A 115,343-nucleotide genomic window follows, 5' to 3' on the forward strand; every position below is an offset into this window, starting at 1 on the left:
GAACCCGGAAGCTAAGCCTGCCAGCGCCGATGATACTGCCCACCCGGGCGGAAAAGTAGGACACCGCCGAACACACATCGGAAATTGCCCCCCACGCACGTGGGGGGCAATTTTCGTGTTCGGTCCTTTTCACCGCGGTCGAATGCTCAGCCCGACAATGCCGAGACGATCGGTCGGATGACAATTCCGATGGTCAGCATCGCCTGCACGGCGACGAGAAGACAAAGCGGCCAGCGCCGTGTCACGGTGCCGGCCGACAGTGCGTCGCACACGGCGAAGACGGCGAGAGCGGCGATGGGGAGTTCGAAGTATTTCTGGTAGAGCTGGCCGCCGGCGCTCAGCACCACCGCAAGGGCACACAGGCCAGTCGTCGCGACGACCGCGCAGGGCGGCGACAGCTGGGCGGCGAGCCGGCACGTCACATAAGCACCCGTCCCGGCGAGCGCGACCAGTACGAGCGAGCGGCCGCCCACCGCCGGGCCGTGCGCCACCAGACCCCAGATCAGGCCGCCACGTCGGGTGTCGTCCGGCGAGACCGTTGCCGTGCTGGAGAAGATCAGCGCGGGAAGCACCGCCAGGCCCACGGCGGCGACGGCGACGACGCGCGGCACGGACCTGCGCTGCTCGACGCACAGCAGCACCGGCGTCAAGAACATCGCGGCCACGGCGAAGCAGTAGGACAGCGAGACCCAGCTGCGGGTCGCGGCGTTGATCTCGTGGAAGAACGGCGGCACGAAGCCGTGCCACAGCACCACCAGCGCGGTGAGCACCAGAAGTGGCGGTACCGCGACGCGACAGCCGATGGCTGCCAGCTGTGCCTGCGGCCGGTGCCGGTTCGCGAGGAGCACCGCGGCCATGGCCGGCACCACCGCCCATACGTAGGTCTGCCGGGTCGCCACGGCCGCGGCGAGCAGCATTCCGACGACCAGCTGGGCGGTGCGCCCATCGGGTCGGCGCAGCACAACGGCGAGCGCCCCGAATCCGAACAGCAGCGCCGCCGCGTCGTTGAGCATCCACAGCGCCGACTCCCAGAAGTACGGCGACAGCAGCAGCGGCAACACCGCCAGCGCCCGGCACCAGCCGCGCGCCACCGTGCCGGCGAACCACACGACGACGGCGGCGAGCACCGCGGCGAACGTGCCGCCGGTCACTTCGGTGCCGGCCTGGCCGAGCCCCAGTGATTCGGACAACGCCGCGGTCACCAGGTGGTAGAGCGGTGCGGTGGCCGTCTGTACGTGGACCACGTCGATCGCCGGAAAGGCTTCGCGCATCGCACGAACAGTGACCCAGTGAAAATCCCGCTGATCATTCCCGCCGGCTGTCGCGATAATCGCATTGGCAGCGACGATGCCGACGGAAACCAAGACGGCACCTCCGCTCAGCAGTGGTGCTCCGATGCTCCCAGCAAAGGTTCGTTGTGTTGCTGCGTCGACCATTCGCCGTGTCTACCACATCGCCCGTCGGCGGCCTTCGCAATTCGTTGCCGACGGGACCGGTGGGATACATTGGGCGGGGCCGCACCTCGGCGGAGCCCGGCTCCCCACATCCGCTACGGAGAATCATCGAGTGAGTCAGGACAATCGGCGCGGTGGTGTCCGTCATTCGTCCGGACCCGGCCGCGCCCGTCCCGCCCAGCCCCGGGGCGCCGCGCCGCGCAGCGACGCACGCCCCGACGAGCCGCCGCTGCCGGCCGACGTCGACGCGCGCCAGCTGTCGCCGGACGTGCGCCGTGAGCTCACCACCCTGGACAAGGTGAACGCCGACATCGTTGCGCGGCATCTCGTGGCGGCCGGCGCGCTGATCGACGAGGACCCCGAAGCTGCCCTGGCGCACGCCCGCGCGGCCCGCGGCCGTTCCGGTCGGATTGCGGCGGTCCGCGAGGCGGTTGGCATCGCCGCCTACCGCTGCGGCGACTGGCAGCAGGCGCTCGCGGAGTTGCGCGCTGCCCGCCGGATGGGCAGCAAATCGGTGCTGCTTCCGCTGATCGCCGACTGCGAGCGCGGCATCGGCCGCCCCGAGCGGGCGCTGGAGCTCACCCGCGGCCCGGACGCCGCCGAGCTGACCGGCGACGACGCCGATGAGCTGCGGATCGTGGCGGCAGGCGCCCGCATGGACCTCGGTCAGCTCGAACAGGCGCTCGCCGTGCTGTCACCTCCGCCGGATCCGCAGCGCACGGGTTCGACCGCCGCGCGCCTCACCTACGCCTACGCCGACACCCTGCTCGCCCTCGGCCGGCGCGACGAAGCGCTGCAATGGTTCCTCAAGGCGGCGGCCGCCGACGTCGACGGCGTCACCGACGCCGAGGACCGGGTCGCCGAGCTCGCCTGATGCCGACCCTCGCCCAGCAGCACGACTGTCTGCTCCTCGACCTCGACGGCACCGTCTACCGGGGCGCCGAGCCCACCGCCGGGGCCCGCGAGACGTTGGACGCGCTCGCCGGACCCCGCGTCCTGTTCGTCACCAACAACGCTTCCCGCACCGCTCTGCAGGTGGCCGCCCATCTGCGCGAGCTCGGGTTCACCGCGTCCGGCGACGACGTGGTGACCAGCGCGCAGGCCGCCGCGGCGCTGTTGGCCGAACAGTTGCCCGCTGGTGCCCGGGTGCTCGTCGTCGGCACCGACGCGCTCGCCGGCGAGATCGAGGGCGTCGGCCTGCTGCCGGTACGCCGGCACGACGAGCAACCGGTCGCGGTGGTGCAGGGACATTCCCCGGACACCGCGTGGTGGAACCTCGCCGAGGCGGCGCTGGCCATCGGCGACGGCGCGCTGTGGATGGCCGCCAACGTCGACGTCACCCTGCCGACCGAGCGAGGTCTGCTACCGGGCAACGGCGCGATGGTCGCGGCCCTGCGCGCGGCGACCGGCCGGGCTCCGCAGATCGCCGGCAAACCCGCGCCGGCGCTGTTGACCAACGCCGCCGCCCGGGTCGGCGCCACGTCACCGCTGGTGGTCGGCGATCGGCTCGACACCGACCTCGCCGGTGCCTGCGCCGCCGGCCTGCCGAGCCTGATGGTGCTCACCGGTGTGAGCACTGCTGCCGAGACCGTGTGGGCAGCGCCCGACGAACGCCCGACCTATCTCGCGGCGGACCTGCGCGGACTCAACGAGGAGGCGGCTGCGGTGCGCGTCGGCCCGAACGACCAGTACTCGGTCACCGTCGACGGGGACACCGTGACGCTCACGACGATCGCCGGGGAGGATCCGATGGCGGCGCTGCGGGCGCTGGCCCACGCGGTCTGGTCGTCCGGACTCGAGCGCGGACGTATCGTCGCCGCCGACGACCGCGCCCAGCAGGCCCTCGTCGCCGTCGGGCTGGCGTGACCGCCATCGGTTAGCGTGGCAGACATCATGACCGGGGATCCCGAACGCATCCGTGCCGACATCGCCGCCCAGCTCGCCGAGCTGCCCGACGTGTCCGCCGCCGACGGCGCCGCGGTGGACCTCGACGACCTGGCCACCCGCCTCGAGCGGGCGCACGACACGCTGGTCGCGGCCCTGGAATCGGTGGCGAAGGGCTGATGCGCGGTGGCTCGTCGCGCACGGGTTGACGCCGAGCTCGTGAGGCGGGGCCTGGCCCGCTCGCGGCAGCAGGCGGCCGAGCTGATCGGCGCCGGTCTGGTCACCATCGACGGTATCCGGGCGGTCAAGCCCGCGACGGCGGTGTCGACGACCGCGTCACTCACCGTCGCCGATGCCGGGGAGCACCGCTGGGTGTCCCGCGGCGCGCACAAGCTGCTCGGCGCGCTCGACGCCTTCGGCGACGTCGCGGTGAGCGGTCGCCGCTGGCTGGACGCCGGCGCCTCGACCGGCGGCTTCACCGAGGTGCTGCTGTCGCGCGGCGCCCGCCAGGTGGTGGCCGTCGACGTCGGCTACGGGCAACTGGCCTGGCGGCTCCGCTCCGACGCCCGGGTCGCGGTGATGGAGCGAACGAACGTCCGGGAGCTGACGGCGGACCGCATCGGCGGGCCCGTCGACGGCGTGGTCGCCGACCTGTCCTTCATCTCCCTGGCGACGGTGCTGCCGGCGCTGGTGACCTGCGTGTCACCCGACGCCGATATCGTTCCCATGGTGAAGCCGCAATTCGAGGTGGGCCGCGAGCTGGTCGGCGCCGGAGGTGTGGTGTCGGATCCGCGGTCGCGGGCCGACGCCGTCCGCGCCGTCTCGCGGCGGGCGGCCGACCTCGGCTGGCACACCGTGGCGGTCACGGCGAGCCCGCTGCCCGGCCCGTCGGGCAACGTCGAGTACTTCCTGCGGCTGCGGGCCGACACCGATCGGCCGCTGCGGGACGCCGACCTCGACGAGGCCATCGACCGCGCCGTGGCCCAGGGGCCGCAGTGACCGTCGACCGCAAGATCCTGCTGGTCGTGCACACCGGTCGCGACGAGGCCGCAGAGACCGCGCGCCGCGTGCACAAGACGCTGACCGATCACGGCATCGCGCTGCGGCTGCTCAGCGCCGAGTCCGTGGATCGCAAGGCCGCCCCGCCGGCGACGCATCCGCTGTGGGGCATGGAGAGCGTCGAGGTCGTCGACCCCACCGGCGAGGCGGCCGTCGGCTGCGAACTGGTGCTGGTGCTCGGCGGTGACGGCACTTTCCTGCGGGCCGCCGAACTGGCGCGCAACGCCGACATCCCGGTGCTCGGTGTGAACCTCGGCCGCATCGGCTTCCTGGCCGAAGCGGAGGCCGACGCCATCGACGACGTGCTCGAGCGGATCGTGGCGCGCGATTACCGCGTCGAGGACAGGATGACGCTCGACATCTCCGTGCACGTCGACGGGCGGGTGGTGAGCCACGGCTGGGCGCTGAACGAGGCGTCGCTCGAGAAGGGGCCGCGGCTCGGTGTGCTCGGGGTGGTCATCGAGATCGACGGCAGGCCGGTGTCGGCGTTCGGCTGCGACGGTGTGCTCGTGTCGTCCCCGACCGGTTCCACGGCCTACGCGTTCTCGGCCGGGGGACCGGTGCTGTGGCCCGACCTGGAAGCCATCCTGGTGGTGCCCAACAACGCGCACGCGCTGTTCGCCCGTCCGATGGTCACCAGCCCGGACGCCTGCATCGCGATCGAGGTGGAGGCGGGCGGGCACGACGCGCTGGTGTTCTGCGACGGCCGCCGCGAGATGGTGGTGCCGTCCGGCGGCCGACTGCAGGTGGTGCGATGCGACGTGCCGGTGCGCTGGGTCCGCCTCGACAGCGCACCCTTCACCGACCGCGTCGTCCGCAAATTCCGGCTGCCGGTGACGGGATGGCGGGGCCCCAAGCGGGCGGGCGACTGACGTGCTCTCCGAGATCCGCATCGAATCACTCGGCGCGATCACCGCGGCGACGGCCGAGTTCGGTCGCGGTTTCACGGTGCTGACCGGCGAGACCGGCACCGGCAAGACCATGGTGGTGACGGGCCTGCACCTGCTGGGCGGCGCCCGCGCCGACGCCACCAGGGTGCGCTCGGGCGCCGACCGAGCGGTCGTGGAGGGTCGGTTCACCACGGCCGAGCTGGGCGCGGCCGCCGAAGCCGCCGTGTCGGAGCTCCTCGAGTCGTGCGGCGCGGTGCGGGACGACGACGGCAGCGTGATCGCCGCGCGGTCGGTCAGCCGCGACGGCCCGTCGCGGGCCTACCTCGGCGGTCGCAGCGTGCCGGCGCGCTCGCTGTCGGCGTTCACCGCCGAATTGTTGACCTTGCACGGACAGAACGACCAGCTGCGCCTCATGCGACCCGACGAGCAGCGGGCCGCGCTGGACCGGTACGCCGGCGCCGCCTCGAAGCTCGAGCGCTACCGCACGGCCCGCCAGGCGTGGCTGCAGGCCCGGCGCGACCTCGCCGAACGCACCGTCCGCGCCCGTGAACTGGCGCAGGAGGCCGACAACCTGAAGTTCGCGTTGGACGAGATCAGTGCCGTCGACCCGCTGCCGGGCGAGGACGAGGCGCTGGTGGCCGAGATCCGCCGACTGTCGGAGCTCGACGCGCTGCGCGAGGCCGCTCAGCATGCGCGGGCGGCCCTGGTCGGCGTCGACGACGGCGACGAGGGTGCTGCCACCATGCGGCTCGGGGCGGCGCTGCAGCTGCTGCAGAGCAGCGACGACGCCGCCCTGTCCGCGCTGGCGACCCAGCTCGACGAGGCACTGACATCGGTGTCCGACGTGGCCACCGAGCTCACCGGGTTCCTGGCGGAGCTGCCCGGTGACGCGAGCGCGCTGGAGACCAAGCTTGCTCGGCAAGGCCAGCTGCGGGCGCTGACCCGCAAGTACGCCGCCGACGTCGACGGGGTGCTGCGGTGGGCTTCGCAGGCCCGCGACCGGCTGCTGACGCTCGACGTCTCGGAGGAGGCGCTGGCCGGGCTCGATCGGCAGGTCGCCGAACTCGGCCGCGAGGTCGCCGCGGCCGCGACGGAACTGACGAAGGTTCGCACCCGCGCCGCCAAGGGGCTCGCGAAGGCGGTCACCGCGGAGTTGGCCGGCCTCGCGATGACGGACGCCGCATTCACCGTTTCGGTGGCGCCGCAGCCGGCCCGCCCCGACGACGCCGCCGCGCTGCCCTTGGCGTCCGAACAATTGGTGCACGCCGGTCCGGATGGCGCCGACGTCGTGGAGTTCGGCTTCGCCGCACACCGCGGCACCGATGTGTTGCCGCTGCACAAGAGCGCGTCCGGCGGTGAGCTCAGCCGGGTGATGTTGGCGCTCGAGGTGGTGCTGGCCGCGTCGGACGAGGGCACGACGATGGTGTTCGACGAGGTCGACGCGGGCGTCGGTGGGCGCGCAGCGGTGCAGATCGGTCGCCGGTTGGCGCGTCTGGCGCGCACCCACCAGGTCATCGTCGTCACCCACCTGCCGCAGGTCGCGGCGTTCGCCGACGTGCACCTGGTGGTGGAGAGTTCCGGCCGGACGAGCGTGGTCCGCCGACTCGACGACGACGACCGTGTGGCGGAACTCGCGCGGATGCTGGCGGGTCTCGGCGACACCGACAGCGGCCGGGCCCACGCCCGCGAATTGCTCGCGGCCGCCGCGGCGGACCGCTCCGAGAGCTGACGAGCCGGCTGTTGCAGCTGTGACTGTTGTGGCACGTGTTACGGCGCGCCTCCCGCGCGTCGTCGCGATTCGACGCAAAAATCCCCTTCCATGAAGATGTCAGCGCTGCTGTCCCGCAATACCAGCTCGCGACCCGGCCTCACCGGCACCGCCCGCGTCGACCGCGACATCGAACGGCTGCTCCGGCGGGTCGGCCCCGGTGACATCGCGGTGCTGGACATCCTCGACCTCGACCGGGTGACGGCCGACGTGCTGGTCGACTCCGGGGTCGCCGCCGTGGTCAACGCGTCACCGTCGATCTCGGGCCGGTACCCGAACCTCGGCCCGGAGGTGCTGGTCGCCAACGGGATCGCGCTGATCGACGACACCGGAGCCGAGACCTTCAAGAAGGTCAAGGACGGCGCGCGGATCCGCCTGCACAACGGCGGCGTGTACTCCGGTGACCGGCGACTGGTCCACGGCGTCGAACGCAGCGACGCCGACATCGCCGAGCTGATGCACGAGGCGAAGAGTGGGCTGGTGGCGCACCTCGAGGCGTTTGCCGGCAACACCATCGAGTTCATCCGCAGCGAGAGCCCGCTTTTGGTCGACGGCATCGGCATCCCGGACGTCGACGTCGACCTCAACCGGCGCCACGTCCTCGTGGTCGCCGACGAGCCCCGCGCCGAGGACGACCTGCGCAGCCTCAAGCCGTTCATCAAGGAATACCAGCCGGTGCTCATCGGAGCAGGCACCGGCGCGGACATCCTGCGCAAACACGGCTATCGCCCGCAGCTCATCGTCGGCGACCCCGAGCAGCTGAGCACCGAGGTGCTCAAATCCGGCGCGCAGGTGGTGCTGCCCGCCGACGCCGACGGCCACGCGCCGGGGCTGGAGCGCATCCAGGACCTCGGGGTGGGAGCGATGACGTTCCCGGCCGCCGGCTCCGCCGCCGACCTGGCGCTGCTGCTCGCCGACCACCACGGCGCGGCGCTCATCGTCACCGCCGGCCAGACCGCCACCCTCGAAGAGTTCTTCGACCGCGGCCGGCAGGCGAGCCTGCCGTCGACCTTCCTCACGCGCCTCAAGGTGGGCGAGAAGCTCGTCGACGCCAAGGCGGTGGCCACGCTGTACCACAGCCGGATCTCCGGCGGCGCGATCGCGCTGCTGGTGCTCGCCATGCTGATCGCCGTCATCGCAGCGCTGTGGGTGTCGGAGACCGACCACGCCGTCCTCGCCTGGCTGAGCACCTATTGGACCCGCATCTCGGTGTGGGTGCAGGGTCTGGTCACCTGACCGGCGGAGGGACGACAACCCGTGATCACCCTTCGGCACCATGCGATCTCACTGGCCGCGGTCTTCCTGGCACTGGCGATCGGCGTTGTCCTGGGCTCGGGCCTGCTATCGGACACCCTGCTGGCCGGGCTGCGGAACGACAAGCGCGACCTACAGCACCAGATCGGCGAGCTCACCGACCGCAACAACGCGCTGAACGAACGGCTCGCCGCGGCAAGCGATTTCGACACCGTGATGGCCGGCCGCATGGTGCGCGGCGCGCTGGCCGACAAGACGGTGCTGCTGTTCACCACGCCGGATGCGTCGACGGACGTCGTCGACAGGATGACGACGTTGGTAGGCGATGCGGGCGGACGCGTCACCGGCACCGTGGCGCTCACCGAGCAGTTCGTCGACGCCAACACCGCCGAGAAGCTGCGGTCGGTGGTGGCGTCGTCAGTGCTGCCGGCGGGGACGTCGCGCAACGCGACGCTCGTCGACCAGGGCTCCCAGGCCGGCGACCTGCTGGGGATCGCACTGCAGCGCCCGCGCCGGCCCGCGCCGCCGGTGGACCCCGCGCAGCGTGACACCGTGCTCGCCGCGCTGCGCGAGACCGGGTTCGTCTCCTATCCGGACGGCGGCGTCGAGCCGGCGGACCTGGCGCTGGTGGTCACCGGCGGCGGGCTCGGCGCCGAGGCCGGCAACCAGGGGTCGACGGTCGCGAGGTTCGCCGCGGCGCTCGCGCCGCACGGCAGCGGCACGCTGGTGCTCGGCACGCAAGGCTGTGCGACGGGGACCGCGGCGGTCGCGGTGACCAGGTCTGACCCGTCGCTGGCAGGCTCGGTCAGCACCGTCGACAACGGCGACGTCGAGTCCGGCCGGATCACCGCGGTGCTGGCGCTGCGGCAGCTGCTCGACGGCACCCCACCCGCGCAGTACGGCACCGGCCAGGGCGCCGCCGCGGTCACCGTCCCGGAGTGACACGGCTGCACCGCGTGTCCGCCGCGGCTTGTCGGTGTCGCTGTTAGGGTGAGATTCCGTGGGTCGGCAGGCCCCCAACCGGGTACGAACTCGGTTCGCCGTCGTCACGGAGGTGGCTGTTGCCCGTTCTACGCAAGCATCCACAGACCGCCACGAAGCACATCTTCGTCAGCGGCGGCGTGGCGTCCTCGCTCGGCAAGGGGCTGACGGCCTCGAGCCTCGGACAGTTGCTCACCGCCCGGGGCCTGCAGGTGACGATGCAGAAGCTCGACCCGTACCTCAACGTCGATCCGGGCACCATGAACCCGTTCCAGCACGGTGAGGTGTTCGTGACCGAGGACGGCGCGGAGACCGATCTCGACGTCGGCCACTACGAACGGTTTCTCGACCGCGATCTGTCCGGCTTCGCGAACGTGACCACCGGCCAGGTGTACTCGACCGTCATCGCCAAGGAGCGGCGCGGCGAATACCTCGGCGACACCGTGCAGGTCATCCCGCACATCACCGACGAGATCAAGCGGCGCGTCCTGGCGATGGCCGAGCCCGACGCCGACGGCAACCGGCCCGACGTCGTCATCACCGAGATCGGCGGCACGGTCGGCGACATCGAATCCCTGCCGTTCCTCGAGGCGGCCCGCCAGGTCCGCCACGAGGTGGGCCGCGAGAACTGCTTCTTCCTGCACGTGTCGCTGGTGCCCTATCTCGCGCCGTCGGGCGAGCTGAAGACGAAACCCACCCAACACTCGGTGGCCGCGCTGCGCAGCATCGGCATCACGCCCGACGCGCTGATCCTGCGCTGCGACCGCGACGTGCCGGAGCCGCTCAAGGACAAGATCGCGCTGATGTGCGACGTCGACGTCGACGGCGTCATCTCGACGCCCGACGCGCCGTCGATCTACGACATCCCGAAGGTGCTGCACCGTGAGGAGCTCGACGCCTACGTGGTCCGGCGACTCAGCCTGCCGTTTCGCGACGTCGACTGGACGGTGTGGGACGACCTGTTGCGCCGCGTGCACGAGCCGCACGAGACCGTGCGTATTGCGTTGGTGGGCAAGTACATCGACCTGTCCGACGCCTACCTCTCGGTGAGTGAGGCGCTGCGCGCCGGGGGCTTCGCACACCGCGCGCGGGTCGAGATGCGGTGGGTGGCCTCCGACGACTGCGAGCTGGACAGCGGCGCCGCGGCCGCCCTGGCCGACGTCGACGGCATCCTCATCCCCGGCGGTTTCGGCATCCGCGGCATCGAGGGCAAGATCGGCGCGATCCGGTATGCGCGCGCCCGCAACCTGCCCGTCCTGGGTCTGTGCCTCGGGCTGCAGTGCATCGTCATCGAGGCCGCCCGGTCGGTGGGCCTGAGCGCGGCGAGCTCCGCCGAGTTCGACCCGGACACCCCGGATCCGGTGATCTCGACGATGGCGGACCAGCAGGACGTCGTCGCCGGCGCAGCCGATCTCGGGGGCAGCATGCGGCTGGGCGCCTATCCCGCCGTGCTGGCACCCGATTCGCTGGTGGCGCAGGCCTACCAGAGCACGGAGGTGTCGGAGCGGCACCGGCACCGCTACGAGGTGAACAACGCCTATCGGGACCGGATCGCCGCGAGCGGGCTGCGCTTCTCCGGCACCTCGCCGGACGGGCATCTCGTCGAGTTCGTCGAGTACCCGCCCGACCAGCACCCCTTCATCGTCGGCACGCAGGCGCACCCCGAGCTGAAGAGCCGACCGACCCGGCCGCATCCGCTGTTCGTCGCGTTCGTCGCCGCGGCGCTCGACTACAAGGCGGCCGAACGCCTGCCGGTGGAGATCCCGGAGCACCACGAGCACCGGGCCAACGGAACCGAGCACCAGGCGGTCGAACACCGGATGTCCGAACCGGCCGCCCGTGGCTGACCACGACTTCGCGGTCGTCGACTCCGAAACCCTTTACACCGGAAAGATCTTCGCGCTGCGCGCCGACGAGGTCCGCATGCCCGGCGGCCGCACCGCCCGTCGCGAAGTGGTCGAGCACTACGGCGCCGTCGCCGTGGTCGCCGCCGACGAGGACGGCCGCGTCGCGCTGGTCTACCAGTACCGGCATCCGTTCCGGCGGCGGCTGTGGGAGCTGCCCGCCGGCCTGCTCGACGCGCCGGGCGAAGAGCCGCACGTCAGCGCCGCCCGCGAACTGGTCGAGGAGGCCGGCCTCGCCGCCGAGCACTGGCAGGTGCTCGTCGACCTCGACTCGGCGCCCGGTTTCAGCGACGAGAGTGTCCGCGTTTACCTGGCCACCGGGCTGCGCCGCGTCGACCGGCCGCAGGCCCACGACGAGGAAGCCGACCTGCGGCTGGAGTGGTTCGCCCTCGACGATGCGGTCGCCATGGCGTTGCGCGGTGAGATCTGCAACTCCATCGCCGTCGCCGGCCTGCTCGCCTACCGCGTGCTGCGCGACGGGAGCTACGAGGCGCGCCCGGTCGACGCAGTCTGGACCGACCGGCCGACGGCGTTCGCGGCCCGGCGGAACCGGCCGTGACCACCGTCGCGCCGCTGCTCGACGACCAGCTCACGGGCTACCTCGATCATCTGACCATCGAGCGCGGAGTGGCCCTCAACACCCTGCGCTCCTACCGGCGCGACCTGCGCCGCTACCACGACTTCCTGCTCGCTCGCGGCGTCGACGACCTGTCGGCGGTGACCGAGGCCGACGTCACCGACTTCCTGCTGGCGCTGCGCCGCGGCGACCCCGAGACGGACACCCCACCGCTGTCGGCGGGGTCGGCGGCGCGGGCCGTCATCGCCGTGCGCGGGCTGCACCGCTTCGCCGCGGCGGAGGGCTTGACGACGGCCGACGTCGCGGCGGCGGTGAAACCCCCGATGCCGAGCAGGCGGCTGCCCAAGAGCCTGACCGTCGACCAGGTCCTCGCGCTGCTCGACGGCGCCGGCGGCGACTCTCCCGGCGACGGACCGCTGGCGCTGCGCAACCGCGCGCTGCTGGAGTTGCTGTACTCCACGGGCGCCCGGATCTCCGAGGCCGTCGGCGCCGACGTCGACGACGTGGACACCGAGGCGCGGTCGATGCTGCTGCGCGGCAAGGGCGGCAAGCAGCGGCTCGTCCCGGTCGGACGGCCCGCCGTCGACGCGCTCGACGCCTACCTGGTGCGGGGCCGACCGGAGCTGGCGCGGCGGGGTCGCGGCCTGCCGGCCATCTTCCTCAACGCCCGCGGCGGGCGGCTGTCACGCCAGAGTGCCTGGCAGGTGTTGCAGGACGCCGCGCAACGCGCCGGGCTGACCGCGACCGTCTCCCCGCACACGCTGCGGCACTCGTTCGCGACCCACCTGCTCGACGGCGGCGCCGACGTCCGCGTGGTGCAGGAATTGCTGGGCCATGCGTCGGTCACCACCACGCAGATCTACACCCTGGTGACCGTCTCGGCGTTGCGGGAAGTGTGGGCCGGAGCGCATCCGCGCGCCCGTTGACAGCTGGTCCACAGTCACCGGCCGGTTTGCCGCCGGGCTGCGAGGGCACCCAAGGGGAGCGCATTGATGGACGGACCCCAGCACAGGAGGATTCATGCACGCTGACCGTTTCCGCCACCTGCTCGACACGGACGGCCCCTTCGCGTCGGTCTACTTCGACGACTCGCACGACACCGAGGACGCCGCCGCACAGCGGGAGCTGAAGTGGCGCGGTCTGCGCGAGCAACTGGAGGAGCAGGGCGCCGCACCCGAGATCGTCTCCGACCTCGAGCGCGCGATCCTGGACGCCCGCCCGGCCGTGGGCCGAAGCGGGCGCGGCCTGGTGGCCGGTCCGCGCGGCGTGCTGCTCAACGAGCACCTGATCCGTCCGGCGCCGGCAACCGTGGTGCGCGTCTCGGACCTGCCGTATCTGGTGCCGATCGTCGAGCACGGTGTGCAGCACATCGACTACCTCACGGTGGCCGTCGACCATGCCGGCGCCGACCTCACGATCCATCGCGGCGGCCGCACGGACAAGGAGACCGTCGACGGCGGCGGCCACCCGGTACACCACGCGTCCTCGGCGGAGACACCCGGTTACGGCGACCCGCAGCGGCGCAGCGACGAAGCGAGCCGCAAGAACATCCGCGTGGTGGTCGACCGGATCGCCGCGCTCGTCGACGAGTCGAACATCGAGGTGGTGTTCGTCATCGGCGAGGTCAGCTCGCGGTCGGACCTGCTGGCGGAGCTGCCCGAGCGGGTGTCGAAGCTCGCCGTGTCGCTGCAGGCCGGCGCCCGCAACAGCGGCAACCACGACGAGGAGGCCGCCGCCGCCATCCACGAGGAATTCCTGAAGCGACGGCTGGCCGTGATGGACGACGCCGCCCAACGGTTCACCGCGGAGCTCGGGCGGGAGTCCGGGCTGGCGACCGAGGGCCTGCACGGCGTCTGCGCGGCGCTGCGCCAGGGCGCCGTCGAGACGCTGATCATCGGCGAACTCGGGGACGCGACCGTGGTCGCCGGCGACGACCTGACGACGATCGCACCGAACGAGAACGTGCTGTCGGAGCAGGGCGTCGCGCCGACCCGGACGCTGCGGGCCGACGAGGCGCTCCCCATGGCGGCCGTCGCGACCGATGCGTCCCTGGTGCGCACCGACGAGCGGATCAGCCCGCGCGACGGAATCGGCGCCGTGCTGCGCTACGCGCCGCCCCACCTCTGAGCGCGCCGTGAGCCGCCGCGCGGGTCTTGACCGATCTGGCCGGTCAGGCCGCTAAAATCGCCGGGATGCCCGCGACCACGCCTTTCGCCGCCGCCGACGCAGCGGGCGCGTCGTGAGCGACGAACCCGACGACGGCGCCGGCGGTGTGGGCCTGACCGGGCGGGCACCGCGGACCATTCCGGAGCCTGCGCCGAAGACCAGCCACGGGCCCGCCACCGTTCTCGCAATGTGCAACCAGAAGGGCGGCGTCGGCAAGACGACGTCGACGATCAACCTGGGTGCCGCCATCGCCGAGTACGGCCGGCGGGTGCTCCTGGTGGACCTCGATCCGCAGGGTGCGCTGTCGGCGGGCCTGGGGGTGCCGCACTACGAGCTGGAGCACACGGTCCACAACCTGCTGGTCGAGCCGCGGGTGTCCATCGACGAGGTGCTGATCCACACCCGGGTGAAGAACCTGGACCTGGTGCCCAGCAACATCGACCTGTCGGCGGCCGAGATCCAGCTGGTCAACGAGGTCGGCCGCGAGCAGACGCTGGCCCGCGCGCTGCACCCGGTGCTCGACCGCTACGACTACGTGCTCATCGACTGCCAGCCGTCGCTCGGACTGCTCACCGTCAACGGGCTGGCCTGTTCCGACGGGGTCATCATCCCGACGGAGTGCGAGTACTTCTCGCTGCGCGGGTTGGCGTTGCTCACCGACACCGTGGACAAGGTGCACGACCGGCTCAATCCGCGGCTGTCGATCAGCGGGATCCTCATCACCCGCTTCGACGCCCGCACGGTCAACGCCCGCGAGGTCATGGCCCGTGTGCTCGAGCGGTTCGGCGACCTCGTGTTCGACACCGTCATCACCCGCACGGTCCGGTTCCCCGAGACGAGCGTCGCCGGCGAGCCCATCACCACCTGGGCGCCGCGGTCGAGCGGCGCCCAGGCCTACCGCTCCCTGGCCCGCGAGGTCATCGACCGCTTCGAATCGTGACCGCGCCAGGCGGCTTCCGGGTCCGGCTGACCAACTTCGAGGGACCGTTCGACCTGCTGTTGCAGCTCATCTTCGCCCACCGCCTCGACGTCACCGAGGTCGCGCTGCACCAGGTGACCGACGACTTCATCGCCTACACGAAGGCCGTCGGCGCCCAGCTCGAGCTCGACGAGACCACGGCGTTCCTCGTCGTCGCCGCCACGCTGCTCGACCTCAAGGCGGCGCGGCTGCTGCCCGCGGGGCACACCGAGGACGACGAGGACCTGGCGTTGCTGGAGGTGCGGGACCTGCTGTTCGCGCGGCTGCTGCAATACCGGGCGTTCAAGCACGTCGCGGAGATGTTCGCCGAACTCGAAGCCGCGGCGCTGCGCAGCTATCCGCGGGCGGTGTCGCTGGAGGAGCGGTACTCGTCGCTGCTTCCCGAGGTCATGCTCGGCGTCGACCCTGCGCGGTTCGCCGAGATCGCGGCGGCGGCGTTGCGACCCCGCCCGGTGCCCACCGTGGACGTCGACCACCTCCACGACGCGATGGTGTCGGTGCCCGAGCAGGCCGCGGTACTGCTGGCGCTGCTCGAAGGACGGGGACAGGGTCGCTGGGCGTCGTTCGGCGAGCTCGTCGCCGACTGTGCCCACCCGATCGAGATCGTCGGGCGCTTCCTGGCGCTGTTGGAGCTCTACCGGACCCGGGCGGTAGCATTCGAGCAGTCAGAACCACTTGGTGTGCTCCAGGTTTCGTGGACCGGAGAACGTCCGACCAGCGAGAACTCGGTGCCGCAGTCATGAATCCCGAAGTGTCCGACGTCCGCGATCGGCCAGAGCAAGGTCTCGATCTCGCGCCCGAGCTCGAGGACGCGCCTGACATCGATGACGACGAGCTCGGCGCGGTGCTCGAGGCCCTGCTCCTCGTCGTCGACACCCCGGTCACCGTCGACGCGCTCGCCGGGGTGACCGAACAGCCCGCCTACCGGGTCGCGGCCAAACTCCGGCTCATGGCCGACGAGCTGCGCGCCCGCGAGTCGGGCATCGACCTGCGCGAGGCGGGCGGCGGGTGGCGGATGTACACCCGTGCCCGCTACGCGCCGTACGTCGAGCGGCTGTTGCTCGACGGCGCCCGGTCGAAGCTGACCCGCGCGGCGCTGGAGACGCTCGCCGTGGTGGCCTACCGGCAGCCGGTGACCCGCGCGCGGGTGAGCGCGGTGCGCGGCGTCAACTGCGACGCCGTGATCCGGACGCTTCTGGCGCGCGGGCTCATCACGGAGGCCGGCAACGACAGCGACACCGGCGCAACGACTTTCGCGACCACCGAGCTGTTCCTGGAGCGGCTGGGCCTGTCGTCGCTCGCCGATCTGCCCGACATCGCGCCCCTGCTGCCCGACGTCGACGTCATCGACGACCTGGCCGACTCCCTGGACAGCGAACCGCGCTTCGCGCGCACGCGGCCGGCGGCGGTCCCCGAGCCGGCCTTGACCTACGACGTGGACCGGGAGGACGCGTGACCGGCGCCGGGAACGACACCGACGGGGTGCGACTGCAGAAGGTGCTGTCGCAGGCCGGAGTGGCGTCGCGGCGGGTCGCCGAACGGATGATCACCGACGGCCGGGTCGAGGTGGACGGGCACGTGGTCACCGAGCTGGGCACGCGGGTCGACCCGCAGCAGTCGGTGATCCGCGTCGACGGCGCCCGCATCCTGGTCGACGACACGTTGGTGCACCTGGCGCTCAACAAACCGAAGGGCATGCAGTCGACGATGTCGGACGACCGCGGCCGCCCCTGTATCGGCGACCTGATCGAGCACCGCGTGCGCGGCAACAAGAACCTGTTCCACGTCGGGCGCCTCGATGCCGACACCGAAGGACTGATCCTGCTCACCAACGACGGCGAGCTGGCACACCGCCTGATGCACCCGTCCTTCCAGATGCCGAAGACGTACCTCGCCGAGGTGAACGGCATGGTGGCGCGCGGCCTGGGCAAGAAGCTGAAGGGCGGCATCGAGCTGGAGGACGGCCGCATCGCCGTGGACGATTTCGCCGTCGTCGACGCCGTCCCCGGCCGCTCGCTGGTGCGGGTGACGCTGCACGAGGGCCGCAACCGCATCGTCCGCCGGCTGCTCGACGCGGTCGGCTATCCGGTGCTCTCCCTGGTGCGCACCGACATCGGCGCGGTGTCGCTGGGGGAGCAGCGCCCCGGCAGCCTGCGCGCCCTCAACCGGGTGGAGATCGGCGAACTGTACAAGGCGGTGGGGCTATGAGCGGCGACGCCGTGGTGGTGGCGATCGACGGACCCGCGGGCACCGGCAAGTCGTCGGTGTCGCGCGGGCTGGCCCGGGCCCTGGGCGCGCGCTACCTCGACACCGGCGCGATGTACCGGCTCGTCACCCTGGCCGTACTGCGCGCGGGAGTCGACCCGTCCGACACCGCCGCCGTCGAGGCGGCCACCGCCGACGTTCCGCTGTCGGTGGGGTACGACCCCGACGACGTGCGCGCCTACCTCGCCGGCGACGACGTGTCGGCCGAGATCCGGGGCGACGAGGTGACCCGCGCGGTGTCGGCGGTGTCGGCGATCCCCGCGGTGCGCACCAGGCTGGTCGGGATCCAACGCGAGCTGGCCGGCGGTGAGACCGGTGTCGTCGTGGAGGGCCGCGACATCGGCACCGTCGTGTTGCCGGACGCCGACCTGAAGATCTTCCTGACCGCCTCGGCCGAGACGCGCGCGCAGCGCCGCAACGCCCAGAACGTGGCGGCGGGGCTGCCCGACGACTATGACACGGTGCTGGCCGACGTCCGGCGCCGTGATCACCTGGACTCCTCGCGCGCAGTGTCCCCGCTGCGTGCCGCCGACGACGCCGTCGTCATCGACACCAGCGACATGACCGAGCAGCAAGTGGTCGAGCACCTGCTGACCCTGGTGCAGCGCCACGCCGAGGTGGCCCGATGACCGAATCCGACGGCACCTGGGCCGACGAAAGCGACTGGGAGATCCGCGACGACGGCGACGGCGGCATCGCCGAGGCGGACACCGGGTCACCGCCCGTCGTGGCGATCGTCGGCCGTCCCAATGTCGGCAAGTCGACGCTGGTGAACCGCATTCTGGGTCGGCGGGAAGCGGTTGTGCAGGACGTCCCCGGCGTCACCCGCGACCGGATCTCCTACGACGCGCTGTGGACGGGCCGCCGCTTCGTCGTGCAGGACACCGGCGGCTGGGAGCCCGACGCCCAGGGCCTGCAGCAGCTGGTCGCCGAGCAGGCATCGATCGCGATGCGCACCGCGGACGCCATCATCCTGGTGGTCGACTCGGTCACCGGGGCGACGGCACCCGACGAGGCGGCCGCGCGGCTGCTGCGCCGCTCCGGGAAGCCGGTGTTCCTCGCGGCGAACAAGGTCGACGGCGAGAAGGGCGAGGCCGACGCCGCCGCGCTGTGGTCGCTGGGCGTCGGGCAGCCCTATCCGGTCAGCGCGATCCACGGCCGCGGCGTCGCCGATCTGCTCGACGACGTCGTCGCCGCGCTGCCGGCGGTGTCGGAGGCACGGTCCACCGGCGGCGGTCCGCGGCGTGTGGCGCTGGTGGGTAAGCCGAATGTCGGCAAGAGCTCGCTGCTCAACCGGCTTGCCGGAGAACAACGTTCGGTGGTGCACGACGTCGCCGGCACCACCGTGGACCCGGTCGACGAGCTGATCGAGCTCGACGGCAAGCCGTGGCGGTTCGTCGACACCGCGGGCCTGCGCCGCAAGGTCGGCCAGGCCAGCGGCCACGAGTTCTACGCCTCCGTGCGCACCCGGAGTGCGATCGACCTCGCCGAAGTGGTGCTCGTGCTCATCGACGCCTCGCAGCCGCTCACCGAGCAGGACCAGCGGGTGCTGTCGATGGTGATCGAGGCGGGGCGGGCGCTCGTGCTGGCGTTCAACAAGTGGGACCTGGTCGACGAGGACCGGCGTCACCAGTTGGAGCGGGAGATCGACCGCGAGCTGGTGCAGGTGCAGTGGGCGCAGCGCGTCAACATCTCCGCGATGACCGGTCGCGCGGTGCAGAAGCTGGTGCCCGCGCTGGAATCCGCGCTCCGGTCGTGGGACACCCGGGTGTCCACCGGGCGCCTCAACGCCTTTGTGAAAGAGGTGGTGGCGGCGACGCCGCCGCCGGTGCGCGGCGGTAAGCAGCCCCGCATCCTGTTCGTGACGCAGGCGACCGCGCGTCCGCCGACGTTCGTGTTCTTCACCACCGGCTTCCTCGAGGCCGGCTATCGCCGTTTCCTCGAGCGCAAGCTGCGGGAGACGTTCGGGTTCGAGGGCAGCCCCATCCGGATCAACGTGCGGGTGCGCGAGAAGCGCAAGCGGTGAGCGTCGACGCCTTCCACATGGCGCTGATCGTGTTGGCCGGCGTCGGCGCCGGCGCGATCAACGCGCTCGTCGGGTCCGGGACGCTCATCACCTTCCCGACGCTGGTCGCGATCGGCTTCCCACCCGTCACCGCCACCATGTCCAACGCCGTCGGACTGGTCGCCGGGGGCGTGTCGGGCACCTGGGGCTACCGCCGCGAGCTGCGCGGGCAGGGAAGTCGGCTGCGGTGGCAGGTTCCGGCGTCGCTGCTCGGTGCGGTGGCCGGCGCATGGCTGCTGCTGCACCTGCCGGAAAAGGTGTTCACCCAGGTGGTGCCGGTGCTGTTGATCGCCGCGCTGATCCTGGTGGTGATCGGCCCCCGCATCCAGAAGTGGGCACGGGAGCGCGCCGAACGGCAGGGCCGGTCCGCCGACCACGTCAGCCGGGCCCGGTTGACCGCGCTGGCGTTCGGCACGTTCGCGGTCGGCGTGTACGGCGGTTACTTCACGGCGGCGCAGGGTATTTTGCTGGTCGGCGTGATGGGCGCGCTGCTGCCCGAGTCGATGCAGCGGATGAACGCCGCCAAGAACCTGCTGTCCCTGCTGGTCAACGTGGTGGCCGCCGTCGCCTACACCGCGGTGGCGTTCGACCGGATCAGCTGGCTCGCCGCGGGGTTGATCGCGGCGGGCTCCCTGGTGGGCGGCTGGCTGGGTGCCGCCTACGGACGGCGGTTGTCGCCCAACGCCTTACGCGTGGTGATCGTCGTCGTCGGATTGATCGGGCTGTACCGGCTGCTCACGGTGTAGCGGGCTTGCCACGGCCGAAGTAGGTCTCCTGGCTCGCGGTGCTGACCAGCTCGCCGCTGCGGTTGTACATGGTCGCCGACGCCAGCCCGCGGCCGTCGATCCCGCTGGGCGACACCTGGTCTGAGAGCACCCAGTCGGAGAGGTCGACCGGCCGGTGGAACCACAGGGCGTGGTCGATGAGCGCCGAGAACGAATGCCGCGAGGTGGTGCGGCGCATCGCGGTTGCCGTCTCCAGCATCGTGGTGCCGGAGACGTAGGTGAGTAGGCAGCTGCCCAACACGGGGTCGGCCGGCACGGGGGCGACGGGCCGCCACCACATCCGGATGTGCGGCGACGGGGTGTGCTGGTCCAGGGAGAGCCGGGGCGGCGGGTCGACGTAGCGGCGGTCCAGCGGGTGCGGGCTGACCCACCAGCCGCCGAACTCCTCGGCGTAGGGGCGCAGCAGTTCCTGCACCGGCGGCAGGCTTTCCGGATCCGGCAGCTCCGGCAGCGGCTGGTGGTATTCGATGCCGTCGACGGTGCCGCTGAGCGACGCGAGCGCCTCCAGCAGCACCTGGCCGTCCTGCACGGCGGTCACCCGGCGCGTGGACAGGGTGCCGCCGTCGCGGAGCCGGGTGACGTGCAAGTCGACCGGGTAGCGGGCGTCGCCGGCGCGCAGGAAGTAGACGTGCACGCTGTGCGGACGACGGTCGGGGACCGTGCGGCTGGCCGCCATGAGCGCCTGTGCCGCGATGTGGCCGCCGACGATGTGGTGTGCCGGGTTGTCCAGTTGCCTGGCGCGAAAGCTGTTGTCGTCGAGCGCCGCCAGGTCGAGGGAGGCCAGCACGTCGTCGAGGTAGTCGGCGGTCACGGACGGCATCATGCCTGCCGGTCAGAACTGCCGGCGCCTCGCCTCCTGTTCGAGGACCGCGTCGAGGTCCTTGAGACGTTGCATGTTCTGCACGATGCGCCGGGTGCGGTGGTTGTTCTCCAGCAGCTCGCGGTGCCGGTGCACGAACGTCCAGTAGCCGGCCGTGAACGGACACGCGTCGTCGCCGAGCCGTTGCTTCGGGTCATAGGCGCAGTGGCCGCAGTGGTCGCTCATCCGGTTGATGTAGGCGCCGCCCGCCGCGTAGGGCTTGGTGGCGAGCCGGCCGCCGTCGGCGTGTTGGCTCATGCCGACGACGTTGGTCGGCATCACCCAGCGGAAGCCGTCGACGTAGGCGGTGGAGAACCAGTCGCTGAGCTCGGCCGGTTCAAAGCCGCGCTGCAGGGCGAAATTGCCGAGGATCATCAGCCGCTGGATGTGGTGCGTCCAGCCGCGGTCGCGCAGCCCGTTGAGCGCGTGGCGCAGGCATTCGGCGGTGACCGCGTCGGCGTCGAGGTCCTTCCACCAGTCCGGCAGCGGCGTACGGGCGTTCAGCTTGTTGTTGCCGCGGGTGTAGCCGCGACCGAAGTGCCAATAGAGGTGCCACATGTATTCGCGCCAGCCAAGGATCTGCCGAATGAAGCCCTCGACCGCGGCGAGCGGCGCCTTGCCGTCGTGATAGGCCTGCTCGGCGGCGTTGACGGCGTCGAGCGGATGCAGCACCGCGAGGTTCAGCGGCACCGACAGCAGCGAGTGCGACATCGCCCAGTCGCCGCCCATGATCGCGTCCTCGTAGCGGCCGAACGTCGCCAGCCGGTGTTCGATGAACCGCTTCAGCGCGCGCTGCGCCTCGGCCGGCGTGACGGCGAACAGGCGCGGGCCGTCGTCGCCGACGGTGTCGAGGTTCATCGCGTCGAGGTCGGCGCGGACCTGCGCGTCGATGTCGTCTTCGCGCGGCTGGTATGGCGGCGGGACGCCGAGGGTCTCCTGCTGCTTCGGCGGTGACTCGCGGTTCTCCTCGTCGTAGTTCCAGCGGTTGCCCACCGGATCCTCGCCGGCCATCAGCACGTCGAACCGGCGGCGCTGGTCGCGGTAGAAGTCCTCCATGCGAAAGCGGGTGCGATTGCCCGCCCACGCTTCGAAGTCCTTGCGCGGCAGCGCGAACATCGGCGTCGGCAGCACATCGGCCACCAGCCCGCGCTCCTTGAGGCGGTGCACGAAGTCCTCGGCCGCGAACGAGGTGGGCTGCTGCACCAGCACCGGACGGTCGAAGCGTTCGAGGGCGTCGGTGTAGGTGTCGGCCTTGAGGTAGGTGGCGCGGTCTTTCAGGTCCTGTTTGGCATGCCGCAGCGCCGACAGCACGATGTGCAGCTTCTGGCGGTGGTAGCGGCGCTTGCGCAGCGCGTGCTCGGCCTCGATCAGCACCACTTCGCGGTGCGCGTGCTCGCCGCCGTGCATGCGGGGTCCCAGCTGGTCGGCGAACAGCCACAGCGGGGTGTCGTCGCGCACCTTTGCGGTCATGGTTCGCAGATGCCCGCCGCGCCCGCGAACGTAACGCCACGGCGGTTTTCCGAGCCAGATGTCGCCATGACGTCACACTCGGCGCGGGTTTCGATCGGCGCGCCGGCCTGCGGTAAGCTTCCGTGGCGTCGCCGGCTCTGCTTGGCGGCAGCGGGCTGTGGCGCAGCTTGGTAGCGCACTTGACTGGGGGTCAAGTGGTCGCAGGTTCAAATCCTGTCAGCCCGACTAGCATTACCGCAGGTCAGCGGCACTTTCCGGAGATGCGGAAGGTGCCCTTTGGCTGTTTGACCCAACCGAGTTGACCCAAACCGGCACGCCGACGCCACGTTCGGCCCGCGGCAGGCGGCCGGCCACCCGCCCGAATCCGATCAGCCAGCGTTCGATCGGGACACGCCCCGCGCAAATTCGCCGATGGCGTCGCCAAGGCCAATGACGGAGTAGCTGCCGAGGGGAGGATCCGCCTACCGCGCGGGATCAAGACGGCGGCGCTTCCACGCCGGTCTGAGCCAGCACGGCCGGCGGCAGGCGGTCACCGTGGACGGTGATTCCGGCGAGTTCGGCGTTGAGCTGCCGTACTTCGTCATCGGTGAAGGTGACGTCTTCCGCGCCGATGTTCTCGGCGAGGTGAGCGGTGCGGGTGGTGCTGGGAATTGGCACGATCCAGGGATGCTGGGCCATCAGCCACGCCAGCGAGATCTGGGCGGGAGTGGCGCCTTTACGTACCGCCCAGCGCGAGATCAATTGCACCAGTGGCATGTTCGCAGCCAAGTTCGCGGGGCTGTTGCGCGGCACCGACGCTCGGAAGTCGCCCCCGGCAAATTGCGTGGCGGGGTTGATGGTGCCGGTGGTGAAACCCATGCCCAACGGGGCCCAGGGCACGAACCCGATCCCGAGTTCCTGACATAGCGGCAGCACCTGGGCTTCGGGGCCGCGCCACAGCATGGAGTACTCGTTCTGGATGGCAGTCAGAGGTTGGACGGCGTGCGCGCGCCGGACGGTCGCGATGCCCGGTTCGGACAGGCCGAAGTGCTTCACCTTGCCCTCGGTTATCAGGTCCTTGACGGTGCCGGCGACGTCCTCGATGGGCACGGAGGGATCGACGCGGTGTTGATAGAGCAGGTCGATCCGGTCGGTGCGCAGGCGCCGCAACATCCCGTCGACGGCAGCGCGAATGTGGTCGGGTTGGCTGTTCGGACCACCGCGGCGTTCACCGGTCTGCGGGTCGACATCGAATCCGAACTTCGAGGCGATGACGACCTCGTCGCGCACCGGTTCCAGCGCTTCGCCGACGATGCGTTCCGATTCGAGTGGCCCGTACGCTTCGGCGGTGTCGAAGAAGGTGACGCCCTGTTCGTGCGCGGTGCGGATCAAGGTGATCATGTCGTCGCGGCTGCTGACCGGCCCATAGAGCGTGCCGGTCATCGTTTGACACCCCAGTCCGATGCCCGAGACCTCGAGCGGGCCCAGGGAGCGTCTACTGGTCACGGTGGTCGCGACGGTGAGCGGATTCGCCCTCGACTCGGCTCTTTCCGCAGGGGTGCAGCCGGCCGCTACCGCGGCGACGAGCGGCGCGGCGGCCACTCCCGTGGCTCCGATCAGGAACTTCCGGCGTCCAGTTGTGGGGTTTCCCGTCGGCATCAGACCTCGAGGTGACGCTGGGCGAACTGGGCCGCGATGGCCGGATCGCGGTGGTCGAAGAACAGGCTGGTGCCGGTGTCCATGCCGGCGATACGGTCCAGCTGCGCTGCGGTGAGTTCGAAGTCGAAGACGTCGAGGTTCTCCCGCATTCGTTCCGGGCGGACCGATTTCGGGATGACGACGATGCCGCGCTGGATGAGCCACCGCAGGACCACCTGCCCGACGGACTTGCCGTGGGTTTCAGCGATCGCCGTCAGGGTCGGATCGCTGAACATGTTGTTGCGGCCTTCGGCGAACGGCCCCCACGACTCGTGACGCACGCCGTACTGAGTCATCACCTGGTGATCATCGGCACGCTGGTAGTACACGTGCGTCTCGATCTGATTGACAGCTGGGGTGATCTCGTTGTGCACGATCAGGTCCACCAAGCGGTCGGGAAAGAAATTGGACACCCCGATGGCGCGGACGCGGCCCTGGGCAAGAAGGCCTTCCATGGCCCGCCATGCGCCGTAGTAGTCGTTGAACGGTTGATGGATGAGGTACAGGTCGACGTAGTCGAGGCCGAGGCGGTCCAGCGATCGCTGAAACGCCGCCGGGGTGGCGTCGTCGCCCGCGTGTTCCATCCACAACTTGGTGGTGACGAACAGCTCGTCGCGCGCGATTCCGCTGCGGGCGATTGCGCGGCCGACGGCCTGCTCGTTCTGGTAGGACGCGGCGGTGTCGAGGTGCCGGTAGCCGATGTCCAGCGCCTCGCTGACGACGCGTTCGGTCTCGTCGGCGGGCACCTGGTAAACGCCGAAACCGAGTATCGGCATCTGGACGCCGTTGTTGAGGGTGACACTCTGCATGAGGGGTCTTTCGTTCAGGTCCGGGCGCGCTCAGCGCTCGTACATCGCCATCTGTTCTTCGTTGTGGTGTTCGCCGGCTGCCGGCGGAAGGTTGTTCAGCGCCTCGAGATGGGCCGCGCTCAGCTCGATGCCGTCGGCGGCGGTGTTCTCCTCGACCCGCTCGACCCGCTTGGTGCCCGGTATGGGGGCGATGTCATCGCCTTGGGCGAGCAGCCACGCCAGCGCGACCTGAGCCGGCGTCGCGTTGATCGCGGCAGCGACCGCGGCCACCTCGTCGGCGATGCGCAGATTGCGTTGGAAGTTCTCACCGGTGAAGCGGGGATTGTTCTTGCGGAAGTCGGCGTCGTCGTCGAACTGCTCGGGTGAACGGATCGTGCCGGTCAGGAAGCCGTGACCGAGCGGGGAGAACGGAACGAGTCCGATGCCCAATTCGCGCAACACCGGGATGATCTCGGGTTCCAGGTCGCGGGTCCACAGCGAGTACTCCGACTGCAGCGCGCTGATCGGATGCACGGCATGCGCGCGGCGAATGGTATTCGCTCCCGCCGCCGAAAGGCCGATGTAGCGGACCTTGCCTTCGTCGACCAGACGGGCGAGCGCGCCGACGGTGTCCTCGATCGGAGTATTCGGGTCGACCCGATGCTGGTAGTACAGGTCGATGTGGTCGGTACCGAGCCGCCGCAGCGATCCTTCGAGGGCGGTTCGGATGTTGGCCGGGCTGCTGTCCAGATTCCACGGACCGGCGCCCGCGTGAGAGACGAGGCCGAATTTGGTGGCCAGCACCACGCCGTCGCGACGGCCCCTGAGCGCGCGACCCACCAACTCCTCGTTGACGTAGGGCCCGTAGATCTCGGCGGTGTCGATGAAGTTGACGCCCAGCTCCAACGCCCGGTGGATCGTCCGGATGGACTGCTCGTCATCGCTGCCGGCGCCGGTGTAGCCGTGCGACATTCCCATCGCGCCCAGGCCGATGCGCGACACCTCCAAGTCCCCGAGCTTTGCGTGTTTCATGGTTGTCCTCCTTGATTGGCGTCCGCAGCCCACCGTGGCGGTGGACGTGTCGGATGACGCCGATACCGCCAGCCAACCGCGCCCGACGCCTACGAGGGAGTGCCTGCCGTAACAGGTACTGCCAGGTCCCCCCGGGCTCGGCCCGCAAAACTGAACGAGCCCTCAGCTCTCGCGCGCCCGGTAGATCTGCTGCTTGATCTCCCGGTAGGCCTGCACCCGCGACATCACCGCGTCGATGGCCGAGCTGCGCTGCAGGGTGTCCGGCGTGGCCTCGATGCCGTAGAGCATGGCGCTCAGCTTCGCGTGCAGCTCCGCACGCTGCTCGGCGGTCTCGGCGTTCCTCCGTTCCGTGCGCAGCGATTCGTCGATCAGCGCCGCTTCCCGCGCACACCGCCCGATCAGCTCGACGCGTTCGAAAGCCGCGCCCTCCAGGTGGGCGGCGGTGGTGTTCGCCTCGGCGAGCAGCCGACGGTCGTCGCTGTTAGGCGTGTCGAGGGCGGACAGCTCGGCGGCGACGTTGCGCAGGGCATGCGCGCGCCGAAGATTGTCGACCACCGCGTGGATGTCTTCGGTGAAGTCGACGTCACCGAGCCAGCCGGCGCGAGCCGCTTCCGATGCGGCCACCTGCCGCACCGCGGCCTCCGCCTGCTCGACGAGGGCGGCGTTGTCCGCGCCGAGCGTCCGGATGCGGTCCTGCTTGAGCGCGAGGGCCTGCGCCGCCTGCTCGACGCGCGCCCGCTCGGCCGCCGCGATCCGGCGCTCATGGTGGGCGTTGACCGCCCACACGGCGAGACTGACGACACCGACGATCGCCGCGATGACGCCGAGGGCGATCCACACCGGTTTCGGGATCATCGTGAGCAGGCCGATGACGACGACCACCAGGAACGCCAGGCCCTTGCCCGCCCCACCGTCTGAACCTCTGCTCATGCTTCCCCCGGCGTCGAGATGGCCGCCTCGCTGCGGCTGGCCGGATAGTAGCGACGCGTACCGACAAGTTCCGGCAGTTATTTACCTGTTCGTCAGCCGACCGTCGCCGCGACCTTTAACGTTCCCGGCAGTATCGCCAGCGCAGTTCGGAGGCTCATGACGGCAGAGAACGCACCCGGCCCTGCCGTCGAGGCGGTCTATCAGGACAGCGGATACGCACCCGAACTGACCCGGACACTCGGCGGCTTCCAGGTCTTCGCCATCTCGTTCGCGTTCATCTCCGTCGCCGTCGGCGTGTTCGGCACCTATGACGATGTGCTGAAAACGGCCGGGCCGGTGGGCATCTGGCTGTGGGTGATCGCGGCGATCGGGCAGACACTGGTCGCGCTGGTGGTCGCGCAATTCGCCGCACGCATCGCGCTCAGCGGCTCGTCGTACCAGTGGGCGTCGCGCCTGGCGAATCCGAAGGTTGGATGGATGTTCGGCTGGCTGACCTTCTGGTATCTGGCGATCGCCGTCGTCGCCATCGACAACGCGTTGGCCGGTCAGGCGCTGATGCCGCTGCTCGGCATGTCCGAAAGTGAGGCCACCGCAAGGATTCTCACCGTCGTCATCCTGCTGCTGCAAGCTCTTGTGGTGATCGCCTCGACCAGGTTGCTCGGCATCATCACCTCGAGCGCCGTGGCGTTGGAAATCGGCATCGTGCTCGTGCTCGTCCTGGCGCTGGTGGTGGTGATGCTCGTCAGCAGCGACGCCCAGTTCGGAAACCTCACCTCTCGCGGCGTGGCCGCCGGCAGCAGCGACTACTACGCCATCGGCGGTGGGCTCATGGCCGGCATGATAATGGGCCTGACGACGCTCGTCGGATTCGATTCGGCCGCCAACCTCGCCGAGGAGGCCAAGGATCCGTTTCGGAGTGTGCCCCGCGCGATCGTCGCCTCGGTGGTCGCCGCCGGCGTCGCAGGGCTGCTGTTCCTGGTCGCGCTGACGCTGGCGATCAAGGACATCGACGCCGTGACCAACAGCGGGTCTCCCGTCGCCGCCATCATCCGCAGCCAGCTCGGACCGGTCATCGAACGAATCTTCCTGGTGGGCATCGTCTTTGCGATGTTCGGTGCGGGCACCGTCGTGATGGCCGCATGCGCTCGGCAGGTCTTCGCCATGGCGCGCGACGCCCGCTTCCCCGCACACGGCCTGATGCGGCGCGTCAGTCCTCGCACCAAGACGCCGGTCCCGGCGACCCTGCTGATCCTCGGGGTGGGCGTGGTGCTGATGGTGGCCCTACCCGGCCAAGCCCTGATCGAGCTGATCGTCGCGTCGACCATCCTGCCCGCGCTCATCTACGGCGCCGTCGTGGTCTTGTACCTGGCCGTGCGAAGACGCCTGGAGCGCAGGGACGGCGGGTTCAGCCTCGGCCGTTTCGAACTGCCGGTCGCCGTCACCGCGCTCATCTGGGTGGCCCTGGCGCTGTTCATCCTGACGACCCCGGATGACGCGGTGGTTCCGAACCTCGTCGTGCTGGGGCTGATCGTGGCCGGTGGCGGCTACTTCGCGACGATGCTGCTCGTCAACCGGCAGGTGCTGGACGCCGAACCGGGCGTCGAGGAGTTCAGCGCTCGCTGAGCGCCGCTAAGTATCCAGCTCCGAGAGCGGCCGGCGCTCGACACCCCGGCCGGTGACGACCTTCGCGGTGATGGCGGCGAGCCGTCCCATCCCGCGGTAGGTCGACGGGTTGAACAGCGTCGGCCAGGTGGTGCGTAGCCGGTGCTCGTCGAGGGGCCGGCCGGCGAACCGGTCGCGAAGCCACCGCAACGCCATCGGTGCGGACAGCGGATGCAGCGCGAGATGTTCGCAGAACCGGTCGCGGTGATAGGTGACATGGGTGCCGCCGGCCCGGTAGATGCGCACGAGCTCGTCGATGTCGTCGACGGAGATGATGCGGTCGAACGCGGCTTGGATGACGAGCAACGGTATGGCGGGCGCGCTGGTGCCGAGCCGGATGTGGTCGAAGACGTGCTGCACCTCGGGCAGCTCGAGGATCTCCTCGAGCGGGCGGTCGAGCATCGACGCCATGTCTTTCCGGGCGAGCCGCATCACGGCCTGGGCGGTGGTCATCTTGCTCATCCGTTCGAGCATCGCGCGGCCGTCGTCGTTGGCGTGCGCCTCGAACAGCGCCCGCAGGTCCGGGTAGCGGTGCATCAGCGCGACCACGACCATCGCCGGCAGACCGGAGAAGAACTTGCCGTTGAGGCGGTGGTAGGTGTTGCCGAGGTCGCCGACGGGGGAGCCGAGCACCGCGCCGACGACGTTGAGTTCCGGCGCATAGCTGTCGTACACCTCGGCCGCCCACGCGCTCGCCAGGCCGCCACCCGAGTAGCCCCACAACCCGATCGGCGCGCTGCTCGACAGTCCCAGCGGCTCATGGTTGATCGCGGCACGCAGGCCGTCCAGCACGCAGAAGCCGGGCTCGAACGGCGCCCCGAACACACCGTGCGGCCCGCCGTGATCCGGTACGGACACCGCCCAGCCCTCGGCGAGGGCAGCGGCGACGAACAGCAGCTCGAACTGCGCGAACGAGCCGGCGGCGCGCGCACGTCGACGCAACGCGTAGGACGGGAAGCAGCGACCGGACACCGCGTCGATCGCACACTGATAGGACAGGATCGGATGCGGCTCGCCGGCTGCGCGGTGCTGCGGCACCAGGACGGTCGTGACCGTCGTCATGGGCCCGTTGTCCATGTCGTGAGTGCGGTACAGCAGCTGCGTCGCGGTGAACTGCTGGGGGATCGTGCCGAGGAACGCCAGCGGCACGGTGCGCGACCGCAGCACGGTTCCCGGTGCGGCGTCGTCGGAGCCCGCCGGCGGCTGGTAGAACGGGTCGACGTGCGGCAGCTGCGGGCGTTCGCCGCGGCGGCGGCTGAACCGCCCCGGCCGCGGCGCGTCCGCCTGACCTGCGACCCCGCTCTTCGCGTCCACGATGTCGACGTACCCACTTCCCGACGATCCGTCGCGCCGGCGTAGCGCAGACCACAGCAGGCGCGGTCTGCGGCACCGGTGAGCCACGTCCTGCGATAGCGTCAGAGGCGAGTACGTCACAGATCGGACACCGAACGAGAAGTCCCGGGAGAGCACACATGAGCGCCGAGCAGCCGACCATCATCTACACGCTGACCGACGAGGCGCCGATGCTCGCGACGTTCGGGTTCCTGCCGATCCTGCGGACCTTCGCCGACCCGGCCGGCATCACCATCGAGACCAGCGATATCTCGCTGGCGGCGCGCATCCTCGCCGAGTTCCCGGAGCGGCTCACCGACGAGCAGCGAGTACCGGACAACCTCGGCCGGCTGGGCGAGCTGACGCAAGACCCGAGCACCAACATCGTCAAGCTCCCCAACATCAGCGCGTCGGTGCCGCAGCTGCTCGCTGCGATCAAGGAGTTGCGGCAGAAGGGCTACGACCTGCCCGACTTCCCGGGCGACCCGAAGACCGACGACGAGCAGGACATTCGCCAGCGCTATGCGAAGTGCCTGGGCAGCGCGGTGAACCCCGTTCTGCGCGAAGGCAACTCGGACCGCCGGGCCCCCAAGGCGGTCAAGGAGTACGCGCGCAAGCACCCGCACAGCATGGGTCCCTGGTCGCAGGCGTCACGGACCCACGTGGCGACCATGCGGGGCGGCGACTTCTACCACGGCGAGAAGTCGATGACCATCGACCGGGACCGCAAGGTCAAGATGGTGCTCACGACCAACAGCGGCGAGGAACTGGTGCTCAAGCCCGAGGTGCAGCTGGGCGAGGGCGACATCATCGACAGCATGTTCATGAGCCGCAAGGCGCTCTGCGACTTCTACGAGGCCGAGATGCAGGACGCCTACGAGACCGGCGTGATGTTCTCGCTGCACGTCAAGGCCACCATGATGAAGGTCAGCCACCCGATCGTCTTCGGTCACGCCGTCAAGGTCTTCTACAAGGAGGCGTTCGCCAAGCACCAGCAGCTGTTCGACGAGCTCGGCGTGAACGTCAACAACGGCATGTCGGATCTCTACGACAAGATCGAGCAGCTCCCCGCCTCACAGCGCGACGAGATCATCAACGACATCCACGCCTGCCACGAGTACCGGCCCGAGCTGGCCATGGTGGATTCGGCGCGCGGCATCACGAACTTCCATTCGCCCAGCGACGTGATCGTCGACGCGTCGATGCCGGCGATGATCCGGCTCGGCGGCAAGATGTACGGCGCCGACGGCCGCACCAAGGACACCAAGGCCGTCAACCCGGAGTCGACCTTCTCCCGCATCTACCAGGAGATGATCAACTTCTGTAAGACGCACGGGCAGTTCGACCCGCGGACCATGGGCACCGTCCCCAACGTCGGCCTGATGGCGCAGAAGGCCGAGGAGTACGGCAGCCACGACAAGACGTTCGAGATCCCCGAGGACGGGGTCGCCGACATCGTCGACATCGACACCGGCGAGGTGCTGCTCACGCAGAACGTGGAGACCGGCGACATCTGGCGCATGCCGATCGTCAAGGACGCGCCGATCCGCGATTGGGTCAAGCTGGCGGTGACCCGGGCACGGGCGTCGGGGATGACCGCGTTGTTCTGGCTCGACACCGAGCGGCCGCACGAGGTGGAGCTGCGCAAGAAGGTCAAGGAGTACCTCAAGGAGCACGACACCGAGGGCCTGCACATCCAGATCATGCCGCAGGTGTGGGCGATGCGGTACACGCTCGAACGGCTCATCCGCGGCCGCGACACGATTGCCGTGACCGGCAACATCTTGCGCGACTACCTCACCGACCTGTTCCCGATCCTCGAGCTGGGCACCAGCGCGAAGATGCTCTCGATCGTGCCGCTGATGGCCGGCGGCGGGCTGTACGAAACCGGCGCCGGCGGGTCGGCGCCCAAGCACGTGCATCAGCTGGTGGAGGAGAACCACCTGCGCTGGGATTCACTCGGCGAGTTCCTGGCCCTCGGTGCGTGTTTCGAGGACATGGGCCGCAAGACCGACAATCAGCGGGCGAAGCTGCTCGGCAAGACGATGGACGCGGCGATCGGCAAGTTGCTCGAGAACGACAAGAGCCCGTCACGCAAAACCGGCGAGCTCGACAACCGGGGCAGCCAGTTCTATCTCGCGTTGTACTGGGCGGAGGAACTCGCGTCGCAGACCGACGACCAGGAGTTGGCCGACCACTTCGCGGGCCTCGCGAAGTCCCTGCGGGAGAACGAGGAAACGATTGTTTCGGAGCTCAACGAGGTGCAGGGCAAATCGGTGGACATCGGCGGCTACTACTACCCGGATTACGACAAGACCGCGGCGATCATGCGGCCGAGCAAGACGCTGAACGAGACGCTCGAGGGCGCCCGCAGCTGACGGGCGCGACGTCGTCGGGCATTGCGGAGCCTATTCCGCCGGGCGCCGGCAGTCCGTCCGGTCCAACCCACCGGCCGGGTGCCGACCGATCGCGATGGCACGGTGATGTACCCGGACCGTCGGTCCGGGATACAGTTGTGCACTGAACGGCCGAATCGACCGGACGTGCCCGAAAGGACGAGTGACCATGTCGTTTTCGCTGGAGCTGACCGACGACGTCATCGAGGTGCGGGACTGGGTGCACCAGTTCGCCGCCGACGTCGTGCGTCCCGCCGCCGCCGAGTGGGACGAGCGCGAGGAGACCCCGTGGCCGATCATCCAGGAGGCCGCCAAGGTCGGGCTCTACTCCATGGAGCTGTTCGCCACCCAGGCAGCCGAGCCGACGGGCCTGGGCATGCTGACGGTGTTCGAGGAACTGTTCTGGGGCGATGCGGGGATCGCGCTGTCGATCCTGGGAACCGGGCTGGCCGCGGCGTCGCTGGCCGCCAACGGCACACCCGAGCAGATGGGGGAATGGCTGCCGCAGATGTTCGGCACCCCCGAGGAACCGCTGCTGGCGTCGTTCTGCTCCTCGGAGCCCGGGGCGGGATCCGACGTCGGCGCCATCCTGACGCGGGCCCGCTACGACGAGGCGAGCGACGAATGGGTGCTCAACGGCGTCAAGACCTGGGCGACGAACGGCGGCATCGCGAACGTCCACATCGTCGTCGCGTCCGTCCATTCCGACCTCGGCTCCCGCGGACAGGCGACCTTCATCATCCCGCCCGACACCCCCGGCTTCAAGCAGGGCCAGAAGTTCAAGAAACACGGCATCCGCGCCTCGCACACCGCCGAGGTGATCCTCGAAGACGTGCGCATCCCGGGCTCGCTGATCATCGGCGGCAAGGAGAAGTTCGACGAACGGATCGCTCGCGCCCGCGAGGGCAAGCGGACCTCCGGCCAGGCGGCGCTGAAGACGTTCGAGCGCACCCGGCCCACCGTCGGCGCCATGGCGTTGGGCGTGGCGCGCGCCGCCTACGAGTACGCGCTCGAGTACGCGCAGCAGCGTGAGCAGTTCGGCCGGCCGATCGGCGACTTCCAAGCCATCGCCTTCAAGCTCGCCGACATGAAGACCCGCATCGACGCGGCCCGCATGCTGGTGTGGCGGGCCGGCTGGATGGCGCGCAACAACAAGCCGTTCGACAACGCGGAAGGCTCCATGGCCAAGCTCGTCGCCAGCGAGACCGCGGTCTACGTCACCGACGAGGCGATCCAGATCCTGGGTGGCAACGGCTACACCCGGGACTACCCGGTGGAGCGCATGCACCGCGACGCCAAGATCTTCACGATCTTCGAGGGCACCAGCGAGATTCAGCGCCTCGTGATGGGGCGGGCCATCACCGGGCTGCCGGTGAGGTAGCCCGCGAGCAGCACCTCGGCGAGCTGGATCGGGTAGACCGCCCCCCGCTCCCACACCGCGTCGGGCACCAGCAGCGGGACGCCCGCGGTCATCGCGGCGACCATCATCGCCAGCGACAGCAGACCAACCCCGCCGACCGCCACGAGCGCCCGGCCGAACCCCGTCGCGCGCCCGGCGAGCGCGCCACCCGCCGCCACCGCCGCGGCGTTCCCGCCGAGGATGGCCGCCGCCGCGCCCACGACGTGCGCCGACCCGGCGTCCGATGGCACCAGCGCGATCAGCACCATCCCGGCGACGTGCACCGCGGCGGCGCACCGCAGCGCCCGATCCCGGCGCCGGGTGCCGACCACCGTCGCCACCGCGACGAGGACGCCGCTCGACAGGAACGACGTGTTCATCAGCGCGGCGCGCGGCGACCGCGCGGTGCCGAGGTCGCTGATCACGTCCTCGGTATAGCGGTATCCCGGAAACCCGCGGGCCGCAACGGCTTCCGCCACGACGAAGCAGGCCGCCGCGGCGACCAGTGCGGCGGCGGTCGCCCGCCTACTGCGCGGTGGCAAGGAGCGTCCGCACCTGCGGGGGGATCGGGATCGGCCGTCGGTTCTCCCGGTCGACGTAGACGTGCACCCAGTGGCCGACTGCGGCGACCGGCGCGGGCGCGTCCGCGGCCGCGCCGAACAACGCGAGCCGGTAGGTGACGCTGCTGGTGCCCAGCCGGGTCACCGTCAGCCCGACCGTCAGCGGATCCGGGAACTTCAGCTCGGCGAAGTAGCGGCAACCCGACTCGGCCACCACCCCCAGCCACGGCACGGCGAGCGGGTCGACGCCGAGCGTGGTGTCGATCCAGGCGTTGATCGCGGTGTCGAACAGCGAGTAGTAGACGGCGTTGTTGAGGTGGCCGAACATGTCGTTGTCGGTCCAGCGGGTCAGCACCGGCCAGTGAACGGCGAAGTCGGCGCTGGTCAGCTCCCGCTCGGCACCGGTCATGCTGTGCAGTCTCGCAGAAGTGGAAGGCTGGTCCTCATGCGCATCACGGGTGCCGTCCTGGAGGAGATCGGGCGGCCGCGGCCGTTCGGCACGTCGCGGCCGCTGACCGTCGCAGAACTCGACCTCGACCCGCCGGGCGACACCGAGTTGCTGGTGCGCATCGAGGCCGCCGGCTTGTGCCACTCCGACCTATCCGTCGTCGACGGCAACCGCGTGCGGCCCGTCCCGATGCTGCTCGGCCACGAGGCCGCCGGGATCGTCGAGCAGGTGGGTGCGGCGGTGGACGATGTCGCCGCGGGGCAGCGCGTCGTGATGACCTTCCTGCCGCGCTGCGGGCAGTGTGCGGCGTGCCGGACCCACGGCATCACGCCGTGCGAACCCGGCAGCGCGGCGAACGGTGCAGGCACGCTGCTGTCCGGCGAGCGCCGGTTGCGGCGCGACGGCGCCCCGGTGCACCACCACCTCGGGGTGTCGGGGTTCGCGACGCACGCCGTCGTCGACCGCGCCTCCGTGGTGCCCGTCGACGCCGACGTGCCGCCGGTCGTCGCCGCGCTGCTGGGGTGCGCCGTGCTCACCGGCGGCGGAGCCGTGCTGAACGTCGGGCGGCCCGAACCCGGGCAGACGGTGGCCGTCGTGGGCATCGGCGGCGTGGGCATGGCGGCCATCCTCACCGCGCTCGCGCTCGACGAGGTGCGTGTCGTCGCGGTCGACACCGTTGCCGACAAACTCGCCAAGGCCACCGCGGTCGGCGCCCACGAGGCGATGACGCCGCAGCAGGCCACCGACGCCGGTCTCAAGGCGACGGTGGTGATCGAAGCGGCCGGCCACCCGGCGGCCCTCGAGGGCGCGGTGGGTCTCACGGCGCCCGGCGGTCGCACCGTCACCGTCGGACTCCCGCCGCCGAGCGCGCGGATCACGCTGTCGCCGCTGGGCTTCGTAGCCGAGGGCCGCTCGCTGATCGGCAGCTACCTGGGTTCGGCGGTGCCGTCGCGCGACATCCCCACCTTCGTCGACCTGTGGCGTGCCGGCCGCCTGCCCGTCGAGAACCTGGTCTCGTCGAGGATCTCGCTCGCCGACATCAACGACGGCATGGAGCAGCTGGCCGCCGGTCAGGCCGTCCGACAGGTCATCACCTTCGACGGCTGACCGTCACGCCGGCAGCTCGCTCGGCGGCGGGGGCAAGTCGACCGGCGGCGGGGGCAGCAGCTCGACCGGCGTCGGGGGCAACTCGGCCGCCGGCGGCGGCTCGAACGGCAGCGGGGGCGGCACGTCGCCGGCCGGCGGCAGCGGGGGTTCGGGCTCGGTTTCGACCGGCAGGTACATGTGCCGGGTGAACTGCGGCTGGTAGGCGCCGCCGCCGCCGATCTTGACGCCGCCGCCCTCGCCGCTGGAGACCGGGGTGCCGTCGGGCAGGGTCACCGCCGTGTGGCCGCCGTTCCAACCGATCACCACCGCATTCGGGGCGGTGCCCGGCCTGAAGCCGCGAGCCCGCAGCGCGGCTTCCTGGTTACCGGTGTTGAACCGGTCGCCGAACGCCGGCCGCCCGGACGCCACGTTGGCCACCCAGGACGCCAGACCGGAGCAGTCCGTGCCCTTGGGCGAGTCGCCGCCGGAGACGTACGGCGTACCCGAGACCTGCGTGACGAGAGCCATCAAAGTGCCTAGAACAACCACGTCGGCGGACGCTAACAACACCACCGACGCCGAACCAACATTTGTCGGTGGCATCACGTTCGGCCGACTCCGGTGACGGAGGCAACAACCGCTGTTCCTTACAGCAAACGTGGGACCGCGTACTTGCGCGCCTTACAGCGGTCCCAGCAAAGCTCGGGTGTCGACGTCAGCGCCGGTCCAGCACCGCGAAACTCAGCGTCGCCCGCGCCGCCTGCCGGTGGCGCGAGACATCCGTCACGTCGACGGCGACGACGATGCTCCGCCGGCCGGCCCGCACGATCGTCGCCTCGGCCCGAGCCGGCCCGGCGAGCACGGGCGCGAGGAAGTGGATGGTCATATCCGCCGTCGTCACGTCCTGGTGGTCGCCCACGTGGCGGTCGGCCAACCGGCCGCCGGCGATGTCGATCAGCGTCGCCAGCAGGCCGCCCTGCAACGCGCCGCGGCGATTGGCGAGGTCGGGTCGGTTCTCGATGTCGATGACGACGGCCTCGTCGGTGTCCTGCACGTCGCGGAAGTTCAGCCGGTCCAACAGGTGTTGACCGTCGCCGGGCGCCATGGCGGGCAACAGTACGCGCGCGAATCACCCCTATGCATTCACGGCCTCGGTTATGGTCGAGACCCTGTGCACGGCGGGCAGCCGGCCGCCGTCCCGGCGCACCGGAGGCTCAAGCGACTGTGATGGGGTTCCTCGACTTCGTCCGCGACCGCTGGTCGGTGCTGTCTTTCCTGTCCTATCAGCACCTGAGCCTCGTCGTGCAGACGCTGCTGCTGTCCACCGTGATCGCGCTGGCCGTCGGGATGCTGATCTACCGGTCGCGTTGGGGTACCGCGCTGGGCAATTCGGTCACCTCGGTCGGCCTCACGCTGCCGTCCTACGCCTTGCTCGGCGTGCTCGTCGGGGTCATCGGCCTCGGCGTATGGCCGTCGGTGGTGATGCTGGTGTTCTTCGGCTTCTTCCCGATCCTGCGCAACGTGCTCGTCGGGCTGGGCGGTGTCGATCAGACGCTGGTCGAGTCGGCGCGCGGCATGGGGATGAGCCGCGCCGCCACCTTGATGCGCCTCGAGCTGCCGCTGGCGTGGCCGGTGATCATGGCCGGGGTGCGGGTGTCGGCCCAGATGCTGATGGGTATCGCCGCGATCGCGGCGTTCGCGCTCGGGCCGGGGCTGGGCGGCTACATCTTCTCCGGCATCTCGCGGACCGGCGGCGCCAACGCGACGAACTCGATCGTCGCCGGCACCGTCGGCATCCTCATCCTGGCGGTACTGCTCGACACCGTGCTCAACGTCATCACCAAGATCACGACCCCGAAGGGAATCCGTGTCTGAGACCACCGCCCACACCGCCTCGTCGGCCGCGACCGAACGCAGCGGCGGCGCACGCATCCTGCTCGACGGGGTCACCAAGCGCTACGGGGCCAACAGCGCACCGGCCGTCGACAACGTCACGCTGGAGATCCCGGCAGGGGAGATCGTGATGCTCGTCGGGCCGTCGGGCTGCGGCAAGACCACCACGATGAAGATGATCAACCGGCTCATCGAACCGACCAGCGGGCGGATCTTCATCGGCGACGACGACGTCACCAAGCGCAACCCCGACGAGCTGCGGCGCCACATCGGCTACGTCATCCAGGGTGCCGGGCTGTTTCCGCACCTCACGGTCAGCGACAACATCGCGATCGTGCCGCGGCTGCTGAAGTGGGACAAGAAGCGGATCTCGACGCGCATCGACGAACTGCTCGACCTGGTCAGCCTCACTCCCGCGCAGTACCGCGACCGCTATCCCCGGGAGCTCTCCGGCGGCCAGCAGCAGCGGGTCGGGGTGGCGCGCGCGCTGGCGGCCGACCCGTCGGTGCTGCTGATGGACGAGCCGTTCGGCGCCGTCGATCCGATCACCCGGTCGCGGTTGCAGGACGAGTTGCTGCGGCTGCAGGACGAGCTGCGCAAGACCATCGTGTTCGTCACCCACGACTTCGACGAGGCGGTGAAGCTCGGAGACCGCATCGCGATCCTGGAGCAGGGCTCGCGGATCGTCCAGTACGACGCCCCCGAGGAGATCCTCGCCCACCCGGCCAACGACTTCGTGCGCGGCTTCGTCGGCGCCGGCGCGGCGCTCAAGCAGCTGACGCTCACCCGGGTCCGCGACGTCGAACTGCACGAGGCCGTGGTGGTGCACCGGGGCGACGACCCGGCCGAGGCGGTGCGTGCAGCACAGCGCGCCAACCGCGAGCACGTCATAGTCCTCGACGACCAGGACCGACCGCTGTGCTGGCTCTCCCTCGACGAGCTGGCGCAGCCCGATGCGCTGCGCAACGCCACCCGCGACGAGGACCTGGCGTGCGTCAGCCCGGCCTCGACGCTCAACGACGCGCTCGACGACATGCTGACGTCGTCGCACGGCGTCGTGGTGGTCACCGGGCGCCGCAATGCCTATCGCGGCGTCATCCGGGTCGAGACCATCATGGACGCCATGTCCGGCCTGCGGCGGCCCGCGTCGTGACGGCGCCGGCCGGTGTTGCCGCTGACGCCCCGACCGCGGCGATCGCGGCCGACCGCGGCCGCCCGGGCATCAGCCGGTGGATCCTGCAGCCGCTCGCCTGCCTGGCGGCGGTGTCGGCGGCCCTGCTGTACGTCCGCTTCGCCGACGTCTCGGTGTCGGAGCGGCGCTCGCTGAGCGTCGGCAACCTGCTGACCCTGCTCGGCCAACACCTGCAGATCAGCCTGGCCGCCACGCTGCTCACCTGCCTGGTGGCCGTGCCCGCGGGCATCGCGCTGACCCGCGGACCGCTGCGTCGCTACGCCAGCCCGATCATCACGGTGGCGGGGTTCGGCCAGGCGGCGCCCGCGATCGGGCTGATCGCGCTCGGGGCGGTGTTGTTCGGCATCGGCGCGACCGGTGCCATCGTCGCGCTCACGGTGTACGGCGCGCTGCCGATCGTCGCAAACACCGTCATCGGTCTCGACGGCGTGGACCCGCGGCTGGTGGAGGCCGCGCGGGGCATGGGCATGTCGGCGACGGCGACGCTGCGGCGGGTGGAGCTGCCGCTCGCGCTGCCCGTCATCATCGCCGGCGTGCGCACCGCACTGGTGCTGATCGTCGGCACCGCCGCACTCGCATCGTTCACCGGCGGCGGGGGACTGGGCCAGCTGATCACCACCGGGATCAAGCTGCAGCAGACGGTGACGCTGGTGGTGGGGGCGGTGCTGGTGGCCGCGCTGGCGTTGTTCATCGACTGGCTGGCCCGCGTCGTCGAGATCGTCGCGGCTCCGAAGGGCGTGTGACGCATGCGCTTCCGCTCCTGTGCCGCGTGGCTGTCGGTGGCCGTGGTCGCCGCCGGGCTCACCGGATGTGGCCTGCAGTCCGCCAGCGGCACCGTGTTGTCGGCCAAGCCGGGCCTGATCCAACACTACGACTCGCTCGAGGGCGTCGAGATCACGGTTGCCGGAAAGGATTTCACCGAGCAGCTGATCCTGGGCAACATGCTGTCGATCATCTTGAAGGTCGCCGGCGCGGACGTGACGAACCTGAGCAACATCCCCGGCAGCTTCGGGGTGCGCGAAGCCATGCTCTCCGGACGAGCCAATGTCTCACCGGAGTACACCGGCACCGGCTGGATCAACTACCTGGGCAACGAACAGCCCGTCAAGGGGGCAGCCGAGCAGTGGCGCGCCGTCGACGAGGCCGACCGGCCCAACGGGCTCACCTGGTTGCCCCCCGCTCCGATGAACAACACCTACTCGTTCGCGATCCGGGAGTCCGAGGGCGCGCGGCTGGGCGTCACCAAGCTCTCGGACCTGCAGCGGCTGAGCCGGCAGGACCGCACGTTCTGCATCGAGAGCGAGTTCGCGAACCGCAACGACGGGCTGATACCCATGCTCGCCACCTACGGGTTGCGCCGCGAAGACCTGGGCCGCGTCACCAACCTCGACACCGGCGTCATCTACACCGCGACCGCGAACGGCGACTGCAACTTCGGCGAGATCTTCACCACCGACGGGCGCATCCCGGCGCTGCATCTGCGCGTGCTCGACGACGACCGGTCCTTCTTCCCGCTGTACAACCTCACCGAGGTCGTCAACACGAAGCTGCTCGAGGCGCACCCCGAGCTCGCCGAGATCTTCGGTCAGCTCAACCCCCGGATCACCAACGAGGTGATGCTGGGCCTCAACGCCAAGGTCGACAACGACGGCGACGACCCGGCGCTGGTCGCCCGCGACTGGCTGCTGCGGGAGGGGTTCGTCACCTGATGCGCTGACTCCGGCACGCCGACACCACGGCAGCCGGGGAGTGGACATCGTCACACCACGTCGACAGCGGCTCCGCCGCGGGTTTAGGTTAGTTTCACTAACTTTGTTTCTCATTGCCCGTAAAGGACCGCCCATGACCGCTGCCCAGCCCGACGAAGAGCTCACGAACCGGATCGCCGAGCTGTCGGCCACCGACCCGCAATTCGCCGCCGCCCTGCCCGATCCGCAGGTGAGCGCCGCCGCGTCGCAGGACGGCCTCGGCCTGGCCGAGGTGGTCCGAACGGTGCTGGCGGGCTATCGCCACCGCCCGGCCCTCGGGCAGCGGGCGGTGAAGTACGTGACCGACACCGCCGGACGCACCACCACCGAATTCTTGCCCAGCTTCGACACCATTACCTACGGAGAACTGGCAGAGCTGATCGATGCGATCAGCCGCGGCTGGTACGGCGATCCCGTCGGTCATGGCGACCGGGTGGCCATCCTCGGCTTCCCGAGCATCGAATACACCGCCGTCGACACGGCGCTGACGCAGCTCGACGCGGTCAGCGTGCCGTTGCAGACCAGCGCCCCGGTGGCGCAGCTCGCGCCGATCGTCGCCGAAACCGAACCCGCGGTGCTCGCGACGAGCGTCGACCACCTCGCCGACGCCGTCGCGCTGACCCTGGACGCCCACGTGCCGCAGCGGTTGGTGGTGTTCGACGTCCGGCCCGAGGTCGACGACCACCGCGACGCACTGGCCCAGGCCACCGCCCGACTCGCCGCGGCCGGCGCCCCGACCGTCGTCGAGACACTGACCGACGTCATCGAGCGCGGCCGCACCCGCAGCGGCACCGTGCCGTCGGCCGCGCCCGATGCGCTGTCGCTGCTCATCTACACCTCCGGCAGCACCGGCGCGCCGAAGGGTGCCATCTATCCCGCACACAAGGTGGCAAGCATGTGGCGGGCGGCCGCCATGGCCCACTGGGACGCCAACCACGGCTCCATCCCGGCGATCGCGCTGAGCTTCCTGCCGATGAGCCACGTCATGGGGCGAGGCATTCTCTACGGCGCGCTCAGCGTCGGTGGCACCGTGTACTTCGCGGCCCGCAGCGACCTTTCCACGCTGCTGGAGGATCTGGCGCTGGTGCGGCCCACGCAGCTCAACTTCGTTCCGCGCATCTGGGACATGCTGCATCAGGAATTCGCCAGCGAAGTCGACCGCCGGCTCGCCGCCGGCGGTGACCGCGACGAGGTCGAAGCGGCGGTGATGGCCGAGCAGCGCCGCGACGTCCTCGGCGGCCGCTTCGTCACCGCGATCACCGGATCGGCGCCGATCTCGCCGGAGCTCAAGCAGTGGGTGGAGAAGCTGCTCGGCATGCACCTCATCGAGGGATACGGGTCGACCGAGGCCGGCGCGGTGTTCGTCGACGGTCAGGTGCAGCGGCCCCCGGTGATCGACTACAAGCTCGTCGACGTGCCCGAACTCGGCTACTTCACCAGCGACCGGCCGCATCCGCGCGGCGAACTGCTGGTGCTCTCGGAGCAGGTGTTCCCCGGGTACTACAAGCGCCCCGACATCACCGCCGAGATGTTCGACGAGAACGGCTACTACCGCACCGGTGACATCGTCGCCGAACTCGGGCCCGACCGGTTGGAGTACGTGGACCGCCGCAACAACGTCCTCAAGCTCGCCCAGGGCGAGTTCGTCACCGTGGCCAAGCTCGAGGCGGCGTTCACCGGCAGCCCGCTGGTGCGGCAGATCTACGTGTACGGCAACAGCGCCCGGCCGTACCTGCTGGCGGTCGTCGTCCCCACCGCCGAGGCGCTGGAGCAGCACGACCTCGCGTCGCTGAAGCCACTGATCGCCGACTCCCTGCAGCGCACCGCCCGCAGCGCCGGTCTGCAGTCCTACGAGATCCCGCGCGACTTCCTCATCGAGACAACGCCGTTCACCGTCGAGAACGGCCTGCTGACCGGTGTCCGGAAGCTGGCGTGGCCGAAGCTCAAGGAGCGCTACGGCGAGCAGCTGGAGCAGCTCTACCGCGAGCTGGCCGAGGGCCAGGCCGAGGAATTGCGGACGCTGCGCCGCGACGGCGCCCACCGGCCGGTGGTCGAGACCGTCACCCGCGCCGCGGTTGCGCTGCTCGGCTCCTCGGCCGGGGACGTGGCGCCCGACGCGCACTTCACCGACCTCGGTGGCGACTCGCTGTCGGCGCTCACCTTCGGCAACCTGCTGCACGAGATCTTCGGCGTCGAGGTGCCGGTCGGCGTGATCGTCAGCCCGGCCGGCGACTTGCAGTCGATCGCCGAATACGTGGAGGCGCAACGGTCCTCGGACGGCAAGCGGCCCACCTTCGCCGCGGTGCACGGCCGCGACGCGACGGTCGCGCATGCCGCGGACCTGACGCTGGACAAGTTCCTCGACGAGGACACGCTGGCCGCCGCCGTGCCCGGCCCGGCGCGCGAGGTGCGCACGGTGCTGCTGACCGGAGCCACCGGCTTCCTGGGCCGCTACCTCGCGCTGGAGTGGCTGCAGCGGATGTCGCTGGTCGGCGGCACCGTGATCTGCCTGGTGCGCGGCAAGTCCGACGAGGACGCCCGCCGCCGCCTTGACGCCGTGTTCGACAGCGGCGATCCCGACCTGCTGCGGCACTACCGCTCGCTGGCCGCCGACCACCTGCAGGTGCTCGCCGGCGACAAGGGAGAAGCCGATCTCGGGCTGTCGCAGCAGGATTGGCAGCGGCTGGCCGACACCGTGGACCTGATCGTCGACCCTGCCGCGCTGGTGAACCACGTGCTGCCCTACGACCAGCTGTTCGGTCCGAACACGCTGGGCACCGCGGAGCTCATCCGCATCGCGGTGACGGGCCGGCTCAAGCCCTACGTCTACGTGTCGACGATGGCGGTCTGCGCGGGAATCCGGCCCGAGGACAACACCGAGGACGCCGACGTGCGGGTCGTCAGCCCGTCGCGGCCCGTCGACGACAGCTACGCCAACGGGTACGCGAACAGCAAGTGGGCGGGCGAGGTGCTGCTGCGCGAGGCGCACGACACCTTCGGCCTGCCGGTGTCGGTGTTCCGCTGCGACATGATCCTCGCCGACACCAGCTACGCCGGCCAGCTCAACGTGCCGGACATGTTCACCCGACTGCTGCTCAGCGTGCTCGCGACTGGGATCGCGCCGGAGTCGTTCTACCGGTTGGACGCCGACGGGCGCCGCCAGCGGGCCCACTACGACGGGCTGCCGGTCGAGTTCATCGCCGACGCGATCTCGACGCTGGGCGTCGGAGTCACCGACGGGTTCGAGACCTACCACGTGATGAACCCGCACGACGACGGGATCGGGCTCGACGAGTTCGTCGACTGGCTGATCGACGCCGGCTACGACGTGCAGCGGATCCCGGATTACGCCGCCTGGCTGCAGCGGTTCGAGACCGCGCTGCGGGCGCTCCCGGAGCGGCAGCGCCAAGCGTCACTGCTGCCGTTGCTGCACAACTACGCCGAGCCGGAGCACCCGCTGCGAGGCTCGTTCGCGCCGACGGAGCGCTTCCGCACCGCGGTGCAGGACGCGAAGATCGGCCCGGACAAGGACATCCCGCACGTCACGCCCGCGGTGATCGTCAAGTACGCGACCGACCTCGAGCTGCTCGGCCTGCTCTGAGCACCGTCAATCGGCGGCGGCCAGCCGGTCAGCGGCCAGCCGCACCGCGTTGACGATGCCCTGGTAGCCGGTGCAACGACAGAAGTTGCCCGACAGTCCTTCGCGGATCTCGTCGTCGCTGGGACGGGGGTTGTCGCGCAGCAGCGCCGTGATGGAGGTGACGAAACCCGGTGTGCAGAAACCGCATTGGAGGCCGTGACACTCGCGCAGCGCGGCCTGGACGGGGGAGAGCTCGCCGTCCGGCGAGGCGATGCCCTCGACGGTCGTGACCTGCTGACCGTCGACCTGCACGGCGAACACCAGACACGCCCGCACCGCCTGGCCGTCGAGCAGGACGGTGCAGGCGCCGCACGCGCCGTGCTCGCAGCCCAGGTGGGTTCCGGTGAGCCCGCACTGCTCGCGCAGGAAGTCGGCGAGCGTGACCCGCGGTTCGACGCGGCCGCGGCGGGGGATGCCGTTGACGGTCAGCTCGACCGGCTGCTCATGCATGGCTCAGCACCTCCGTGCGGATGGTCCGTCGCGCCGCCGTCCATGCCCGCGACACCATCTCGGCGCCCACCCGCGCGCGGTAGCCGGGAGATCCTTGCAGGTCGGCGGGAATGTCGCACAGCGCGGCGACGGTCAGCCGGCCGAGTTCCTCGCCGGTGATCTCGTCGACCGGACGGCCGACGACGGCGTCTTCGCCGGCCGTGCCGCGCAGCGGGGTCGAGCCCAGCCCGAGCAGCCCGATGCCGCAGCGGACCACCCGATCGTCGTCGTCGAGTTGCAGGGCGATCGCAGCGCCGGCGATTGCGAAATCGCCGTGGCGGCGCGCGAACTCCTCAACGGCGAAGCCGCAGCGGCCGCGCCACACCGGGAACCGGACGGCGGTCAGGATCTCGTCGGAGGCCAGCGACGTCTCCCACAGCCCGGTGAAGAAATCGCCCGCCGCGATGCTGCGGCTGCCGCGGGCCGACACCGCCTCGATGCGGGCGTCGAGCGCCAGCGCGACGGCGGCGTACTCGGCGGCCGGATCGGCGTGCGCGATGGCACCGCCGAGGGTGCCGCGGGTGCGGATCTGGAAGTGCCCGATGTGCGGCGTCGCCATCGTCAGCAGCGGCACCGATTCGGCGACCTCGTCGTCCATGCCGACGAACGCGTGCGGGGTGGCCGCGCCGATCACGACCTCGTCGCCGACGAGCTCGATGTTGCGCAGTTCGTCGACGCGGGAGATGTCGACGAGGTGCGCGAAGTGCGTCAACCGCATGGCGAGCATCGGCACCAGGCTCTGGCCGCCGGCCAGCAGCTTGCCGTCGTCGCCGAACTCGGCCAAGAGCGCGACCGCGTCGCCGACGGTGGCGGCCCGGTGGTAGGCGAACGGCGCGGCCTTCACGGCCGGAACCGATCGGCCGACGTCAACGCCCGGATCAGGGCGGACTGCAGGTCGTCGGCGAGTTCGGCGGCCGGATGCGCCCGGCGCCGGCGGCCCACCACGAAGCCGGCCGCCGCGCCCGCGGCGACCGCGGCGATCACCGGCGCGAACCGCTTGGCCATCGGTACCGCGACGACCTTGAGGAGGTCGACGGAATCGGCGCCGCTCGGTGCGGCAGCCGCCACCGCCGCTTCGGCGGTCGGCGCTTGCGTCACGCCAGGGGCGTCCCCGGCCCGCAGCTGCGCCTCCAAGGTGCGCGCGAACTGGCCGATGAGGTTGGTCGCGACATCGGCGAGCACGCCGCGACCGAACTGCGCGGCCTTGCCGGAGATGGTGAGGTCGGTGGTGATCACGACGCTCGTCGCGTCGCCCTCGTCCTTGAGCTGGGCGGTGACCACCGCGGCGGCGTTGCCGTTACCGCGGGTCTCTTTGCCGTTGGCGCGCAACACCATTCGCTGCGCGCCGGCGTCCTTTTCCTGGAACGCCGCTTCGCCCTGGTAGGACACCGTGATGGGCCCGACCTTCACCTTGACCGCGCCGGTGAACCGGTCACCGTCCACCGACAGCAGCGTCGCGCCCGGCAGGCACGGTGCCACCTTCTCGACGTCGGTGAGGAACTCCCACGTCTTGGCCGCGGGAACCGCGACCCGGAATTCGTTGTTGAGCTCCACGTCAGGAGTCCTTTCGTGCGTTCTCGATCAGTTCGACGATGGTGGCAGGGGAGGCGGGCAGCTGGGTGACGGTGACGCCGAGCGGCGCGAGCGCGTCGTTGATCGCGTTGATCACCGCTGGGGTGGAACCGATGGCGCCGCCTTCGCCCACGCCCTTGTAGCCGCCGATTCCGGGCCCGGGGATCTCGACGTGGCCGTATTCGATGACCGGCACCTCCGTGGCGGTCGGCAGCAGATAGTCGACGAACGTGGAGGACAGCGGGTTGCCGTCGTCGTCGTAGGCCAGCGTCTCCAGCAGCGCGCCGCCGATGCCCTGCACCGTGCCGCCGGCGATCTGCCCCTCGACGACGTTCGGGTTGATCATCGCGCCGACGTCCTCGCTGACGATGTAGCGGGTGAGCGTCACCTGCCCGGTGACCGGGTCCACCTCGCAGGTGCAGGCGTGCGTGGCGTTGGCCCAGTGGATCATCGCCTGCGAGGTGAAGCGGGTGGTGGCTTCCAGGCTCGCCGACATGCCCGGCGGCAGTTGCTGCGGCTCGTAGTAGGCGCGGTAGGCCAGCTCGGCGAACGTCACGGCCTTGTCCGGATCGTCGCGCACGCTCGCGCGCGACCCGCCGAGCTCGATCTCGCCCGGTTCGACCCCGAGCTGGTGCGCGGCCATCGCGACGATCCGCTCGCGCAGCATGGTGCCCGCCTCGTTGACGGCGCCGGCGGTCATGGGTCCGCTGCGGCTGCCCTGGGTGCCGGCGCCGTACGGCGTCACCGCGGTGTCGCCCTGGATGGTGGCGACGTCGGCGATGTCGGCGCCGAGCGCGTCGGCGGTGAGCTGGACGACCGTGGTCTCCAGGCTGTTGCCGGTGGAGCCGCCGTTGACGTAGACGTTGATCTTGCCGGTCGACTCCATCCGGATGGTGCAGCCCTCGGTGGCGAGGTGGCCGGTGGCCGCGGCGGTGGGCTCGATGTAGGCGGAGAATCCGAGGCCGAGGTATCGACCCTGCGCAAGCGCCTCGGCCTGCTCCTTGCGGAAGCCTTCGTGGTCGAGGATCTTGACGGCCTGCTCGAAGGTGTCCGCCGGGGCGACGTGGTCGTACGGCATGCCGTTGGGGTTGAAGTACGGCATCTCGTCGCCGCGCAGGATGTTGCGGCGCCGCAGTTCAACGGGGTCCATGTCCATGGTGCGGGCGGCGACGTCGAGCAGGATCTCGCGTGCCAGCGTCTCGTACTGCCACGGCCCGCGGTAGGCGTGCAGTCCGCTGGTGTTGGAGAACACCGTCTTGTAGTTGAAGCTGGCCTTCGGCACGCGGTACGGGCCGGGGAAGAACATGCCGATCGCCGCCGTGGTGAGCACCGGATACGGCGTGGGGTAGGAGCCGACGTCCTGCGCGAAGTCGATGTCGACCGCCAGCAGTTTCCCGTCGGCGTCGAACGCCATCCGGCCCCGGCCGTCGACGTGGCGAGCCTGACCCGCCGCCATGAGGTTCTCCCGGCGGTCCTCGATCCACTTCAGCGCGCCGGCCGTCTTCCGGGCGGCGAGCAGGATGCACATGTCCTCGCGCATCGGCACCACCTTCTGGCCGAACCCGCCGCCGGTGTCGCGCATGATGACGCGGACGTGCTGGGCCGGGATGCCGAGCAGGCGGGCGGCGAAGGCGCGCAGCTCGTGCGGGGTCTGGGTCGACGCCCAGACCGTCAGTTCGCCGGTGGTGGGCGACCACTCGGCGACCATCCCCCGGGTCTCGATCGGCACGGGGGCGTAGATCTGCTGGTAGATGCGTTCGTCGATCACGTAGGCGGCGGTGGCGAACAGCTCCTCGTCCGGCGGCGCACCGGCCATGCCGCCCGCGACGTTGTCGGGATAGGCCTCGTGCACCACGGGCACACCGGCCTCGGCGCCGCCCACCGCCTTGCGGAAGTCGGCGATCGCCGGCAATGGCTCGTAGTCCACGTCGACCAGGTCGACGGCGTCCTCGGCGATGTATCGGCTCTCCGCGATCACCAGCGCCACCGGGTCGCCCACGAACTTCGCCTCGCCCTCGGCGAGCGGCGGGCGCGGGGTGTCCGGGACGTCCTTGCCCGCCACGGCGTGCCAGGCCTCGCGGACCTCCGGGTTGAGGTCGGCGGCGGTGTAGACCGCGCGGACGCCGGGGAGCGCCAGCGCCGCCGACGCGTCGATGCGGGTGATGGTGGCCCGCGCGAACGGGCTGCGGACGAAGCAGGCGTGCAGCATTCCCGGCCGGCTCACATCGTCGACGAAGGTGCCCCGGCCGGTGAGCAACCGGGTGTCCTCCACCCGCGGCACCCGCGCTCCCGCGTACCTGGTGGCGACGGTGTCCTGCGGTGGTGCGGCCACGTCGATCACTCCCTTTCGGCCGACGGCACTGATGCGCGTAAGCGGTCGGCGCCGCGGCGCGGCATGCAACGGATAGAGCGTCGTTATCCTACGCGGTAATCGCTGTGCTCCACGGCGAGAGTGCCGTTTCCGGCGGGTTTGGCTGGTCAGCCGTCGTGGTGGATGCGGCCGTCGGTCTCGGTGAGCGGGCGGCCGCCCCCGCCCCAGCGGTGCGCGATGATCTCGGCGGCGATCGACACCGCCGTCTCCTCCGGTGTCCGGGCACCCAGGTCGAGGCCGATCGGGCTGCACAACCGCGTGAGCTCGGCGTCGGTCACCCCCGCCGCGCGCAGCCGCGCCAGCCGCTCGTCGTGCGTGCGCCGCGACCCCATGGCACCGACGTAGCCGACCGCCGGCAGGCGCAGCGCCACTTCGAGCAGCGGCACGTCGAACTTCGGGTCGTGGGTCAGCACACAGACCACGGTGCGACCGTCGATCGCCTGGCTCCCGGCCTGTTCCGCGAGGTACTCGTGCGGCCACCGCACCACCACCTCGTCGGCGCCGGGGAATCGCGCGGCGGTGGCGAACACCGGCCGGGCGTCGCAGACCGTCACGCGGTAGCCGAGGAAGGCCCCCTGCCGTGCCAGTGCTGCGGCGAAGTCGATCGCCCCGAAGACCAGCATGCGAGCGGGGGGCGCGTAGGAGGCGACGAACACCTCCATGCCGTGGCCCTGACGTTCGCCGTCGGGGCCGTAGGTGAGCACGCCCGTGCGACCGGCCACCAGCAGCCCGCGGGCGTCGTCGGTGACGGCGGCGTCGGCGCGCTCGCTGCCCAGCGAGCCGTCGGCGGCTGCCGGCGTGACGACCAGCCGGCGGCCGATCCGGGCCGCGTCGGGATGGCCGATGACGGTGGCGACGGCGACCGGGCGGTGCGCGGCGACCTCCTCGGCGACCCGGGCGAGCTGCGGGAACGACCGCCGCGACACCGGCTCGGCGAACACGTCCAGGACGCCGCCGCAGGTCAGTCCGACCGCGAAGGCGTCGTCATCGGAGTAGCCGAAGCGCTGCAGCGCCGGCCGGCCCGCCGCCACGACCTCGGACGCCAGCTCGTAGACGGCGCCCTCGACGCAGCCGCCCGACACCGAGCCGGTCACGGCGCCATCGGGATGCACGACCATCGCGGCGCCGGGCGGGCGGGGCGCCGACCCGCTGATACGCACCACGGTGGCGACGCCGGCCGTGCCGCCGGCGCGCCAGGTGGCTGTCAGCTCCGCCAGAACCTCCCGCATCGATGCGAGTCTAGGCAGTCGCTCAGCATCGACCGGGGCGGACGGATTATTGTTCCCTCGACCGCGGCGCCGCCGCGGACCACATCGACCCGTGGCGCCGCCGCGGGCGCCGGCAGCACAGGAGCGACATGCCCAAGGGATACGTCATCTTGACCGAGGCCATCAAAGATCCGGAGGGCATGCGGGCCTACGCCCAGGCCGCCGGGAAGGCGATGGCAGGGGCGACGGTGCTGGTGTACGACCAGCAGGCGCAGGTGCTCGAGGGCGAGTGGCACGGCGACCAGACGGTGGTGCTGGAGTTCGAATCCGTTGCGGCGGCGCGTGACTGGTACGAATCGGACGCCTACCAGGAGGCTGCGAAGCTGCGGCAGGCGGCCGCCGACTGCAACGCGGTGATCGTCTCCGGTCTCTGACCGGCCGGCCCGGGGCGGGTCAGGGACGGTCGAGTGGCTTCGCCTGCCGGGCGCCGTCCGGTGACCTGCCCATCGGGCCCTCGATGACGTGCTCGTGCATCCACTCGACGTCGCGCTCGAACCACTTGCCGGTGGTGGCGCGTCTCCACACCGCCGGGGTGCCCGCGTACAGGCCGGGCTTGAGTTCGTTCCCCTTGGGCGGAAGCATCGTCGAGCCGGCCGCAAGGAGCGACGTCTCGGGCAGGTGCGCGCCCTTGATCATCATCGCGTTGCTGGCCACCTGTGAGTGATGCCCGACGGTGATACGTCCCACCGTCTGGCGACTGTTCACGAAATCGGGCTGATGGGTCTGCAGCAAACAGCGGACCCCGCCGATGTGGGAAAACGGCCCGACGTCGATGGTGCCGGAACAGTCGAGGTAGTTGCGGCTGCCGATCTTCGACCACGTGCGCATCACCAGGGTGCCGGCCTGCGGGTCCAGGGTCTGGTACACCGGGTGCGCGGACGTCCAGTTCCAGGAACCGGCCGCGGCGCCGTGTTCGAAGACGACCAGGCTGAGCCCGCGGAAGACGTTCAACAGCCCGATGTGCACCTCGTCGGCGATCTCGAAGCGGCCGACTTTCCACACCACGGTGGGGAAGATGACCGCCGACGGCGCCACCTGGTGGCCGAACAACCGCAGCAGCCGGTTCTTCGCTCCGGACGGCGGCAGCAACCAGCAAACCGCCTGAAACAATGCGGACAGAGTCATCGCGGCGCATCCACCCCCTCCAGCAGCGGTGGCGACGACCCCTTCGCCACCGACAGCGAGGCTACCCGAGCCGTTTGCCGCGCACCCCGGCGACGGCAGCTCGATCGGGCCGCGCGGCAGCCGCCCGAACCGCTAGCCGGCTTTGAGGCCGACGGCGTGGCGCAACTGGGCGAGGAACTGATCGTCGTCGTCGCTGCGAACGACGTAGTGCGACACCGCCACCCGGATCGCGGTCGCCGCCTTGAGCGCCGCGTTGGGCCCGGTCAGCAGCCGCTGCAGCCGGGCTCGCATCGCCGGGAGCACCTGGGCGAGTTGCGCGACGGTGACCTCCGGCTCGATGTCGACGATGCGCACCCCGGAGTACGACTGCTGGTACTCGACGATGAATCGCAATGCGGCATCCAGCTTTTCGGTGCCACGCAGGCCGGCGGTCGCCTTACCGATGCCATCGTCGAACGCCCGGCGTTCGTACTCGCCGAACGCCTCGAGCAGCTGCTCCTTGGAGGCGAACCACCGGTAGAGCGTCGGGCGTGACACCCCGGCCTGCAGCGCCACCTCCGAGAGGCTGAGCTTGGTCAGCCCGCTGCGGCCGAGCACTTCGGCCGTCGCGACGAGGATCCGGTGGCGGGTCGACGAGTCGTCGGTCGCCGCCGCCGACGATGGTCCAGTCACCCGACCAGCCTTACAGATCGCCGACGCAGTGTCATCAGCGCGGTCGCCGGTGCTTCGCGTTGCCTGGCTAACGGGATGTCGAACAACGCGCGAGGTTTACACTCTGAACCGTCGATGTCACGCCCTGCGACGAAGGGATGCGGTGCCGTGGACTTCTCTCGCGTCGCACTGACCGACGACGACCAGCGCTTCCGGCAGGAGCTGCGCGACTTCCTCGCCCGCCACGTCACCGACGACGTGCGGCGCCGCGACCGTCTCACCGGCGACAACTTCGACGAGGGTCTCCATGTCGCGATGGGTGACGCCGGCTACCTGCGCGGCGACTGGACACCGGCCGGCGCGGGCGGCTTCAGCGCGGTGCGCCGACGCATCCTCGACCTCGAGCTCGGCCGGGCGCATGCGCCGTGGTTTCACTGGCCGACGACGGCGATGGTCGCCACGAGCGTCGCCCGGTTCGGTTCTCCGGACCTGCGCGAGGACGTGCTGCCCGGCGTGCTGCGCGGCGAGACCCGGATGTGCCTCGGCTTCACCGAACCCGACGGCGGATCCGACGTCGCCACCTGCAAGACCCGCGCGGTCCGCGACGGCGACGACTGGCTCATCAACGGCGCGAAGATGTTCACCTCGAACGCCCACCACAGCCGGTACGTCTTCCTGCTGACCAACACCGACCCCGCCGCGCCCAAGCATCGCAACCTGACGATGTTCCTGGTGCCGCTCGACAGCCCGGGCATCGAGATCCAGGGCCTCCGGACCGTCGACGGCGACCGGACCAACATCGTGTACTACACCGACGTCCGGGTTCCCGACCGCTACCGGCTCGGCGAGGTCAACGGCGGCTGGACGGTGCTGCGCGGCGCCCTCAACGCCGAACACGGCGTCGTCGAGCGGGATGCGCAGGGCCTGCAGCGGCTCGCGACCATGACCGAGCAGGTGCAGCTGTTGGCGGAGGCGCTGGACACCGCCGCGGGCATCCTCGGCACCCCGGCGGGCGACGGTCACCGCCGCGTCGACGACGGCTCGGTGGCCTATCGGCTGGGCCGCGCCGTCGCACGGACCGAGGCGGCGCTGTCCACCGCGGGCATGTTCGGTCGGGTGGCGATCGCGACGACCATGCGGGAGGTGGCGCCTGAGCTCATGAACCTGTTGGGCGCCGCGGCGGCCCTGCCGACCGACACCGCGGGTGCGGTCGACGACGGCGCCGCCGAGTACGTGTTCCGGCTGGCGGTGCCGACCGGCATCTACGGCGGCACCCTGGAGGTGTTCCGCAACATGATCGCCGAGCACGTCCTCGGGCTGGGTCGCCCCGCGTACGCCGCCCCGACCACCCGTCAGGCGTCGCAGCCGCAGGCCGCCGGATCCGCCGACGGCAGCTCGGCGAGCACGTCGACCCGGGTGGCGTCGAAGCTGAGCAGGCCCTTGATCGGCAGTGATTCCGGCAGCGGATCGTCGTAGCTCCACGCCGCGTCCTCGACGGTCACGCCGCCGACCGCCACGGCGTAGTAGGTGGCCCAGCCCTTGTAGTTGCAGTAGGTGCTGGTGGCGGTGGGTTGCAGCAGGTCGGCACGCACCTGCGCCGGGTCGACGTAGAGCCGTGGCGCCAGGCTGGTCTCGAACAGGATGACCGTGTCGGTGGTGTCGACCAGCAGCGTGCCCGCCGCGCTCACCCGCAAGCCGCGCCGCGTCGGCCGGCAATCCACCCGGTGATAGGGGTTCGGCGGATAGTGCACCAGTTCGCGGCCCTCCTCGAGCCAGCTGTCGACGGCGTCCCAGGGCACCGCGGCGTAACCCGGCGCCTCGGCGACCGGCGTGCTCGGCAGGTCGGCCACCACGTCGGACGGGAACGCGTAGGTGAGCGGACTGCCGCGGCGGTGCACGAGCAGCGCGGCCTCCGTGTCGATGACCGGTCGGCCGTCGCGCAGCGCCTGCACGCGGCGCGGGTGCGGCTCGACGAACACCGCATCACGCGCCAGGGGCGGGCTGAACCAGCCCAGGGGGTCGGCGCTCAGGGGGCCGCGACCGGCGGTCAGCGTCATCGCACACTCCTCGCATCGGCGACCAGACCGAGTTTACGAAAGACGTGCGCGGTGTCACGTCGAGCGGCGGTGACCGCCGCACCTGACCGGGCTACCGCGCCGCGGGCGTCTACGGTTGACGCCGGAACCACCGACGGACGGACGGACGGAAGGACCTCGCGACGTGCTGACCCACGCCCTGGTGGTGGCCGCCGCCTTGCTCGCCGCGGTGTTCGCGGCCGTCGGGATCGTGGTGCGGCAGCGAGCGACCCTGGATGTGCCCGCCGACAAGGGCGTGAGCGCCACGATGTTCCGCTCCCTGCTGCGCAGCAAGCTCTGGTGGGCGGGCACCGGCTCCGCGGTGGCGGGCTACGCCTTCCAGGCGTTGGCGCTGGCGTACGGCTCGCTGATCCTGGTGCAGCCGCTCCTGGTGTCGGCGCTGCTGTTCGCCCTCCCGCTCAGCGCGCGCCTGAGCAACCGCGCGGTGACGCGGGTGGACTGGGCGTGGGCGGGGCTGCTGACCATCTCGTTGGCGGTGTTCGTGCTCGTCGCGCGCACCGAACCCGGCGACTACGAGGTGTCGCTGCGAGCGTTGTTCACCGCCGTGGTGCTCTGCTCGGCGTTCGTGGTCGGCTGTGTGGCGCTGGCGCTGCGGGCCGACGGCTGGATCCGCGCCGAGCTGCTCGCGATCGCCGTCGGCGTGCTGTTCGGGGCGATCGCGGTGCTCACCAAGATCGTCATGCACGCCGTCACGTCCGGCAGCGGGCTGGGCTGGCTGATCACGCCGGCCCTACCGGTGCTGCTGTGTGCCTCGGTGATCGGCACGCTGCTGCAGCAGTCGGCGTTCCATGCCGGGAAGCTGCAGGCGTCGGTCCCGACGATGCTGGTGCTCGAGCCGGTGGTCGCCGTCGGGCTGGGTGCGCTGATGCTCGGCGAACACCTGATCTTCGAAGGGCTGCAGCCGATCGTGCTGGGAGCCACGATCGCCGCGATGACCGCCGCCACCATCGCCCTCGGCTGGGGTGAGGGCGCGCACGAGGAGCGGCTGGAGGCGATAGTGGAGAAGCGCAGCTAGCCGGCGGCGCGGACGGCCACGTCCTTGGCCCAGCGGTAATCGGCCTTACCCGCCGGTGAGCGGGTCACCTTGTCGGTGCGGATGAACGCCTTGGGGATCTTGTAACGGGCGATGCGGCTGCGGCACACCTCGACGAGCTCGTCGTCGGACGCCGTGGCGCCGTCGGCGAACTGCACGATGGCGACGACCTCGCTGCCCCAGCGTTCGCTGGGCCGGCCGACCACCACCACGTCGTACACCGCGGGATGGGCGGCGATGGCGCGTTCGACCTCCTCGACGAAGATCTTCTCGCCGCCGGAGTTGACGGTCACCGAGTCGCGGCCGAGCAGCGTGATGCGGCCGTCGTCGAGGATGACCGCGCGGTCACCGGGTACCGACCACCGTTCGCCGTCGATCACCGGAAACGTCCGGGCGGTCTTCGCGGCGTCGCCGAGGTAGCCGAGCGGGATGAGGTGGCGCCGGGCGAGCCAGCCCTCACCCTCGCCGGGCCGCAGTACCCGGCTGAAATCCTCGGCGACGACCGCGGTGTCGGAGCCAGGGGTGAAGGTGGCGGTGGCCGGCGGTGCGCCGCTGGCCGCGACGGTGTTCATCTGCATGCCGGACTCCGATGCGCCCACCGCGTCGATCAACATGATGTGGGGGAGCGCGGCGAGTATCCGCTCGCGCACCGTCGGCGACAGCGGGGCTCCGCCGTTGCTGATGGTGATGAGCCCGGACAGGTCGTAGTCGCCGCGCTCGATCTCGTCGACCAGCGGCCGGGCGATGGCGTCGCCGACGACCGGGATGCTCATCACCCGCTCCCGCTCGGCGAGCCGCAGCACCTCGGCCGGCCGCAGCCGCTCGACGTCGTCGGGGATGACGAGCCGGCCGCCCATGGTGATCGCGTGGAAGGCCGCCCACTGCGCGGCGCCGTGCATGAACGGCGGGATCATCAGCAGCGACATGGCCCCGCCGCCCTGCCGGGCTTGCTCGGCGATGGCGTCGTAACTCTCGTGCGCCTGTTCGCTGCCGAACGGCCGGCCGCCCATGGAGGACACGAAGATGTCGTGCTGGCGCCAGAGCACCCCTTTGGGCATGCCGGTGGTGCCGCCGGTGTAGAGGATGAACAGGTCGTCGGGGCGGGCGTCGGGAAGTCCGCCGGCCGGCGGCGGCGTCGTCACGATCGACTCGTAGTCGACGGCCCCCGGCAGCAGCGCGTTGCCGGAGCCGTCGGCGACCTGGATCAACACCTCCAGCTGCGGAAGCTGGTCGCGGACGGCCGCCACCCGGGGCGCGAACTCCGCGTTGTACACCAGCGCGCGGGCGCGCGAGTCGGTCAGCAGGTAGCGCAGTTCCTCTTCGACGTAGCGGTAGCTGACGTTGAAGGGCGCGACCCGGGCGCGATACCCGGCGATCATCGCCTCGAGGTACTCGTTGCCGTTGCGCAGGTAGAGCCCGACGTGGTCCTGGCCGGACTCGTGGCCCGCGAGCTGGTCGCGCTCGGTGTGGCAGCCCAGCCCGCGCGACGCCAGGTAGCGCGCCACGCCGTCGACCCGCGCGTCGACCTCGGCGTAACTGAGCCGGCGGTCGCGCCACACGATGAACGGCTGGTCTGCGACGGCGCGCGCGACCGCGGCGAACACCCCGGACAGCGTGAAACCGGTGCTCATGCGCCTCCTGACGTCCTGCTGGCCGATCACATTAGTTGACACGCTGTGAGCTATGGCGGCGGCGGGTCCGTTTGGCGATGACGGCCGTGGGCAATACGACGCACGATCGGTCGCAACCAACAGGAAGGCAGCGGGCAATGGCGGACAACAGCGCACCCCAGGAAGCAGTCCGGGGCGTCGTCGAAGGCGTGAAGGGCGCGGCGAAGGAGGCGATCGGCAAGGTCACCGGCCGCGAGGACCTGCAGCGTGAGGGCCAGGCGCAGCAGGACAAGGCCGACGCCCAGCGCTCCGCCGCCGCACGCGAGGTGGAGGCCGAGTCGGCCCGCGCCGCCGCCAAGGCCGCCGAGGAGCGGGAAAAGGCGGAGCAGCAGTAGGCGACACCGCGGGGATGCGCCCGCGGCGGTTCAGGCCGGCGCGGGTGTCTCGGTGCGCGGCAGTGGGCGTCTTGCCGTCTCCCGCATGGTGAGCACCGTCAGCAGCGTGACGACCGCCGCGACGACGAGGTAGTACGACGGCGCGACGTCGCTGCCGGTCTGATCGACCAGCCAGGTCGCGATGTACGGAGTGGTGCCGCCGAAGAGCGCGATCGAGGTGTTGTAGCCGATCGAGTAGCCGCTGTAGCGCAGGCGGGTGGAGAAGAGTTCGGCGCCGGCGGCCAGCGAGGCGGAGACGAACACCGACTCGATGGCCGCCAGCCCGACGTGGCCGGCGACCGCCGCGGCCAGCGACCCGGAGGTGAGCAGCAAGAAAATCGGATAGCTGAAGACCGCGAACATCGCCGAGCCGGCAAGCAGCAGCGGGCGGCGGCCGATCCGGTCCGACAACGCCCCCAGCGGGAGGATGAGGATCAGCGCGACCACGCTGGCCAGCGACACCGAGAAGAAGGCGTCGGTCTTGCTGTACCCGAGCGTCTCGGTGAAGTAGGTCGGCAGGAACGTGAAGACGACGTAGTAGCCGACGTTGTGGACGACGACCAGGCCGCCGATCTGCAGGATGGGCCGCCACGCCGTGGTGACGGCCTCCTTGAGCGGCGACGGCGCGACGTCGCCCGATTCGCGCAGCGCCTCGAACTCCGGGGTGTCGCGCAGCTTGAGCCGGATGTAGAGCCCGACACCGCCGAGCAGCCCCGCCATGAGGAACGGGATCCGCCAGCCGTAGGAGTTCATCGCGTCGTCGGACAGCCGCGCCTCCAGCAGCGTCACGGTGATCGCGCCGAGCAGGAACCCCACCACGACCGACCACACCAGGAACGCGACGATGAACCCTCGCCGCTGGTCGGGCGCGAACTCCGCGAGGTAGCAGGCGCCGCCGCCGTACTCGCCGCCGGCCGAGAAGCCCTGCAGGCAGCGCAGCAGCACCAGCAGGACCGGGGCGGCGACGCCGACGGCGGCGTAGGTGGGCAGCAGCCCGATCGCCAGCGTCGATCCCGACATCAGCAGGATGACCAGCGCCAGCACCCGTTGCCGCCCGATACGGTCGCCCAGCGGGCCGAACACATAACCGCCGAGCGGCCGCATGAAGAACGCCGCGGCGAACACGGCGAACGTGCTCAGCAGCGACGCCGTCTCGTGCTGCGAGGGAAAGAACTTGGCGGCGACGTAGGTGGCCAGGAACCCGTAGATCGCGAAGTCGAACCATTCGACGGCGTTGCCGATCGCGGCGCCCGTCACCGCGCGGCGCATCGTGGCGGCGTCGGGCTCCTCGCGGCCGACGCCCTGCGTGTCCGTCCGATCAGTCATGGGCGGGGGATACCCATCCCGGCGGCGCCGCCACGTTTGAGCTGGGTGAAGACGGGTTACGCCCGCAGACATGGCCAGCCTCGGTGGGATCGCGGAAGGCGTGCTCCAGTCGGCCCGGGAGCGGTTGACGTCCCGGGTGCCCCGCGCCGACCTCGATCAACGTGATCCTGATTACATCCGCGACCAGTTGACCGGGCTCTGGTTGCTGGCGTCGCTGTATTTCCGGGCCGACGTCCGCGGCATGGAGCGCATCCCCAAGGAGGGCCCGGTGCTGCTGGTCGGCAACCACAGCGGTGGGAACCTGCCGCCGGACACCTTCGTCTTCACCCTGGCATTCAGCTCGTACTTCGGCGTCGAGCGGCCGTTCTACCAGCTCGCGCACAACCTTGTGGTGTCGATGCCGGGGCTCGGGTCGCTGCGCAAGTTCGGCACCGTCGCGGCCAATCACGACAACGCGCGACTGGCGCTGCAGTCGGGGGCCGCGCTGCTGGTGTACCCCGGCGGCGACTACGAGGTGTTCCGCCCGTCGTGGGAGCGCCACAAGGTCGACTTCGGCGGCCGCAAGGGGTACGTCAAGCTCGCTCGGGAAGCCGGCGTGCCGATCGTTCCGGTCGCCGCCGTCGGCGGTCAGGAAGCGGCGCTGTTCTTGGACCGCGGCCAGTGGCTGGCGAAGCTGCTGAGGGTGGACAAGCTGGCGCGGCTCAAGAGCGTGCCGATCCTGTTGGCGCCGCCGTGGGGGCTGGCGATCAGCGACATGGTGCCGCGGCTTCCGCTGCCCACGAAGATCGTCATCGAGGTGCAGGACCCGATCGACGCCGACGACATCGCCAACAGCGACGACGACGTCATCAACGATAAGGTGCTCGCCAGTTTGCAGGCCGCGGTGGACCGGCTGGCGGCGGAGCGACGTTTCCCGGTGATCGGCTGATCGTGAGACCTTGCGCGAAGGAGAGGGATTCCTGATGCTCGTCGAACGCCGGCTCGTCATGAAGGCCAGCCCCGAAGCGATCTGGAAGACCGTCTCCAATCCCGACTCCTATCCGGACTTCATGGCGAACTTGGAGCGCTGGGAGACGATGAGCGAGGGACCCGCCGGCATCGGCTCCCGCTACACCGTGCACTGGAAGGTGGGCTCGGCGCCCGTCGGCGGTGTCGTCGAAGTGGTCGAGTTCGACGAGCCGCGCGATCTGGCCTGGACCAGCATCACCGGTGTGACGCAGCGGGGCCGCTTCCGGCTGCGCAGTCAGGGCGATCGCGGCACCTGTGTCACCTTCCGGCTGTCCTACCAGGCGCCGGGCGGGCTCCTCGGGGTGATCGCCGACTGGCTCGCCGCGCGTGAAGTGGGCCGCGTACTCGCGCTGAGCCTGCGCAACCTGCGCGAGATCGTCGAGCACTAACTCGCTCGCTAGCGGGTCGACGGCCGTTGCCGGATGCGGATCGGGCCGCGCCACGGGCCGTCGGGGTCCACGGGCTCGCCGCCCTGGGTGATGTCGACCGAGCCGGCGCGGGCGAGGTCGGCGGCGGCCTCGCGGGCCGGGGCCATCAATTCGCGCCAGGAGTCGCCGCCCACCGCGCGGGCGGCATCGGACGGGCAGATGCTGCTGCCGGGTCCGCGGTGCAGGACGAGCGCGCGGATCGCGTCGGGCAACCGGGCGGCCGGGGGTCCGTCTCCCAATGCGGCGGCGGCGAAGGCCGCGGCCGGACCGTCCGAGCCGGCGGCGCGCTGCAGTTCTCGTCGTGGCGTCATCGGCGACGTCGGCGATGCGGGCCCCGGAGAGGTTCCGCGGCCCGCATCGCGCGGTTCGTCAGCCCTGGCGGGGGCGGCTGCCGCCGGTGGGTCCCGGCGAGTTCAGCGCGCCGGTGCCGGAGTGGACGGCGTCTCGGCCCAGCAGCACGCCGAGCGCGATCATGCCGATGGCCAGCACCAGGTGCAGCCAGTTGTCGGCGGTGTTCAGCGGCACGAAGTTGGCGCTGGTGTCCTTGTTGGCGACCGCCAGGCCGTAGAGGAACAGCACCAGGTAGATGGCGCCGCCGACGATCAGGAAATTCTTGGCGCCCTTGAAGGTCCGCGCCAGCGCCAGCCCGGCGGCACCGAACAGCAGGTGCACGATGTTGTGCAGGATCGACACGTGGAAGATGCCGAGCAGGTGGGCGTCGGAGCCGTCGCCGAGGAACGTGATGCCGCCGACGTCCTTGGTGATGCCCGGGATGAACCCGAGGATCCCGACGAGCAGGAAGGTGGCGGCCACGGCAAGCGCCGCCGTCTGCACAGGGGTGCGGTGTGCGTACGAACCGCCACGCACATCGCCCGGTCTCGCTGTTGTCATGTCAGGCCCTTTCGAGAAATGTGGCGCCGACGGTCAACCGTCCGCGGGGCCGAAATACCCCGACGGGCGGCAGGCAAACCTGCGACGCTCGCCGTCAGCCGGCCGATCGGCCGGACCGCGCGGGCACGGTGGAGCCGCGATCTTCGCTGGTCAGCGGCGGCGCGGGCCGGTGTCGGCGCCACCAACGGCGAATCATCGTCACGAGATAGGTCACCGAGACACCGACGACCAGCGACGTGAGCACCCCGGGAAGTGGGTGGCCGTCGAACAGCGCATACACCTGGAAGTGCGTGAGGTAGGTGTACAGCGATGCCTCGGCCAGCGCGCCGGCGACCACCGCGACACCCGCCGGGCACCGGATCGCCGGAACCCAGATCAGCAGCAGCAGCCCGGCACCGACGATGACCGCCCGCTGCAGCTCGTCGAAGTAGCCGACGAGGCAGGTCAGCAGGACGGCGCTAACCAGCACGCGCTGCCAGTGGCTGGTCGCCTTGGATGCGGCCCAGCCGACGGCGAAGAACCAGCCCGCCAGCATCGTGAACCAGGCGCCGTACCCCAGGTGCAGCCCGAGGACGTCGTAACGCAGCGCGACCGCGACCGCCAGCGCGACGAGCGCGAACCCGAACGGGCGCCGCCGCTCCCAGCGGTCGGCGACGGGCATCCACAGCACGGCGGCCAGCAGCAGCAGTGTCCAGACGAGCACTTCGACGAACCACAGCCGGCCCGCCGTCATGCTGTCGTGCGGGCCGAGGAACTTGTTGGCCAGCAGCAGGTTCGACAGCTGGTAGTCGTCGGTGACGACGAGCGCGACGGCCACCCAGGCCACCGCGGGCCCGGCGATCCAGCCGATCGTGGCCCGCAGGTGGCGCAGCCGACTGCGCCGCGGCAGCGGGGTCAGGCAGAACCGGCCGAAGTTGTAGCCCGCCACGCCGAGCAGGATGTGGGCGCCGCCCCAGACCTCGGCCAGCTCCGCATGCGAGACGACGATCAGCACGATGGCGGCCGCGCGGAGCACGACGCTGGTCTCGCAGCTCGTCCGGAACCGGGACCGGGGCCGGCGGTGACGCTGCAGGTCTGACACCGGCAGCCGCGGCCAATCGGTCGGAAGCGCACCGAGCAGCCGTTCGAGGCGGACCGACATCGCCACGTAGGACAGCGAATTGCCGCCTAGTGCCACGAACGTGCTCCCAGGCGTCACGACGGCGCGGGGTAGGTGCAGCACCTCGGCGAACAGCTCGGCGATGTCGTCGGACGGCGCCGCTGCTGCTGCGGGTGCCGCGGCGGCGAGCGCGGCGACGCGCGGGTAGTCGGGCTTTCCGGACGGCAGCCGCGGCAGGTCCGGCACCGGGGCCACCAGCACCGCCGCGGCCGGGACGCCGGCGACACGGGCGGCAGTCTCCCGGACGGCGCCGGTATCGCATTCCCCGGCCACCGCAACGCACAGCGCGTCGTCGGTTCCGGCGCACAGTGCGGGCATGCCGTGGGCGGCCAACGCGTTCTCGACCCGCTGCAGGTCGACGCGCAACCCGAAGAGCTTCGCGAACCGGTTGGCACGGCCGACGATCTCGTACAGCCCGTCGTCGCCGCGGCGGGCGATGTCACCGGTGCGCAGTTCGTCGACGAGCCGCCCCGACGCCAGATCGGCCGGGCCGTCGGCGTAGCCCATCATCACGTTCGGCCCGGCGTAGACCAGCTCGCCGGTGTCGGCCGGCCAGTCGGGCAGCGGGGCTAGGCGGAAGCGGCCGCCGGGGATGGGCCGGCCGATCGCCTGCGGCCGGCGGCGGGCGAGTTCGGGCGGCAGGTAGGCCATCCGCGCCGTCGCCTCGGTGGCGCCGTACATCACCACCAACTGCCAGCCGTGCCGCTCACCGACCTCGGCCCACCGCTGCACCCGGTCGGCGGGCAGTCGGCCGCCGGCCTGCGTGAGGTAGCGCAGCCGCGGGGTCGCCGACCCGTCGAAGCCGATGCGCTCCAGCAGTTCGAAGGTGTAGGGGACACCGGGGAAGGTGGTGCCGCCGGCGGCGGTGAACACCTGCCAGAAGTCGTCGTCGACGACGGAGAGCTCGGTGAGGATCAGGCCCCCGCCCCGCAGCAGATGGCTGTGCACCACCGACAGCCCGTAGCAGTAGGACATCGGCAGCGTCGTCGCCGCGCGGTCGGACGCCCGGATGTCGAGGTACTCGGCGATGGCGGCGGCGTTGGCGATCAGGTTCTGCCGCGACAGCCGCACCATCTTCGCCGAGCCGGTGCTGCCCGACGTGCTCAGCAGCAGGCGCAGGTCGGGATGCGGCCGGTGCGCGCTGTGGCGGCGCCGCAGCTCGAAGCGGCCGGCCACGACGACCGCGTCGGGATCGTAGGTGGCGACGACGGCGGCGTGGTCGCCGTCGGCGGGGACCGGCATGACCACGTGACCGCCGTCCAGCGCCGCGAGGTAGGCCGTCAGCGTCGCGATGTCGTTGCGGCCCGGCAGCATCACCAGCCGCCGTTCGCCGCCGATGGTGTCCGCCGCGGTGGCGACCCGGTCGGCCAGGTCGCGGTAGCTCAGGATGGCGTCGGCGGTGAACACCGCCGGGGCCGCCGCGAAGCGGTGCAGGTGATCGATCACCTCACCCATCGCGTCACCCCATCCCGGCGGCCGAGGCCTCGTCGGAGACGACGACCCCGCTGCCGCGCACCTCGATCCGGACCTTCGCGTCGACCGGCGGGGCGTCGATGCTGGCCTGCCGGATGGTGACGGGCGATTCCCCGCCGTGGGGGGTGACGGTGAGTAGCACGTCGGAGCCCAGGAACTCGGCGGCGACGACGGTGCCCGTGCCGGCCTCGCGGTCGGTGTCGGCGACCTCGATGGCGGTGAGCTGCTCGGGGCGCAGCAGCACCGTGGCCGCACCGCGGTGCCCCCCGGGGACGGGGATGCGACCGAGCACGGTGTCGGCCACGCCGCCGCCGACCTGACCGGCGAGGAAGACGCATTCGCCCAGGAATTCGGCGGTGCGGCGGTCGGCGGGTTCGCGATACACCTGCTGCGGGGTGCCGACCTGCACGAACGCGCCGTCGCGCATCACGGCCACCTGGTCGGCGATGGCGAACGCCTCCTCCTGATCGTGGGTGACCAGCAGCGCGGTGACGCCGGCTTCGGCGAGCGTGCGGGCGACGGTCTTGCGGGTGGCGGCCCGCAGCCCGGTGTCCAGTGCGCTGAACGGCTCATCGAGCAACATCAGCTTCGGCTGGCGCGCCAGCGCTCGGGCGAGCGCAACCCGCTGCTGTTGGCCGCCGGAGAGCTCGTGCGGGCGCCGCGCGGCGAAGGACGCGTCGAGCGACACCATGTCGAGCAGTTCGGCCACCCGGGCCCCGGTGGCCGCGCCGCCGCCCCGCAGGCCGTAGGCGATGTTCTGCCCGGCCGTCAGGTGCGGGAAGAGAGCGCCGTCCTGCGCGACGTAGCCGACCCCGCGGCGGTGCGGCGCGACGGCCGAACGCGGCCCGGCCACCTCGCGACCGGCGATGCGCACGGTGCCGGCGTCGGGCTTCTCGAACCCCGCGACGACCCGCAGCAGGGTGGTCTTGCCGCAGCCCGATGCGCCGACGACCGCCGTGATGGTGCCGGCCGGCACGGCGAGGTCGACGCCGGCCAGCACGCGGTGGTCGCCGAACCACTTGAGCAGCCCGTCGACCTGCAGCACATCGGTCATCGGTCGCTCACCCCCGCCTCGCGCGTCGACTGGTGCAGCAGCACCAGCGTCACCGGGATCGCCAGCACGACCATCACCAGCGCGTACGGCGCGGCGGCCGCGTAGTCGAGTTCACTGCTGAAGGTCCAGAACTTCATCGCCAGGGTGTCGGTGCCGGTGGGCGCCAACAGCAGCGTCGCCGTCAGCTCGGTGGCCACCGCGACGAAGACCAGCGAGGCGCCGGCCGCGGCGGCGGGCGCCGCGAGCCGCAGCGTCACCCGCAGGAACGTCTCGGCGGCGGTGGCGCCGAGCGACCGCGACGCCTCCTCCAGCCCGATCGGCACCTGCGCGAGGCCCGAGCGAACGCTGACCAGCGCGCGGGGCAGGAACATCAGCACGTAGGCCGCGACCACGATGCCCACCGTCTGGTAGAGCGGGGGTGCCCACCGGATGGCCACGGTGACCAGTGCCAGCGCGATGACGATGCCGGGCAGCGAGCTGGTGACGAAGTTGGCGCCCTCGACCAGACGCGCCAGCGGACCGCGATGCCGCACCGCGACCCAGGCGACGGGGAACGCCATCGCCGTCGCGACACCGGCCGCGGTCGCCGCGAGCACCAGCGTCTGCGCCAGGGCCGATCCGACCGCCGCCGGCTCCCACACCGCACGTCCGCCCAGCACCAGCCAGCGCGCCAGCGTCCAGACCGGCACTCCGAGGGCCAGCGCCGCGAGCCCGGCGGCCGCGGCCAGTGCGGGCAACCGCCAGCGGCCCAGCGCGACGACGGTCGCGGCGCGCGCCGCCCCGGAGCCGATGCGCGCATAGCGGGCACCGCCGCGCACCACCGCCTCGACGAGCAGCAGCGCCAGGCAGCACAGCACCAGCACACCGGCGAGCATGCTCCCGGCGGCACCGTCGAACGTGGCCTGGAACTGCTGGAAGATCGCGGTGGTGAAGGTGTCGAAGCGCAACATCGCAAAGGCGCCGTATTCGGCCATCAGGTGCAGCGCGATGAGCAGCGCCGCGCCGAGAATGGCCAGCCGCAGCTGCGGCAGCACGATGCGGAGGAACACCGCACCCGGACCCGACCCCAGCGTGCGCCCGGACTCCTCCACCGCGGGGTCGAGCCGCCGCAGCGCCGCGAGCGCGGGCAGGTATGCGAGCGGGAAGTACGACAGCGTCGCGACGACGACTCCGCCGACGAGCCCGTGCAGCGACGGCACGACGCTCACCCAGGCGTAGCTGTTGACGAACGCCGGAACGGCCAGCGGCGCCACGAACAGCGGGCGCCACCAGCGCCGCCCCGGCAGGTCGGTGCGCTCGACGAGCCACGCCGCGCCGACGCCGAGGGCCAGGCACAGCGGCACCGTCACGGCGATGAGGGCGGCGGTGTTGGTCAGCAGCTCGGCCACCCGCGGCCGGAAGATCAGCGCGACGGCGCGGTCGGTGCCCGTGGTGGCGACCGCCCACCCGATGTAGCCGAGCGGGATCAGCGTCGCCGCCACCAGCACGGTCACGGTCACCGTCACGACCGGCCCCGCTCGGGCGGCCCGCGCCGGTGCGCGCGGCCGGGTGAGCGGCGGGGCGACCACTTAGAGCAGTCCCGCCTGCGTCATCAGCTCGGTCACCTTGGCCTCGTCGAGCGAGGAGGGGTTGACCGCCGGCGCCTGCAGCTGGTCGAGCGGCACCAGCGCCGGGTTCGCCGGAACCCCGCTGCCGACCGGGTATTCGAAGGAGGTGCCCTGCTGCAGGATCTCCTGACCGGCCCGGCCGGTGATGAACCGCACGAATTGCTGCGCCTGCTCCTTCTTGTCGCTGCTCTGCAGCACGCCGGCGCCGGAGATGCTGACGAACGCGCCCGGGTCCTCGTTGCGGAAGTAGTGCAGCGCGGTGTTGCCGCTGATCTCCTTAGTCTTCGCCTGATCGCGGAACCAGTAGTAGTGGTAGATGACGCCGCCGTCGACCTCGCCGCTGTTGACGGCCTTCAGCGTGGCGATGTTGTCCTGGTAGGCCACCGCGCCGCCCTTCATCGCAGCCAGCCATTCGGCGGTCGCGGCCTCGCCCCGCAGTTCCAGCAGTGCGGCGACGATCGCCTGGAAGTCGGCCTTCGTCGGCGGCGCGCCCCAACGCCCCTTCCACTGCGGGTTCTGCAGGTCCAGCAACGATTTGGGCAGCTGCTCGGGCCGCAGCTTCGTGGTGTTGTAGACGAACACCGTGGTGCGGGCCGCCGCGCCGGTCCACTTGTTGGTGGCGGGCCGGTACTGCGCCGGAACCTGCGCGACGGTGTCGTCGTCGAGCGTCGCGAACAGGCCGGCCCGCTCGACGGCCGCCATGGCCGGCGAATTCTCGGTGAGGAACACGTCCGCCGGCGACGACGAGCCCTCCGCGACCAGCTGGTTGCCGAGCTCGGTGTCGTCGCCCTTGCGGTAGGCGACCTTGATGCCGGTTTCTGCGGTGAACGCGTCGATCCACTCCTTGACCAGCGATTCGTGCTGGGCGGCGTAGACCAGCAGTTCGTCGCCGCCGTCTTTCGACGAGCACGCCCCGAGCCCGAGCGTCATGACCAGTCCCAGCACGGCTGTCGCCGCTGCCCACCGTGCCCGCATCGCCTGTGTCCTTCCGGCGCCCGAAGTGCGCTTAGCCAAGTCTTACCTAAAAGAAGATACCCGGCGGGATGGGTCCGCCGTCCTCCGCCGGGGCGGTCGGTCGTGGGTGTCGCGCGCGGGGGGACGTACCGACGCTCAGCCGCCCCGACCCGGCAGCGTCGCCCGCCACCGCGGCAGCACGCCGGTGAGCTCGAGCAGGCCGGGGGAGAAGCCGACGCCGGTGAGCCGCAGCCCGTGCGGCAGCTCGGGGAGCGGCACCCGATAGGCCGGTGCGCGCGGGGGTAGCGGCAGCCGGCGCCGCCCGACGGTGACACCGCGGGCCCGCAGGCACAGCATCGGCCCGTCGAGTTCGGCGTCCACCTCGACCCCACCCCACGCCGGCCGGCGGGCCCACCGCAGCCGGGCGACGCCGTGCTCGTCGATGTCGCCGGTGAGCGCACTGGGTGGCGACACGCCCCGCAGCAGCCCGTCGAGGGCGTCGGTGGCCAGCACGGCCGTGAGCTCGACGGGGGCGGCCAGCACCTCCGGCGGCATGCCCGGGCGCAGCACCACGTCGTGCAGCACCGCGCTGCCGACCGTGAACGTGCCGCCCGCCCAGCAGATGTCGGCGGCGCTCACCCGCACCTCGCCGACCCGCCCGACGGCAAGATTCGCCGAGCGCGCCTCGATGCCGGTGACCGTGAGCCGCAGGTCCCGGTCGTCGAGGCAGAGGGTGACGCGGCGTCCGATCAACAGTCGGCGGGCGGTGGCGAACAGCGCGTGATGAGCCAGCACCGCGGCCTGCGGCACCGGCGGCACGGCCGCGGCCACCGACCACAGCACACCGAGGGTGTCCAGCGGCCGCAGCCGGTCCCAGCGACCGAACGGTCCGGCGGGAGTCATCGGGCTCATCTTCCCCGAACCGGGCCGCGCCCGGCACACACGGCGGCGGTGGGCTGCGTAAGGTGAGCCCGATGACCTCGGTGGTGATCGTCGGAAGTGGCTTCACAGGGTTCGAGTGCGCGCGCCGATTGGCGAAGATCCTGCGCAAACACCGGGCCGACGACGTCGAGGTGACGATCATCTCGCCGGTCGACTACATGCTCTACACGCCGCTATTGCCCGACGTCGCGGGCGGCGTGGTCGACGCCAGGTTCGTCACCATTCCGCTCGCCGGCACGCTGCGGGGTGTGCGGTTCGTCCGCGGCCGCGTCGACGGCGTCGACCTCGACCGGCGCACCGTCACCTTCACCGACCCGGAGCAGCGGGTGCACGAGCGGCGGTGGGACAGGCTGGTGCTGACGCCCGGTTCGGTCACCCGGCTCTTCGACATCCCAGGCCTGGACAGACATGCACGCGGCCTCAAGACCACCGCGGAAGCGTTGTACCTGCGCGACCACGTGCTGGCCCAGCTGGAGTTGGCGACGCTGGACAGCGATCCCGGCCTGGCGCGGTCGCGGCGCACCATCGTGGTGGTCGGCGCGTCCTACTCGGGCACCGAACTGGCGGTGCAGCTGCGGGCGCTGGCCGACGCCGCCGCCAAGCAGAGCGGCTTCGATCCCGCCGACGTGCGGTTCCTGCTGCTCGACGTCGCCGAGCAGGTGATGCCCGAGGTGGGCGAGAAGCTCGGCAACGCCGCGATGCAACTGCTCAAGAGCCGCGGCATCGACGTGCGGCTCGGTGTGACGCTCAAGGAGGTGCACGCCGACCACGTCATCCTCAGCGACGACTCCCGCGTCGACACCCGCACCGTCGCGTGGGTCACCGGGGTCACGGCCGCACCGCTCATCGGCTCGCTCGGGCTCGACACCGAGCGGGGCCGGCTCAAGGTCACGACGTCGCTGCAGCTGCCGGAGTATCCGGACGTGTTCGCCGGCGGTGACGCCGCGGCCGTGCCGGACCTGACCCAGCCCGGCGCGATCACCCCGCCGACCGCCCAGCACGCCACCCGCCAGGGCAAGGTGCTCGCCCGCAACGTCGCCGCGAGCCTGGGCTACGGCACGGTGAAGCAGTACAAGCACCGAAACATGGGGTTGGTGGTGGACCTCGGCCCGCGCTACGCCGTCGCCAACCCGCTGGGCGTGCACCTGAAGGGCTTCCCGGCCAAGGTGGTCACGCGCGCCTACCACGTCTACGCGATCCCGCGGCTGGTCAACCGCTGGGCGGTGTCGCTGGCGTATCTCACCGACGCGGTGTTCGACCGGTCGATCGTCTCCATCGGCCTGTCGACGGAGGACGACGCGGAGTTCTCGGCGAGCGAAGGCATTCCGCTGCGCAAGAGCTCCTGAACCCGCGCCAGGATTCCTTTCGCGCGGCAGTGGGAACGCTGCCGGCATGGCTACCTATCGAGTGCTGAACCCGAAGGGCGAGGTCGTCGAGACCAAGGACATCGAGAGCGCTGACGACGCGCACGCCTACTTCCACGACGACGCGGGTGACTACAACGAGCTCGGCTGGCGCATGGAGGTCAAGAGCGACGACGGCGACTGGGCCTTCTTCGATTCCTCCGAAGGTTCCCCCGACTGACCACCCGGCCTGCCGTGCGCTCGGGATCGGACGGCTCGCGGATCGCGGCGGCCGTGCAGCGTGCGCTCGACGACCGCCAGCGCGACGCCACCGAAGAGGTCGAGCGGATCCTCGCCGCCGCCGTCGAGGTGATGCAGGAGACCGCCCCCGCGCCGCCGCGGGTGAGCGACATCATCACCCGGGCGCGGACGTCGAACACCGCGTTCTACCGGTACTTCTCGGGCAAGGACGAGCTGATGCTCGCGGTCATGGAGCGCGGTGTGGCGATGGTGGCCTCCTACCTCGCCCACGAGATGGGCAAGGAGCCGACGGCGCGCGACCGCATCGCCCGGTGGATCACCGGCATGCTGGCCCAGGTCGGCGAGGCGCGGCTGACGGCGGCTACCCGGGCGGTCGTCTCGCAGCTGTCGTCGATGGCCGACGAGGAGATCGCCGATCCGCTGCGGCAGCTGCTGTTGGCGCCGATCACCGAAACCGGTTGCGCCACACCGCACATCGCCGCCGACGCCGTCTTCGCGACGGTCGTGGGCGTGCTGCGCCGGCACATCGCGCTGGCGACGCAGCCGACGCCCGCCGAGGCCGACTACCTCGTCGGCTACTGCCTGCGCGGGCTCGGGACCGCGGGCTGATGGCGGCCCGCAGCGCGGGGCTCTTGCTCTACCGCTGGCGCGACGGCACGCTCGAGGTGCTGCTCGGGCACCCGGGCGGCCCATTCTGGGCGCACAAGGACGACGGCGCCTGGTCGGTGCCCAAGGGCGAGTACGCGCCGGACGAGGACCCGTGGGCCGCGGCGCGCCGGGAGTTCGCCGAGGAGCTCGGGTCGCCGGCACCGGACGGGCCGCGGGTCGACCTCGGCAGCGTCCGTCAGCCCGGGGGCAAGGTCGTCACGGTGTTCGCGGTCGGCGCCGACTTCGACGCCGCGGCGGCGCGCAGCAACACCTTCGAGGTGGAGTGGCCGCGGGGTTCGGGACGGATCCGCGAGTACCCCGAGCTCGACCGCGTCGGCTGGTTCGCGCTCGCCGACGCCGACCGCAAACTGCTCGCGGGGCAGCGCGAGTTCCTGGACCGGTTGCGCCGCGCGCTGGATCAGCCGGCCGGCGCGGGCGCCGGCTGACCCGGCGGGGCGGGCGGCGGCGTGTAGGGCCGCGGGGTGGCGGTGACGGTTGTGATGCCGTTGGCGCCCGGGACGACGCCGGGTGCGGCGCCCTTCGGCGCGGTGCAGTTGAGCCGCAGCCGGATGGCACCGCCCGCGGTGGGGAGCTGCTCTTCGACCAGGCACTGCGCCTGCGGCAGGTCGTTGCCGTACGAGCCGCCGAAGACCGCCTTGTAGCCCTGCGCCTTGAGCAGCGCGGAGGCCTGGCCGTACGGCTTGCCGATCACGTTGAGGGGTTCGGCGCCGGCGTGGCCGGTGCCCAGGACTGCCAGGGTGGCCGCGGTGAGCGCGCCCCCCGCGACAACGACAAGCTTCTTCACGCGCCCTCCGTCGGTTCGGTGCGCAGGAAAACATATCGCACCGACGCACCGTGGGCGACCCTTCGGGCCGACGGGGGCGGCGGCCGGCCCGCGTTTCGCCGGCGCGCCGAGCGGAAATCCGCACGTCAGTCCCCAGTGAACGAGGACAGTGAACGAGGACGGTGAACGAGGAGGGGTCATGGCCACACTGCGCTGCGGCGGCGACGAGCTGCCGGTGCCGTTCAGCAACGCGTTCCTGGCGCACCTGCAGCTTGCGGTGCAGGAGCGGTTCGCCGGCAACGGCGGCGGCTTCTACCTGACCGGCACCTACTCCTCGGACGGCGCGCAGACCACCACGGCGCACTGGGTGGCGCCCGGGGTTCCGCTGGCCTTCGGCTACGACGTGCAGGACGGGGACGGCCGCGCAGTGGCACCGGTGGACATCGACCGCGCACAGGTGGACGAGCTGCTGAGCGCGATGGACCGGCCCACCGGCGTGCGCTGCACCGAGAGCGTGTGGCTGCCGTTCGTCGTCCCGGACTGACTCAGGGCGCGGCGCCGGACAGTTCGATCAGCAGCACGCCGGCGATGATGAGGACGATCCCGGCGCCCATCCGCGGGGTCAGGGGTTCGGCGAACAACCAGCGGGCGAGCACCGCCACCAGGGCCACGCCGCACGCCGACCACACGCCGTAGGCGATGCCGACCGGCATGCCGAGCCGCAGGGCGTACCACAGCAACACGAACGACACCGCGTAGCCGATCACGACCACCGGTAGCCACGCCCTGCGGCGCAACCCGTCGGACGCGCGCAGCGACAGGGTGGCGACGACCTCCACGGCGATCGCCCCGGCGAGCACCGGCCAGGGACTCATGTCACGGGCCCGTCGGGGTCGGCGTGCCCGGCGCCGAACTCCACGAGCAGCACCCCGGCGACGATCAACGCGATCCCGGCGACGATCGGCGCGGTGAACGGGTCGCCGAAGAGCAGCGCTGCCAGCACGGCGGTCACCGCGGTGCCGCACGCCCCCCAGATGCCGTAGGCGACGCCGATCGCCATGCCGTACCGCAGCACGAAGGTCAGCAGCGTGAACGCACCGACGTAGCCGGCCACCACCAGCACCAGCCAGCCGGCCCGGTCCTGTGAGGCCCGCAGCGACAGCGTCGCGGCGACCTCCGCGGCGATGGCGCCGGCCAGCAGCAGCGGCGCGGGTGACGGCCTCATCCGCGCATGGCCGCCGCCAGGGCGGCCGCCCGCGCATCGGTGTAGACGTCGTCGAGCAGCAGCGGCGTGCGGTCGGGCCCCGACAGCGGCACCCGCCAGTTCGGGTATTCGTCGGTGGTCCCGGGCTGGTTCTGGGTGCGTACGTCGCCGACGGCGTCGGTGAGGGCCAGGGACAGCAGCCGCGACGGGGTGCGGTGCAGGTAGCGGTGCAGGGCGAGCACGATCGTGTCGACATCGGGGTCGTCGCCCTCGAGCAGTCCGACGCGCCGCAACTCGGCCAGCCACGCCTGCTGCTGTGCGCGGTCGCCGGCCAGCTCCTCGTCCACCGGCTTGGTCAGCAGGCCCAGCGAATCCCGCAGCCGCACGTGCTCGCCGGCGAGGTAGCCGGCCGTGGGGGGCAGGTCGTGGGTGGTGACCGCGGACAGGCAGTATTCGCGCCACCGCTCGGCGGGCAGCGGGGTGTCGTCCTCGCGGGCGTCGCGGTCGAACTCGAACCACAGGATCGACGTCCCGAGCAGCCCGCGCTCGCGCAGGTAGTCGCGCACCCACGGCTCGACGGTGCCGAGGTCCTCGCCGACGACCACGGCGCCGGCCCGGTGCGCCTCCAGGGCCGCGATGCCGATCATCGCCTCGTGGTCGTAGCGGACGTAGGTGCCGTCGGTGGGCGGCGCACCCGCCGGGATCCACCACAGCCGGAACAGCCCGATGATGTGGTCGATGCGCACGCCGCCGGCGTGGCGGAGCACGTTCGCGATCAGCGCCCGGTACGGCTCGTAGGCCCGCTCCTGGAGTTGGTCGGGCCGCCACGGCGGTTGCGACCAGTCCTGTCCCAGCTGGTTGAACTCGTCGGGCGGGGCGCCGGCGGTGACGCCGAGGGCGAGCACGTCCTGCAGCGCCCAGGCGTCCGCGCCGCTCGGGTGGACGCCGACGGCCAGGTCGTGCATCACGCCGAGCGCCATGCCGGCCTGCACGGCGCGGGTCTGCGCCGTCGCGAGCTGCTCGTCGAGCTGCCACTGCAGCCAACGGTGGAAGTCGACCTCGCTGGCGTGCCGGACGGCGAACTCCGCGACCGCCGGCGAGTCCGGGCGCTGCAGGCCGGCCGGCCACTGCCGCCAGTCGGCGCCGTGGGCGTCGGCGAGCGCGCACCAGGTGGCGAAGTCGTCGAGCGCCGCGCCGGCCCGCTGCCGGTAGGCCTCGTAGGCCACCTGCCGGCCCGCGGTCCGTTCCACGCGGTGCAGCCGCCGCAGCGCCCGTCGCTTGGCCGTCCACGCGGTGTCGCGGTCGATGGCGTCGGTGCGGGCGGCCCGCCGCTGCACCCGGCTGCGAAGCTCTTCGAGCCGCCGGCGTTTGGGGACGTACGCGTACTCCGGGACCGCCTCGACCCGCAGGTAGATCGGGTTGACGAACCGCCGCGACGTCGGCAGGTACGGCGACGGCTCCATCGGCAGCGTCGGTGCGGCGGCGTGCAGCGGGTTGACGAGGATGTAGTCGGCGCCGTGGCGGGCCGCCGACCAGACCGCCAAGTCGCCCAGATCGGTGAGGTCGCCGACGCCCCAGGACTGCCGGGAGCGGGCGCTGTAGAGCTGGGTGGCCAGACCCCAGCCGCGCCGGTCGCCGAGCGCCGGCGGGATGCCCAGCCAACCCGGGGTGACGATCACCGTGGCGGTGGCATCGACGGCGGCGCCCGGACCGCCGGCGCGGGCGCGCAGCCGGTGATAGCCGAGCGGCAGATCGGTCGGCAGCGCGAACGTCGCCTCACCCACCAGCCGGCCGTCGAGGTCGAAGGGCGCGGTGTCGTTGGGCAGCTGCCGCAGGTCGTCGCGAGTGCTGCCGTCCTCGCACGCCACCGCCACCTCGACGGGTTCACCGTGGGTGACGTGGACATGGAACGCCTGCTCCGCGCCCTCGCGGGCGATCACGGTGGCGGGCAGGGTGCGCGCCCAGTACACGCGGTCGTGGGCGGCGAGCGCGGCGGCGCGCCGGTCGGCGTCGGCGGCGTCGACGCCCAGCGCCGCGAGCACCGCCACCACCGTCTGCTCGGGCACCGCCACGTCGCGGCCGGACCAGTCCTCGTACTCGGTGGCGACGCCGTGGCGGCGGGCGAGCTCGGCCAGCGAAGCGTCAAGCACAGTCATGCCGCCAATACTGGTGCATGCCGGCCTGGCAGGGTGGACGCGCATGGTGACCCGTTCGGAGGCGCAGGCCCGCGTCGCCGTGTCGGCGGTGTTCCTCACCAACGGCGCGCTGTTCGCCACCTTGCTGCCGCGGCTACCGGACATCAAGGACGACCTGGGGTTGTCGAACGCGTTCTACGGCGTCGCGGTGGCGGCGTTCTCGATCGGCGCCCTCGTCGGCGGCCCGTTCGCCGGCGCCCTGAGCCGCCGGTTCCGCTCGTCGCGGATGGCGGTCGCCGGGACGGTGGTGCTGGCGGTGATGTTCCTGGCCGCGGGGATCGCGCCGAGCGGCGTCGGGTTCGCGGCCGCGATGTTCGCCGCCGGCGCCGCCGACTCGATCACCGACGTCGCGCAGAACGCGCACGCGCTGCGGGTGCAGCGGGCCTACGGCCGGTCGATCATCAACAGCGCGCACGCGGTGTGGTCGGTGGGCGCGGTGTCGGGCGGCCTGATCGGTGCGGCGGCGCTGGCGCTCGGCCTGCACCGCGGCGTCCACCTCGGCATCACCGGTGTGGTGTTCTGCGCCGTCGCGCTCGTCGCCTACCGCTTCCTGCTTCCCGGCGACGACCACGCCGACGCACCCGCCACCGCCGCCGGCCCCGCGGCGCGCGCCGGACGACGCACCTACCTGCTGTTGGCGGGCCTGGTGGCGATCGCCATCGCGGGCGCGGTGGTCGAGGACGCCGGGAGCTCGTGGGCGTCGCTGTACCTGCGTGACGAGCTCGCGGCGCCGCCGTCGCTCGCGGCGTTCGGCTACGTCGCGCTCGTCGGCGGGCAACTCGCGGGCCGGCTCTCCGGGGACCGGCTCGTCGACCGGTTCGGCCAGCGCACGGTCGCCCGGGCCGGGGCGCTGATCGGCGCGGCGGGGATGGGCGGGGCGCTCGCGCTCGCAGAGGTGCCCGCCACCGTCATCGGCTTCGCGGCCGCCGGGTTCGGCTCCGCCACGCTGATCCCCGCCGCGATGCGCGACGCCGACGAGCTTCCCGGTCTGCGCCCCAACGCCGGGCTGACCGCGGTGTCGTGGCTGCTGCGGGTCGGCTTCGCGCTGTCACCGGTGGCGGTCGGGCAACTCGCCGACGCCGCCAGCCTGCGAACCGGCCTGCTCATCGCGCCCGCCGCCATGATCGGCGTGCTGCTGCTCGCCGGTGCGCTGAGCCGCCGTCCCGCCCACGGCCGAGACGCCGACCGTCAGGTGCATCGCTAGCCTGGGCGGCCGACCCGAAGGAGTGCCATGACCAGCGTGCAGCGGGAGTCCCCGGTCGCCGAAACCCGGTTCGGCCCGGTCCGCGGGCGCGACGACGGCCGGGCGGTGAGCTTCCGCGGCGTCCGCTACGCGGCGGCCCCGGCCGGTGAGCTGCGGTGGCGGGCGCCGGAGCCGCCGGAGCCGTGGGGCGAGGTCGCCGACGCGACCCGGTTCGGTCCGGTGTGCCCGCAGCCCGTCGAGCCGGCGCTGCCGCTCGAGCTGGGCGCGCCGCAGGGCGAGGACTGCCTGACGCTCAACATCTACGCACCCGCCGGTACACAGCCCGGTGACGGCAAGCCGGTGATGGTGTGGGTGCACGGCGGCGCGTACGTGATCGGGTCGGCCAGCCAGCCGCTCTACGACGGCCGCCGCCTCGCCGCCGCCGGCGACGTCGTGGTCGTCACCCTCAACCACCGGCTCGGGGTGTTCGGGTTCTGCGACCTGTCGTCGCTCTCGACCGCGCGGCACCGGTTCGACGCCAACCCGGGCCTGCACGACGTGCTGGCGGCGCTGAGGTGGGTGCGCGACAACATCGCCGCCTTCGGCGGCGCGCCGGACAACGTGACGCTGTTCGGGGAGTCGGCGGGCGCCGGCGTGGTCACGACGCTGCTGGCCGTGCCGGCCGCGGCCGGCCTGTTCCACCGGGCGATCGCGCAGAGTTCGCCCGCGACGTCGGTGTACGACGGCCGGCGCGCCCGCCGGATCGCCGACCTGGTGCTCGGCGAGCTCGGGATCGCCGCGGCCGACGCCCACCGGCTGCGCGAGGTGCCGACCGCCGCGCTCGTGGCCGCGACGGGTGCGGTGTTCCGGCGGGTGCCCGCGCAGTGGCCGGGGATCCTGCCGTTCACCCCGACCGTCGACGGCGAGCTGGTAACGGACTATCCGGTGCAGGTCGCGCGCGCTGGCCGCACGCTGCCGGTGCCGCTGCTGATCGGCACCAACAAGCACGAGGCGGCGCTGTTCAAGTGGATGAAGTCGCCGCTGATGCCGATCACGCCGGAGGCGCTGCGGGCGATGTTCGCCCAGATCGCGGCCGAACAGCCGGACCTGCGGCTGCCGAGCGAGGAGCAGCTGGGCGCCGCGTACCGCACCCGCCGCCGGACGCTGCACGGGCTGGAGGTGGCCCGCGACATCGGATTCCGGATGCCGACGCTGTGGTTCGCCGACGGCCACAGCGCGGCCGCGCCCGTGTTCCTGTACCGGTTCGACTGGTCGACGCCGCTGCTGAAGCTGATCGGGGTCGGCGCAACCCACGCGACGGAGCTGCCGTACGTGTGGGGCAACCTCACGATGGGACCGAAGGATCCGACGTTCCGGCTCGGCGGGCGCGCGGCGGGCCGGGCGGTGTCGCAGCGGATGCAGGCGCGGTGGACGGCGTTCGCCCGCACCGGCGAGCCCACCGGCCCGCCCCCGCGATGGGAGACCTACCGCCCGGGCCGGCGCGCCAGCCTGGTGATCGACCGTGACGACCGCAGCGTCGACGACCTCGACGCGGACATCCGCCGGACCTGGGGCGACGCGGTCCTCAATTTCCGGTAGCGCCCAGGAGGCGGCGGATTCCGGCGAACGCGTCGCGTGCCTGTCGCTGCGCGGGCAGCAGCGGCCAGCAGTGCATGCCGCCCTCCAGCTCGTGCCAGCCGACGTCGAGACCTTCCGCGATCGCGCGCCGGTGGAACACCCGCGCGTCGGGGTTGAGGACGTCGTTGGTGCCGGTGAACACCGTCAACCGCGGCAGCCCGTCGAGCGGTCCGACGGCGGGGCTGAGCAGGGGAGTGTCGAGCGGATCCCCGCCGGCGTAGCGGATGGCCGCGGCCCGCAGGTCGTCGACGTTGAGCACCGGATCGCGGCGGGCCACCTCGGCGACGTCGGGTGCGGGCAGCCCGAGATGCAGCCACGGCGAGATCAGCACCGCGTCGCTGGGTGGCGGCAGCCCGGCGTCGCGCGCGGCGTGGCACAGCGCGAAGGCCAGCCCGCCACCGGCGGAGTCACCGACGAACGCGATCCGCTCGGCCGGGTATTCGGCCAGCATCTCCCGGTAGACACCCAGCAGGAACGGGATGGTCGCCCGATAGGTGTGCTCGGGCGCCAGCGGGTAGATCGGCACGACGGCGCCGCGGCCGGTGGCGTTGACCAATTTGGCGATAGCGGGCCAGTGGAAGCTCGGGATCAGGTCGAGGACGTAGGCCCCGCCGTGCAGGTACAGCAGCCGGGCGTGGGCCGGCGGCGCGAGCTTGGGCCGCACCCGGTACACCGGCCGGCCGGCGACCTCGCCCCGCTCGGCGTCGATCCGGCGCGCGACGCGGACACTGGGCATTCCGGCGTAGGGCAGTCGAGGCTGGGCCTGCCACTGGTCGAACTTCGCGCGGGGGAACAGCCGGTTCCGCACACCGGAGGCCCGCATGACGCGCTGCACCGGATGCGGACGCAACCGGGGCAACACCGTCGCGCTCATCACCGGGTTCTTGCCCGCCTTCCGCCGGGCTAAACTCCCCCCCGGAGGTGTCGAGTGACCGCAGTCGGCGAAGTCCTGCAGGTGTTGCCGCCGCAGCTGCGCGATCCGGTGCTGTTCGCCGTGCCGTTCTTCCTGCTGCTGCTCGTCCTCGAATGGGCCGCGGCGGGCAAGCTGCAGCACGACGAGGCGGCGGACCGGCCACCGTCGGGCGCCTATCTCAGCCGCGACGCCTGGGCCAGCATCTCGATGGGACTGGTGTCGGTGGGGACGACGGCGGTGTGGAAGTTTCTGGCGCTGCTCGGTTACGCGGCGATCTTCGCCTACCTCGCGCCGTGGCAGCTGCCCGGCGACCGCTGGTACACCTGGGTCGTCGCGATCGTCGGTGTCGATCTGCTGTTCTACGTCTACCACCGGATCGCACACCGGGTCCGGCTGATCTGGGCGACCCATCAGGCACACCACTCCAGCCGGTACTTCAACTTCGCGACCGCGCTGCGGCAGAAGTGGAACAACAGCGGCGAGATCCTGATGTGGCTGCCGCTGCCGCTGTTGGGTGTGCCGCCGTGGCTGGTGTTCGCGAGTTTCTCGCTGAACCTGATCTACCAGTTCTGGGTGCACACCGAGCGCATCGGCACGCTGTGGCGGCCGATCGAGTTCGTCCTCAACACGCCGTCGCACCACCGCGTCCACCACGGCAGCGATGCCGAGTACCTCGACAAGAACTACGGCGGCATCTTCATTCTCTGGGATCGGCTGTTCGGCACGTTTCAACCGGAGCTGTTCCGACCGCATTACGGGCTGACCAAGCCGGTCGACACCTTCAACATCTGGCGGCTGCAGACCCACGAATACGCCGCGATCGCCCGCGACGTGCGGTCGGCCCGACGCTGGCGGGACCGGCTCGGCTATGTCTTCGGGCCGCCGGGCTGGGCGCCCGCCGCCGCGCAGCGGCCCGCGCCGACGCCCGAACCGGCGCGGTGAGCCCCGCCCCGTCGGCGCCGCCGGCGCCGCCGCGGGGCAGGATCGGCTGATGGAGGTCAACGAAACCCTGCTGCCCGGGGTCGGGCTGCGGTTCGAGTTCGACACCCGCGACGGCGTCCGGATGGCCGTGATCGCCCGCCGGTCCGGCGACTTCGAGCTGGTGGTCTACGCCGACGACGACCCCGATCGGGCCCGGGACGTCTACCGGCTGACCAATGACGAGGCCGAGGCGCTCGCACAGATCCTGGGCGCCCCGCGCATCGCCGAACGGTTCGCCGACCTGACCCGGGAGGTGCCCGGCCTGGACGCCGGCCAGATCGCGGTCCGCCCCGGCAGCCGGTACGCCGACCGGCCGCTGGGCGACACCCGCGCCCGCACCCGCACCGGGGCGTCGATCGTCGCGATCGTGCGTGACGACGAGGTGCTCGCCTCACCGGGTCCGCAAGAGCTGCTGCGCGGCGGCGACGTGCTGGTGGTCATCGGTACGCAGGACGGCATCGCGGGCGTCGCGGCGCTCGTCGACGATGCCGAGCCGGTGAGCCCGCCCGGCCGGAGCTGACCCGTGCATGTGTCGGCGGCGCTGTTGCTCGAGCTCGGCGTCATCCTGACGGTGCTCAGCGTCCTGGGCACGATCGCCCGCCGCTTCGCGCTGTCACCGATCCCGCTGTACCTGCTGTCGGGGCTCGCGCTCGGAAAAGGCGGTATCGCGCCGGTGCCGGCGGCCGCCGACTTCATCAGCACCGGCGCGTCGCTCGGGCTCGTCCTGCTGCTGCTCACGCTCGGCCTGGAGTTCTCGATCACCGAGTTCGCGTCGAGCATGCGCCGCCACCTGCCGTCGGCGTGGGTGGACGTCGCGCTCAACGCGACCCCCGGGGCGCTCGCCGGCTGGCTCCTGGGGCTCGACCCGGTCGGTGTCCTGGCGCTGGCGGGCATCACCTTCATCTCGTCGTCGGGCGTGATCGCGCGGCTGCTCAACGACCTGCGCCGCCTCGGCAACCGCGAGACACCCGCGGTGCTGTCGGTACTGGTCCTCGAGGACTTCGCGATGGCGGCCTACCTGCCGGTGCTCGCCGTGCTGGCCGCCGGCGGAACCTGGCTGGGCGCCCTGCTCGGCATGGGCATCGCGGTCGCCGCGCTGGCGGTGGCCTTCGCCGCGTCCTACCGGTGGGGGCACGTGTTCGGCCGGCTGATCGCCCACCCCGACTCCGAGCAGCTGCTGCTGCGCATCCTCGGGGTGACGCTGATCGTGGCTGCGCTGGCCGAATTGGTGCACGCCTCGGCGGCCGTCGGGGCGTTCATCGTCGGGCTCACGCTCACCGGGGAGACCGCCGACAACGCGCGCCGGGTGCTCAACCCGCTGCGCGACCTGTTCGCCGCGGTGTTCTTCCTGTCCATCGGGCTGGCGGTCGACGCGCGGCAGCTCGTGCCGATGCTGCCGGCGGCCCTGGGCTTGGCCGCCGTGACAGCCGCCACGAAGGTCCTCACCGGTCGGTTCGCCGCCCGGCGCGACGGCGTCGCCCGGCCGGGTCAGCTGCGCGCGGGCACCGCGCTCATCGCACGCGGCGAATTCTCGCTGGTCATCATCGGACTGGCCGGTACCGCGGGCGCGGCGGTCGGCGCCATCGCCATGCCCTACGTCTTCATCCTCGCGATCCTCGGCCCACTGCTGGCCCGCTTCGGCGGCGCGCCACGACGGGCCCGTCGCCGCGTCGCGCCCTCACCCGACCGGTGACCCGGAGGGTAACGCAGGTCACAGCACGTAACGTCGCCGAACCCGTCAGCGAATCTGCGGGTGTGACCTGGCAGTATGGCGCCGGCGCCGGCGCCGTCGCCCGCGTCGCCGCTGCGGTTCGCCGCGGGCGGCGCGACGCTTACCCGGGAGTTCCGGCGGGTATGGGGTTGGCTGACGCCGCCGACGCGCCAAGCGATGCTGCACGGCGTCATCGTGTTCCTACCGGCCAGCAAAACCGCTGGCCGCCCAGCCGATCGGAGGGGTGCGTGCGCACAGCCGTTCTGCGCCTGACCGCCGCCGCCGTCGCGGCTGCCGCCGCCGTCCTGACCTTCCCGGGCGTGGCGACCGCGTCCCCGCCCGTGGTGTTTCCCGGCATGGAGATCATCCAGAACACCAATGTCTGCACGCTGGGCTTCGTCGACCCGGCGCTGCGCATCGCCTACACCGCCGGCCACTGCCGGGGCAGCGGCCCGGTGGTCGACCGCGACGGACACCTGATCGGCGCGATGGCGCTCTACAAGGACACGATGGTCGACGGCGCCGTCATCGAGCCGAACGACTTCATCTCCGACTACGAGGTGATCGCGCTCGCCGACGGCGTCGACGTCAACAACGTGCTGCCCGGCGGGCGGCGGCTGGAATCCGATCCGGGCGTGGTCGCGGGCGCCGGCCAGCGGGTCTGCCACTTCGGTATCAGCACCGGCGAGAGCTGCGGAACCATCGCGTCGATCAACAACGGCTGGTTCACGATGAACAACGGTGTGGTGAGCCAGAAGGGCGACTCCGGGGGACCGGTGTTCGTCGACACCGGCAACGGCCGGGCCGTCATCGTCGGGCTGTTCAACAGCACCTGGGGGGACTTCCCGGCCGCGGTGTCGTGGCAGGCCACCAACGACCAGGTGCGTCGGGACGCGCCGGGCGCCATCGCGGCCGCAGCGCCGTCGGCACCGGTGGGCGGTCCGCCGGGGGCGGCCCCGGCGCCGCTGAGCGTGCCCGCCGCCTGACCGCGGCTCACCCGCCGAGCCGGAACACCGGGATCGTCGGCGCGACCGCCCGAAGTTCTGCGGTGTCGAAGTCGGCGTCAGGCCGGTAACTAGAACACGTTCTCGCCAGCGGCGCGGCCCGGCGCTATCCTGCCAGCGACCGGACACTTGTCCAGCCGCCGAGTGAAGCGAGCACCGTGAGCACCGAGATCCCCGAGACCGTCCCCGCCGCCGACGTCTCCGACTGGTCCGACGAGGTCGACGTCGTCGTCGTCGGCTTCGGCATCTCCGGCGGATGCGCCGCGGTCGAGGCCGCCGCCGCCGGTGCCCGGGTGCTGGTGTTGGAGCGCGCCGCGGCCGTCGGTGGCACCACGGCCATGGCGGGCGGGCACTTCTACCTGGGCGGTGGCACCGCCGTGCAGCGGGCGACGGGTCACGACGACACCCCGGACGCGATGTACACCTACCTGGTACTGATGTCGCGCGACCCCGAGCACGACAAGATCCGTGCCTACTGCGACGACAGCGTCGAGCACTTCACCTGGCTCGAAGGCCTCGGCTTCGAGTTCGAGCGCACCTTTTACCCGGGCAAGGTCGTCGTGCCGCCCGGCACCGAGGGACTGTCCTACACCGGCAACGAAAAGGTGTGGCCGTTCTGCGAGCAGGCGAAGCCGGCCCCGCGCGGCCACTCGGTGCCGGTGCCGGGCGAGCTGGGCGGCGCCGCGATGGTCACCGACCTGCTCCACCAGCGGGCGAACGAGCTCGGGGTCGCCATCCGCTACGAGACGGGCGCCACCAACCTCGTCGTCGACAGCGACACAGTCGTCGGCGTCACGTGGAAGCACTTCGGGGACACCGGGGCCGTCAAGGCCAAGGCCGTGGTGATCGCCGCGGGCGGCTTCGCGATGAACCCCGACATGGTCGCCGAGCACACGCCGGCGCTGGGCCACAAGCGCAAGACCAAACACCACGGCGAGGTGGAGCCCTACATCCTCGGCAACCCCTACGACGACGGCCTGGGCATCCGGATGGGCATGTCCGCCGGCGGGGCCGCCAAGAACCTCGACCAGCTGTTCATCACGGCGGCGGCGTATCCCCCGGAGATCCTGCTCACCGGCGTGATCGTGAACAAGCACGGCGAACGGTTCGTCACCGAGGACTCCTACCATTCGCGCACGTCGGCGTTCGTGCTCGAGCAGCCCGACCAGATCGCCTACCTGATCGTCGACGAAGCGCACATGGAGATGCCCGAGATGCCGCTGATCAAGTTCATCGACGGCTGGGAGACCGTCGAGGAGATGGAGGCGGCGCTGGAGATCCCGGCCGGCAAGCTCGCCGCGACCCTGGCGCGCTACAACGAGTACGCCGCGCGCGGGGAGGACCCGGACTTCCACAAGCAGCCCGAATACGTGGCGCCGCAGACGCAGGGCCCGTGGGCGGCCTTCGACCTGTCGCTGGGGCGGGCGATGTACTCCGGCTTCACGATGGGCGGGCTGGCCGTCAGCCTGGACGGTGAGGTGCTGCGCGAGGACGGCACCCCGATCCCGGGCCTCTACGCCGCGGGGGCGTGCGCGTCGAACATCGCGCAGGACGGGAAAGGCTATGCCAGCGGCACGCAGCTCGGCGAGGGGTCCTACTTCGGCCGTCGCGCGGGCCGCCACGCTGCGGCGCGCTAGCAGTCAGCCGCGGCCGGACGCCGCGATCGCTGCCAGTTCCCAGCGTCCGTCCCCGAGCAGTTTCAACTCCCGCGAGTGGTGCTGCTCGAGCGTGCTGCGGTGGCTGACGCTCACCAGGATGGTTTCCGGGAGCGCGCTGCGCACCAGCCGGTACAGCGTCAGCTCCATGCCTTCGTCGAGCGCCGAGGTCGACTCGTCGAGGAAGACCGCCTTGGGGCGCGTCAGCAGGATGCGGGCGAACGCCACGCGCTGCTGCTCGCCCGGTGAGAGCACCTTCGCCCAGTCCTGCACCTCGTCGAGCCGGTCGACGAGGTGCGGCAGGGCCACCTCCTCCATTGCCTCCTGCAGCTCGGCGTCGGGAATCGTGCCGGACTCGTTCGGGTAGGACACCACCGTCCGCAAGTCACCGAGCGGCACGTACGGCAGCTGGGACAGGAACATGGTCTCGTTGCGATCGGCGGGATAGCTGAGTCGGCCCGAGGTGTACGGCCACAATTCGGCGAGGCTGCGCAGCAGGGTGGTCTTCCCGCTGCCCGACGCGCCGACGACGATCAGCGACTCACCCGGGTGCAGCTGCAGGTCGATCGGTTCGACCAGCTGCCGGCCGGTGGGCGTGCGCACCTCGACGTCCTCCAGCGTGACGGTGTCGTCGGCGCTGTCCGCGACCTCCAGCGTCGGCAGCGCGCGGCCCTCGCGGTTGGCGGTGACCAACCCGTCGAGCCGGATGATCGCCGCGCGGTAACCGGCAAACAGGTCGTAGGCGTTGCGGAAGAACGACAGCCCGTCCTGGATGGCGCCGAAGGCCGAGGCGGACTGGCTCATGTCGCCGAGCGGGATCTGCCCGTCGGCGAACCGCGGGAATTGCAGCAGATACGGGAGCGGCACGATGAGCTGACTCATCGACCAGTTCCAGCCGTTGAATCGCAGGGACCGGTTCACGTACCGGCGGTAGTTGGTGACGATGGGGGCGAACAGCCGGCGCAGTCCGGCGCGCTCCGCGAGCTCGCCGCGGTAGAACGCAACGGCCTCCGACGCGTCCCGCAGCCGCACCAGTGCGTAGCGGAATGCGGCGTTGTAGCGCTCGTTGAGGAACGACAGCCCGATGATCGGCCGGCCGATCCAGAACGCGATCGCCGACGCGAGCACCACGTAGGCGATGCCGATCCAGAACAGTGCCCGGGGCACGTCGAAGCCGACGATCGACAGCGTGCCGGACAGCTCCCACAGGATCGCGGTGAAAGCGCTGACCGACGCCACCGACGAGATCGCACCGAACAGCAGGTGGGTGCCCGTGCCGTAGTAGGGCAGGTTCGGCACCGGCCCGAAACCGGCGGTGAAGATGTCGATGTCGGCCTGGATGCGCTGGTCCGGGTTGTCGATCGTGTCGTCGATGAACCGCGCTCGGTAGTAGGCGCGGTCGTCGAGCCAGTCACCGGTGAGCCGGTCGGTGAGCCATGTCCGCCACCGCAGGTTGAAGCGCTGCAGCAAGTACATGTCGACGAGCAACCGGATGATGTGCACCGTCGCGAGGATCGCGAAGATGCCCAGCGAGAACCAGAAACCTCGGATACCGCTGTCGAGCACCGTCCGGTCGGGGTTGCCGAGCCCCGCGGCGACCGCCTGGAAGCTGTTGAACATGTCGTTGCTCTGGTAGGTGAGCAGCACCGAGAGCCGGACGCCGGCGATCACGAGCAGCAGCAGCGCCGCGAGCTGCAACCAGACGACGACGCTGTCGGGACCTCGGAAGTAGTCGCCGGTGACGCGCCAGAATTGTCGGCCCCAGCTGGTGTAGCGCGCGAGCAGCACCAGCACCACCAGGGAGATGGCCGCCGCGATGGCCCACCCCTTGGCGATCCACACCAGCGAGGTCAGCAGCTCGTTGCCCCAGTCGAGCTTCGGGGTGAACTTCTCCACCCGCGCAAGCTACCGCAGCGACGACGCGGCGGCGGGTGCTGACGCGCTGGGCGAGAACTGGCCGCCCAACGTGCTCACCGACCCGACGGTCGCCTGTCCGTGGCGCTGGAATCCGGCCTGACCCGTCGCCGAACGTCGATTACCCGTCGGCCGCGGTCGGTGTGTCGCGACGGGTAATCGACGTTCGGCCGGGGGCGGGGCCCGCGTACCGTTGTGCTGTGCCGAAGACCACCAGCGCCAAGCCCGGCAAGCTGAGCAGCCGTTTCTGGAAGCTGCTCGGTGCCAGCACCGACAGGAACCAGAACCGCTCGCTCGCGCAGGTGACCGCCTCCGCCGACTACACCGACAAGGCCGCCGAGCTCGACGACACCAAGCTCCGCAAGGCGGCCGAACTCCTGGAGCTCGAGGACCTCGCCGACGCCGCCGACATCCCGCAGTTCCTGGCGATCGCGCGGGAGGCCGCCGACCGCGCCATCGGGCTGCGGCCGTTCGACGTGCAGTTGCTCGGCGCGCTGCGGATGCTCGCCGGCGACGTCGTGGAGATGGCCACCGGTGAGGGCAAGACGCTGTCGGGCGCCATCGCCGCCGCGGGCTACGCGATCGGCGGGCGCAGCGTGCACGTCGTCACCATCAACGACTACTTGGCCCGCCGCGACGCCGAGTGGATGGGCCCGCTGCTGGAGGCGATGGGCCTGACGGTCGGCTGGATCACCGCCGACTCCACGCCGGAGCAGCGCCGCGAGGCCTACAGGTGCGACGTCACCTACGCCTCGGTCAACGAGATCGGCTTCGACGTGCTGCGCGATCAGCTGGTTACCGACGTCAAGGACCTGGTCTCGCCGAGCCCCGACGTCGCGCTGATCGACGAGGCCGACTCCGTGCTGGTGGACGAGGCGCTGGTGCCGCTGGTGCTGGCCGGCACGACGCACCGCGAAACCCCGCGGGTGGAGATCGTCGAACTCGTCGGCCGCCTCACCCCGGGCGTCGACTTCGAGGCCGACAGCGACCGTCGCAACATCCACCTCACCGAGGTCGGCGCCCAGAAGGTCGAGAAGGCGCTCGGCGGTATCGACCTCTACTCCGAGGAGCACGTCGCCACCACGCTCACCGAGGTCAACGTCGCCCTGCACGCGAACGTGCTGCTGCAGCGCGACGTGCACTACATCGTCCGCGACGGCGCCGTGCACCTCATCAACGCCTCGCGGGGCCGCATCGCCCAGCTGCAGCGGTGGCCCGACGGGCTGCAGGCCGCGGTCGAGGCGAAGGAGGGCATCGAGACCACCGAGACCGGCGAGGTGCTCGACACCATCACCGTGCAGGCGCTGATCAATCGCTATCCGACCGTGTGCGGCATGACCGGCACCGCGCTGGCCGCCGGTGAGCAGCTGCGGCAGTTCTACTCCCTGGGCGTCTCGCCGATCCCGCCGAACACCCCCAACATCCGGGTGGACGAGTCGGACCGGGTGTACATCTCCGCGGCCTCCAAGAACGACGCCATCGTCGAGCACATCGCCGAGGTGCACGCCACCGGTCAGCCGGTGCTGGTGGGCACCCACGACGTCGCCGAATCCGAGGAGCTGCACGAGCGGCTGGTCAAGGCGGGCGTGCCGGCCGTCGTCCTCAACGCCAAGAACGACGAGGAGGAGGCCGAGGTGATCGCCGAGGCCGGGAAGCTCGGCGCCGTCACCGTCTCCACGCAGATGGCGGGACGCGGCACCGACATCCGGCTCGGCGGCTCCGACGAGGCCGACCACGACCGGGTGGCGGAGCTGGGCGGCCTGCACGTCGTCGGCACCGGGCGGCACCGCACCGAACGGCTCGACAACCAGCTGCGCGGGCGCGCCGGCCGCCAGGGCGATCCGGGCTCGTCGGTGTTCTTCGCCTCCTGGGAGGACGACGTCGTCGTCGCCCACCTCGACGCCGCGAAGCTGCCGACCGAGACCGACGAGGACGGCCGCATCCTCAGCGGCAAGGCGGCGTCGCTGCTCGACCACGCGCAGCGGGTCGCCGAGGGTGCGCTGCTCAACGTGCACGCGACCACCTGGCGCTACAACCAACTGATCGCGCAGCAGCGGGCCATCATCGTCGACCGCCGCAACACGCTGCTGCGCACGCCGACCGCCCGCGAAGAGCTGGCGCAGCGGTCGCCGGAACGCTACGAGGAACTGTCGAAGACGCTGTCGGAGAAGCAGCTGGAACGCATCTGCCGGCTGATCATGCTGTACCACCTCGACCGCGGCTGGGCCGATCACCAGGCCTACCTGTCCGACATCCGCGAGAGCATCCACCTGCGGGCGCTCGGCCGGCAGAACCCGCTCGACGAGTTCCACCGGATGGCGCTCGACGCGTTCGCCTCGCTGGCCGCCGACGCGGTCGAGGCGGCGCAGCAGACGTTCGAGACGTCGAACGTCACCGAGGACGAGCCCGGGCTCGACCTGTCCAAGCTGGCCCGTCCGACGTCGACCTGGACCTACATGGTCAACGACAACCCGCTGTCGGACGACATGTCGGCGCTGAGTCTGCCCGGGGTGTTCCGCTAGGTTTGTCGCCATGGTCGAGCCGGAAGAGCTGCGCGACCGGGTGTGGACGATCCCCAACATCCTGAGCTTCCTGCGGCTGGCGTCGGTCCCGGTATTCCTCTATCTCCTGCTGGTGGCGCACGCCGACGCACCCGCGGCGGGCGTGCTGATGTTCAGCGGCGTCTCGGACTGGGCGGACGGGAAGATCGCCCGGCTGGTGGACAACCAGGCCTCCCGGCTGGGCGTCATCCTCGACCCGCTCGCCGACCGCATCTTCACCATCGTCATCCCGATCGCCTTCGCCCTGCGCGACTTCGTGCCGTGGTGGGTGGTCGCCACGATGCTCGGGCGCGACGCGGTGCTGGCCCTCATGCTGCCGGCGCTGCGCCGGCGCGGCATGGCGGCGCTGCCGGCCACCTACATCGGCAAGGCCGCCACCTTTTGCCTGCTCTCAGCCTTCCCGTTGATCCTGCTCGGGCAGTTCGACCCGCAGTGGAGCCACGTGGTGCGCGCGGTCGGCTTCGGCTTCCTCGGCTGGGGTGTCTCGATGTACGTCTGGAGCCTGGGGCAGTACCTCGTGCAATTCCGGATGGTGCTGCGCACGATGCCCGAACTGGGGGCGGGAGCCCCGCGGTGACCGGCCTCGGCGGCTACGACGTCGACGCCGGGCGCGGCCAGCACGAATCCGGCCGGCCGAAGCGCAACCCGGTGCCGTCGCTGTTGCGCTCGCTGCTCACCGATCACCTCGATCCGGGTTACGCTGCCGCCGCCGAACGGCGAGCGCAGTCGGGCCGCACCGGCAACCGGTGGGCCGAACGCGGCTGGCAGGCCGCCGCCGCGGTCGTCATCGCCGTGGTGTTCGCCGCGGCCGTCGCCCAAGCCCGCACGCTGGCGCCCGGCGACCAGCAGACCAAGGCGGTGCTGGCCGCCAGTGTGGCCGCCGCGCAACGGCAGGTGGACCAGCTCGCCGGCCGCCGGGCGGCGTTGACCGCCGACACCGACGCCGCGCGCCGCGACCGGCTCGCGAGCGACGCCGCCGGCCAGCGGCTGCTCGCCGGCCTCGACGACGTGAGCCTGGCGGCCGCGACGACCGCGGTCACCGGCCCCGGGCTCACCGTCACCCTCACCGATCCCGGTGCCTCACCGGATCTGTCCGACGTGTCGAAGCAGCGCACACCGGGCAGCCGGCAGGTGGTGCTCGACCGCGACCTGCAGCTGCTCGCCAACGCGCTGTGGGCCAGCGGCGCCGAGGCCATCGCGGTCGACGGCGTCCGCGTCGGCCCGAACGTCACGATGCGACAGGCGGGCGGCGCCATCCTCGTCGACAACCAACCGGTGACCAGCCCGTACGACGTGGTCGCGATCGGGCCGCCCCGCGGAATGCGCGACGGGCTCGCCGCCACCGGCGGCCTGCGGCGGCTGACCCTGCTCGGCAACGCCTACGACGTCGGCGTCGCCGTCACCGAGAGCGACGGCCTGACCGTGCCCGCCGGCAACGTTCGCGACGTCGTCCACGCCCGACCGTTGGGAGGTTGACGTGATCGGCATCGTCGCGCTGGTGGTGGGCGTCGGGCTGGGGCTGGTGCTGCGGCCCAGCGTGCCCGAGGTGGTGGAGCCATATCTGCCGATCGCGGTGGTGGCCGCGCTCGACGCGGTGTTCGGCGGGCTGCGCGCCTACCTCGACGGCATCTTCGACTCCAAGGTGTTCGTGGTGTCGTTCGTCTTCAACGTGCTGGTCGCGGCGCTGATCGTCTACCTCGGCGACCAGCTGGGCGTCGGCACCCAGCTCTCGACGGCGATCGTCGTGGTGCTCGGCATCCGGATCTTCGGCAACGCGGCCGCGCTGCGCCGCCGGCTGTTCGGGGCCTGAACGTGTCCGACGAACGCCGCCACCCCGGGCACGGCCGCCACGAGTTGCCGGCCGATACACCGCAGGAGGCGACGCCGGAGCCGGCGCGGCGCCGATCCCGGGTGGGGTTCGGCACGCTCGCGGTGCTGCTGTGCCTGCTGCTCGGCGTGGCCATCGTGACGCAGGTCCGGGAGAACGAGTCGGCCGACGGGCTGGACGACGCCCGGCCGGCCGACCTGGTGGTGCTGCTCGATTCGCTGCGGCAGCGTGAGGCGACGCTGACCGGTGAGATCACCGCCCTGCAGAGCACCCTGGACGCGCTGCGATCGTCGGGTTCGGACGATCAGGCCGCCGTCCGGGACGCCGAGGCCCGGCTGGCGGCGCTGTCGATCCTGGTGGGCACCGTCGGCGCCACCGGTCCGGGCATCACCGTCACCATCGCCGACCCGGCGACGGGCGTCGCGCCCGAGACCATGCTCGACGTCGTCAACGAGCTGCGCGCCGCCGGCGCGGAGGCCATGGAGATCCGCACGGCCGGACCGGCCGTCCGCGTCGGCGTCGACACCTGGTTCGTCGGCAGCCCGGGCGCGCTGGTGGTCGACGACCGGCCGCTTGCAGCGCCGTACACCGTTGTCGCCATTGGTGATCCGCCGACCCTGGCGGCCGCGATGAACATCCCCGGCGGCGCGATCGACAGTATCGAGCGGGTGGGCGGCGTCGTGACCGTCAGCCAGTCCGACCGGGTGGACGTCACCGCCTTGCGGCAACCGAAACAGCGCCAATACGCTCAGCCGGTCAAGTGAGCGGATCGCGACCGAGGAAAGAAGTAGGACACCAGTGAGCGAAATCCCGTCCGACCTGCGCTACACCGAGGAGCACGAGTGGGTGCAGCGCACCGGGTCCGACACCGTGCGCGTGGGGATCACCGACTACGCGCAGGCCGCCCTCGGCGACGTGGTGTATGTCCAGCTGCCCGACGTCGGGTCGGACGTGACGGCAGGGGAGTCCTTCGGCGAGGTGGAGTCCACGAAATCGGTCTCCGATCTGTACGCCCCGGTGTCGGCGAAAGTCGTTGCGGTGAACGAGGATCTGGAGGGCGATCCGGCCCTGGTCAACTCCGAGCCGTACGGCGGCGGGTGGCTGGTGGAGCTGCAGGCCGACGCCGCGACGCTGGACGAGAGCGTCGGCGCCCTGCTCGACGCGGCCGCTTACCGAGATTCCGTCGGGGACTGAGGGGTTGCTAGGGTGCGGAGAACCCAACCGGGGAACCTGATCGGTACCGGCCGGACCCAAGACGTGCGACCGCGCGGTACGGTCGTAGGCACGATCTGGGCATCACCGGGCCAGCAGCGGACGAGCACGAGCCGCCACAGCAGCCACGAAGGAGCAGCGGGTGACCGATAAGGACACGAATTCTGCGGCCGACCAGTCTGACGACGTGACGGTGGAGACCACCTCGGTCTTCCGCGCCGATTTCCTCAACGAGCTCGACGCGCCCGCCGCCGGGAGCAGCGAGGGGCCGGTGTCCGGGGTCGAGTCGCTGCCCACCGGGTCGGCGCTGCTGGTCGTCAAGCGCGGACCGAACGCCGGGTCGCGGTTCCTGCTCGACCAGGAGACCACCTCGGCGGGCCGCCATCCCGACAGCGACATCTTCCTCGACGACGTCACCGTCAGCCGCCGCCATGCCGAGTTCCGGCTCGAGAACGGCGAATTCCAGGTCGTCGACGTGGGCAGCCTCAACGGCACGTACGTCAACCGGGAGCCGGTCGACTCGGCGGTGCTCGCCAACGGCGACGAGGTGCAGATCGGCAAGTTCCGGCTGGTGTTCCTCACCGGCCCGAAATCAGGCGATTCCGACTCCGGGACCTGAGCTGTGACCGCCCCGGACTCCTCCGCGCTGCCGGGGATGTCCATCGGAGCGGTGCTCGACCTGCTTCGCCCCGACTTCCCCGACGTCACCATCTCCAAGATCCGCTTCCTGGAAGCGGAGGGGCTGGTGACGCCGCAGCGCAGCCCGTCGGGGTACCGCCGATTCACCGCCGCGGATTGCGCGCGGCTGCGCTACATCCTGACCGCACAGCGCGACCACTACCTGCCGCTGAAGGTGATCAAGGCGCAGCTGGACGCCCAGCCCGACGGTGAGCTGCCGGCAGCGGCGTTCCCGGCGCCGCGGCTGGCGGTCGCCGGTCAGGACGGCCCGGCGACGGCGGCGCCGGCGCAGGTCCGGCTGTCGCGGGAGGATGTGCTCGCCCGCTCCGGTGTGGGCGAGGAGCTGCTCACCGCGCTTGTCAAGGCCGGCGTCATCACCACCGGCCCGGGCGGCTTCTTCGACGAGCACGCCGTCGTCGTCGCCCAGTGCGCCGCTGCGCTCGGCGACCACGGCGTCGAGCCGCGGCACCTGCGGGCGTTCCGGTCGGCCGCCGACCGGCAGTCGGACCTGATCGCGCAGATCGTGGGCCCCGTCGAAAAGGCCGGCGCCCACGACCGTGCGGCCGAGCTGGCGCGCGAGATCGCGGCGCTGGCGATCACGCTGCACACCGCGCTGGTCAAGTCGGCGGTCCGCGACGCATCCAGGCGCTGAGGACTAGACTCGGCCGCGACGACATCGTCGATGTCGGGTCCCGCAGGGGACAGCTGCACCATCCCGTGGAGGGCACATACACATGGGTGAGGTTCGCGTCGTCGGAATCCGCGTCGAGCAGCCGCAGAATCAGCCGGTGCTGCTGTTGCGCGAGTCCAATGGCGACCGCTACCTGCCGATCTGGATCGGGCAGTCGGAGGCGGCGGCGATCGCCCTGGAGCAGCAGGGCGTCGAGCCGGCACGGCCGCTCACCCACGATTTGATCCGCGATGTGATTGCGGCACTGGGCCATTCGCTCAAAGAAGTGCGGATCGTCGACCTCCAGGAGGGCACCTTCTACGCCGACCTCATCTTCGACCGCGACATCAAGGTGTCGGCGCGGCCGTCGGATTCGGTGGCCATCGCGCTGCGGGTCGGGGTGCCGATCTACGTCGAGGAGGCGGTGCTCGCCGAGGCCGGGCTGATCATCCCCGACGAAGGTGACGACGACGCCACCGGCGGAGCGGTCCGCGAGGACGAGGTCGAGAAGTTCAAGGAGTTCCTCGACAGCGTCTCCCCGGACGACTTCAAGGCGACCTGATCGTGGCTCGACCCGCTGTGTCACGGATGCGTCTCAACTTGATCCGAGCACTCCGACACGCGGGCGGGTCGTCGTCCACTCGGGCCGTCGGCGGCGATACTTTCCCTCGCAGCGGCAATCGCGGGCAGGTCGACAAGCGTATGCTCGAACGACTCGGGCTCTGACCTTGCGCATCGGGGCGGCGTTGTACCAGCGCAACAGGCGAGAGGAAGCACAGTGGGCGAGCAGCCACGGCAGGAGCAGCTAGACCTCACCGGTTCGATGGATGCTTCCGCAGGTGAACCCGTGCAGGCGGGCCTGTTCCCCGACGAGACGCTGCCCGACGAGCTGATCGGCTACCGCGGGCCCAGCGCCTGCCAGATCGCCGGCATCACCTACCGCCAACTCGACTACTGGGCGCGCACGTCGCTGGTGGTGCCGTCGATCCGCGGCGCCGCCGGATCCGGCAGCCAGCGGCTGTACTCGTTCAAGGACATCCTCGTCCTCAAGATCGTCAAGCGGCTGCTCGACACCGGCATCTCACTGCAGAACATCCGCGTCGCCGTCGACCACCTCCGCCAGCGCGGCGTCGAGGACCTCGCCCACATCACGCTGTTCTCCGACGGCACCACCGTCTACGAGTGCACCTCCGCCGAGGAGGTTGTCGACCTGCTGCAGGGCGGCCAGGGCGTCTTCGGCATCGCCGTGTCCGGCGCCATGCGGGAACTCACCGGCGCCATCGCCGACTTCCCGGGCGAGCGGGCCGACGGCGGCGAGGCGATCGCCGCACCCGAGGACGAGCTGGCGAGCCGGCGCAAGCACCGCGACCGCAAGATCGGCTGAACCCGCCCGCGGGGCGGGTAAACTCGGACGTGCATCGCTTCTGAGCGGGAGAGTTCCGTGGCCGCCAGCCGCGGACGCCGAAGGAGCAACACCTCTCCGTCAACCTCTCAGGCCCCCGGACCGCACAGGACTCCGATGCCTCTGGAAAGCGGCGGCCCGGCACGGGCCCGCCCGCCCATGGGGAAAGGCCCGCAGCGCGCGGGCTGAATCTCTCAGGCACCCGGTTGCGGGTCGACGACAGAGGGGGAGGAACCCCGTCGACGGTTCCTCACGCCTAGGAGATCCGGTGTCCGATCATTCGCCCGCCCGTTTCGAAGACCGCCACATCGGCCCCGACGACGCGGCCGTCGCGCAGCTGCTCGCCGTCATCGGCGTCGACTCGCTCGACGCGCTGGCCGCCAAGGCGCTGCCGTCCTCGATCGTCGAGGAGCCCGACGCCGGCGGCATCGCGGCCGGCCTGGCTGCCCTGCCGGCACCCGTCGGCGAGCACGAGGCGCTCGCCGAGCTGCGGTCGCTCGCCGACAGCAACACCGTCGCGGTGTCGATGATCGGGCAGGGCTACTTCGACACGCTGACCCCGCCGGTGCTGCTGCGCAACATCATGGAGAACCCGGCCTGGTACACCGCGTACACCCCGTACCAGCCCGAGATCAGCCAGGGCCGGCTCGAGGCGCTGCTGAACTTCCAGACCATGGTCGCCGACCTCACCGGCCTGGAGGTGGCCGGCGCGTCGATGCTCGACGAGGGCACCGCCGCCGCGGAGGCCATGACGCTGATGCACCGCGCCACCCGCGCCAAAACCCATCGGCTGGCCGTGGACGCCGACCTGTACCCGCAGACCGCCGCCATCCTCGCCACCCGCGCCGCCCCACTGAACATCGAGATCGTCACCGCCGACCTCACCCAGGGCCTACCCGACGGCGACTTCTTCGGCGTCGTCGTGCAACTTCCCGGCGCCAGCGGGCGGCTCGTCGACTGGTCCTCGCTCGTCGAGCAGGCCCATGAGCGCGGCGCGCTCGTCGCCGTCGGCGCCGACCTGCTGGCCTGCACGCTCGTCACCCCGCCCGGCGATCTCGGCGCCGACGTCGCGTTCGGCACCACCCAGCGCTTCGGGGTGCCGATGGGGTTCGGCGGCCCGCACGCCGGCTACCTCGCCGTGCACATGAAGCACGCCCGCCAGCTGCCGGGCCGGTTGGTCGGCGTTTCGGTCGACGCGGACGGCTCGCCGGCGTACCGGCTGTCGCTGCAGACCCGCGAACAGCACATCCGCCGCGACAAGGCGACGAGCAACATCTGCACCGCGCAGGTGCTGCTCGCGGTGATGGCCGCGATGTACGCCAGCTACCACGGCGCCGAGGGACTCACCGCGATCGCCCGCCGCGTCCACGGCCACGCCCGCGCGGTGGCGACGGGCCTGCGTGAGGCGGGTGCCGACGCCGGGATTGCGGTGGTGCACGACGCGTTCTTCGACACGGTGCTGGTGCGGGTGCCGGGCCGGGCGGCGGAGATCGTCGCTGCCGCGAAGGGCCACGGCATCAACCTGTGGCTCGTCGACGCCGACCACGTGTCGATCGCGTGCGACGAGGCGACCACCGCCGAGCACGTCGCGACCGTGCTCGGGGTGTTCGGCGCCACGCGCGGCGGCGAGCCGTTCGTCGGCCCGGAGATCGCAACCCGCACCTCGGAGTTCCTGACGCATTTAGCATTCACCCGCTACCGCACCGAGACGGCGATGATGCGCTACCTGCGGTCGCTGGCCGACAAGGACATCGCGCTGGACCGCAGCATGATCCCGCTGGGCTCGTGCACGATGAAGCTCAACGCGGCCGCCGAGATGGCGGCCGTCACGTGGCCGGAGTTCGGCCGCCAGCATCCGTTCGCGCCGGCGTCGGACACCCCGGGGCTGCGCCGGCTGATCGCCGACGTCGAATCCTGGCTGGTCGCGATCACCGGCTACGACCGGGTGTCGCTGCAGCCCAACGCCGGCTCGCAGGGCGAGTACGCCGGGCTGTTGGCTATCCGCGCCTACCACGCCAGCCGCGGTGAAGGTCACCGCGACGTCTGCCTCATCCCGTCGAGCGCGCACGGCACCAACGCCGCGTCGGCCGCGCTGGCCGGGATGCGGGTGGTCGTCGTGGCCTGCCGGGAGAACGGTGACGTCGACCTCGACGACCTGCGCGACAAGGTGGCCAGCCACGCCGCCGATCTGTCGGCGCTGATGATCACCTACCCGTCCACGCACGGCGTCTACGAGCAGGACGTCACCGCCATCTGCGCGGCCGTGCACGACGCCGGGGGGCAGGTGTACGTCGACGGCGCCAACCTCAACGCGCTCGTCGGGCTGGCGCGGCCGGGCCGTTTCGGCGGCGACGTCAGCCACCTGAACCTGCACAAGACGTTCTGCATCCCGCACGGCGGCGGCGGGCCGGGCGTCGGGCCGGTCGCGGTGCGCGAGCACCTGGCGCCGTTCCTGCCGGGCCATCCGCTCGCCGACGAACTGGGCGACGAGCACACGGTGTCGGCGGCGCCGTACGGCTCGGCGTCGATCCTGCCGATCACCTGGGCGTACCTCCGGATGATGGGCGCGCCGGGGCTGCGGCGGGCGACGCTCACGGCGATCGCGTCGGCCAACTACATCGCGCGCCGGCTCGACGAGTACTTCCCGGTGCTCTACACCGGCGAGAACGGCATGGTGGCCCACGAGTGCATCCTCGACGTGCGGCCGATCACCAAGGCCACCGGCGTGACGGTCGACGACGTCGCAAAGCGGCTGGCGGACTACGGCTTCCACGCGCCGACGATGAGTTTCCCCGTCGCCGGCACGCTGATGGTCGAGCCCACCGAGAGCGAGTCGCTGGCCGAGGTCGACGCGTTCTGTGAGGCGATGATCGCCATCCGCGGCGAGATCGACCGCGTGGGGTCGGGGGAGTGGCCGGCGGACGACAACCCGCTCGCCAACGCCCCGCACACCGCCGAGTGCCTGCTCGTCGACGAGTGGACGCACCCCTACAGCCGCGCGCAGGCCGCGTATCCGCTGGGCAAGGGCTGGCGGCCGAAGGTGTGGCCGCCGGTGCGGCGCATCGACGGCGCCTACGGCGACCGCAACCTGATGTGCTCCTGCCCGCCGCTGGAGGCGTTCGCGCAGTAGCTGCGACAGCTACGCCAGCAGCTCCGCCACCGCCGCGGCGAGTTCGGGGGAGTCGGCAGCGGGCACGTTGCGGTACTGGCCGCCGGACGCCTGGGCGACGGCCTCCCAGGTGGGCCGGTCGGGGTCGGCGCCGATGTCGATGACGTTGACGGCGACGGGCCGCGCGGGATCGACCGCGCCGCGGATGTAATCCTGCAGGCCCGGGCCGTCGAGGGTGCGGTCGGTGTGTGGGCCGGCGGTGATCACCAGCACCGAATTCGGTTGGTTCGGACGGAAATTGGTGACGGCCTCGCCGTAGGCCAGTCGCAGGGTGGTGAAGGACACTGCGCCGTCCGATGTCGGCGCCAGCCCGTTCAGCGCGTTGGTGAGTGCTTCCCCGGGCGGGCCGGTGGGGACGACCGAGCCGCCCTGCGTGCCGTTGAACGTCCACAGCCCGATCGCCGCGTTCGGCGCCAGCGCCGCGAGCCGATCGCGCACCGCCGCGGCGGCACCGGCCAGCTGCGGCATCGAGGTGTCGAGCATGATCGTCGCGGCCGGCGCGGCGGTCGGGGCGGCCGTGGCCGCGTCGGCCAGCGCCACCCGCACCGCGTTGTCGCCGATCTGCAGCGGCGGCGCCAGCGGCGCGAAGGTCGTCACTTCGCTGCTGGGCAGTGCCCCGACGTCGGTGCGGAACCCCGCGCCCGCCAACTCCTTCAGCTGGTCGGGCTGACGCAGGAACTGCGAGAACGCGTTCGCGCTCTCCCGCTGCTCGGTCGAGAGCCAGTCGCCGTTCAGCTCGGCGGTGGGGTAGTCGGCGGTCGGGACGTCGCCGTTGGGCAGCCACGACGCCAGTCGCTGTCCGGCGTCGGGCACATTGGCGGCTCGCTGGTAGAGCTGCTGCTCGGTGACGACGACGGCGTGGGCGGGGCTGGTCGCCGGGGCGCCGGCGAGCAGCGCATCGATGGCCGTGCCGAGGGTGTCGTCGGCAAGGTCGGGCTGCCCGGCCCGCAGGGCCGACACGGCGCCCAGGCCCGCGGTCGCGGGCGCACCCGGCGGCGCCGACGCGGCCGCGACCGCCTCGGCGGCGAGGTAGGACGCGTCGGCCGAACCGGCCGTCGGCAGCGCGAGCCGCAGCGACCCCCAGCCGGGCAGGTTGAGTGCGTCCAGCGCGGTCGGGTTGGTCTGCAGCCCCGGCAGGCCGCCCCACCCCTGCTGCGTCAGCGCGTCGCGCAGCTCGGGCCGCACCGCGACGACGACGGGGCTGGTGACCAGCGAGCGGCTGTTGCCGACTGCCTGGTCACCCGCGATGGCCTCCAGCCGGGCCGTCGACACCGAGCTCGCGGGCACCCACAGCGCCGGGCGCTCGCCGAGCTCGGCGGGCCACGTTCCGGCGAAGCCGCCGACCACCGCATTCGAGTCGGCGGCCGCGACGGTGACGTTGGGGCAGTGGTCTCCCACCGGTCCGGCCGTCTCGTTGAAGCGTTGCGCGAAGCGGCCGATCTCCTCGGCGATCGACGGATCGGCCACCACGCGCACCGCGACGTCGCCGGCGACACACCGCTCCGCAGCGGTACCCGAGCGGTCCGACAGCGCGTCGCCGAGGAACCGCCACACGATGAATCCCGCAACCACCACCACCACGGTGACCAGCGCGACGATCACGCCGCGGCTCACCCCGCGCCGGCCCGCCGCCACGGTGCGGTGGCTGCCGGTCCACTCGTCGGCGACCCGGTGCCCGCCGGTGGCCGTGAGCCCGGAGGTGAGGTCGTCGGGCTCATCGGCATCCGACGGCTCCGCAGGCTCGGGTCGATAGGGCTCGGGGGGATAGGGCTCGGCGCTCCGGTCGTCGTCGTCGCCGTAGGCGCTCCGGTCGTCGTAGTCGCCGTAGGGCCCCTCGCCGAACGGCGTGCGGTAGTCCGGCTCGTCCGGCCGACGCCCGCGGGGACGTGGGGGAGGCGGATCGGCGGGGCGGCCGCCGCCGACCGGGTCGTCCTGATCGTCGGGGTCGGGAATGCTGTGCTTACCCATGCCCGATCCTCGACTTCCCGTGTCGCCGCTGCTTTTTCGCCGTCGCCGAATTGTAGTCACCCGCGGGGGCGACCACGTTCGGCGATCAGCTCCCGGCGGCCGCCTTGTACTCGCGGCGGCGCCGGTGCAGGATCGGCTCGGTGTAGCCGTTGGGCTGCTCGGTACCCGACAGGATCAGTTCCTGGGCGGCCTGGAACGCGATGCTGCGGTCCGGGTCGGTGGCCATCGGCTTGAAATCCGGATCCCGCTCGTTCTGCTTGTCGACGACCGCCGCCATCCGCTCGAGGCTGGCGCGCACGTCGTCGGGTGTGATCACGCCGTGGCGCAGCCAGTTGGCGAGCAGCTGGCTGGAGATGCGCAGTGTGGCGCGGTCCTCCATCAACGCGACGTTGTGGATGTCGGGCACCTTCGAGCAGCCGACGCCGGCGTCGATCCAGCGCACCACGTAGCCGAGGATCGACTGGCAGTTGTTGTCGACCTCCTCGCGGATCTCGTCCGGCGCCCACGCCAGCTCCCCGGCCAGCGGGATGGTCAGCAGGTCGTCGAGGGACGCCCGCCGCCGGCCTGCCAGCTCGCGCTGCACCGCGAACACGTCGACCTGGTGGTAGTGCATCGCGTGCAGCGTCGCGGCGGTGGGCGACGGCACCCACGCCGTGGTGGCGCCGGCCTTCGGCTGACCGATTTTCTGTTCGACCATGTCGGCCATCAGATCGGTCATCGCCCACATGCCCTTGCCGATCTGCGCGCGGCCCGACAACCCGGTCTCCAGGCCGATGTCGACGTTCTGGTCCTCGTAGGCCTTGATCCAGGGCTGGCTCTTCATGGCGCCCTTGCGGACCATCGGCCCGGCCTCCATGGAGGTGTGGATCTCGTCGCCGGTGCGGTCGAGGAAGCCGGTGTTGATGAACACCACGCGGTCGGCGGCGGCCTTGATGCACGCCTTGAGGTTCAGCGTGGTGCGCCGCTCCTCGTCCATGATGCCGACCTTGATGGTGGCCTGCGGCAGCCCGAGGACGTCCTCGACGCGGCTGAACAGCTCCGAAGTGAAGGCCACTTCGTCGGGCCCGTGCATCTTCGGTTTCACGATGTAGATCGAGCCGGTGCGGCTGTTGACCAGCGGCCCGTTGTCGTCGCCGGCCTTCAGGCCGTGGATGGCGATCAGGCTGGTGAACAGCGCGTCCTGGATGCCTTCGGGAACCTCGGTCTCTTCGCCGTCGGCCCCGGCGCTGAGAATCGCGTCGTTGGTCATCAGATGCCCGACGTTGCGGACGAACAGCAGGCTCCGCCCGGGAAGCGTCAGCTCCGAGCCGTCCGGAGCGGTGAAGACGCGGTCCTCGTTGAGCCGGCGCGTGAAGGTCTTGCCGCCCTTGGTCACCTCTTCGGTCAGGTCGCCGCGGTTGAGGCCGAGCCAGTTGCGGTAGCCGAGCACCTTGTCGTCGGCGTCGACCGCGGCCACCGAGTCCTCGAAGTCCATGATCGTGGTGACAGCGGACTCCAGCACGACGTCCTTGACGCCGGCGGCATCGGTCGAACCGATGGGGGAGTCGGGGTCGATGAGGATCTCGACGTGCAACCCGTTGTTGCGCAACAGGATCGACGTCGGCGACGACGCCTCGCCCAGATAGCCGGCGAATTGCGCCGGGTCGGCCAGGCCGACGGTGCCCTCGCCGAGGGAGACGACCAGCCGACCGTCTTCGACGGCGAAGCCGGTGGCGTCGGTGTAGGAGCCGCGCTCCAGCGGGGCGGTCTCGTCGAGGAAGCGCCGCGCGTAGGCGATCACCTTGTCGCCGCGAACCTTGTTGTAGCCCTCGCCCTTCTCCGCGCCGTTGTCCGCCGCGATGACGTCGGTGCCGTAGAGCGCGTCGTAGAGCGAGCCCCAGCGGGCGTTGGCGGCGTTGAGGGCGAAGCGGGCGTTGAGGATCGGCACCACCAGCTGCGGGCCGGCGGTCGAGGCGATCTCGGCGTCGACGCCTGCCGTGGTGACGGTGAAGTCCTCCGGCTCGGGCAGCAGATAGCCGATGTCGGTGAGGAACTGCTTGTACTCGGCCGGGTCGATGGTGCCCAGCCGCTGGCGGTGCCACCGGTCGATCTGGGCCTGCAGGTCGTCGCGGCGGGCCAAGAGCTCCGCGTTGCGCGGACCGAGGTCCGTCACCACCTTGTCGACCCCGGCCCAGAAGCTGTCGGCGTCGATGCCGGTGCCCGGCAGCGCCTCGTTGTTGATGAAGTCGTACAGCACGGGCGCGACCCGCAGGTTCCCCACGGCAACGCGTTCGGTCATCAGTCGTCTCCTTCTCACACCGGCGTTGGGCTACTTTACCCGCCGGTAACTTCGCTCAGGCGGCTGCGTCGAGCAGCCGATGGCATCGGTCCAGCAACCGCGCCCGCAGCGGCACCGCCCGTTCAGCGATTATCCGCTGCGCGCGGACGTACTCGCGCCGGCCCCGGGCCGTCTCGATGGCGATGGGCGCGAACCCGTATCCCGTCAGGTCGTACGGGCTGGCGCGCATGTCGAGCACCCGGGCGTCGGCGGCGAGCGCGAAACAGTCGAGCAGCAGCTCGGCGTCGATCAGCGGGCCCAGCTTGTAGCAGTGCTTGTAGAGGTCCATCGCGGCGTGCAGACACCCGGGCTGCTCGGTCGCGAGCTGGCGCTCCCGGCTCAGCGACTCCTCGTTGCGCGCCGCGGCGGCGGGGGTGAAGAACCGGTAGGCGTCGAAGTGGCAGCAGCGCAGCGGCATCGACTCGACCACGGCGTCGGTGCCCGCGCCGCCCAACCGCAGCGGCACCCGGTCGTGACGGACCGCCGACGTGCGGTACACCATCGCCCACTCGTGCAGCCCGAAGCAGGTGAGCCGCGCCGGGCGCGACGCGGTGGCGGCGAGCAGGTCGGCGACAAACGCCACGGTGCCGGCGCGGGAGCGCAGGTACGTCGTGGACACCGTCACGCCGGCCGGATGTTCGCGGTACCCGCTGCGGGACAGGAAGCGCCGCGCCGGCGGGCCGGCCAGCACCGTGCCGTATCCCGGTTGCCAGCGGCGCAGCGCGCCGGGCCGCAGGCTGTAGTAGGTGAACAGGAAGTCCCACACCGGGTGCGGCCCGGCGCCGGTCAGCGGTGCCACGAGCGCATCGGCCCGGCTGCGGTGGCGCTGGTCGCGGACTGTCCACTCCGCGGCGTCGAGCACCTCCTCAGACACGGTGGGTGCCGTCGCGGACGGTGCCCACGAGATCCTCGACCAGATCCTCCAGGGCCACCATGGCCACCACCTGCCCGTCGGGAGCGGTGACGAGCGCCAGATGGGAGTTGTTGCGCCGCAGCCGCGACAGCGCGTCGGGCAGGGCCAGCGTGGGCGGCACGGTGGGCAGCGGGCGCACCAGGTCGGCGTCGACGACGGCGTCCGGGTCGTCGACCAGCGACAGCACGTCCTTGATGTGGACGTAGCCGGTGAAGCGCTTGTCGGCGTCGACGACCGGGAACCGCGAATAGCCGGTTTCGCTGAGCGCGGTGACCAGCTCGGCCACCCGCGGCCCGGCGCCGTCGGCCGCACCCGGGACGGTGCGGATCCGGTCGACCGGCACCGCGATGTCGGCGACCACCCGGTTGCGGATCTGCAGCGCACGGGTGAGCCGGGTGTGTTCCTCGCGATCGAGCAGGCCCTCCGACACGGACTCGGCGATCATCTCCGACAGCTGGACGCTCGACACCGTCACGTCCAGCTCGTCGCGCACCTGGACCCCGACGGCGCGCAGGCTGATGTTCGCCATCCAGTTGTAGAAGGCGATGAAGGGTCGCGCCACCCGCAGCCACACCAGGTAGATCGGGATGAGCAGCATGGCCGCCGACTCCGGGCCGGCGATCGCGATGTTCTTCGGCACCATCTCGCCGAGCAGCACGTGCAGCGTCACCACGACGGCCAGCGCGATGACGAACGACACGGTGTGCAGCACCGCGTCGGGCACCCCGAGCACGCCGAACGGCTTCTCCAGCAGGTGCGCCACCGCCGGCTCGCCGACGCGGCCCAGCAGGATCGAGCACAGGGTGATCCCGAGCTGCGCGCCGGCCAGCATCAACGACAGGTGCTCGCCGGCCCGGATCACCGTGACCGCGCGGCGCTTGCCCTGTTCGGCCAGCGCCTCCAGGCGGTCGCGGCGGGCCGAGATCAGCGCGAACTCGCTGCCGACGAAGAAGGCGTTGGCCGCGAGCAGGAATACGGTCAGCAGCACGCCGAAGATGTCGCCGCTCACCGCTTATCACCCGGGTCGGGCTGGGTGCGGGCGCCGGTGAGCTGGGTGAGGTCCAGTAGGTCGATGCGGCGGCCGTCCATCCGGGCGACGCGGGCCTGCCAGCGCACCGGATCGTCTTCGAGCAGGCCGTCGGGGTCGAAGGCGATCAGCTCGACCGTCTCCCCGGTGCGCGGGATGTGGCCGAGCTCTTGGAGCACCAGCCCGCCGATGGTGTCGTATTCGCCCTCCGGCGCGCGGTAGCCGGTCGCGGCCGCCACCTCGTCGATGCGCAGCAGGCCCGACACGCGCCAGCTGTCGCCGGCGGCGACCACGTCGGGCGTGAGCTCGTCGTGTTCGTCGCGGACGTCGCCGACGATCTCCTCGATGAGGTCCTCGACGGTCACCATGCCCGCGGTGCCGCCGTACTCGTCGGCGACCAGCGCGGTCTGCAGGCCGTTGGCGCGGATCTGGCTCATCACCGCGTCGCCGTCGAGGGTGGACGGCACGACGGCCACGGTCTGCGCGAGCCGGTCCAGCGTGGTGTTCGCCCGCTGGTCCGGGGGTATCTCGAAAACCTGCTTGACGTGCACGATGCCGACCGTCTCGTCCAGGTCGCCCCGCACGATCGGGAAGCGGGAGTGCCCGGTCTCCATCGCCTTGGCGATCAGGTCGGCCACGGTGTCGTCGCTCTGCAGCGCCTCGATCTTCGAGCGCGGGGTCATCAGCTCCTCGGCGGTCAGCGTGCCGAACTGCAGTGAGCGGTCGACCAGCGTCGCGGTCACCGGGTCCAGGGCGCCGTGGCGGGCCGAGTTGCGCACCAGCGACAGCAGTTCCTGCGGCGAGCGGGCGGAGCGCAGCTCGTCGGCGGGCTCGATGCCGAACCGCCGCAGCACCCAGTTGGCGGTGCCGTTGGTCAGCGAGATCAGCGGGCGCGCGACCATCGAGAACAGCAGCTGCGGGCCGGCCACCGCCCGGGCGGTCGGAGCCGGGTGCGCCACCGCGAGGTTCTTCGGCACCAGTTCGCCGTACACCATGGACAGCGACGTGGCGATCAGCAGCGACAACGCCAGCGCGACGCCCTCGACCCAGTGCGGCGGCAGGTGCAGGGCGGTGAGGCCGGGCGCGAGCAGCCGGGCGACCAGCGGTTCGGCCAGGTAGCCGGTGGCCAGCGTGGTGATCGAGATGCCGATCTGGGCGCCCGACAATTGGAAGGACAGCGTGTGGTGGGCGCGGCGCACCAGCTTGTCGCGGCGGCCGCCGTCGCGCGCGTTGGACTCGACGGTGCTGCGCTCGAGCGCGGTCAGGGAGAACTCCGCCGCAACGAACACCGCCGTGCCGAAGGTGAGGACGACGAAGCCGAGGATGCCCAGGACGGTGGTCAGCACGCTCATCGCGGTGTCACCGGACTGGCGGCCCCGACGGGTGCCTGCGGCACGAAGACCCTTTCCTCGGTGGGCGCGGTCGGGCCCATGGTAGCCGCTGCCGGCCGGGCCAACCGCCTCACCAACCGGTGGGCAGCGGATGTCCCTCGGCGAACCCCGCCGCCGACTGCACCCCGACGACCACCCGTTCGTACAGCTCGGGCAGTGTCTTCGCGCCCACGTACGTGCAGGTGCTCCGGACGCCGGAGGTGATGTGGTCCAGCAGGTCCTCGACACCGCCGCGCGCCGGGTCCAGCGCCATCCGCGACGTCGAGATGCCCTCCTCGAACAACGCCTTGCGGGCGCGGTCGAACGCGCCGTCGCCGGCGGTGCGGGCGGCGACGGCCCGCTTCGACGCCATGCCGTAGCTCTCCTTGTACGGCCGGCCGTCGCGGTCGCGCAGCAGGTCGCCCGGCGACTCGTAGGTGCCGGCGAACCAAGAGCCGATCATCACGTTGGACGCACCGGCGGCCAGCGCCAGCGCCACGTCACGCGGGTGGCGGATGCCACCGTCGGCCCACACGTGGCCGCCGAGTTCGGCGGCTGCCGCCGCGCACTCGAGCACCGAGGAGAACTGCGGCCGGCCGACGCCGGTCATCATCCGGGTGGTGCACATGGCGCCCGGGCCCACGCCGACCTTCACGATGGACGCACCCGCGGTGATCAGGTCCCGCGTGCCCGCGGCGGAGACCACGTTGCCCGCCGCGAGGGGCACCCCGAGGTCGAGCGCGGCGACCGCCCGGACCGCGTCGAGCATCTTGGCCTGGTGGCCGTGCGCGGTGTCGACGACCAGCAGGTCCACCCGGGCGTCCACCAGCGCCCGCGCCTTGGCGGCGACGTCGCCGTTGATGCCGAGCGCCGCCGCGATGCGCAGCCGGCCCGCAGCGTCGACCGCCGGGGTGTAGAGCCCGGCGCGGATCGCGCCGGTGCGGGTGAGCACTCCGGCCAGCGCGCCGTCGCCGTCGGTGAGCACCGCGACGCCCACCGGGGCGTGCTCCAGCAGGTCGAAGACCTTGCGCGGCTCGGTGCCGGCGGGCGCGGTGACGAAGTCGGTGGTGGCAACGTCGCGCACGCGGGCGAACCGGTCGACGCCGGCGCACGCGGCCTCGGTGACCAGGCCGACCGGGCGGCCGATCCCGTCGCTCACGTCCACGACGACGGCCGCGCCGTGCGCACGCTTGTGCAGCAACGCCAGCGCGTCGGAGACGGCGTCGTCGGGCGCGAGGACGACGGGGGTGTCGGCCACCAGATCGCGGCTCTTGACGAAGCCGACGGTCTGCTCGACGGCGGTGATCGGCAGGTCCTGCGGCAGCACCACCAAACCGCCGCGGCGGGCGACCGTCTCGGCCATCCGCCGGCCCGCGACGGCCGTCATATTGGCGACCACGATGGGAATCGTCGTGCCCGACCCGTCCACGGTGGCGAGGTCGACGTCGAACCGCGACGCCACGTCGGTGGCGTTCGGGACGATGAAGACGTCGTCGTAGGTGAGGTCGTAGGGCGGGCGGTGACCGGTCAGGAATCGCATCGGCCTCGAGTCTAGGTCGGTCGGCCGCCGCGGCTGATCCGTCAGGCGGGGACCTCGCTGCGGTCGCCGCTCCACAGCGTGTGGAACTTCTGGCCGCGCTCGGCGTCGACGCGCCCGTAGGTGTGGGCGCCGAAGTAGTCGCGCAGCCCCTGGGTCAGCGCCGCGGGCAGCCGCTCGGTGCGCAGGGCGTCGTAGTAGGACAGCGCCGAGGCGAAGCCGGGCACCGGGATCCCCAGCTGGGTGGCGGTGACGACGACGCGGCGCCAGCTGTCGATCGCGCTCTCGATCGCGTCGCGGAAGTACGGCGCGGCGATCAGCGTGGCCAGCTCGGGGTTGTCGTCGAAGGCGTCCTTGATGCGGTTGAGGAACTTCGCCCGGATGATGCAGCCGCCGCGCCAGATGGTGGCGAGCACCCCGGGGGTGATGTCCCAGCCGTACTCGGCGCTGCCCGCCTGGATCTGGTTGAAGCCCTGCGCGTAGGCGATGATCTTCGACGCGTACAGCGCCTTGCTGACGTCGTCGACGAACCGCCGGGCGTCGGCGGGAGTGTCGCCGAGCTCACCGGAAGCCAGGCCGGTGGTCGCCTTGCGCTGCGGCACCGAACCGCTCAGCGCCCGGGCGAACACCGCCTCGGCGATCCCGGTGACCGGCACGCCGAGGTCCAGCGCGGACTTGACGGTCCACCGCCCGGTGCCCTTCTGCTCGGCTTCGTCGACGATGACGTCGACGAGCGGCTTGCCCGTCTTGGCGTCGGTCTGCCGCAGCACCTCGGCGGTGATCTCGACGAGGAAGCTGTCGAGGTCGCCGGAGTTCCACTCGGTGAACACGTCGGCGATCTCGCCGGCGGACAGGCCCAGCGCGTCGCGGAGCAGGTGGTAGGCCTCACCGATCAGCTGCATGTCGGAGTACTCGATGCCGTTGTGCACCATCTTCACGAAGTGTCCGGCGCCGTCGGGCCCGATGTGCGCGCAGCACGGCTCACCGTCGACGTGGGCGGAGATCCCCTCCAGCAACGGCCCGAGGCTCTCGTAGGACTCCTTCGGCCCGCCCGGCATGATCGACGGCCCGTTGAGCGCGCCCTCCTCGCCACCGGAGATGCCCGCGCCGACGAAGTGCAGCCCGCGCTCGCGCATCGCCTGCTCGCGCCGGATGGTGTCGGTGTAGAGCGCGTTGCCGCCGTCGATGATGATGTCGCCGTCCTCCATGGCGTCGGCCAGCTCGCCGATCACCGCGTCGGTGGCGTCGCCCGCCTTCACCATGATGAGCACCCGGCGCGGCCGTTCGAGCGCGGCGAGGAACTCCGCGATGGTCTCGGTGCGGATGAACGAGCCTTCGGAGCCGTGCTGATCCAGCAGCGCATCGGTCTTGGCGACCGAGCGGTTGTGCAGGGCGACGGTGTAGCCGTGGCGGGCGAAGTTGCGCGCGATGTTGGAGCCCATCACCGCCAGCCCGGTGACACCGATCTGCGCCTTGCCTTGATCCGTCATGGAACGCCTCTCAGTTGCGGTGGTGCGCGCGATCGCCGTCGATGCGTGCGGAACGGGGTTCAGCCGAGGAACAGCCGCTGCATCTCGGTCAGCCACGGCACGGCCAGCGCGATCGTGGGGACGACGAGCACGGCGGCGGCGGTGGCGTAGGCGGCCGCGGCGAGCAGCACGCTGTTTCCCCGCCCGCCGAGCCGGCGCACCCGCACCACGGTGCTCGTCCCGCCGGCGGCCAGCGCACCCTTCGGGGTGTGGCTGCCGGCGCACGCCACCAGGGCGCGTGCCAGCGGGGTGCGCCCGGCGGCGCGAACGCCGGCGTCGTCGGCCAGCAGCTCCACCAGCAGCCGCACGGCGCTCAGCGCGCTGGCGCTTCGGACGAACCGCGGGAAGGCGGCGTGGACGGCGGTGAACGCTTCGAGCACCAGGTCGTGGCGGGCGCGCAGGTGTGCGCGCTCGTGGCTGAGCAGGGCGGTGATCTCGCGGTCGGTGAGCGCGTCGAGCGCACCCTCGCTGACGACGACGCGGCTGCGCACGCCGGGCAGGCAGTAGGCGAGCGGCTGCGCCACGCCGAGGATGCGCAGGTCCGCCGAGGGCCGGTCGCCCACCAGGTCGATCACCATGCGGTGGCGGGCGCGGCGGCGGCGGGTGGCGACGGCCACGCGCAGCACCGACACCATCAGCCGGGCGCCGACGAGCAGCGTGGCAGCCAGCACGCCGACGTAGAGCACCCACAGCGGCCCGCCGAGCGCGTCGATCTCGCTGGTGATGGTGGCGGTGGGCCGGCCGTCGGGGCCGGGCGCGAAGAGCCGGCTCGCGATGGCGATCCCCGCGGAGAACGCCGACAGCACGGCGGCGACGGCGATGGCCTGCCACAGCACCAGCGCGGCGCGGGGTGCCCGCAGCGGCCACCCGGCCCGTGCGAGCAGCGCCGGAACGGGCCCCACGAGAAGCAACGCCAGGAGGGCGAACGCCAGCGCGGACACCCTCACAGTGTCCCTCAGTCGGTGCCCACCGTGCCACCGGGTGGCGCGGTGCGGTGTTTCGCCTCCAGATCGGCCAGTGCGCGGCGCAGCGCGTCGGCTTCGTCGGCGCCGACGCGCTCGACGAAGTGCACGAGCGCCGCCTCCCGGCCGCCGGAGTCCTCGGCCTGTTCGAGCGCGTCCACCATGAGCCCGGCGACCAGCTCGTCGCGGCCGTGGCGCGGGGCGTACCGGTGGGCGCGGTCGTCGCGATGCTGCACCACCAGGTCTTTCTTGGCGAGCCGCTGCAGCACCGTCATCACGGTGGTGTAGGCGAGGTCGCGCCGTTCGGAGAGCGCCTCGTGCACCTGACGGACGGTCTGCGGCTCCGGCGCCGACCACAGCTGGTCCATGACCGCGCGTTCGAGTTCGCCTAACCGGGCCACTTTCGCCACGCTCCGTTCTTCTCCACAGCGGTTCGGCCAGCGTACTCCTGCGGTACTACCGCGCGTCGTATCCAGCGCCCGCCGCACGCGCGGCGGGGCCGTCGCCGGATCTCCCCGCTGTTCAGCGCGCCGCCGCGGCGGCGTTGTGAGTCCGCTCACAGCCAATCGCCTCCCTCTTTCGTGCCTTTATAGTAAGGCTTACCTAACTTACCGGAGGCGGCCCATGACCATCGTGATCGACGACCCGTTGATCGCCGGGATGACCATCCGGCGTCCACTGCCCCTGCACGCGTCGAGCCGCCGGTTGCGCGAGCTGTATCCGGAGAGCCCGCGGGTGTCCGGTGTAGCGGTGATGTCCGACGTCTCCCGCCGGCGGTGGTGGCCGCTGGCCGACGCCGTCACGGGGGAGCGGCTGCAGACCATGTTCGACGCCCAGCGCCGCGACGTCGGCCCCCCGACGGCCGCCCGCCAGCTGGCCGCCACGCTCGCGCACGTGGTCGTCGGCCGTGTCGTCGCGCTGGTGGCGCTCGAAGCTCGCGCGTGGGATCCCGGACTGGAGAACCTGTGGGTGCACGTCGACTCCGACGGCGTAATCGACTGGGTCGGCGTGGTCGACCCGACCGTGCGGATGCTCGACGACGACCCCTACGACGGCGACGCGCGGGTGGTGCGGCTACCCGGTGAGGCGGCGCTCGCCACCTGGACCGCCCACCGCTGCCACCGCACCCTGACGCCGCTGTTCACCGAGCTGCACCGCGTCAGCGGTGGCGCGATGCCGGTCGCGACGATGTGGCGGATCGTCGGGTCGGCGGTCGTCGGCGCCGCCACCCACGTCCCGCTGCTCGCCGGCAGCGGCAGGGCCGCCGGGGAACGCCGCGGCCAGGCGGTGCTGGACGCCTTCGTGAGCTTCGGGCTGCCCGTGCGGAAGGGCTTGCTTAATTAGGGCAGCCTTGCCTATTCTTTCGGTGTTCGAGCGTGCGGACTGAGCCGGTGTCCTGAGGGCTGCAGCGACCCCCGGTCCCCTCGAACGGCGGGGCCCCGGGATCCCCCGGGGCCCCGCCGCCAGCTCCGGGGCCGGCGAGTGGACACTCAGCAGGTGACCGAAACGCCCGACTACGAAGCGCCGTTCGATGCCCAGCTCGGGCTCACCTACACCGAGGTGACCCCCGACGGCGTCAAGGCCCACCTCACCGTCGCGCCGAAGTTGTTGCAGCCGTTCGGGATCGTCCACGGCGGCGTGTACTGCTCGATGATCGAGTCCATGGCGAGCGTGTCGGCCCACACCTGGCTCGCCGAACACGGCGGCGGCAACGTGGTCGGGGTCAACAACAACACCGACTTCCTGCGCGCCATCTCCGAGGGCACCGTGTACGGCGCTTCCACGCCGCTGCACCGGGGCCGTCGACAACAGCTGTGGCAGGTGGTGATCACCGACGAGCGGGACCGGGTGATCGCCCGCGGGCAGGTCCGCCTGCAGAACCTGCAGACGTAGTTCGGGAGTCCTGCCGACCGCGGGCCGCCGTGGCAGGATCGCTCGCTATGCGCCTGACACCGCATGAGCAGGATCGGCTGCTCATCTCCTATGCGGCCGAGTTGGCCCGCCGCCGCCGGGCGCGGGGCCTGCAGCTCAACCATCCCGAGGCCGTCGCCGTCATCACCGACCACCTGCTCGAGGGCGCCCGCGACGGCCGCACGGTGGCCGAGTTGATGGTCAGCGGGCGCGAGGTGCTCAGCCGCGACGACGTGATGGCCGGCGTGCCCGAGATGCTGCCCGACGTCCAGGTCGAGGCCACCTTCCCGGACGGCACCAAGCTGGTGACCGTGCACCACCCGATCGGATGAGCGAGCCACCGACGGCCGACGGCGTGATCCCCGGCGAGATCCGGTTCGGCGACGGCGACATCGAGTTCAACGCGGGCGCCGACGCGGTGACGCTGCACGTCGTCAACGACGGCGACCGGCCGGTGCAGGTGGGCAGCCACGTGCACTTCCCGCAGGCCAACGCCGCGCTGTCCTTCGACCGCGACGCCGCCCGTGGCCGCCGGCTCGACATCCCGGCCGGCACCGCCGTTCGTTTCGAACCCGGTGTGGCACATCAGGTTTCGCTGGTCCCGCTGCGGGGATCGCGTGAGGTCTACGGCATCAGCCGCGACGCCCCGGGCCGGCTGCGGTGAGCCGGCTGTCGCGGTCGCGCTACGCCGACCTCTACGGCCCCACCACCGGTGACCGGATCCGGCTGGCCGATACCGACCTCTTCATCGAGATCACCGAGGACCGCAGCGGCGGCCCCGGCCTCGCCGGCGACGAGGCGGTGTTCGGCGGCGGTAAGGTGCTGCGCGAGTCGATGGGGCAGGGCCGGGCCTCCCGCGCCGACGGCGCCCCCGACACCGTCATCACGGGCGCGGTCATCCTCGACCACTGGGGAATCGTCAAGGCCGACATCGGCATCCGCGACGGCCGCATCACGGCGATCGGCAAGGCCGGCAACCCCGACATCATGGACGGCATCCACCCCGACCTGGTGGTGGGGCCGTCCACGGAGATCATCTCCGGCAACGGCCGCATCGTCACCGCCGGCGGCATCGACTGCCACGTGCACTTCATCTGTCCGCAGATCATGGCCGAGGCGCTGGCAGGCGGCATCACCACGATGATCGGCGGCGGCACCGGGCCCGCGGAGGGCAGCAAGGCCACCACCGTCACGCCCGGCGCCTGGCATCTGGCCCGCATGCTCGAGGCGCTGGACGCCTGGCCCATGAACGTCGCGCTGCTCGGCAAGGGCAACACCGTCAACGCCGCCTCGATGTGGGAGCAGTTGCGCGCCGGCGCTTCGGGTTTCAAGCTGCACGAGGACTGGGGGTCCACACCGGCGGCCATCGACGCCTGCCTGACGGTGGCCGACGCCGCGGGCGTGCAGGTCGCGCTGCACTCCGACACGCTCAACGAGGCCGGCTTCGTCGAGGACACCGTCGCCGCGATCGCCGGGCGGTCGATCCACGCCTATCACACCGAGGGCGCCGGGGGCGGGCACGCGCCGGACATCATCACCGTCGCCGCCGAACCGTACGTGCTGCCGAGCTCGACGAACCCGACCCGCCCGCACACCGTCAACACCCTCGACGAGCACCTCGACATGCTCATGGTGTGCCATCACCTCAACCCGAGCGTGCCGGAGGACCTGGCGTTCGCCGAGAGCCGGATCCGGCCGTCGACCATCGCCGCCGAGGATCTGCTGCACGACATCGGGGCCATCTCGATGATCGGCAGCGACGCCCAGGCGATGGGCCGCATCGGCGAGGTGGTGCTGCGCACCTGGCAGACCGCGCACGTGATGAAACGCCGCCGCGGCGCGCTGGCCGGTGACGGGCGCAACGACAACCTGCGGGCCCGGCGCTACGTCGCCAAGTACACGATCTGCCCGGCCGTCGCGCACGGTCTGGACGCCGAGATCGGCTCGGTGGAGGTCGGCAAGCTCGCCGACTTGGTGCTGTGGGAGCCGGCGTTCTTCGGCGTCCGCCCGCACGCGGTGGTCAAGGGCGGCGCGATCGCCTGGGCTGCGATGGGCGACGCGAACGCCTCCATCCCCACCCCGCAGCCGGTGCTGCCGCGGCCGATGTTCGGCGCCGCTCCCGCCGCCGCGGCGGCCACCTCGGTGCACTTCGTCGCGCCGCAGGCCGTCGAGGACGGGCTGGCCGGCCGGATCGACGTGCGCAGGCGGCTGGTGGCGGTCAAGGACGTCCGAGCGGTGACCAAGGCCCACCTGCCGCTCAACGACGCGATGCCGCGCATCGAGGTCGACCCGGACACGTTCACCGTGCGCATCGACGGCGACGTGTGGCGCGAAGAGCCCGCCGCCGAGCTGCCGATGGCCCAGCGCTACTTCCTGTTCTGATGAGCCGGCTGACGACCCTGCTCGCCCTCGCCGACTCGCGGCTGCCCACCGGCGGACACGTGCACTCCGGCGGCGTCGAGGAAGCGGTGACCAGTGGGCTCGTCGGCGACCTCCCGACGCTGCGGGCCTACCTGGTGCGGCGGGTCCGCACCTCGGGGCTGGTGGCGGCGTCGGTCGCCGCCGCCGTCCACGGCGGGCGGTGGACCGTCGCGGCCGCCGACCGGGAAACCGACGCCCGCACCCCGGCGCCCGCCGCGCGCGCCGCGTCGCGCGCGCAGGGCCGCGGGTTGCTGCGGCTGGCCCGGCGGGTGTGGCCCGACGAAGACTGGGATCCGCTCGGCGCGACCCCGCACCTCGCGGTGGCGGCCGGCGCGGTCGGGGCGGCCGCCGGGCTCACGCCGCAGCAGACGGCGCACGCGCTGGTCTACACCACGATGACCGGCTCGGCGACCGCCGCCCAGCGGCTCCTCGCGCTCGATCCCGGCGACGTCGCCGCGGCGACCTTCGCGCTCGCCGCCCTGTGCGACGAGGTCGCGGCCGCCGCCGCCCGCGAGCCCGCCGACCTGTCCGACCCGCTGCTCGACGTGCTCGCGCAGCGCCACACCGAACGCGACCGACCGCTGTTCGCCTCCTGACCGCCGACGCGAAAGGCCGCCCATGCCCCCGCACGTCACCGACGACGAACCCCACACCCACCCCGCCCGCCCGAAGCGGGTGCGCCGACCCGGGGAGCCGCTGCGCATCGGCATCGGCGGACCCGTCGGCTCGGGCAAGACCGCGCTCGTCGCCGCGCTGTGCCGCACCCTGCGTGACGAGCTCTCGCTGGCGGTGCTGACCAACGACATCTACACCACCGAGGACGCCGACTTCCTGCGCCGCCACGCCGTGCTGCCCGACGACCGCATCGCCGCGGTGCAGACCGGCGGGTGCCCGCACACCGCGATCCGCGACGACATCACCGCCAACCTGGACGCGATCGACGACCTGATCGCCGCGCACGACCACCTCGACCTGATCCTGGTGGAGTCCGGCGGCGACAACCTCACCGCCACCTTCTCGTCGGGACTCGTCGACGCGCAGATCTTCGTCATCGACGTCGCCGGCGGCGACAAGGTGCCCCGCAAGGGCGGGCCGGGTGTGACGTTCTCGGATCTGCTGGTGGTCAACAAGACCGACCTCGCGCCGCTGGTGGGCGCCGACCTGGACGTGATGCGCCGCGACGCCGCCGCCGTGCGGCAGGGCCGGCCGACGGTGCTCATCTCGCTGACCGAGGATCCGACCGCCGGCCCGGTGCGCGCCTGGGTCGCCACGCAGCTGCAGGTGGCGCAGCACGCCTGATGCACTCCGAGGTCCTGATCGCGGCGTGCCCGGGCCGGCTGCCGCGCATCGAATGCCGCGGCGGCATCGCCGCCCGGATCACCGGCGCCGGCACCGTGCACCTGGTGTCGGCGGCGGCGACGCCGCTGGGCGGCGACACGATCGCGCTGCGGGTGATCGTGGCCGCCGGTGCGGCGCTGCGGCTGCGCAGCGTCGCCGCCACGGTCGCGCTGCCCGGACCCGCCGTCGCCGGCTCGTCGAGCAGCGTCGACCTGCAGGTGGGCGGCCGCCTGGACCTCGATCTGGAACCGACGGTGGTGGCCGCCGCCGCCCGCCACCGCGCGGCGGTCGTCGCGGAACTCGCCGAAACCGGTGAGCTGCGGCTGCGTGAACGGGTGCAGGTCGGCCGGTCGGGGGAGGCCGACGGGTTCTTCTCGGGGTCGCTGCACGTCGACGTCGCCGACGGCCCGTTGCTGCGCCACCGCGTGGAGCTGGGCGACGGCGCGCCCGGACACGACATGATCGCCGCACCGCTGGCCCTGGTGAGCGAACTGCGCTATCCCACCGTGCAACCCGGGGACCCGCACCGGACGGTGCTGGCGCTGGCCGGCGGCGGATCCCTCAGCACCTGGCAGGGGCGCCGGCTTCGCGGTTAGCTGGCCTGTTTCTCCGTCTTCTTCAGCTCGGCGGCGATCTCCTCGAGGTTCTCCAGCCGGGTGCGCGCATACGCCTGCTGCTCGGTGATGGTGAGCTGGCCGCGGTTGCTGCCGAGGAAGGTGCTGATCCACGACAGCGCGGTGGTCAGCCGGGCCTTCCAGCCGACGAGGTAGATGAGGTGCAGGAACAGCCAGGCCAGCCACGCGATGAACCCGCCGAACTCCAACGGGCCGATCTTCGCGACCGCGCTGTACCGCGACACCGTGGCCATCGAACCCTTGTCGAAGTACTCGAACGGCTTGCGCGCCGCCGGATCGGCGCCCTTGAGCTCGGCCTTGAGGCAGCTGGCGGCGTACTTCGCGCCCTGGATGGCGCCCTGGGCCTGCCCCGGCACACCCGGCACGAACGCCATGTCACCCACCACCCACACGTTCGGGTGGCCCGGGATGGTCAAGTCGGGCAGCACCTTGACGCGGCCCGCGCGGTCCAGCTCGACGCCGGACTGCTCGGCGAGATCCTGTCCCAGCGGGCTCGCCGACACCCCGGCCGACCACACCTTGCACGCCGACTCGATGCGGCGGATGGTGCCGTCGGAGTCCTTGACGGTGATCCCGTTGCGGTCCACGTCGGTGACCATGGCGCCGAGCTGGATCTCGACGCCCATCTTCTCGAGCCGGGCCTGCGCCTTTTTCCCCAGCTTCTCGCCCATCGGCGGCAACACCGCGGTGGCGGCGTCGAGCAGGATCACCCGCGCCTTTGTGGAGTCGATGCTGCGGAACGCCCCCTTGAGGGTGTGGTCGGCGAGCTCGGCGATCTGCCCGGCCATCTCGACGCCGGTCGGCCCCGCACCCACCACCGTGAACGT

At 71.4% G+C, this 115,343-nt stretch carries 110 protein-coding genes, 1 tRNA gene, 1 pseudogene and 1 riboswitch (1 of these 113 running past the window's edge); of the genes and pseudogenes, 67 read left to right on the plus strand and 45 right to left on the minus strand.

The features are described 5' to 3' along the window. Positions 1-146: 146 nt before the first annotated feature. The gene (locus LV457_RS12515; RefSeq protein WP_232171509.1) at positions 147-1,271 is read right to left on the minus strand and encodes a hypothetical protein; all 1,125 of its coding nucleotides are present in this window, start codon (positions 1,269-1,271) and stop codon (positions 147-149) included. Positions 1,272-1,566: 295 nt separating this feature from the next. Here LV457_RS12515 and LV457_RS12520 point away from each other — a divergent pair, with 295 nt between their 5' ends. From LV457_RS12520 to LV457_RS12610, 19 genes are all read left to right on the plus strand, one after another. Continuing rightward, entirely contained in the window at positions 1,567-2,328 is a 762-nt protein-coding gene (locus LV457_RS12520; protein ID WP_232171510.1) for a tetratricopeptide repeat protein, read from the plus strand. After that, positions 2,328-3,320: an HAD-IIA family hydrolase gene (locus tag LV457_RS12525; RefSeq protein ID WP_232171511.1), complete on the plus strand. Its 993-nt coding sequence runs from the start codon at positions 2,328-2,330 to the stop codon at positions 3,318-3,320. Before LV457_RS12520 ends, LV457_RS12525 begins: the two co-directional genes overlap by 1 nt. Before the next feature lie 15 nt (positions 3,321-3,335). Next, positions 3,336-3,518, plus strand: a complete 183-nt coding sequence (locus LV457_RS12530; protein ID WP_232171850.1) for a hypothetical protein — start codon at positions 3,336-3,338, stop codon at positions 3,516-3,518. A gap of 6 nt (positions 3,519-3,524) precedes the next feature. Beyond that, a complete protein-coding gene (locus tag LV457_RS12535) occupies positions 3,525-4,337 on the plus strand; it encodes a TlyA family RNA methyltransferase (protein WP_232171512.1) in 813 nt (270 codons plus the stop codon). Then, complete coding sequence (locus LV457_RS12540) at positions 4,334-5,269, plus strand: NAD kinase (RefSeq protein WP_232171513.1); 936 nt, start codon at positions 4,334-4,336, stop codon at positions 5,267-5,269. Before LV457_RS12535 ends, LV457_RS12540 begins: the two co-directional genes overlap by 4 nt. Position 5,270: 1 nt before the next feature. Then, on the plus strand, positions 5,271-7,016 hold the full coding sequence (gene recN / locus LV457_RS12545) for a DNA repair protein RecN (protein WP_232171514.1): 1,746 nt from the start codon (positions 5,271-5,273) through the stop codon (positions 7,014-7,016). A gap of 90 nt (positions 7,017-7,106) precedes the next feature. Continuing rightward, entirely contained in the window at positions 7,107-8,291 is a 1,185-nt protein-coding gene (gene steA, locus LV457_RS12550; protein ID WP_232171515.1) for a putative cytokinetic ring protein SteA, read from the plus strand. Positions 8,292-8,312: 21 nt separating this feature from the next. After that, positions 8,313-9,251, plus strand: a complete 939-nt coding sequence (locus LV457_RS12555) for a copper transporter (RefSeq protein ID WP_232171516.1) — start codon at positions 8,313-8,315, stop codon at positions 9,249-9,251. A gap of 119 nt (positions 9,252-9,370) precedes the next feature. Beyond that, positions 9,371-11,137: a CTP synthase gene (locus tag LV457_RS12560; RefSeq protein WP_232171517.1), complete on the plus strand. Its 1,767-nt coding sequence runs from the start codon at positions 9,371-9,373 to the stop codon at positions 11,135-11,137. Continuing rightward, entirely contained in the window at positions 11,130-11,753 is a 624-nt protein-coding gene (locus tag LV457_RS12565) for an NUDIX hydrolase (protein WP_232171518.1), read from the plus strand. Before LV457_RS12560 ends, LV457_RS12565 begins: the two co-directional genes overlap by 8 nt. A gap of 14 nt (positions 11,754-11,767) precedes the next feature. Then, positions 11,768-12,697 carry a site-specific tyrosine recombinase XerD gene (gene xerD, locus LV457_RS12570; protein ID WP_232171827.1) on the plus strand — a complete coding sequence of 310 codons (930 nt, stop codon included), beginning with the start codon at positions 11,768-11,770 and terminating at the stop codon, positions 12,695-12,697. 94 nt (positions 12,698-12,791) lie between these two features. Next, entirely contained in the window at positions 12,792-13,898 is a 1,107-nt protein-coding gene (locus tag LV457_RS12575) for a hypothetical protein (RefSeq protein WP_232171519.1), read from the plus strand. A 112-nt stretch (positions 13,899-14,010) separates the two neighbouring features. Then, positions 14,011-14,877, plus strand: a complete 867-nt coding sequence (locus LV457_RS12580) for a ParA family protein (RefSeq protein WP_232171520.1) — start codon at positions 14,011-14,013, stop codon at positions 14,875-14,877. Continuing rightward, positions 14,871-15,659, plus strand: a complete 789-nt coding sequence (locus LV457_RS12585) for a segregation/condensation protein A (RefSeq protein ID WP_374198850.1) — start codon at positions 14,871-14,873, stop codon at positions 15,657-15,659. Before LV457_RS12580 ends, LV457_RS12585 begins: the two co-directional genes overlap by 7 nt. Continuing rightward, positions 15,656-16,372 carry an SMC-Scp complex subunit ScpB gene (scpB, locus tag LV457_RS12590; protein ID WP_232171522.1) on the plus strand — a complete coding sequence of 239 codons (717 nt, stop codon included), beginning with the start codon at positions 15,656-15,658 and terminating at the stop codon, positions 16,370-16,372. The genes LV457_RS12585 and scpB overlap by 4 nt, the downstream gene beginning before the upstream one ends. After that, complete coding sequence (locus tag LV457_RS12595) at positions 16,369-17,124, plus strand: pseudouridine synthase (RefSeq protein ID WP_232171523.1); 756 nt, start codon at positions 16,369-16,371, stop codon at positions 17,122-17,124. Before scpB ends, LV457_RS12595 begins: the two co-directional genes overlap by 4 nt. Then, on the plus strand, positions 17,121-17,810 hold the full coding sequence (gene cmk / locus LV457_RS12600) for a (d)CMP kinase (protein ID WP_232171524.1): 690 nt from the start codon (positions 17,121-17,123) through the stop codon (positions 17,808-17,810). The genes LV457_RS12595 and cmk overlap by 4 nt, the downstream gene beginning before the upstream one ends. Further along, complete coding sequence (gene der, locus LV457_RS12605; RefSeq protein WP_232171525.1) at positions 17,807-19,207, plus strand: ribosome biogenesis GTPase Der; 1,401 nt, start codon at positions 17,807-17,809, stop codon at positions 19,205-19,207. Before cmk ends, der begins: the two co-directional genes overlap by 4 nt. 17 nt (positions 19,208-19,224) lie before the next feature. Further along, entirely contained in the window at positions 19,225-19,992 is a 768-nt protein-coding gene (locus LV457_RS12610; protein WP_232171828.1) for a sulfite exporter TauE/SafE family protein, read from the plus strand. Here LV457_RS12610 and LV457_RS12615 read toward each other — a convergent pair. Beyond that, a complete protein-coding gene (locus tag LV457_RS12615) occupies positions 19,982-20,851 on the minus strand; it encodes an acyl-CoA thioesterase II (RefSeq protein ID WP_232171526.1) in 870 nt (289 codons plus the stop codon). The two genes, LV457_RS12610 and LV457_RS12615, sit on opposite strands and share 11 nt — an antisense overlap. A gap of 12 nt (positions 20,852-20,863) precedes the next feature. Beyond that, complete coding sequence (locus tag LV457_RS12620; RefSeq protein ID WP_232171527.1) at positions 20,864-22,360, minus strand: cryptochrome/photolyase family protein; 1,497 nt, start codon at positions 22,358-22,360, stop codon at positions 20,864-20,866. 151 nt (positions 22,361-22,511) lie between these two features. On the opposite strand from LV457_RS12620, the gene LV457_RS12625 reads away from it, so the two are divergent. Next, a tRNA-Pro gene (locus tag LV457_RS12625) sits at positions 22,512-22,585 on the plus strand. A gap of 249 nt (positions 22,586-22,834) precedes the next feature. Here the strand turns inward: LV457_RS12625 and LV457_RS12630 are convergent. From LV457_RS12630 to LV457_RS12645, 4 genes are all read right to left on the minus strand, one after another. Further along, the gene (locus LV457_RS12630) at positions 22,835-23,941 is read right to left on the minus strand and encodes an aldo/keto reductase (RefSeq protein ID WP_232171528.1); all 1,107 of its coding nucleotides are present in this window, start codon (positions 23,939-23,941) and stop codon (positions 22,835-22,837) included. A gap of 56 nt (positions 23,942-23,997) precedes the next feature. Then, entirely contained in the window at positions 23,998-24,846 is an 849-nt protein-coding gene (locus LV457_RS12635; protein WP_232171529.1) for an aldo/keto reductase, read from the minus strand. A 30-nt stretch (positions 24,847-24,876) separates the two neighbouring features. Continuing rightward, positions 24,877-25,857 (minus strand): aldo/keto reductase, encoded by a 981-nt coding sequence (locus LV457_RS12640; protein WP_232171530.1) that lies wholly within the window; start codon positions 25,855-25,857, stop codon positions 24,877-24,879. 162 nt (positions 25,858-26,019) lie between these two features. Next, complete coding sequence (locus tag LV457_RS12645) at positions 26,020-26,787, minus strand: hypothetical protein (protein WP_232171531.1); 768 nt, start codon at positions 26,785-26,787, stop codon at positions 26,020-26,022. A 156-nt stretch (positions 26,788-26,943) separates the two neighbouring features. Between LV457_RS12645 and LV457_RS12650 the strand changes: the two genes are divergently transcribed. Further along, a complete protein-coding gene (locus LV457_RS12650; protein ID WP_232171532.1) occupies positions 26,944-28,410 on the plus strand; it encodes an APC family permease in 1,467 nt (488 codons plus the stop codon). 6 nt (positions 28,411-28,416) lie between these two features. Here the strand turns inward: LV457_RS12650 and LV457_RS12655 are convergent, their stop codons facing one another. Then, positions 28,417-29,763 (minus strand): lipase family protein, encoded by a 1,347-nt coding sequence (locus tag LV457_RS12655; protein ID WP_232171533.1) that lies wholly within the window; start codon positions 29,761-29,763, stop codon positions 28,417-28,419. A 158-nt stretch (positions 29,764-29,921) separates the two neighbouring features. Between LV457_RS12655 and LV457_RS12660 the strand changes: the two genes are divergently transcribed. Further along, a complete protein-coding gene (locus tag LV457_RS12660) occupies positions 29,922-32,159 on the plus strand; it encodes an NADP-dependent isocitrate dehydrogenase (protein WP_232171534.1) in 2,238 nt (745 codons plus the stop codon). Positions 32,160-32,346: 187 nt separating this feature from the next. Beyond that, positions 32,347-33,558 carry an acyl-CoA dehydrogenase family protein gene (locus LV457_RS12665; protein ID WP_232171535.1) on the plus strand — a complete coding sequence of 404 codons (1,212 nt, stop codon included), beginning with the start codon at positions 32,347-32,349 and terminating at the stop codon, positions 33,556-33,558. Here LV457_RS12665 and LV457_RS12670 read toward each other — a convergent pair. Both LV457_RS12670 and LV457_RS12675 read right to left on the minus strand, forming a co-directional pair. After that, positions 33,510-34,118, minus strand: a complete 609-nt coding sequence (locus LV457_RS12670) for a DUF998 domain-containing protein (protein ID WP_232171536.1) — start codon at positions 34,116-34,118, stop codon at positions 33,510-33,512. The two genes, LV457_RS12665 and LV457_RS12670, sit on opposite strands and share 49 nt — an antisense overlap. Further along, positions 34,102-34,545, minus strand: a complete 444-nt coding sequence (locus LV457_RS12675; protein ID WP_232171537.1) for a thioesterase family protein — start codon at positions 34,543-34,545, stop codon at positions 34,102-34,104. Before LV457_RS12675 ends, LV457_RS12670 begins: the two co-directional genes overlap by 17 nt. A 36-nt stretch (positions 34,546-34,581) precedes the next feature. Between LV457_RS12675 and LV457_RS12680 the strand changes: the two genes are divergently transcribed. Beyond that, positions 34,582-35,691 (plus strand): alcohol dehydrogenase catalytic domain-containing protein, encoded by a 1,110-nt coding sequence (locus LV457_RS12680; protein ID WP_232171538.1) that lies wholly within the window; start codon positions 34,582-34,584, stop codon positions 35,689-35,691. A 3-nt stretch (positions 35,692-35,694) separates the two neighbouring features. Here LV457_RS12680 and LV457_RS12685 read toward each other — a convergent pair whose 3' ends face one another. Continuing rightward, positions 35,695-36,198 carry a C40 family peptidase gene (locus tag LV457_RS12685; protein ID WP_232171539.1) on the minus strand — a complete coding sequence of 168 codons (504 nt, stop codon included), beginning with the start codon at positions 36,196-36,198 and terminating at the stop codon, positions 35,695-35,697. Positions 36,199-36,385: 187 nt separating this feature from the next. Beyond that, entirely contained in the window at positions 36,386-36,775 is a 390-nt protein-coding gene (locus LV457_RS12690) for a PaaI family thioesterase (protein WP_232171540.1), read from the minus strand. A 122-nt stretch (positions 36,776-36,897) separates the two neighbouring features. On the opposite strand from LV457_RS12690, the gene LV457_RS12695 reads away from it, so the two are divergent. The 5 genes from LV457_RS12695 to car all read left to right on the plus strand — a co-directional run bounded on the left by LV457_RS12695 (position 36,898) and on the right by car (position 44,104). Continuing rightward, positions 36,898-37,545 carry an ABC transporter permease gene (locus tag LV457_RS12695; RefSeq protein ID WP_232171541.1) on the plus strand — a complete coding sequence of 216 codons (648 nt, stop codon included), beginning with the start codon at positions 36,898-36,900 and terminating at the stop codon, positions 37,543-37,545. Then, entirely contained in the window at positions 37,538-38,716 is a 1,179-nt protein-coding gene (locus tag LV457_RS12700; protein ID WP_308192195.1) for a betaine/proline/choline family ABC transporter ATP-binding protein, read from the plus strand. Before LV457_RS12695 ends, LV457_RS12700 begins: the two co-directional genes overlap by 8 nt. Then, entirely contained in the window at positions 38,713-39,498 is a 786-nt protein-coding gene (locus LV457_RS12705) for an ABC transporter permease (RefSeq protein WP_374198835.1), read from the plus strand. The genes LV457_RS12700 and LV457_RS12705 overlap by 4 nt, the downstream gene beginning before the upstream one ends. Positions 39,499-39,501: 3 nt before the next feature. Continuing rightward, on the plus strand, positions 39,502-40,464 hold the full coding sequence (locus tag LV457_RS12710) for a glycine betaine ABC transporter substrate-binding protein (protein ID WP_374198836.1): 963 nt from the start codon (positions 39,502-39,504) through the stop codon (positions 40,462-40,464). A gap of 133 nt (positions 40,465-40,597) precedes the next feature. Next, the gene (gene car / locus LV457_RS12715; protein WP_232171542.1) at positions 40,598-44,104 is read left to right on the plus strand and encodes a carboxylic acid reductase; all 3,507 of its coding nucleotides are present in this window, start codon (positions 40,598-40,600) and stop codon (positions 44,102-44,104) included. A gap of 6 nt (positions 44,105-44,110) precedes the next feature. Here the strand turns inward: car and LV457_RS12720 are convergent, their stop codons facing one another. From LV457_RS12720 to LV457_RS12740, 5 genes are all read right to left on the minus strand, one after another. Continuing rightward, the gene (locus LV457_RS12720) at positions 44,111-44,593 is read right to left on the minus strand and encodes a (2Fe-2S)-binding protein (protein WP_232171543.1); all 483 of its coding nucleotides are present in this window, start codon (positions 44,591-44,593) and stop codon (positions 44,111-44,113) included. Next, positions 44,586-45,476: a xanthine dehydrogenase family protein subunit M gene (locus LV457_RS12725; RefSeq protein ID WP_232171544.1), complete on the minus strand. Its 891-nt coding sequence runs from the start codon at positions 45,474-45,476 to the stop codon at positions 44,586-44,588. The genes LV457_RS12720 and LV457_RS12725 overlap by 8 nt, the downstream gene beginning before the upstream one ends. Then, positions 45,473-46,186, minus strand: coding sequence for an SRPBCC family protein (locus LV457_RS12730; protein WP_232171545.1), 714 nt, complete (start codon positions 46,184-46,186; stop codon positions 45,473-45,475). Before LV457_RS12730 ends, LV457_RS12725 begins: the two co-directional genes overlap by 4 nt. 1 nt (position 46,187) lies before the next feature. Further along, the gene (locus tag LV457_RS12735; RefSeq protein WP_374198837.1) at positions 46,188-48,536 is read right to left on the minus strand and encodes a xanthine dehydrogenase family protein molybdopterin-binding subunit; all 2,349 of its coding nucleotides are present in this window, start codon (positions 48,534-48,536) and stop codon (positions 46,188-46,190) included. A gap of 146 nt (positions 48,537-48,682) precedes the next feature. After that, positions 48,683-49,804, minus strand: a complete 1,122-nt coding sequence (locus LV457_RS12740; RefSeq protein WP_232171546.1) for an XdhC/CoxI family protein — start codon at positions 49,802-49,804, stop codon at positions 48,683-48,685. A 128-nt stretch (positions 49,805-49,932) separates the two neighbouring features. Here LV457_RS12740 and LV457_RS12745 point away from each other — a divergent pair, with 128 nt between their 5' ends. Further along, positions 49,933-50,217: a DUF1330 domain-containing protein gene (locus tag LV457_RS12745; protein WP_232171547.1), complete on the plus strand. Its 285-nt coding sequence runs from the start codon at positions 49,933-49,935 to the stop codon at positions 50,215-50,217. Between the two features lie 19 nt (positions 50,218-50,236). Here LV457_RS12745 and LV457_RS12750 read toward each other — a convergent pair whose 3' ends face one another. Together LV457_RS12750 and LV457_RS12755 are read right to left on the minus strand one after the other, a co-directional pair. Beyond that, complete coding sequence (locus LV457_RS12750; RefSeq protein ID WP_232171548.1) at positions 50,237-50,968, minus strand: hypothetical protein; 732 nt, start codon at positions 50,966-50,968, stop codon at positions 50,237-50,239. 132 nt (positions 50,969-51,100) lie between these two features. Continuing rightward, entirely contained in the window at positions 51,101-51,640 is a 540-nt protein-coding gene (locus LV457_RS12755) for a TetR/AcrR family transcriptional regulator (protein WP_232171549.1), read from the minus strand. 147 nt (positions 51,641-51,787) lie between these two features. On the opposite strand from LV457_RS12755, the pseudogene LV457_RS12760 reads away from it, so the two are divergent. Then, positions 51,788-52,954 (plus strand): annotated as a pseudogene (locus LV457_RS12760) (acyl-CoA dehydrogenase family protein); the annotation flags it as partial. 17 nt (positions 52,955-52,971) lie between these two features. Here the strand turns inward: LV457_RS12760 and LV457_RS12765 are convergent. Further along, positions 52,972-53,676: a DUF427 domain-containing protein gene (locus LV457_RS12765; RefSeq protein WP_232171550.1), complete on the minus strand. Its 705-nt coding sequence runs from the start codon at positions 53,674-53,676 to the stop codon at positions 52,972-52,974. A gap of 163 nt (positions 53,677-53,839) precedes the next feature. Between LV457_RS12765 and LV457_RS12770 the strand changes: the two genes are divergently transcribed. Further along, positions 53,840-54,730: a DMT family transporter gene (locus LV457_RS12770; RefSeq protein WP_232171551.1), complete on the plus strand. Its 891-nt coding sequence runs from the start codon at positions 53,840-53,842 to the stop codon at positions 54,728-54,730. Here the strand turns inward: LV457_RS12770 and LV457_RS12775 are convergent. Beyond that, positions 54,727-56,379 carry an acyl-CoA synthetase gene (locus tag LV457_RS12775; protein ID WP_232171552.1) on the minus strand — a complete coding sequence of 551 codons (1,653 nt, stop codon included), beginning with the start codon at positions 56,377-56,379 and terminating at the stop codon, positions 54,727-54,729. The genes LV457_RS12770 and LV457_RS12775 overlap by 4 nt on opposite strands. A 137-nt stretch (positions 56,380-56,516) precedes the next feature. Between LV457_RS12775 and LV457_RS12780 the strand changes: the two genes are divergently transcribed. Then, on the plus strand, positions 56,517-56,753 hold the full coding sequence (locus tag LV457_RS12780; RefSeq protein WP_232171553.1) for a CsbD family protein: 237 nt from the start codon (positions 56,517-56,519) through the stop codon (positions 56,751-56,753). Between the two features lie 30 nt (positions 56,754-56,783). On the opposite strand, the gene LV457_RS12785 is transcribed toward LV457_RS12780, so the two are convergent. Beyond that, positions 56,784-58,118, minus strand: coding sequence for an MFS transporter (locus LV457_RS12785; protein ID WP_232171554.1), 1,335 nt, complete (start codon positions 58,116-58,118; stop codon positions 56,784-56,786). A gap of 70 nt (positions 58,119-58,188) precedes the next feature. On the opposite strand from LV457_RS12785, the gene LV457_RS12790 reads away from it, so the two are divergent. Next, on the plus strand, positions 58,189-59,046 hold the full coding sequence (locus LV457_RS12790) for a lysophospholipid acyltransferase family protein (RefSeq protein WP_232171555.1): 858 nt from the start codon (positions 58,189-58,191) through the stop codon (positions 59,044-59,046). Between the two features lie 34 nt (positions 59,047-59,080). After that, a complete protein-coding gene (locus tag LV457_RS12795) occupies positions 59,081-59,515 on the plus strand; it encodes an SRPBCC family protein (RefSeq protein WP_232171556.1) in 435 nt (144 codons plus the stop codon). 8 nt (positions 59,516-59,523) lie between these two features. Here the strand turns inward: LV457_RS12795 and LV457_RS12800 are convergent, their stop codons facing one another. From LV457_RS12800 to LV457_RS12830, 7 genes are all read right to left on the minus strand, one after another. After that, entirely contained in the window at positions 59,524-59,865 is a 342-nt protein-coding gene (locus LV457_RS12800; RefSeq protein WP_232171557.1) for a DUF3253 domain-containing protein, read from the minus strand. 58 nt (positions 59,866-59,923) lie between these two features. Further along, a complete protein-coding gene (locus LV457_RS12805) occupies positions 59,924-60,445 on the minus strand; it encodes a DUF4383 domain-containing protein (RefSeq protein WP_232171558.1) in 522 nt (173 codons plus the stop codon). Positions 60,446-60,539: 94 nt separating this feature from the next. After that, entirely contained in the window at positions 60,540-63,059 is a 2,520-nt protein-coding gene (locus LV457_RS12810; protein WP_232171559.1) for an AMP-binding protein, read from the minus strand. Between the two features lie 4 nt (positions 63,060-63,063). Next, positions 63,064-64,131, minus strand: coding sequence for an ABC transporter ATP-binding protein (locus LV457_RS12815; RefSeq protein ID WP_232171560.1), 1,068 nt, complete (start codon positions 64,129-64,131; stop codon positions 63,064-63,066). Beyond that, positions 64,128-65,699, minus strand: coding sequence for an iron ABC transporter permease (locus tag LV457_RS12820; protein WP_232171561.1), 1,572 nt, complete (start codon positions 65,697-65,699; stop codon positions 64,128-64,130). The genes LV457_RS12815 and LV457_RS12820 overlap by 4 nt, the downstream gene beginning before the upstream one ends. Then, complete coding sequence (locus LV457_RS12825; RefSeq protein ID WP_232171562.1) at positions 65,700-66,713, minus strand: iron ABC transporter substrate-binding protein; 1,014 nt, start codon at positions 66,711-66,713, stop codon at positions 65,700-65,702. It lies immediately after the preceding gene. A gap of 135 nt (positions 66,714-66,848) precedes the next feature. Continuing rightward, positions 66,849-67,595, minus strand: coding sequence for a hypothetical protein (locus tag LV457_RS12830; protein ID WP_232171563.1), 747 nt, complete (start codon positions 67,593-67,595; stop codon positions 66,849-66,851). A 71-nt stretch (positions 67,596-67,666) separates the two neighbouring features. On the opposite strand from LV457_RS12830, the gene LV457_RS12835 reads away from it, so the two are divergent. The 4 genes from LV457_RS12835 to LV457_RS12850 are packed head-to-tail and all read left to right on the plus strand — an operon-like array spanning position 67,667 to position 70,332. Next, positions 67,667-68,980 (plus strand): NAD(P)/FAD-dependent oxidoreductase, encoded by a 1,314-nt coding sequence (locus LV457_RS12835; protein WP_232171564.1) that lies wholly within the window; start codon positions 67,667-67,669, stop codon positions 68,978-68,980. 46 nt (positions 68,981-69,026) lie between these two features. Next, positions 69,027-69,218: a hypothetical protein gene (locus tag LV457_RS12840; protein WP_232171565.1), complete on the plus strand. Its 192-nt coding sequence runs from the start codon at positions 69,027-69,029 to the stop codon at positions 69,216-69,218. A 14-nt stretch (positions 69,219-69,232) separates the two neighbouring features. Next, complete coding sequence (locus tag LV457_RS12845) at positions 69,233-69,847, plus strand: TetR/AcrR family transcriptional regulator (RefSeq protein WP_232171566.1); 615 nt, start codon at positions 69,233-69,235, stop codon at positions 69,845-69,847. Then, the gene (locus tag LV457_RS12850) at positions 69,847-70,332 is read left to right on the plus strand and encodes an NUDIX domain-containing protein (protein ID WP_232171567.1); all 486 of its coding nucleotides are present in this window, start codon (positions 69,847-69,849) and stop codon (positions 70,330-70,332) included. The genes LV457_RS12845 and LV457_RS12850 overlap by 1 nt, the downstream gene beginning before the upstream one ends. Here LV457_RS12850 and LV457_RS12855 read toward each other — a convergent pair. Next, on the minus strand, positions 70,305-70,691 hold the full coding sequence (locus LV457_RS12855) for a hypothetical protein (protein WP_232171568.1): 387 nt from the start codon (positions 70,689-70,691) through the stop codon (positions 70,305-70,307). The genes LV457_RS12850 and LV457_RS12855 overlap by 28 nt on opposite strands. A 178-nt stretch (positions 70,692-70,869) precedes the next feature. Between LV457_RS12855 and LV457_RS12860 the strand changes: the two genes are divergently transcribed. Beyond that, positions 70,870-71,214 (plus strand): hypothetical protein, encoded by a 345-nt coding sequence (locus LV457_RS12860; protein ID WP_232171569.1) that lies wholly within the window; start codon positions 70,870-70,872, stop codon positions 71,212-71,214. A 1-nt stretch (position 71,215) separates the two neighbouring features. Here the strand turns inward: LV457_RS12860 and LV457_RS12865 are convergent, their stop codons facing one another. From LV457_RS12865 to malQ, 3 genes are read right to left on the minus strand one after another with little or no spacing between them, the layout of a single operon-like run. Next, on the minus strand, positions 71,216-71,545 hold the full coding sequence (locus LV457_RS12865; RefSeq protein ID WP_232171570.1) for a multidrug efflux SMR transporter: 330 nt from the start codon (positions 71,543-71,545) through the stop codon (positions 71,216-71,218). After that, the gene (locus tag LV457_RS12870) at positions 71,542-71,895 is read right to left on the minus strand and encodes a multidrug efflux SMR transporter (RefSeq protein ID WP_232171571.1); all 354 of its coding nucleotides are present in this window, start codon (positions 71,893-71,895) and stop codon (positions 71,542-71,544) included. The genes LV457_RS12865 and LV457_RS12870 overlap by 4 nt, the downstream gene beginning before the upstream one ends. Next, positions 71,892-74,030, minus strand: a complete 2,139-nt coding sequence (gene malQ, locus LV457_RS12875) for a 4-alpha-glucanotransferase (protein WP_232171572.1) — start codon at positions 74,028-74,030, stop codon at positions 71,892-71,894. Before malQ ends, LV457_RS12870 begins: the two co-directional genes overlap by 4 nt. Positions 74,031-74,073: 43 nt before the next feature. Between malQ and LV457_RS12880 the strand changes: the two genes are divergently transcribed. Together LV457_RS12880 and LV457_RS12885 are read left to right on the plus strand one after the other, a co-directional pair. Further along, the gene (locus LV457_RS12880) at positions 74,074-75,273 is read left to right on the plus strand and encodes an MFS transporter (protein WP_232171573.1); all 1,200 of its coding nucleotides are present in this window, start codon (positions 74,074-74,076) and stop codon (positions 75,271-75,273) included. 27 nt (positions 75,274-75,300) lie between these two features. After that, positions 75,301-76,851, plus strand: coding sequence for a carboxylesterase/lipase family protein (locus tag LV457_RS12885; RefSeq protein WP_232171574.1), 1,551 nt, complete (start codon positions 75,301-75,303; stop codon positions 76,849-76,851). Here LV457_RS12885 and LV457_RS12890 read toward each other — a convergent pair. Further along, complete coding sequence (locus LV457_RS12890) at positions 76,838-77,764, minus strand: alpha/beta hydrolase fold domain-containing protein (RefSeq protein ID WP_232171575.1); 927 nt, start codon at positions 77,762-77,764, stop codon at positions 76,838-76,840. The two genes, LV457_RS12885 and LV457_RS12890, sit on opposite strands and share 14 nt — an antisense overlap. Positions 77,765-77,818: 54 nt before the next feature. Here LV457_RS12890 and LV457_RS12895 point away from each other — a divergent pair, with 54 nt between their 5' ends. From LV457_RS12895 to LV457_RS12915, 5 genes are all read left to right on the plus strand, one after another. After that, positions 77,819-78,745, plus strand: coding sequence for a sterol desaturase family protein (locus LV457_RS12895; protein WP_232171576.1), 927 nt, complete (start codon positions 77,819-77,821; stop codon positions 78,743-78,745). A 49-nt stretch (positions 78,746-78,794) separates the two neighbouring features. Then, a complete protein-coding gene (locus tag LV457_RS12900) occupies positions 78,795-79,304 on the plus strand; it encodes a cation:proton antiporter regulatory subunit (RefSeq protein WP_232171577.1) in 510 nt (169 codons plus the stop codon). A 3-nt stretch (positions 79,305-79,307) separates the two neighbouring features. Continuing rightward, positions 79,308-80,477, plus strand: coding sequence for a cation:proton antiporter (locus tag LV457_RS12905; protein ID WP_232171578.1), 1,170 nt, complete (start codon positions 79,308-79,310; stop codon positions 80,475-80,477). A 266-nt stretch (positions 80,478-80,743) separates the two neighbouring features. Further along, positions 80,744-81,481, plus strand: a complete 738-nt coding sequence (locus tag LV457_RS12910) for a S1 family peptidase (protein ID WP_232171579.1) — start codon at positions 80,744-80,746, stop codon at positions 81,479-81,481. A 176-nt stretch (positions 81,482-81,657) separates the two neighbouring features. After that, the gene (locus LV457_RS12915; protein ID WP_232171580.1) at positions 81,658-83,136 is read left to right on the plus strand and encodes an FAD-binding protein; all 1,479 of its coding nucleotides are present in this window, start codon (positions 81,658-81,660) and stop codon (positions 83,134-83,136) included. A 3-nt stretch (positions 83,137-83,139) separates the two neighbouring features. Here the strand turns inward: LV457_RS12915 and LV457_RS12920 are convergent, their stop codons facing one another. Further along, positions 83,140-85,050 (minus strand): ABC transporter ATP-binding protein/permease, encoded by a 1,911-nt coding sequence (locus LV457_RS12920; RefSeq protein WP_232171581.1) that lies wholly within the window; start codon positions 85,048-85,050, stop codon positions 83,140-83,142. Between LV457_RS12920 and LV457_RS20100 the strand changes: the two genes are divergently transcribed. The 12 genes from LV457_RS20100 to gcvP all read left to right on the plus strand — a co-directional run bounded on the left by LV457_RS20100 (position 85,037) and on the right by gcvP (position 96,549). Further along, on the plus strand, positions 85,037-85,171 hold the full coding sequence (locus tag LV457_RS20100) for a hypothetical protein (RefSeq protein ID WP_255701667.1): 135 nt from the start codon (positions 85,037-85,039) through the stop codon (positions 85,169-85,171). The genes LV457_RS12920 and LV457_RS20100 overlap by 14 nt on opposite strands. Before the next feature lie 97 nt (positions 85,172-85,268). Then, on the plus strand, positions 85,269-87,590 hold the full coding sequence (secA2, locus tag LV457_RS12925; RefSeq protein WP_232171582.1) for an accessory Sec system translocase SecA2: 2,322 nt from the start codon (positions 85,269-85,271) through the stop codon (positions 87,588-87,590). A 10-nt stretch (positions 87,591-87,600) separates the two neighbouring features. Then, positions 87,601-88,206: a CDP-alcohol phosphatidyltransferase family protein gene (locus tag LV457_RS12930; protein WP_232171583.1), complete on the plus strand. Its 606-nt coding sequence runs from the start codon at positions 87,601-87,603 to the stop codon at positions 88,204-88,206. Further along, positions 88,203-89,105, plus strand: coding sequence for a DUF881 domain-containing protein (locus tag LV457_RS12935; RefSeq protein WP_232171584.1), 903 nt, complete (start codon positions 88,203-88,205; stop codon positions 89,103-89,105). Before LV457_RS12930 ends, LV457_RS12935 begins: the two co-directional genes overlap by 4 nt. Position 89,106: 1 nt before the next feature. Next, complete coding sequence (locus tag LV457_RS12940; protein ID WP_232171585.1) at positions 89,107-89,439, plus strand: small basic family protein; 333 nt, start codon at positions 89,107-89,109, stop codon at positions 89,437-89,439. Between the two features lie 2 nt (positions 89,440-89,441). Beyond that, a complete protein-coding gene (locus tag LV457_RS12945) occupies positions 89,442-90,221 on the plus strand; it encodes a DUF881 domain-containing protein (protein ID WP_374198838.1) in 780 nt (259 codons plus the stop codon). Between the two features lie 34 nt (positions 90,222-90,255). Then, positions 90,256-90,651: a glycine cleavage system protein GcvH gene (gcvH, locus tag LV457_RS12950; protein WP_232171586.1), complete on the plus strand. Its 396-nt coding sequence runs from the start codon at positions 90,256-90,258 to the stop codon at positions 90,649-90,651. A gap of 160 nt (positions 90,652-90,811) precedes the next feature. After that, positions 90,812-91,288 (plus strand): glycogen accumulation regulator GarA, encoded by a 477-nt coding sequence (gene garA / locus LV457_RS12955; RefSeq protein ID WP_232171587.1) that lies wholly within the window; start codon positions 90,812-90,814, stop codon positions 91,286-91,288. Positions 91,289-91,291: 3 nt separating this feature from the next. Then, complete coding sequence (locus LV457_RS12960) at positions 91,292-91,999, plus strand: MerR family transcriptional regulator (RefSeq protein WP_232171588.1); 708 nt, start codon at positions 91,292-91,294, stop codon at positions 91,997-91,999. Between the two features lie 82 nt (positions 92,000-92,081). Then, positions 92,082-92,579 (plus strand): bifunctional nuclease family protein, encoded by a 498-nt coding sequence (locus LV457_RS12965; protein ID WP_232171589.1) that lies wholly within the window; start codon positions 92,082-92,084, stop codon positions 92,577-92,579. A 216-nt stretch (positions 92,580-92,795) separates the two neighbouring features. Continuing rightward, the gene (locus LV457_RS12970; protein WP_232171590.1) at positions 92,796-93,401 is read left to right on the plus strand and encodes a MerR family transcriptional regulator; all 606 of its coding nucleotides are present in this window, start codon (positions 92,796-92,798) and stop codon (positions 93,399-93,401) included. Between the two features lie 35 nt (positions 93,402-93,436). Further along, positions 93,437-93,534: riboswitch (glycine riboswitch) on the plus strand. Positions 93,535-93,687: 153 nt separating this feature from the next. Next, positions 93,688-96,549, plus strand: a complete 2,862-nt coding sequence (gene gcvP, locus LV457_RS12975) for an aminomethyl-transferring glycine dehydrogenase (RefSeq protein WP_232171591.1) — start codon at positions 93,688-93,690, stop codon at positions 96,547-96,549. A 9-nt stretch (positions 96,550-96,558) separates the two neighbouring features. Here the strand turns inward: gcvP and LV457_RS12980 are convergent, their stop codons facing one another. The 9 genes from LV457_RS12980 to LV457_RS13020 form a co-directional block, all read right to left on the minus strand. Beyond that, positions 96,559-98,556: a substrate-binding and VWA domain-containing protein gene (locus tag LV457_RS12980; protein WP_232171592.1), complete on the minus strand. Its 1,998-nt coding sequence runs from the start codon at positions 98,554-98,556 to the stop codon at positions 96,559-96,561. Between the two features lie 85 nt (positions 98,557-98,641). Then, entirely contained in the window at positions 98,642-100,834 is a 2,193-nt protein-coding gene (locus LV457_RS12985; protein WP_232171593.1) for a malate synthase G, read from the minus strand. A 55-nt stretch (positions 100,835-100,889) separates the two neighbouring features. Further along, on the minus strand, positions 100,890-101,747 hold the full coding sequence (locus tag LV457_RS12990) for a 3-methyladenine DNA glycosylase (protein WP_232171594.1): 858 nt from the start codon (positions 101,745-101,747) through the stop codon (positions 100,890-100,892). Next, complete coding sequence (locus LV457_RS12995; RefSeq protein ID WP_232171595.1) at positions 101,740-102,795, minus strand: hemolysin family protein; 1,056 nt, start codon at positions 102,793-102,795, stop codon at positions 101,740-101,742. Before LV457_RS12995 ends, LV457_RS12990 begins: the two co-directional genes overlap by 8 nt. Then, entirely contained in the window at positions 102,792-104,165 is a 1,374-nt protein-coding gene (locus LV457_RS13000) for a hemolysin family protein (RefSeq protein ID WP_232171596.1), read from the minus strand. The genes LV457_RS12995 and LV457_RS13000 overlap by 4 nt, the downstream gene beginning before the upstream one ends. 109 nt (positions 104,166-104,274) lie before the next feature. Beyond that, the gene (locus LV457_RS13005) at positions 104,275-105,723 is read right to left on the minus strand and encodes a GuaB1 family IMP dehydrogenase-related protein (RefSeq protein WP_232171597.1); all 1,449 of its coding nucleotides are present in this window, start codon (positions 105,721-105,723) and stop codon (positions 104,275-104,277) included. Between the two features lie 41 nt (positions 105,724-105,764). Then, the gene (gene gndA / locus LV457_RS13010; RefSeq protein WP_232171598.1) at positions 105,765-107,210 is read right to left on the minus strand and encodes an NADP-dependent phosphogluconate dehydrogenase; all 1,446 of its coding nucleotides are present in this window, start codon (positions 107,208-107,210) and stop codon (positions 105,765-105,767) included. A gap of 59 nt (positions 107,211-107,269) precedes the next feature. Next, positions 107,270-108,190: a M56 family metallopeptidase gene (locus tag LV457_RS13015; RefSeq protein WP_232171599.1), complete on the minus strand. Its 921-nt coding sequence runs from the start codon at positions 108,188-108,190 to the stop codon at positions 107,270-107,272. Positions 108,191-108,204: 14 nt separating this feature from the next. Continuing rightward, complete coding sequence (locus LV457_RS13020) at positions 108,205-108,621, minus strand: BlaI/MecI/CopY family transcriptional regulator (protein WP_232171600.1); 417 nt, start codon at positions 108,619-108,621, stop codon at positions 108,205-108,207. Positions 108,622-108,835: 214 nt separating this feature from the next. Between LV457_RS13020 and LV457_RS13025 the strand changes: the two genes are divergently transcribed. The 8 genes from LV457_RS13025 (at position 108,836) to LV457_RS13060 (ending at position 114,477) form a co-directional block, all read left to right on the plus strand. Beyond that, positions 108,836-109,555: an iron reductase gene (locus LV457_RS13025; protein ID WP_232171601.1), complete on the plus strand. Its 720-nt coding sequence runs from the start codon at positions 108,836-108,838 to the stop codon at positions 109,553-109,555. Positions 109,556-109,708: 153 nt separating this feature from the next. After that, positions 109,709-110,104, plus strand: a complete 396-nt coding sequence (locus LV457_RS13030) for a PaaI family thioesterase (protein WP_232171602.1) — start codon at positions 109,709-109,711, stop codon at positions 110,102-110,104. Positions 110,105-110,151: 47 nt separating this feature from the next. Beyond that, entirely contained in the window at positions 110,152-110,454 is a 303-nt protein-coding gene (locus tag LV457_RS13035) for an urease subunit gamma (protein ID WP_232171603.1), read from the plus strand. Continuing rightward, positions 110,451-110,786, plus strand: a complete 336-nt coding sequence (locus LV457_RS13040) for an urease subunit beta (RefSeq protein WP_232171604.1) — start codon at positions 110,451-110,453, stop codon at positions 110,784-110,786. The genes LV457_RS13035 and LV457_RS13040 overlap by 4 nt, the downstream gene beginning before the upstream one ends. Further along, positions 110,783-112,504, plus strand: a complete 1,722-nt coding sequence (locus tag LV457_RS13045) for an urease subunit alpha (protein ID WP_232171605.1) — start codon at positions 110,783-110,785, stop codon at positions 112,502-112,504. Before LV457_RS13040 ends, LV457_RS13045 begins: the two co-directional genes overlap by 4 nt. Then, positions 112,504-113,139, plus strand: coding sequence for an urease accessory protein UreF (locus tag LV457_RS13050; protein ID WP_232171606.1), 636 nt, complete (start codon positions 112,504-112,506; stop codon positions 113,137-113,139). The genes LV457_RS13045 and LV457_RS13050 overlap by 1 nt, the downstream gene beginning before the upstream one ends. A 22-nt stretch (positions 113,140-113,161) precedes the next feature. After that, on the plus strand, positions 113,162-113,842 hold the full coding sequence (gene ureG, locus LV457_RS13055) for an urease accessory protein UreG (RefSeq protein WP_232171607.1): 681 nt from the start codon (positions 113,162-113,164) through the stop codon (positions 113,840-113,842). Then, positions 113,842-114,477, plus strand: coding sequence for an urease accessory protein UreD (locus LV457_RS13060; RefSeq protein WP_232171608.1), 636 nt, complete (start codon positions 113,842-113,844; stop codon positions 114,475-114,477). Before ureG ends, LV457_RS13060 begins: the two co-directional genes overlap by 1 nt. Here LV457_RS13060 and LV457_RS13065 read toward each other — a convergent pair. Beyond that, positions 114,474-115,343 carry the 3' portion of an NAD(P)/FAD-dependent oxidoreductase gene (locus tag LV457_RS13065; RefSeq protein WP_232171609.1) on the minus strand. It continues 504 nt past the right edge of the window, so 870 of the gene's 1,374 nt are visible here — the last part of the coding sequence; the start codon falls outside the window, past its right edge; it ends in the stop codon at positions 114,474-114,476. The two genes, LV457_RS13060 and LV457_RS13065, sit on opposite strands and share 4 nt — an antisense overlap.

The organism is Mycobacterium sp. MYCO198283 (assembly GCF_021213805.1).
Taxonomy (GTDB): Bacteria; Actinomycetota; Actinomycetes; order Mycobacteriales; family Mycobacteriaceae; genus Mycobacterium.

Coding starts and splice junctions, on each gene's coding strand:
- LV457_RS12795 (WP_232171556.1), top strand. CDS start 59,081: ATGCTCGTCGAACGCCGGCTCGTCATGAAGGCCAGCCCCGAAGCGATC.
- LV457_RS12830 (WP_232171563.1), bottom strand. CDS start 67,595: ATGACTCCCGCCGGACCGTTCGGTCGCTGGGACCGGCTGCGGCCGCTG.
- LV457_RS13035 (WP_232171603.1), top strand. CDS start 110,152: ATGCGCCTGACACCGCATGAGCAGGATCGGCTGCTCATCTCCTATGCG.
- LV457_RS12885 (WP_232171574.1), top strand. CDS start 75,301: ATGACCAGCGTGCAGCGGGAGTCCCCGGTCGCCGAAACCCGGTTCGGC.
- LV457_RS12665 (WP_232171535.1), top strand. CDS start 32,347: ATGTCGTTTTCGCTGGAGCTGACCGACGACGTCATCGAGGTGCGGGAC.
- car (WP_232171542.1), top strand. CDS start 40,598: ATGACCGCTGCCCAGCCCGACGAAGAGCTCACGAACCGGATCGCCGAG.
- LV457_RS12790 (WP_232171555.1), top strand. CDS start 58,189: ATGGCCAGCCTCGGTGGGATCGCGGAAGGCGTGCTCCAGTCGGCCCGG.
- LV457_RS12575 (WP_232171519.1), top strand. CDS start 12,792: ATGCACGCTGACCGTTTCCGCCACCTGCTCGACACGGACGGCCCCTTC.
- LV457_RS12750 (WP_232171548.1), bottom strand. CDS start 50,968: ATGACTCTGTCCGCATTGTTTCAGGCGGTTTGCTGGTTGCTGCCGCCG.
- LV457_RS12890 (WP_232171575.1), bottom strand. CDS start 77,764: ATGAGCGCGACGGTGTTGCCCCGGTTGCGTCCGCATCCGGTGCAGCGC.
- LV457_RS12765 (WP_232171550.1), bottom strand. CDS start 53,676: ATGACGCTGACCGCCGGTCGCGGCCCCCTGAGCGCCGACCCCCTGGGC.
- LV457_RS13025 (WP_232171601.1), top strand. CDS start 108,836: ATGACCATCGTGATCGACGACCCGTTGATCGCCGGGATGACCATCCGG.
- scpB (WP_232171522.1), top strand. CDS start 15,656: ATGAATCCCGAAGTGTCCGACGTCCGCGATCGGCCAGAGCAAGGTCTC.
- LV457_RS13060 (WP_232171608.1), top strand. CDS start 113,842: ATGCACTCCGAGGTCCTGATCGCGGCGTGCCCGGGCCGGCTGCCGCGC.
- steA (WP_232171515.1), top strand. CDS start 7,107: ATGAAGATGTCAGCGCTGCTGTCCCGCAATACCAGCTCGCGACCCGGC.
- LV457_RS12860 (WP_232171569.1), top strand. CDS start 70,870: ATGGCCACACTGCGCTGCGGCGGCGACGAGCTGCCGGTGCCGTTCAGC.
- LV457_RS12610 (WP_232171828.1), top strand. CDS start 19,225: ATGGCGCTGATCGTGTTGGCCGGCGTCGGCGCCGGCGCGATCAACGCG.
- LV457_RS13000 (WP_232171596.1), bottom strand. CDS start 104,165: ATGAGCGTGCTGACCACCGTCCTGGGCATCCTCGGCTTCGTCGTCCTC.
- ureG (WP_232171607.1), top strand. CDS start 113,162: ATGCCCCCGCACGTCACCGACGACGAACCCCACACCCACCCCGCCCGC.
- LV457_RS12800 (WP_232171557.1), bottom strand. CDS start 59,865: ATGACGCCACGACGAGAACTGCAGCGCGCCGCCGGCTCGGACGGTCCG.
- malQ (WP_232171572.1), bottom strand. CDS start 74,030: ATGACTGTGCTTGACGCTTCGCTGGCCGAGCTCGCCCGCCGCCACGGC.
- LV457_RS13050 (WP_232171606.1), top strand. CDS start 112,504: ATGAGCCGGCTGACGACCCTGCTCGCCCTCGCCGACTCGCGGCTGCCC.
- LV457_RS12675 (WP_232171537.1), bottom strand. CDS start 34,545: ATGACCGGTGCCGAGCGGGAGCTGACCAGCGCCGACTTCGCCGTTCAC.
- LV457_RS12870 (WP_232171571.1), bottom strand. CDS start 71,895: ATGAGGCCGTCACCCGCGCCGCTGCTGCTGGCCGGCGCCATCGCCGCG.
- LV457_RS12710 (WP_374198836.1), top strand. CDS start 39,502: ATGCGCTTCCGCTCCTGTGCCGCGTGGCTGTCGGTGGCCGTGGTCGCC.
- LV457_RS12785 (WP_232171554.1), bottom strand. CDS start 58,118: ATGACTGATCGGACGGACACGCAGGGCGTCGGCCGCGAGGAGCCCGAC.
- LV457_RS13040 (WP_232171604.1), top strand. CDS start 110,451: ATGAGCGAGCCACCGACGGCCGACGGCGTGATCCCCGGCGAGATCCGG.
- LV457_RS12515 (WP_232171509.1), bottom strand. CDS start 1,271: ATGCGCGAAGCCTTTCCGGCGATCGACGTGGTCCACGTACAGACGGCC.
- LV457_RS12825 (WP_232171562.1), bottom strand. CDS start 66,713: ATGCGGGCACGGTGGGCAGCGGCGACAGCCGTGCTGGGACTGGTCATG.
- LV457_RS12695 (WP_232171541.1), top strand. CDS start 36,898: ATGGGGTTCCTCGACTTCGTCCGCGACCGCTGGTCGGTGCTGTCTTTC.
- LV457_RS12810 (WP_232171559.1), bottom strand. CDS start 63,059: ATGGGTGAGGTGATCGATCACCTGCACCGCTTCGCGGCGGCCCCGGCG.
- LV457_RS12660 (WP_232171534.1), top strand. CDS start 29,922: ATGAGCGCCGAGCAGCCGACCATCATCTACACGCTGACCGACGAGGCG.
- LV457_RS12840 (WP_232171565.1), top strand. CDS start 69,027: ATGGCTACCTATCGAGTGCTGAACCCGAAGGGCGAGGTCGTCGAGACC.
- LV457_RS12900 (WP_232171577.1), top strand. CDS start 78,795: ATGGAGGTCAACGAAACCCTGCTGCCCGGGGTCGGGCTGCGGTTCGAG.
- LV457_RS12650 (WP_232171532.1), top strand. CDS start 26,944: ATGACGGCAGAGAACGCACCCGGCCCTGCCGTCGAGGCGGTCTATCAG.
- LV457_RS12965 (WP_232171589.1), top strand. CDS start 92,082: ATGGGTGAGGTTCGCGTCGTCGGAATCCGCGTCGAGCAGCCGCAGAAT.
- LV457_RS12680 (WP_232171538.1), top strand. CDS start 34,582: ATGCGCATCACGGGTGCCGTCCTGGAGGAGATCGGGCGGCCGCGGCCG.
- LV457_RS12980 (WP_232171592.1), bottom strand. CDS start 98,556: ATGGGTAAGCACAGCATTCCCGACCCCGACGATCAGGACGACCCGGTC.
- gndA (WP_232171598.1), bottom strand. CDS start 107,210: ATGACGGATCAAGGCAAGGCGCAGATCGGTGTCACCGGGCTGGCGGTG.
- LV457_RS12880 (WP_232171573.1), top strand. CDS start 74,074: ATGGTGACCCGTTCGGAGGCGCAGGCCCGCGTCGCCGTGTCGGCGGTG.
- LV457_RS12985 (WP_232171593.1), bottom strand. CDS start 100,834: ATGACCGAACGCGTTGCCGTGGGGAACCTGCGGGTCGCGCCCGTGCTG.
- LV457_RS13005 (WP_232171597.1), bottom strand. CDS start 105,723: ATGCGATTCCTGACCGGTCACCGCCCGCCCTACGACCTCACCTACGAC.
- LV457_RS12685 (WP_232171539.1), bottom strand. CDS start 36,198: ATGGCTCTCGTCACGCAGGTCTCGGGTACGCCGTACGTCTCCGGCGGC.
- LV457_RS12720 (WP_232171543.1), bottom strand. CDS start 44,593: ATGCATGAGCAGCCGGTCGAGCTGACCGTCAACGGCATCCCCCGCCGC.
- LV457_RS12780 (WP_232171553.1), top strand. CDS start 56,517: ATGGCGGACAACAGCGCACCCCAGGAAGCAGTCCGGGGCGTCGTCGAA.
- LV457_RS12620 (WP_232171527.1), bottom strand. CDS start 22,360: ATGACCGCAAAGGTGCGCGACGACACCCCGCTGTGGCTGTTCGCCGAC.
- LV457_RS12740 (WP_232171546.1), bottom strand. CDS start 49,804: ATGCGGGAGGTTCTGGCGGAGCTGACAGCCACCTGGCGCGCCGGCGGC.
- LV457_RS12615 (WP_232171526.1), bottom strand. CDS start 20,851: ATGCCGTCCGTGACCGCCGACTACCTCGACGACGTGCTGGCCTCCCTC.
- LV457_RS12525 (WP_232171511.1), top strand. CDS start 2,328: ATGCCGACCCTCGCCCAGCAGCACGACTGTCTGCTCCTCGACCTCGAC.
- LV457_RS12690 (WP_232171540.1), bottom strand. CDS start 36,775: ATGGCGCCCGGCGACGGTCAACACCTGTTGGACCGGCTGAACTTCCGC.
- LV457_RS12850 (WP_232171567.1), top strand. CDS start 69,847: ATGGCGGCCCGCAGCGCGGGGCTCTTGCTCTACCGCTGGCGCGACGGC.
- der (WP_232171525.1), top strand. CDS start 17,807: ATGACCGAATCCGACGGCACCTGGGCCGACGAAAGCGACTGGGAGATC.
- LV457_RS12865 (WP_232171570.1), bottom strand. CDS start 71,545: ATGAGTCCCTGGCCGGTGCTCGCCGGGGCGATCGCCGTGGAGGTCGTC.
- LV457_RS12745 (WP_232171547.1), top strand. CDS start 49,933: ATGCCCAAGGGATACGTCATCTTGACCGAGGCCATCAAAGATCCGGAG.
- LV457_RS12835 (WP_232171564.1), top strand. CDS start 67,667: ATGACCTCGGTGGTGATCGTCGGAAGTGGCTTCACAGGGTTCGAGTGC.
- cmk (WP_232171524.1), top strand. CDS start 17,121: ATGAGCGGCGACGCCGTGGTGGTGGCGATCGACGGACCCGCGGGCACC.
- LV457_RS12930 (WP_232171583.1), top strand. CDS start 87,601: ATGGTCGAGCCGGAAGAGCTGCGCGACCGGGTGTGGACGATCCCCAAC.
- LV457_RS12775 (WP_232171552.1), bottom strand. CDS start 56,379: ATGAGCACCGGTTTCACGCTGTCCGGGGTGTTCGCCGCGGTCGCGCGC.
- LV457_RS12640 (WP_232171530.1), bottom strand. CDS start 25,857: ATGAAACACGCAAAGCTCGGGGACTTGGAGGTGTCGCGCATCGGCCTG.
- LV457_RS12815 (WP_232171560.1), bottom strand. CDS start 64,131: ATGACCGATGTGCTGCAGGTCGACGGGCTGCTCAAGTGGTTCGGCGAC.
- LV457_RS12805 (WP_232171558.1), bottom strand. CDS start 60,445: ATGACAACAGCGAGACCGGGCGATGTGCGTGGCGGTTCGTACGCACAC.
- LV457_RS12635 (WP_232171529.1), bottom strand. CDS start 24,846: ATGCAGAGTGTCACCCTCAACAACGGCGTCCAGATGCCGATACTCGGT.
- LV457_RS12645 (WP_232171531.1), bottom strand. CDS start 26,787: ATGAGCAGAGGTTCAGACGGTGGGGCGGGCAAGGGCCTGGCGTTCCTG.